96 protein-coding genes, 1 tRNA gene and 2 pseudogenes (2 of these 99 cut by a window edge) are annotated in these 115,343 nt (G+C 72.1%); 37 read left to right on the forward strand and 62 right to left on the reverse strand.

Annotated features, from left to right (window positions below; all coding sequences use genetic code 11):
* Both ACWCPN_RS18325 and rpsA read right to left on the reverse strand, forming a co-directional pair.
* Positions 1-519, reverse strand: partial view of a PAC2 family protein gene (locus ACWCPN_RS18325; RefSeq protein WP_365126493.1) — the 5' portion only. The gene continues 420 nt to the left of window position 1, outside the view; 519 of the gene's 939 nt are visible here — the first part of the coding sequence; it begins with the start codon at positions 517-519; the stop codon falls past the left edge of the window.
* A 234-nt stretch (positions 520-753) separates the two neighbouring features.
* Positions 754-2,247 (reverse strand): 30S ribosomal protein S1, encoded by a 1,494-nt coding sequence (gene rpsA / locus ACWCPN_RS18330; RefSeq protein WP_009322963.1) that lies wholly within the window; start codon positions 2,245-2,247, stop codon positions 754-756.
* A gap of 360 nt (positions 2,248-2,607) precedes the next feature.
* On the opposite strand from rpsA, the gene ACWCPN_RS18335 reads away from it, so the two are divergent.
* Both ACWCPN_RS18335 and hrpB read left to right on the forward strand, forming a co-directional pair.
* Positions 2,608-3,435, forward strand: a complete 828-nt coding sequence (locus ACWCPN_RS18335) for a class I SAM-dependent methyltransferase (protein WP_451207417.1) — start codon at positions 2,608-2,610, stop codon at positions 3,433-3,435.
* Positions 3,436-3,586: 151 nt separating this feature from the next.
* The gene (gene hrpB / locus ACWCPN_RS18340; protein ID WP_451207139.1) at positions 3,587-6,115 is read left to right on the forward strand and encodes an ATP-dependent helicase HrpB; all 2,529 of its coding nucleotides are present in this window, start codon (positions 3,587-3,589) and stop codon (positions 6,113-6,115) included.
* Positions 6,116-6,209: 94 nt separating this feature from the next.
* Here hrpB and ACWCPN_RS18345 read toward each other — a convergent pair whose 3' ends face one another.
* Positions 6,210-7,952: a lytic murein transglycosylase gene (locus ACWCPN_RS18345; RefSeq protein ID WP_451207142.1), complete on the reverse strand. Its 1,743-nt coding sequence runs from the start codon at positions 7,950-7,952 to the stop codon at positions 6,210-6,212.
* A gap of 322 nt (positions 7,953-8,274) precedes the next feature.
* Between ACWCPN_RS18345 and ACWCPN_RS18350 the strand changes: the two genes are divergently transcribed.
* A complete protein-coding gene (locus tag ACWCPN_RS18350; protein ID WP_451207145.1) occupies positions 8,275-9,132 on the forward strand; it encodes a DUF4184 family protein in 858 nt (285 codons plus the stop codon).
* Here ACWCPN_RS18350 and ACWCPN_RS18355 read toward each other — a convergent pair.
* Together ACWCPN_RS18355 and polA are read right to left on the reverse strand one after the other, a co-directional pair.
* Entirely contained in the window at positions 9,050-9,457 is a 408-nt protein-coding gene (locus ACWCPN_RS18355) for a hypothetical protein (RefSeq protein ID WP_451207148.1), read from the reverse strand. The genes ACWCPN_RS18350 and ACWCPN_RS18355 overlap by 83 nt on opposite strands.
* Positions 9,458-9,666: 209 nt before the next feature.
* Positions 9,667-12,390, reverse strand: a complete 2,724-nt coding sequence (gene polA, locus ACWCPN_RS18360; RefSeq protein WP_451207151.1) for a DNA polymerase I — start codon at positions 12,388-12,390, stop codon at positions 9,667-9,669.
* Positions 12,391-12,641: 251 nt separating this feature from the next.
* Here polA and ACWCPN_RS18365 point away from each other — a divergent pair, with 251 nt between their 5' ends.
* The 7 genes from ACWCPN_RS18365 (at position 12,642) to ACWCPN_RS18395 (ending at position 22,000) form a co-directional block, all read left to right on the forward strand.
* Entirely contained in the window at positions 12,642-14,996 is a 2,355-nt protein-coding gene (locus ACWCPN_RS18365) for an FdhF/YdeP family oxidoreductase (protein ID WP_451207154.1), read from the forward strand.
* A 47-nt stretch (positions 14,997-15,043) separates the two neighbouring features.
* The gene (locus tag ACWCPN_RS18370) at positions 15,044-15,535 is read left to right on the forward strand and encodes a hotdog fold thioesterase (RefSeq protein WP_365126510.1); all 492 of its coding nucleotides are present in this window, start codon (positions 15,044-15,046) and stop codon (positions 15,533-15,535) included.
* Between the two features lie 715 nt (positions 15,536-16,250).
* Complete coding sequence (locus ACWCPN_RS18375) at positions 16,251-17,459, forward strand: branched-chain amino acid ABC transporter substrate-binding protein (protein WP_365126722.1); 1,209 nt, start codon at positions 16,251-16,253, stop codon at positions 17,457-17,459.
* Positions 17,460-17,568: 109 nt separating this feature from the next.
* Complete coding sequence (locus tag ACWCPN_RS18380) at positions 17,569-18,498, forward strand: branched-chain amino acid ABC transporter permease (protein WP_199210157.1); 930 nt, start codon at positions 17,569-17,571, stop codon at positions 18,496-18,498.
* Positions 18,499-18,503: 5 nt separating this feature from the next.
* Entirely contained in the window at positions 18,504-20,285 is a 1,782-nt protein-coding gene (locus ACWCPN_RS18385) for a branched-chain amino acid ABC transporter permease (RefSeq protein WP_451207419.1), read from the forward strand.
* 6 nt (positions 20,286-20,291) lie between these two features.
* A complete protein-coding gene (locus tag ACWCPN_RS18390; protein ID WP_451207158.1) occupies positions 20,292-21,287 on the forward strand; it encodes an ABC transporter ATP-binding protein in 996 nt (331 codons plus the stop codon).
* Positions 21,284-22,000 (forward strand): ABC transporter ATP-binding protein, encoded by a 717-nt coding sequence (locus tag ACWCPN_RS18395; RefSeq protein ID WP_365126513.1) that lies wholly within the window; start codon positions 21,284-21,286, stop codon positions 21,998-22,000. Before ACWCPN_RS18390 ends, ACWCPN_RS18395 begins: the two co-directional genes overlap by 4 nt.
* Positions 22,001-22,078: 78 nt before the next feature.
* On the opposite strand, the gene ACWCPN_RS18400 is transcribed toward ACWCPN_RS18395, so the two are convergent.
* Positions 22,079-22,738: an ANTAR domain-containing response regulator gene (locus tag ACWCPN_RS18400; protein ID WP_451207161.1), complete on the reverse strand. Its 660-nt coding sequence runs from the start codon at positions 22,736-22,738 to the stop codon at positions 22,079-22,081.
* Between the two features lie 103 nt (positions 22,739-22,841).
* Here ACWCPN_RS18400 and ACWCPN_RS18405 point away from each other — a divergent pair.
* Both ACWCPN_RS18405 and ACWCPN_RS18410 read left to right on the forward strand, forming a co-directional pair.
* Positions 22,842-22,916: transfer RNA gene (locus ACWCPN_RS18405), tRNA-Leu, on the forward strand.
* A 106-nt stretch (positions 22,917-23,022) separates the two neighbouring features.
* Complete coding sequence (locus tag ACWCPN_RS18410; RefSeq protein WP_451207164.1) at positions 23,023-23,763, forward strand: helix-turn-helix domain-containing protein; 741 nt, start codon at positions 23,023-23,025, stop codon at positions 23,761-23,763.
* A gap of 7 nt (positions 23,764-23,770) precedes the next feature.
* Here the strand turns inward: ACWCPN_RS18410 and pyk are convergent, their stop codons facing one another.
* Positions 23,771-25,207: a pyruvate kinase gene (gene pyk / locus ACWCPN_RS18415; protein ID WP_451207167.1), complete on the reverse strand. Its 1,437-nt coding sequence runs from the start codon at positions 25,205-25,207 to the stop codon at positions 23,771-23,773.
* Positions 25,208-25,354: 147 nt separating this feature from the next.
* Positions 25,355-26,050, reverse strand: a complete 696-nt coding sequence (locus tag ACWCPN_RS18420) for an SIMPL domain-containing protein (RefSeq protein WP_451207170.1) — start codon at positions 26,048-26,050, stop codon at positions 25,355-25,357.
* Between the two features lie 150 nt (positions 26,051-26,200).
* On the opposite strand from ACWCPN_RS18420, the gene ACWCPN_RS18425 reads away from it, so the two are divergent.
* Positions 26,201-28,006 carry a bifunctional metallophosphatase/5'-nucleotidase gene (locus tag ACWCPN_RS18425; RefSeq protein WP_451207173.1) on the forward strand — a complete coding sequence of 602 codons (1,806 nt, stop codon included), beginning with the start codon at positions 26,201-26,203 and terminating at the stop codon, positions 28,004-28,006.
* A 72-nt stretch (positions 28,007-28,078) separates the two neighbouring features.
* Here the strand turns inward: ACWCPN_RS18425 and ACWCPN_RS18430 are convergent, their stop codons facing one another.
* Positions 28,079-29,485 carry a lysine N(6)-hydroxylase/L-ornithine N(5)-oxygenase family protein gene (locus tag ACWCPN_RS18430; RefSeq protein WP_451207176.1) on the reverse strand — a complete coding sequence of 469 codons (1,407 nt, stop codon included), beginning with the start codon at positions 29,483-29,485 and terminating at the stop codon, positions 28,079-28,081.
* On the reverse strand, positions 29,482-30,843 hold the full coding sequence (locus tag ACWCPN_RS18435; RefSeq protein ID WP_451207179.1) for a pyridoxal phosphate-dependent decarboxylase family protein: 1,362 nt from the start codon (positions 30,841-30,843) through the stop codon (positions 29,482-29,484). Before ACWCPN_RS18435 ends, ACWCPN_RS18430 begins: the two co-directional genes overlap by 4 nt.
* Before the next feature lie 157 nt (positions 30,844-31,000).
* On the opposite strand from ACWCPN_RS18435, the gene ACWCPN_RS18440 reads away from it, so the two are divergent.
* A complete protein-coding gene (locus ACWCPN_RS18440) occupies positions 31,001-31,549 on the forward strand; it encodes a GNAT family N-acetyltransferase (RefSeq protein WP_365126530.1) in 549 nt (182 codons plus the stop codon).
* A gap of 78 nt (positions 31,550-31,627) precedes the next feature.
* Here the strand turns inward: ACWCPN_RS18440 and pepN are convergent, their stop codons facing one another.
* Complete coding sequence (gene pepN, locus ACWCPN_RS18445; RefSeq protein WP_451207182.1) at positions 31,628-34,108, reverse strand: aminopeptidase N; 2,481 nt, start codon at positions 34,106-34,108, stop codon at positions 31,628-31,630.
* A gap of 123 nt (positions 34,109-34,231) precedes the next feature.
* Positions 34,232-34,582 carry a chorismate mutase gene (locus tag ACWCPN_RS18450; RefSeq protein ID WP_451207185.1) on the reverse strand — a complete coding sequence of 117 codons (351 nt, stop codon included), beginning with the start codon at positions 34,580-34,582 and terminating at the stop codon, positions 34,232-34,234.
* Between the two features lie 152 nt (positions 34,583-34,734).
* Between ACWCPN_RS18450 and ACWCPN_RS18455 the strand changes: the two genes are divergently transcribed.
* The gene (locus tag ACWCPN_RS18455) at positions 34,735-35,622 is read left to right on the forward strand and encodes a hypothetical protein (RefSeq protein ID WP_451207188.1); all 888 of its coding nucleotides are present in this window, start codon (positions 34,735-34,737) and stop codon (positions 35,620-35,622) included.
* 31 nt (positions 35,623-35,653) lie between these two features.
* Here the strand turns inward: ACWCPN_RS18455 and ACWCPN_RS18460 are convergent, their stop codons facing one another.
* Positions 35,654-36,376 (reverse strand): vWA domain-containing protein, encoded by a 723-nt coding sequence (locus ACWCPN_RS18460; protein ID WP_451207190.1) that lies wholly within the window; start codon positions 36,374-36,376, stop codon positions 35,654-35,656.
* Between the two features lie 148 nt (positions 36,377-36,524).
* On the opposite strand from ACWCPN_RS18460, the gene ACWCPN_RS18465 reads away from it, so the two are divergent.
* Together ACWCPN_RS18465 and ACWCPN_RS18470 are read left to right on the forward strand one after the other, a co-directional pair.
* Positions 36,525-37,388 carry a rhomboid family intramembrane serine protease gene (locus ACWCPN_RS18465; RefSeq protein ID WP_451207193.1) on the forward strand — a complete coding sequence of 288 codons (864 nt, stop codon included), beginning with the start codon at positions 36,525-36,527 and terminating at the stop codon, positions 37,386-37,388.
* A gap of 263 nt (positions 37,389-37,651) precedes the next feature.
* Positions 37,652-37,762, forward strand: a pseudogene (locus tag ACWCPN_RS18470) (chitosanase); the annotation flags it as partial.
* Positions 37,763-37,874: 112 nt separating this feature from the next.
* Here the strand turns inward: ACWCPN_RS18470 and ACWCPN_RS18475 are convergent.
* From ACWCPN_RS18475 to ACWCPN_RS18485, 3 genes are all read right to left on the reverse strand, one after another.
* A complete protein-coding gene (locus ACWCPN_RS18475; protein ID WP_365126542.1) occupies positions 37,875-39,338 on the reverse strand; it encodes a glutamate synthase subunit beta in 1,464 nt (487 codons plus the stop codon).
* Complete coding sequence (gene gltB / locus ACWCPN_RS18480) at positions 39,331-43,845, reverse strand: glutamate synthase large subunit (protein ID WP_451207196.1); 4,515 nt, start codon at positions 43,843-43,845, stop codon at positions 39,331-39,333. The genes ACWCPN_RS18475 and gltB overlap by 8 nt, the downstream gene beginning before the upstream one ends.
* Positions 43,846-44,328: 483 nt before the next feature.
* Entirely contained in the window at positions 44,329-45,060 is a 732-nt protein-coding gene (locus ACWCPN_RS18485) for a VIT1/CCC1 transporter family protein (RefSeq protein ID WP_365126545.1), read from the reverse strand.
* A 295-nt stretch (positions 45,061-45,355) separates the two neighbouring features.
* Between ACWCPN_RS18485 and ACWCPN_RS18490 the strand changes: the two are divergent.
* From ACWCPN_RS18490 to ACWCPN_RS18520, 7 genes and pseudogenes are all read left to right on the forward strand, one after another.
* Positions 45,356-46,351, forward strand: a pseudogene (locus tag ACWCPN_RS18490) (ADP-ribosylglycohydrolase family protein); the annotation flags it as partial.
* Positions 46,352-46,998: 647 nt separating this feature from the next.
* On the forward strand, positions 46,999-48,117 hold the full coding sequence (locus ACWCPN_RS18495) for an ADP-ribosylglycohydrolase family protein (protein WP_451207199.1): 1,119 nt from the start codon (positions 46,999-47,001) through the stop codon (positions 48,115-48,117).
* A gap of 7 nt (positions 48,118-48,124) precedes the next feature.
* Positions 48,125-49,318 carry an ADP-ribosylglycohydrolase family protein gene (locus tag ACWCPN_RS18500; protein ID WP_451207202.1) on the forward strand — a complete coding sequence of 398 codons (1,194 nt, stop codon included), beginning with the start codon at positions 48,125-48,127 and terminating at the stop codon, positions 49,316-49,318.
* Complete coding sequence (locus ACWCPN_RS18505; RefSeq protein ID WP_451207204.1) at positions 49,306-50,667, forward strand: ADP-ribosylglycohydrolase family protein; 1,362 nt, start codon at positions 49,306-49,308, stop codon at positions 50,665-50,667. Before ACWCPN_RS18500 ends, ACWCPN_RS18505 begins: the two co-directional genes overlap by 13 nt.
* A complete protein-coding gene (gene rbsK, locus ACWCPN_RS18510) occupies positions 50,664-51,557 on the forward strand; it encodes a ribokinase (protein ID WP_451207207.1) in 894 nt (297 codons plus the stop codon). The genes ACWCPN_RS18505 and rbsK overlap by 4 nt, the downstream gene beginning before the upstream one ends.
* Complete coding sequence (locus ACWCPN_RS18515; protein ID WP_451207209.1) at positions 51,554-52,774, forward strand: CaiB/BaiF CoA transferase family protein; 1,221 nt, start codon at positions 51,554-51,556, stop codon at positions 52,772-52,774. The genes rbsK and ACWCPN_RS18515 overlap by 4 nt, the downstream gene beginning before the upstream one ends.
* Positions 52,771-53,583 (forward strand): HpcH/HpaI aldolase/citrate lyase family protein, encoded by an 813-nt coding sequence (locus ACWCPN_RS18520; RefSeq protein WP_451207212.1) that lies wholly within the window; start codon positions 52,771-52,773, stop codon positions 53,581-53,583. The genes ACWCPN_RS18515 and ACWCPN_RS18520 overlap by 4 nt, the downstream gene beginning before the upstream one ends.
* 87 nt (positions 53,584-53,670) lie before the next feature.
* On the opposite strand, the gene lgt is transcribed toward ACWCPN_RS18520, so the two are convergent.
* From lgt to hisI, 11 genes are all read right to left on the reverse strand, one after another.
* A complete protein-coding gene (gene lgt / locus ACWCPN_RS18525; protein ID WP_451207215.1) occupies positions 53,671-54,684 on the reverse strand; it encodes a prolipoprotein diacylglyceryl transferase in 1,014 nt (337 codons plus the stop codon).
* A gap of 82 nt (positions 54,685-54,766) precedes the next feature.
* A complete protein-coding gene (locus ACWCPN_RS18530) occupies positions 54,767-55,546 on the reverse strand; it encodes a DsbA family protein (RefSeq protein WP_451207218.1) in 780 nt (259 codons plus the stop codon).
* Positions 55,547-55,653: 107 nt separating this feature from the next.
* Complete coding sequence (gene trpA, locus ACWCPN_RS18535) at positions 55,654-56,472, reverse strand: tryptophan synthase subunit alpha (RefSeq protein WP_451207221.1); 819 nt, start codon at positions 56,470-56,472, stop codon at positions 55,654-55,656.
* Positions 56,469-57,752 carry a tryptophan synthase subunit beta gene (gene trpB / locus ACWCPN_RS18540; RefSeq protein ID WP_199210175.1) on the reverse strand — a complete coding sequence of 428 codons (1,284 nt, stop codon included), beginning with the start codon at positions 57,750-57,752 and terminating at the stop codon, positions 56,469-56,471. Before trpB ends, trpA begins: the two co-directional genes overlap by 4 nt.
* Positions 57,753-57,946: 194 nt before the next feature.
* Positions 57,947-58,141, reverse strand: coding sequence for a tryptophan biosynthesis modulator TrpM (gene trpM, locus ACWCPN_RS18545; protein WP_365126562.1), 195 nt, complete (start codon positions 58,139-58,141; stop codon positions 57,947-57,949).
* A gap of 21 nt (positions 58,142-58,162) precedes the next feature.
* A complete protein-coding gene (gene trpC / locus ACWCPN_RS18550; RefSeq protein WP_392294999.1) occupies positions 58,163-58,972 on the reverse strand; it encodes an indole-3-glycerol phosphate synthase TrpC in 810 nt (269 codons plus the stop codon).
* A gap of 133 nt (positions 58,973-59,105) precedes the next feature.
* Positions 59,106-59,543, reverse strand: coding sequence for a DUF2752 domain-containing protein (locus ACWCPN_RS18555; protein ID WP_451207224.1), 438 nt, complete (start codon positions 59,541-59,543; stop codon positions 59,106-59,108).
* Between the two features lie 95 nt (positions 59,544-59,638).
* Positions 59,639-59,896 carry an HGxxPAAW family protein gene (locus ACWCPN_RS18560; protein WP_451207227.1) on the reverse strand — a complete coding sequence of 86 codons (258 nt, stop codon included), beginning with the start codon at positions 59,894-59,896 and terminating at the stop codon, positions 59,639-59,641.
* A gap of 165 nt (positions 59,897-60,061) precedes the next feature.
* Positions 60,062-60,703 carry a TIGR02234 family membrane protein gene (locus ACWCPN_RS18565; RefSeq protein ID WP_365126568.1) on the reverse strand — a complete coding sequence of 214 codons (642 nt, stop codon included), beginning with the start codon at positions 60,701-60,703 and terminating at the stop codon, positions 60,062-60,064.
* A gap of 50 nt (positions 60,704-60,753) precedes the next feature.
* Positions 60,754-62,232: an anthranilate synthase component I gene (locus ACWCPN_RS18570; RefSeq protein ID WP_451207229.1), complete on the reverse strand. Its 1,479-nt coding sequence runs from the start codon at positions 62,230-62,232 to the stop codon at positions 60,754-60,756.
* 11 nt (positions 62,233-62,243) lie between these two features.
* The gene (gene hisI / locus ACWCPN_RS18575) at positions 62,244-62,648 is read right to left on the reverse strand and encodes a phosphoribosyl-AMP cyclohydrolase (RefSeq protein ID WP_451207232.1); all 405 of its coding nucleotides are present in this window, start codon (positions 62,646-62,648) and stop codon (positions 62,244-62,246) included.
* 130 nt (positions 62,649-62,778) lie between these two features.
* Here hisI and ACWCPN_RS18580 point away from each other — a divergent pair, with 130 nt between their 5' ends.
* Positions 62,779-63,414, forward strand: coding sequence for a TIGR03085 family metal-binding protein (locus tag ACWCPN_RS18580; RefSeq protein ID WP_451207235.1), 636 nt, complete (start codon positions 62,779-62,781; stop codon positions 63,412-63,414).
* 54 nt (positions 63,415-63,468) lie between these two features.
* Complete coding sequence (locus ACWCPN_RS18585) at positions 63,469-63,867, forward strand: VOC family protein (protein WP_199210182.1); 399 nt, start codon at positions 63,469-63,471, stop codon at positions 63,865-63,867.
* Positions 63,868-63,870: 3 nt separating this feature from the next.
* On the opposite strand, the gene ACWCPN_RS18590 is transcribed toward ACWCPN_RS18585, so the two are convergent.
* The 10 genes from ACWCPN_RS18590 to hisD form a co-directional block, all read right to left on the reverse strand.
* Positions 63,871-65,124, reverse strand: coding sequence for an MFS transporter (locus ACWCPN_RS18590; RefSeq protein WP_451207238.1), 1,254 nt, complete (start codon positions 65,122-65,124; stop codon positions 63,871-63,873).
* 13 nt (positions 65,125-65,137) lie between these two features.
* Positions 65,138-65,725 carry an ArsR/SmtB family transcription factor gene (locus ACWCPN_RS18595; RefSeq protein WP_199210184.1) on the reverse strand — a complete coding sequence of 196 codons (588 nt, stop codon included), beginning with the start codon at positions 65,723-65,725 and terminating at the stop codon, positions 65,138-65,140.
* A gap of 145 nt (positions 65,726-65,870) precedes the next feature.
* Positions 65,871-66,626, reverse strand: a complete 756-nt coding sequence (gene hisF, locus ACWCPN_RS18600; protein ID WP_199210185.1) for an imidazole glycerol phosphate synthase subunit HisF — start codon at positions 66,624-66,626, stop codon at positions 65,871-65,873.
* Positions 66,623-67,027 (reverse strand): RidA family protein, encoded by a 405-nt coding sequence (locus ACWCPN_RS18605; protein WP_451207242.1) that lies wholly within the window; start codon positions 67,025-67,027, stop codon positions 66,623-66,625. The genes hisF and ACWCPN_RS18605 overlap by 4 nt, the downstream gene beginning before the upstream one ends.
* Positions 67,024-67,749 carry a bifunctional 1-(5-phosphoribosyl)-5-((5-phosphoribosylamino)methylideneamino)imidazole-4-carboxamide isomerase/phosphoribosylanthranilate isomerase PriA gene (gene priA / locus ACWCPN_RS18610; protein ID WP_365126580.1) on the reverse strand — a complete coding sequence of 242 codons (726 nt, stop codon included), beginning with the start codon at positions 67,747-67,749 and terminating at the stop codon, positions 67,024-67,026. Before priA ends, ACWCPN_RS18605 begins: the two co-directional genes overlap by 4 nt.
* Positions 67,750-67,752: 3 nt before the next feature.
* Positions 67,753-68,397: an imidazole glycerol phosphate synthase subunit HisH gene (hisH, locus tag ACWCPN_RS18615; protein WP_365126582.1), complete on the reverse strand. Its 645-nt coding sequence runs from the start codon at positions 68,395-68,397 to the stop codon at positions 67,753-67,755.
* Positions 68,388-68,552 (reverse strand): hypothetical protein, encoded by a 165-nt coding sequence (locus ACWCPN_RS18620; RefSeq protein ID WP_199210187.1) that lies wholly within the window; start codon positions 68,550-68,552, stop codon positions 68,388-68,390. The genes hisH and ACWCPN_RS18620 overlap by 10 nt, the downstream gene beginning before the upstream one ends.
* Before the next feature lie 4 nt (positions 68,553-68,556).
* Positions 68,557-69,150 carry an imidazoleglycerol-phosphate dehydratase HisB gene (gene hisB / locus ACWCPN_RS18625; protein ID WP_030783530.1) on the reverse strand — a complete coding sequence of 198 codons (594 nt, stop codon included), beginning with the start codon at positions 69,148-69,150 and terminating at the stop codon, positions 68,557-68,559.
* Positions 69,147-70,253, reverse strand: coding sequence for a histidinol-phosphate transaminase (locus ACWCPN_RS18630; protein ID WP_451207246.1), 1,107 nt, complete (start codon positions 70,251-70,253; stop codon positions 69,147-69,149). The genes hisB and ACWCPN_RS18630 overlap by 4 nt, the downstream gene beginning before the upstream one ends.
* Entirely contained in the window at positions 70,250-71,575 is a 1,326-nt protein-coding gene (gene hisD / locus ACWCPN_RS18635; RefSeq protein ID WP_451207249.1) for a histidinol dehydrogenase, read from the reverse strand. Before hisD ends, ACWCPN_RS18630 begins: the two co-directional genes overlap by 4 nt.
* Positions 71,576-71,754: 179 nt before the next feature.
* Between hisD and ACWCPN_RS18640 the strand changes: the two genes are divergently transcribed.
* From ACWCPN_RS18640 to ybaK, 4 genes are all read left to right on the forward strand, one after another.
* A complete protein-coding gene (locus ACWCPN_RS18640; protein WP_451207252.1) occupies positions 71,755-73,332 on the forward strand; it encodes an oxidoreductase in 1,578 nt (525 codons plus the stop codon).
* A gap of 182 nt (positions 73,333-73,514) precedes the next feature.
* Positions 73,515-74,567: a hypothetical protein gene (locus tag ACWCPN_RS18645; protein ID WP_451207255.1), complete on the forward strand. Its 1,053-nt coding sequence runs from the start codon at positions 73,515-73,517 to the stop codon at positions 74,565-74,567.
* A gap of 11 nt (positions 74,568-74,578) precedes the next feature.
* A complete protein-coding gene (locus tag ACWCPN_RS18650) occupies positions 74,579-75,316 on the forward strand; it encodes an LON peptidase substrate-binding domain-containing protein (RefSeq protein ID WP_199210191.1) in 738 nt (245 codons plus the stop codon).
* Between the two features lie 29 nt (positions 75,317-75,345).
* Positions 75,346-75,846: a Cys-tRNA(Pro) deacylase gene (gene ybaK / locus ACWCPN_RS18655; RefSeq protein WP_451207258.1), complete on the forward strand. Its 501-nt coding sequence runs from the start codon at positions 75,346-75,348 to the stop codon at positions 75,844-75,846.
* 105 nt (positions 75,847-75,951) lie between these two features.
* Here ybaK and ACWCPN_RS18660 read toward each other — a convergent pair whose 3' ends face one another.
* The 4 genes from ACWCPN_RS18660 to ACWCPN_RS18675 form a co-directional block, all read right to left on the reverse strand.
* Complete coding sequence (locus tag ACWCPN_RS18660; protein WP_392295013.1) at positions 75,952-76,584, reverse strand: AAA family ATPase; 633 nt, start codon at positions 76,582-76,584, stop codon at positions 75,952-75,954.
* Positions 76,585-76,618: 34 nt separating this feature from the next.
* Positions 76,619-77,440 carry an ABC transporter permease gene (locus ACWCPN_RS18665; RefSeq protein ID WP_451207261.1) on the reverse strand — a complete coding sequence of 274 codons (822 nt, stop codon included), beginning with the start codon at positions 77,438-77,440 and terminating at the stop codon, positions 76,619-76,621.
* Positions 77,441-77,504: 64 nt separating this feature from the next.
* The gene (locus tag ACWCPN_RS18670; RefSeq protein ID WP_365126604.1) at positions 77,505-78,518 is read right to left on the reverse strand and encodes an ABC transporter ATP-binding protein; all 1,014 of its coding nucleotides are present in this window, start codon (positions 78,516-78,518) and stop codon (positions 77,505-77,507) included.
* 60 nt (positions 78,519-78,578) lie between these two features.
* Positions 78,579-79,796 (reverse strand): NYN domain-containing protein, encoded by a 1,218-nt coding sequence (locus ACWCPN_RS18675; RefSeq protein WP_392402583.1) that lies wholly within the window; start codon positions 79,794-79,796, stop codon positions 78,579-78,581.
* 225 nt (positions 79,797-80,021) lie between these two features.
* On the opposite strand from ACWCPN_RS18675, the gene ACWCPN_RS18680 reads away from it, so the two are divergent.
* Complete coding sequence (locus tag ACWCPN_RS18680) at positions 80,022-80,201, forward strand: hypothetical protein (protein WP_199210193.1); 180 nt, start codon at positions 80,022-80,024, stop codon at positions 80,199-80,201.
* Between the two features lie 100 nt (positions 80,202-80,301).
* Here the strand turns inward: ACWCPN_RS18680 and dnaE are convergent, their stop codons facing one another.
* Positions 80,302-83,841 (reverse strand): DNA polymerase III subunit alpha, encoded by a 3,540-nt coding sequence (gene dnaE, locus ACWCPN_RS18685; RefSeq protein ID WP_451207265.1) that lies wholly within the window; start codon positions 83,839-83,841, stop codon positions 80,302-80,304.
* A 225-nt stretch (positions 83,842-84,066) separates the two neighbouring features.
* Here dnaE and ACWCPN_RS18690 point away from each other — a divergent pair, with 225 nt between their 5' ends.
* From ACWCPN_RS18690 to ACWCPN_RS18705, 4 genes are all read left to right on the forward strand, one after another.
* Positions 84,067-85,392 carry a DUF2252 domain-containing protein gene (locus ACWCPN_RS18690; RefSeq protein WP_199210195.1) on the forward strand — a complete coding sequence of 442 codons (1,326 nt, stop codon included), beginning with the start codon at positions 84,067-84,069 and terminating at the stop codon, positions 85,390-85,392.
* Between the two features lie 67 nt (positions 85,393-85,459).
* A complete protein-coding gene (locus tag ACWCPN_RS18695) occupies positions 85,460-86,152 on the forward strand; it encodes a hypothetical protein (protein ID WP_451207268.1) in 693 nt (230 codons plus the stop codon).
* 80 nt (positions 86,153-86,232) lie between these two features.
* Entirely contained in the window at positions 86,233-87,054 is an 822-nt protein-coding gene (locus tag ACWCPN_RS18700) for a thioredoxin domain-containing protein (protein ID WP_451207271.1), read from the forward strand.
* Positions 87,055-87,156: 102 nt separating this feature from the next.
* Complete coding sequence (locus ACWCPN_RS18705) at positions 87,157-88,827, forward strand: alkaline phosphatase D family protein (protein WP_199210197.1); 1,671 nt, start codon at positions 87,157-87,159, stop codon at positions 88,825-88,827.
* Positions 88,828-88,842: 15 nt separating this feature from the next.
* Here ACWCPN_RS18705 and ACWCPN_RS18710 read toward each other — a convergent pair whose 3' ends face one another.
* Entirely contained in the window at positions 88,843-89,412 is a 570-nt protein-coding gene (locus ACWCPN_RS18710) for a dienelactone hydrolase family protein (RefSeq protein ID WP_365126620.1), read from the reverse strand.
* A gap of 104 nt (positions 89,413-89,516) precedes the next feature.
* Here ACWCPN_RS18710 and ACWCPN_RS18715 point away from each other — a divergent pair, with 104 nt between their 5' ends.
* Positions 89,517-90,623, forward strand: a complete 1,107-nt coding sequence (locus ACWCPN_RS18715; protein WP_451207273.1) for a mechanosensitive ion channel family protein — start codon at positions 89,517-89,519, stop codon at positions 90,621-90,623.
* 69 nt (positions 90,624-90,692) lie between these two features.
* Here the strand turns inward: ACWCPN_RS18715 and ACWCPN_RS18720 are convergent, their stop codons facing one another.
* The 5 genes from ACWCPN_RS18720 to ACWCPN_RS18740 form a co-directional block, all read right to left on the reverse strand.
* A complete protein-coding gene (locus ACWCPN_RS18720) occupies positions 90,693-92,279 on the reverse strand; it encodes a Na+/H+ antiporter (RefSeq protein ID WP_451207276.1) in 1,587 nt (528 codons plus the stop codon).
* An 82-nt stretch (positions 92,280-92,361) separates the two neighbouring features.
* The gene (locus ACWCPN_RS18725) at positions 92,362-92,829 is read right to left on the reverse strand and encodes a GNAT family N-acetyltransferase (RefSeq protein ID WP_451207279.1); all 468 of its coding nucleotides are present in this window, start codon (positions 92,827-92,829) and stop codon (positions 92,362-92,364) included.
* Entirely contained in the window at positions 92,826-93,770 is a 945-nt protein-coding gene (locus ACWCPN_RS18730) for an RluA family pseudouridine synthase (protein ID WP_199210201.1), read from the reverse strand. Before ACWCPN_RS18730 ends, ACWCPN_RS18725 begins: the two co-directional genes overlap by 4 nt.
* Before the next feature lie 73 nt (positions 93,771-93,843).
* The gene (lspA, locus tag ACWCPN_RS18735) at positions 93,844-94,479 is read right to left on the reverse strand and encodes a signal peptidase II (RefSeq protein ID WP_451207282.1); all 636 of its coding nucleotides are present in this window, start codon (positions 94,477-94,479) and stop codon (positions 93,844-93,846) included.
* 67 nt (positions 94,480-94,546) lie between these two features.
* Positions 94,547-95,809 carry a TraR/DksA family transcriptional regulator gene (locus ACWCPN_RS18740; RefSeq protein WP_451207285.1) on the reverse strand — a complete coding sequence of 421 codons (1,263 nt, stop codon included), beginning with the start codon at positions 95,807-95,809 and terminating at the stop codon, positions 94,547-94,549.
* Between the two features lie 1,113 nt (positions 95,810-96,922).
* Here ACWCPN_RS18740 and ileS point away from each other — a divergent pair.
* Entirely contained in the window at positions 96,923-100,066 is a 3,144-nt protein-coding gene (ileS, locus tag ACWCPN_RS18745; protein WP_451207288.1) for an isoleucine--tRNA ligase, read from the forward strand.
* A 238-nt stretch (positions 100,067-100,304) separates the two neighbouring features.
* Here the strand turns inward: ileS and ACWCPN_RS18750 are convergent, their stop codons facing one another.
* The 14 genes from ACWCPN_RS18750 to ACWCPN_RS18815 form a co-directional block, all read right to left on the reverse strand.
* A complete protein-coding gene (locus ACWCPN_RS18750; RefSeq protein WP_365126632.1) occupies positions 100,305-101,498 on the reverse strand; it encodes a DivIVA domain-containing protein in 1,194 nt (397 codons plus the stop codon).
* A gap of 55 nt (positions 101,499-101,553) precedes the next feature.
* Positions 101,554-101,841: a YggT family protein gene (locus ACWCPN_RS18755; protein ID WP_143636437.1), complete on the reverse strand. Its 288-nt coding sequence runs from the start codon at positions 101,839-101,841 to the stop codon at positions 101,554-101,556.
* 49 nt (positions 101,842-101,890) lie between these two features.
* Complete coding sequence (locus ACWCPN_RS18760; RefSeq protein ID WP_199210204.1) at positions 101,891-102,532, reverse strand: cell division protein SepF; 642 nt, start codon at positions 102,530-102,532, stop codon at positions 101,891-101,893.
* Between the two features lie 127 nt (positions 102,533-102,659).
* Positions 102,660-103,379: a YggS family pyridoxal phosphate-dependent enzyme gene (locus ACWCPN_RS18765; protein WP_451207293.1), complete on the reverse strand. Its 720-nt coding sequence runs from the start codon at positions 103,377-103,379 to the stop codon at positions 102,660-102,662.
* Positions 103,380-103,385: 6 nt separating this feature from the next.
* Positions 103,386-104,114 (reverse strand): peptidoglycan editing factor PgeF, encoded by a 729-nt coding sequence (gene pgeF, locus ACWCPN_RS18770; protein WP_451207296.1) that lies wholly within the window; start codon positions 104,112-104,114, stop codon positions 103,386-103,388.
* The gene (gene ftsZ / locus ACWCPN_RS18775; protein WP_451207299.1) at positions 104,111-105,322 is read right to left on the reverse strand and encodes a cell division protein FtsZ; all 1,212 of its coding nucleotides are present in this window, start codon (positions 105,320-105,322) and stop codon (positions 104,111-104,113) included. The genes pgeF and ftsZ overlap by 4 nt, the downstream gene beginning before the upstream one ends.
* A gap of 279 nt (positions 105,323-105,601) precedes the next feature.
* The gene (locus tag ACWCPN_RS18780; protein ID WP_199210208.1) at positions 105,602-106,396 is read right to left on the reverse strand and encodes an FtsQ-type POTRA domain-containing protein; all 795 of its coding nucleotides are present in this window, start codon (positions 106,394-106,396) and stop codon (positions 105,602-105,604) included.
* A gap of 26 nt (positions 106,397-106,422) precedes the next feature.
* Positions 106,423-107,511 carry an undecaprenyldiphospho-muramoylpentapeptide beta-N-acetylglucosaminyltransferase gene (gene murG, locus ACWCPN_RS18785; RefSeq protein WP_199210209.1) on the reverse strand — a complete coding sequence of 363 codons (1,089 nt, stop codon included), beginning with the start codon at positions 107,509-107,511 and terminating at the stop codon, positions 106,423-106,425.
* A 6-nt stretch (positions 107,512-107,517) separates the two neighbouring features.
* A complete protein-coding gene (gene ftsW, locus ACWCPN_RS18790; RefSeq protein ID WP_365126638.1) occupies positions 107,518-108,879 on the reverse strand; it encodes a putative lipid II flippase FtsW in 1,362 nt (453 codons plus the stop codon).
* A gap of 67 nt (positions 108,880-108,946) precedes the next feature.
* Positions 108,947-110,380, reverse strand: a complete 1,434-nt coding sequence (gene murD, locus ACWCPN_RS18795) for a UDP-N-acetylmuramoyl-L-alanine--D-glutamate ligase (RefSeq protein ID WP_451207304.1) — start codon at positions 110,378-110,380, stop codon at positions 108,947-108,949.
* Positions 110,362-111,432, reverse strand: a complete 1,071-nt coding sequence (gene mraY, locus ACWCPN_RS18800; RefSeq protein ID WP_250404933.1) for a phospho-N-acetylmuramoyl-pentapeptide-transferase — start codon at positions 111,430-111,432, stop codon at positions 110,362-110,364. The genes murD and mraY overlap by 19 nt, the downstream gene beginning before the upstream one ends.
* Entirely contained in the window at positions 111,432-112,838 is a 1,407-nt protein-coding gene (locus tag ACWCPN_RS18805; RefSeq protein ID WP_451207307.1) for a UDP-N-acetylmuramoyl-tripeptide--D-alanyl-D-alanine ligase, read from the reverse strand. The genes mraY and ACWCPN_RS18805 overlap by 1 nt, the downstream gene beginning before the upstream one ends.
* A 4-nt stretch (positions 112,839-112,842) precedes the next feature.
* Positions 112,843-114,495 (reverse strand): UDP-N-acetylmuramoyl-L-alanyl-D-glutamate--2,6-diaminopimelate ligase, encoded by a 1,653-nt coding sequence (locus ACWCPN_RS18810; RefSeq protein WP_451207310.1) that lies wholly within the window; start codon positions 114,493-114,495, stop codon positions 112,843-112,845.
* Positions 114,496-114,524: 29 nt separating this feature from the next.
* Positions 114,525-115,343: the final stretch of a peptidoglycan D,D-transpeptidase FtsI family protein gene (locus ACWCPN_RS18815; protein ID WP_451207313.1), read on the reverse strand. The gene runs 1,161 nt beyond the window's last position; 819 of the gene's 1,980 nt are visible here — the last part of the coding sequence; the start codon falls outside the window, past its right edge; it ends in the stop codon at positions 114,525-114,527.

Consider the following 115,343-nt stretch of genomic DNA (forward strand, 5'->3'; position numbering starts at 1 on the left):
GAAGGGGCTGCGGTGTCCCGGGACCAGGTCGCTGCGGTTGCCGTGGGGGGTGAGGCCCACGGGGCGGGTGTGGGGGACGCCCATGGGGATGCCGTGGAAGTTCACGGACAGCCGGACGCCGAGCCGTTCCACGATCTGCCGGACGGCCGCCGCGAACCGTTCCCATTCGATGTCGGGTTCGGGGCCGGACAGCAGCAGGAAGGGGGCGCCGGTGGCGTCCTGGACGAGGTGGACCTCGATGGCGGGTACCTCGTAGTCGGACCAGCGGTCCCGGGTGAAGGTCAGCAGTGGCCGACGGGCCCGGTAGTCCACGAGCCGGTCGTGGTCGAAGCGTGCCACGAGCTGGTGGGGCAGCGAGTCGAGGAGCCGGTCGACGATCTGGTCGCCGGTCTCACCCGCGTCGATGTATCCGTCGAAGTGGTAGAGCATGACAAGTCCGGCCGACTCCTGGGCGAGTGCCATGTCGACCACGGCGAGGCCCTTCGGCTCCCATGCGTACAAACCCTGCGGATCAAGCACTGTGACCGCTCCTCCTCGTGTTCCCCATGGACAACGCGCCCTGGAGCGCGGGCATTCCCGGGTCACGGCGCTGATCAGGCATCTCCGGCCGGTGGCCTTTGACTCCCTGTCAGCCGCGCCTCTCACAGGGGCGCGGGGGGGGGGCGGCCGGCGGGCTCCGGAAAACCCTGAGGGGCCGCACCTCGAAAGGTACGGCCCCTCAGTCGCTATCGGCTGAGCCCTAGCGGCTGGTGATCAGCTCTGGCCTCCGGCCAGCTTCTCGCGCAGCGCGGCCAGCGCCTCGTCCGAGGCGAGGGCACCGGAGGTGTCCGCACCCTCGGAGGAGTACGAACCGCCACCCGAGGCGGCCGGAGCGGCGGCCTCGCCACCCTCGGCGGCAGCGGCAGCGTCGGCCTCGCGGGACTTGATGACCTGCTGCTGGTGCTGCTCGAAGCGGGACTGCGCCTCGGCGTACTGGCGCTCCCACTCCTCGCGCTGCTTCTCGTAGCCCTCGAGCCAGTCGTTGGTCTCGGGGTCGAAGCCCTCGGGGTAGATGTAGTTGCCCTGGTCGTCGTAGGACGCGGCCATGCCGTACAGGGTCGGGTCGAACTCGACCGAGGCCGGGTCGGCACCGAAGGACTCGTTGGCCTGCTTCAGCGAGAGGCTGATGCGACGACGCTCGAGGTCGATGTCGATGACCTTGACGAAGATCTCGTCGTTGACCTGGACGACCTGCTCCGGGATCTCCACGTGGCGCTCGGCCAGCTCGGAGATGTGGACCAGACCCTCGATGCCCTCGTCCACGCGGACGAACGCACCGAACGGAACCAGCTTCGTGACCTTGCCGGGCACGACCTGGCCGATCTGGTGGGTGCGGGCGAACTGCTGCCACGGGTCTTCCTGGGTCGCCTTCAGCGACAGGGAGACGCGCTCGCGGTCCATGTCGACGTCGAGGACCTCGACGGTGACCTCCTGGCCGACCTCGACGACCTCGGACGGGTGGTCGATGTGCTTCCAGGACAGCTCGGAAACGTGGACCAGACCGTCGACGCCACCCAGGTCCACGAAGGCACCGAAGTTGACGATCGAGGAGACGACGCCGGAGCGGACCTGACCCTTCTGGAGGGTCGTGAGGAACGTCTGGCGGACCTCGGACTGGGTCTGCTCGAGCCAGGCACGGCGGGACAGGACCACGTTGTTGCGGTTCTTGTCCAGCTCGATGATCTTCGCCTCGAGCTCCTTGCCGACGTACGGCTGGAGGTCGCGGACGCGGCGCATCTCGACCAGGGAGGCCGGGAGGAAGCCGCGGAGGCCGATGTCGAGGATGAGACCACCCTTGACGACCTCGATGACGGTACCGGTGACGATGCCGTCCTCTTCCTTGATCTTCTCGATGGTGCCCCAGGCACGCTCGTACTGGGCGCGCTTCTTCGAGAGGATCAGGCGGCCTTCCTTGTCCTCCTTCTGGAGGACGAGGGCCTCGATCTCGTCACCGACGGCGACGACCTCGTTGGGGTCGACGTCGTGCTTGATCGAGAGCTCGCGGCTCGGGATGACACCTTCGGTCTTGTAACCGATGTCGAGCAGGACCTCGTCCCGGTCGACCTTCACGATGACGCCGTCGACGATGTCGCCGTCGTTGAAGTACTTGATCGTCTCGTCGATCGCGGCGAGGAAGGCTTCCTCGTTACCGATGTCGTTGACCGCAACCTGCGGGGTGGTGGCGGTGGTCTCGGTGCTGCTCGTCATGTGGGAAAGGGCTCCGGTACGGACATTGAAGTCGTAGGTACTGCTACGCCGGGAGCCCGTATCGCTCTGCAGAAGCCGGACAGCCAAGGAAGCGCCCCACCAGGAAACTGGTGATGGCGCCTCGACAACCGAGGGGACATACAACAGATGCGAGCGCAGCCTGCTACGTCTGAGGTGCGCAGGCCCGCAGCGCAACTTGTAGCATACGGGGGCAGCCGGGCATGGTCAATGCGCGAAGGCGCACACCCGGGGCGGATCGCCGCATAACCGGCGCAGGAAACGTCCCGCGAGGCCGCACGGGCCCTCGTCCCCCCGTGTCGCGCCCGGCGGGTTGGACGGAAGAGTACGACGAGGGAGCCGATCATCCAAGAGCCGGAACAGCTCGATCCCGACGGGTTCGAGGCGGAAGCCACCCGACGTGACGCCGGGGTAGCGGAGAGCAGCCGGGCGAACCGGGGCTGGTGGGACCGCAACGCGGACGAGTACCAGACCGAACACGGGACGTTCCTCGGTGACGACCGTTTCGTGTGGGGCCCGGAGGGCCTGGACGAGGTGGAGGCGGAGCTGCTGGGCCCGCCGGAGGAGCTGAAGGGCAAGGAGGTCCTGGAGATCGGGGCGGGCGCCGCCCAGTGCTCGCGCTGGCTGGCCGCCCAGGGCGCCCGGCCGGTGGCGCTGGACCTCTCGCACCGCCAGCTGCAGCATTCGCTGCGGATCGGCGGATCGATTCCGCTCGTCTGCGCCGACGCCGGCGCGCTGCCGTTCGCGGACGGCTCCTTCGACCTGGCCTGCTCCGCGTACGGGGCGCTGCCGTTCGTCGCCGATCCGCGGCTGGTGCTGCGCGAGGTGCGCCGGGTGCTGCGGCCGGGCGGCCGGTTCGTCTTCTCGGTGACGCACCCGATCCGCTGGGCGTTCCCGGACGAGCCCGGCCCCGAGGGGCTGTCGGTGTCCGCCTCCTACTTCGACCGCACGCCCTACGTGGAGCAGGACGCGGAGGGCCGGGCGGTGTACGTCGAGCACCACAGGACGCTCGGGGACCGGGTGCGGGACGTCGTGGCCTCGGGGCTGCGCCTGGTGGACCTGGTGGAGCCGGAGTGGCCGGCGTGGAACACCTCGGACTGGGGCGGCTGGTCCCCGTTGCGCGGGAACCTGATCCCGGGTACGGCGATCTTCGTGTGCGAGCGGGACTGAGCACGGCGTCCGTCCCGTCGTCCTGATGCGCGCGCGCAGGTACGCACGCGCGCGGGACGGCTGCGCGTGCGTACCTGCGCGCGCGAGGGGCGGCTGCGCGTGCGCGGCACGCGTGTGGAGGGCGTCCCGGCCGCCGTACGACACTGGGGGCGTGATCCGTGACGACGCCCTGGACGTGCTGCCCGTGCGGGCCGCCCTGCCCGCTCTGACCGACGCCCTGGACGCGGACGGCACGGCGGTCCTGGTGGCGCCGCCCGGCACCGGCAAGACGACGCTGGTGCCGCTCGTGCTGGCGGGGCTGGTCGGCGGCGGGCCCGCGCGGCGTGTCGTGGTGGCCGAGCCGCGGCGGATCGCGGCACGGGCGGCGGCCCGGCGGATGGCGTGGCTGCTCGGGGAGCGGACCGGCGGCAGCGTCGGCTACACGGTGCGCGGCGAGCGGGCCGTGGGACGGCACACGCGCGTGGAGGTGGTGACCACGGGTGTGCTGCTGCAGCGGCTGCAGCGGGACCAGGAGCTGGCGGGTGTGGACGTCGTGGTGCTCGACGAGTGCCATGAGCGGCATCTGGACGCCGACACGGTGGCCGCGTTCCTGTGGGACGTGCGGCAGGCGCTGCGCCCGGAGCTGCGTCTGGTGGCCGCCTCGGCGACCACGGACGCCCAGGGGTGGGCGCGGCTGCTGGGCGGGGCGCCGGTGGTGGAGGCGGCGGGCGTCGCGCATCCGGTGGAGGTCGTGTGGGCACCTCCGGCGCGGCCCGTACGGCCGCCGCACGGGATGCGGGTGGATCCGGTGCTGCTCGCCCATGTGGCCTCAGTGGTGCGGCGGGCGCTGGCCGAGCGGGACGGGGACGTGCTGTGCTTCCTGCCCGGCGTGGGCGAGATCGCGCGCGTGGCCGGGCAGCTCGGGGATCTGGGCGCGGTGGACGTGCTCCCGGTGCACGGCCGGGCGCCGGCCGCCGTGCAGGACGCGGTGCTGGCGCCCGGGCAGCGGCGCCGGGTGGTGCTGGCGACGTCGGTGGCGGAGTCGTCGCTGACGGTGCCCGGGGTGCGGGTGGTGGTGGACTCGGGGCTGGCTCGGGAGCCGCGTGTGGATCACGCGCGCGGGCTGAGCGGTCTGGTGACGGTGCGGGCGTCGCGGGCGGCCGGGCGGCAACGGGCGGGGCGGGCCGGCCGTGAGGCGCCGGGGATGGTGTACCGGTGCTGGACGGAGGCGGAGGACGGCCGGCTGACGGCTTTTCCGGCGCCGGAGATCAAGGTGGCCGACCTGACGGCGTTCGCCCTCCAGGCGGCCTGCTGGGGTGATCCCGACGCCTCGGGGCTGGCGTTGCTGGACCCGCCGCCGGGGGGCGCGATGGCGGCGGCGCGGGAGGTGCTGACGGCCGTGGGCGCGGTGGATGCCGCGGGGCGGGCCACCGGGCTCGGGGTGCGGCTGGCCCGGCTGGGGGTGCATCCGCGGCTGGGGCGGGCGCTGCTGGACACCGCGGGCCGGGGCGCGGAGGCCGTTGCCCTGCTCTCCGAGGAGGTGCCGAGGGAGTACGGGGACGATCTCGCCGGGGCGCTGCGGCGTGCCCGGCGCGGCGGTGACGCGTACGCGGGGCGGTGGGCGGCGGAGGTGCGGCGGCTGCGTGCCGTCTCGGCCCATTCCTCGCCGGCCGCCGGTGATCACGGGGCGCGGGCGGGTGCCGGGGCCGCTTCGGGCTCGGGGTCCGGGGCGGACGGGCTGGTCGGGCCGACCGTGGCTCTGGCGTTTCCGGAGCGGGTCGCGAGGCTGGACGGCGGTTCGTATCTCATGGTGTCCGGGACCCGGGCCGAGCTGGGCGAGGGGTCGGAGCTGACCGGTGCGCCGTGGATCGTCGTCGCCGTCGCCGACCGGGCGGCCGGGAAGGGCCACGCGCGTGTGCGGCTCGGGGCGGCGGTCTCCGAGGAGGTGGCCCGGGCCGCGGCGGGCGCGCTGTTCGAGGAGCGGGACGAGGTGCGCTGGTCCGGCGGGGATGTCGTGGCCCGGCATGTCGAATGTCTGGGGGCCGTGGAGCTGGCCGTCAGGCCGCTGAAGGATCCCGCTGCGGCGCTCGTGCGTGCGGCCCTGCTCGACGGTCTGCGGGAGGAGGGGCCGGGTCTGCTGCGCTGGTCGGCCGAGGCGGCGGCGCTGCGGCAGCGGCTGGCGTTCCTGCGGTCGCATGCCGGGGAGCCGTGGCCGGAGGTGTCGGACGAGGCGCTGCACGCGCGCGTGGACGAGTGGCTGGAGCCGGAGCTGAGCCGGGCCCGGCGTCGGGCGGACCTCGGGCGGATCGACGCCGGGCAGGCGCTGGCGCGGCTGCTGCCGTGGGCGAGCGGGGACGCGGCGCGGCTGGACGAGCTGGCGCCGGAGCGGATCACCGTGCCGAGCGGGTCCAGGATCCGGATCGACTACCGGGATCCGGAGCGGCCGGTCCTCGCCGTGAAGCTGCAGGAGATGTTCGGGCTGCGCGAGACGCCGGCCGTGGCAGGAGTGCCGCTGCTGGTGCATCTGCTGTCGCCGGCCGGGCGGCCCGCCGCCGTCACGGCGGACCTCGCCTCGTTCTGGCGGGACGGCTACCGGGGCGTGCGCGCCGAGCTGCGCGGGCGGTATCCGAAGCATCCGTGGCCCGAGGACCCGGCGGCCGCGGAACCCACGCGGCACACCAACGCGCGGCTCAGGCGCTGACCGCCGGTGCGGCGCGTGGTGCGCCGAGGGCGCCCGTCCGCCGGAGCGGAGGGGCGCCCTCGCCGTTACTGTGCCTGCCGTGCGGTGCGTGCCGTCAGGAGGTCGCCGACGGGCTCGGTGAGGGGCTCGCCGAGGCGTCGGCGGCGGCGACCTTCAGCTCGACGGTGACGGTGCCCCCGCCGGGGGTGGTGACCCGGAGCAGGTAGGTGCCGGTGGTGGCGTCGGCGTACAGCGCGGGCAGCGTGAGCCGGCCCTCGGCGTCGGTCCTGAGGCCGGTGAGGGTGCGGACGGTCTTGCCGTCGGCGTCCTTGAAGTAGGGGCCCTTGTCGTTCTCGGTGGCGTCGTCGTCGGCCTTGATCAGGGTGGCGGTGGCCGCGACCCGGTCGGCGGCGGCGCCCTTGTACGTCGCCTTCAGCTGGATCCGCTCGGCGAACTCGCCGCCGGGGGTGCAGGTCATGGCGGTGTCGCCGGTGCGGGTGAGGGTGTCGGCGGCGCGGGCGGTGACGGTGGCGGTGTAGGCGACGCTCTTGACCTGGTGGCCGACGACCGCGGTGGTGATCTTGAAGTCGCCGGTCTTCTCACCCGCCTGGAGGGCTGGTGCGAGCGCCACGCCCTTGGCGTCGGTGGCGACGGTGGCGACCTTCTCGCCGCCGGCGAAGGTGGCGTCGGTGTCGCCGGTGAGGGTGAACCGGACCCTGACCCTGGCGACGGCCGTGCCGGCCTTGGTCTCGGCGCGGGTGCCGATGCGCTGTGCGAACGCGTCGCCGGCCATCGCGGTGAGCTGCGCGGTGCCCGCGTCCTCGAGGTGGTCCACGGTGTCGGACGGGGTGGGCTGCGTCGGCGGGACGGGCGGCTTGGGCGGCTGGGGGTCGGGGCTCTCGCTGCCGCCGCCCGGCTGGTGCGGCTTCGGGTGGGGCTTGGGGTCCGGCTCGTGGCCGGGCTTCGTGCCCGGCGGGTCGGACGGTGCCGGGGTGTGGGTGCGCGGGGTGCCGTCGTCGCTGCGGTGGCTGGGCACGCCGCCGGAGCCGTCGGGCACGGAGTGGGTGCCCTTGCGGTAGTACTGCAGCCAGTTCAGGACCAGGTTCAGGTAGTCCTGCGAGTTGTTGTAGCTGAGGATCGCGCTGTGCAGGCCGGGCTCGGTGGACATGTCCCAGTCGTTGCGGCACAGGTAGTGGCCCGCGGCGAGCGCGGCGTCGTAGACGTTGTTCGGGTCCGCCGCGCCGTCGGCGTTGCCGTCGCGGCCGGCCCACGCCCAGGTGGACGGGATGAACTGCATCGGGCCGATGGCCTGGTCGTAGTGGCTGTTGCCGTCGTACCGGCCGTGGTCGGTGTCCTTGATGAGCGCGAAGCCGTTGCCGTCGAGCTGCGGGCCGAGGATCCGGCCGATCGTGGTGCCGTCCGCGTCGACGCGGCCGCCGCGGGCCTGACCGGACTCCACCTTGCCGATGGCGGCCAGGAGTTGCCAGGGCAGGTTGCAGCCCGGCTTGGACGAGCGCAGCTCGGCCTCGGCCTTCTTGTAGGCGTCGAGGACGGTCGCGGGGATGCCCGCCTCCGCCTCGCCGCGGGCGACGGGGTCACCGTCACCGGCCGTCGACGAGGGGCTGGGGTTGGGGCTCTTCAGCGGCGGGAGGTCCGTGTAGTACGGCGAGTTGCCGGTGGCGTTGCCGTCGATGGCGGCGTCGGGTGCGGGACTGCTGGAGCCGGCCGCGGCCGGTCTTCCCTGGTCGTCGCCGGCCGCTCCCGGAGCCTGGGACGCGGACAGTGCGGCGACCGCCGCCGCCGCCACGGCCGTGGTCGCCGCTCCCTTGCGCAGCCGCCTGCCGAAATGCGCCGCCATAGAGTGAACCCCTCCCGTGGACGCGTGCCGCGTCCGTCTCCGTCTGTCTGCCTCGCTCTGGTGTGACGGTTGACCCGGTGCTCTGGTTGCCCCCGCTTCCGCCTTTCCGTCCGTGCGACGGGTGTGCGACCGTGCCGCCCGGCACGGCAACCCAGGTGACCCTACGACAATTTGCTTGCCGGGGGCACCCGTTCGCGTCCGCTTTTCACCGGTTGGCCGCCGATGCCGGGCCGCGGGGAGCACGGACGGCGCCGACGCATACTGGACCGGATGGGATCACGGGCCGCGACGCCGTGGCCGACGACCGCCCGAGGGGGCCCAGTTGCCGTTCACACTCAGCCACGCGGCGGCCGTTCTGCCCGCCGTCCGCCGGGACGGCGGCGGCCGGGGCCGGCTGGTGCCCGCGGTGCTCGTGGCGGGGTCCTTCGCCCCCGACGTCACCTACTACGCGGCGAGTGTCCGGCGGGACGCGATGGAGTTCGGGACGGTCACGCACTCCCTGCCGGGGGTGGCCGGCGTGGACGTCCTGATCGCCTGGTCGCTGGTGGGACTGTGGCTGTTCGTGCGGGAGCCGCTGGTGGCGCTGCTCCCCCGGGCCCGCCAGGGTCGGGCGGCCGCTCTGCTGCGCTGCGGTGCGCCACGCGCGCGCGTGCGGGCCGGGCGGGTGCTGTGGTGGTACGTGTCGGCGGCGCTCGGGGCGCTGACGCACGTCGTGTGGGACGCGTTCACGCACCACGACCGGTGGGGGTCGCGGCTGCTGCCGGGGCTCGGCGGGGTGGTGGCGGGCCTGCCGCGCTACACGTGGCTGCAGTACGGCTCGTCCGCGGTGGCGGCCGTGGTGATCGCCGTGTTCCTGGTGGGGGCGGTGCGGCGGGCGCCGGCCGGGGAGCCGGCGGGGGTGCCCGCGCTGTCGGTCCGGGACCGGTGGTGGGCGGCGGCCGTGATCGGGGGCTGTGCCCTGGCGGGGGCGGTGCAGCGGGCGGTGCGCTGGCGGGCGTACCGGGGTGCGTCCGTGCGGCCGCTGGATCTGGTGCCGACGCTGTGCTTCGGGGTGGGTGCCGGGCTGCTGCTGGGAGTGCTGCTGTACGCGGCCGGGGTCAGGGTGTGGCGTCCGGTCGGGGTTCCGGGCGGTCCTGGCGGGGTGGTCGGTGCGGGCCGGGACCGGTCGGCGGTTCGGTGAGGGCGGCCACGAAGACGGTGAGGGTGCGTCTGGGGCGGGTCCGGGGGATCGCGGTGAGCAGCAGCGCCAGGTAGGCGCGGGTGAGGTCCGCCCAGGCGCGCCGGTCGGCGGCGCGGCGGAGGCGGGCGCGGGGCCGGCGCAGCAGGCCGGCCGCGGCCGCTCGGGCGGCCGCGGCACGGTCGACGGGGATGCGGGCGGTGCTTGCGCCGGCCGCGAGGGCCGGGACCGGCGAGGCGGCCGTGGCCGGGCCCGAGGCGCTGCCGGCCTCGGCCCTGGTGCCGTCGCGTACCTCGGGCGTCCGGCGGTGGAGCATGCGTATACCCATGTCCGCAGTGTTGCGGCTGCGGGCGGTGGGGTGCGTTCTGGCGGGGTCCACGTGAGTGACGGACCCCGCCGGGGTTCCGCCGGTCAGGGGCGCCGGTGCCGGTGCGCCGCCCGGGGAGGGACGCGGTGCGTGTGTCACCGCGTCCCCGTGCGGGCACCGGGCTGCCGGGGCCGGGGTGCCGTCCGCTCGCGGCGGACGCCGGCCGGGGGTCAGTGCGCCGCCGACTCCCAGTCGCGGCCCACGCCCACCGAGACGTCGAGCGGGGCCCGCAGCCGGACGGCGCCGGCCATCTCGCGGCGGACGAGTTCCTCCGTGGCCGCGCGCTCGCCGGGGGCGATCTCCAGCACGATTTCGTCGTGCACCTGCAGGAGCAGGCGGGACTTCAGGTCCGCCTCGCGCAGGGCCCGGTCGACGTTGAGCATGGCGATCTTGACGATGTCGGCGGCGGTGCCCTGGATGGGGGCGTTGAGGGCCATGCGTTCGGCGGCCTCGCGGCGCTGGCGGTTGTCGCTGTTGAGGTCGGGGAGGTAGCGGCGGCGCCCGAAGAGCGTCGCGGTGTAGCCCGTGGCCCGTGCCTCGTCGACGACCCGGCGCAGGTAGTCGCGTACGCCGCCGAAACGCTCGAAGTAGGTGTCCATCAGGCCGCGGGCCTCGGCCGCCTCGATGTTCAGCTGCTGGGAGAGGCCGAAGGCGGACAGACCGTAGGCCAGGCCGTACGACATGGCCTTGATCTTGCGGCGCATCTCGGCGTCGACCGCGTCCCGGCCGACGGAGAAGACCTGGGAGGCGACGGTGGTGTGCAGGTCCTCGCCCGTGGTGAACGCCTCGATCAGGCCCTCGTCCTCGGAGAGGTGGGCCATGACGCGCAGCTCGATCTGGCTGTAGTCGGCGGTCATCAGGGACTCGAAGCCCTCGCCGACCACGAAGCCGCGGCGGATCGCCCGGCCCTCGTCGGTGCGGACCGGGATGTTCTGCAGGTTCGGGTCCGTGGACGACAGCCGGCCGGTCGCGGCCACCGTCTGGTTGAACGTGGTGTGGATGCGGCCGTCCGCGGCGATGGTCTTGATCAGGCCCTCGACGGTGACCCGCAGCTTCGCCTGCTCGCGGTGCCGGAGCATGATCACCGGCAGTTCGTTGTCGGTCTGGGTGGCGAGCCAGGCCAGGGCGTCGGCGTCGGTGGTGTAGCCGGTCTTGGTCTTCTTCGTCCTGGGCAGGGCCAGCTCGCCGAAGAGGACTTCCTGGAGCTGCTTGGGCGAGCCGAGGTTGAACTCGCGGCCGGCGGCGGCGTGGGCCTCCTTCACGGCCTGCTGCACGGCGCCCGCGAACGTCTGCTCCATCGCCTCGAGGTGGGCGCGGTCGGCGGCGATGCCGTCGCGCTCCATGCGGGCGAGCAGGGCGGAGGTGGGCAGCTCCATGTCCCGCAGCAGGTCGGCGGCGCCGACCTCGTCGAGGCGGCCCTCGAAGGCCTCGCCCAGGTCGAGGACGGCGCGGGCCTGGATCATCAGGGCCTCCGCCTCGGCGCCCTCGTCCGCGCCGAAGGCGAGCTGGCCGTCGGCCGCCGCGGCGGGGGCCAGTTCCCGGTGCAGGTACTCCAGCGACAGCGCGTCCAGGTCGAAGGAGCGGCGGCCCGGCTTGACCAGGTAGGCGGCGAGCGCGGTGTCCATGGCGACGCCCTCGACACGCCAGCCGTGCTCGGCGAGGACCCGCATGGCGCCCTTGGCGTTGTGCAGGACCTTCGGGCGGCCGGCGTCGGCGAGCCAGCCGGCGAAGGCGCGCTCGTCGGCCTCGTCCAGCTCGGCCGGGTCGAACCAGGCGGCCGCCCCGCCGGCCGCGGCGAGGGCGACCTCGGCGACCGAGCCGGTGCCCAGCGCCCAGGTGCCGACCGTGGCGACGCCCAGGGACGCGGTGCCGTGTTCGGCGAGCCAGCCGGCCAGCTCGCCGGTGCGCAGGATCGTGCCGTCGAGCTCCACGCCCTCCGCCACGACCGGGGTGGCCTCGGCCTCCTCGGAGCCCGGGTCGACGGCGAAGAGCCGCTCACGCAGCGACGGGTTGCGGATCTCCAGGGTGTCCAGGACCATCGCGACGGTCTTGCGGTCGTACGGCGCCCGCTCCAGGTCGGTGACCGTCTTCGGCAGCTCGACCCGGCGCTCCAGCTCGGTGAGGAGCCGGTTCAGCTTCACCGACTCCAGGTGGTCGCGCAGGTTCTGGCCCGCCTTGCCCTTGACCTCCTCGACGCGCTCGACCAGCTCCGCGAACGAGCCGAACTGGTTGATCCACTTCGCGGCGGTCTTCTCGCCGACGCCGGGGATGCCGGGGAGGTTGTCGGACGGGTCGCCGCGCAGGGCGGCGAAGTCCGGGTACTGGGCGGGCGTGAGCCCGTACTTCTCGAAAACCTTCTCCGGGGTGAACCGGGTCAGCTCCGAGACGCCCTTCGTCGGGTAGAGCACGGTCGTGTGCTCGCTGACGAGCTGGAAGGAGTCGCGGTCACCGGTGACGATCAGCACCTCGAAGCCCTCGGCCTCGGCCTGGGTGGCGAGGGTGGCGATGACGTCGTCCGCCTCGAAACCGTCGACGGCGAAGCGCTGCGCGTGCATGGCGTCGAGCAGCTCGCCGATCAGCTCGACCTGCCCCTTGAACTCGTCGGGGGTCTTGGAGCGGTTCGCCTTGTACTCGGTGAACCGCTCCGAGCGCCAGGTCTTGCGGGAGACGTCGAAGGCCACCGCGAAGTGCGTGGGCGCCTCGTCACGCAGGGTGTTGGCCAGCATCGACGCGAAACCGTAGATCGCGTTCGTCGGCTGGCCCGTCGCGGTGGTGAAGTTCTCCGCGGGCAGCGCGAAGAACGCGCGGTAGGCCAGCGAGTGCCCGTCCATGAGCATCAGCCGGGGACGGCCGCCGGGGGTGCTGTCGGTCTTCTTCGATGCTGTCTCTGCCACGTCCCCGATCCTGCCACGCCCCACCGACAGCCGGGACCGGCCCGCTCCGCGGCGGACGCCCGAGGAGGCCGGGCCCGCCGCCCGAGGAGGCCGCGCGGACGGCCGAGGAGGCCGCGCCGACGGCCGAGGAGGCCGCGCCGACGGCCGAGGAGGCCGCGCGGACGGCCGGTACGCCCGCCCCGGCCCGCTGTCGGTGCCCCGTGGGAGGATCGGCGGCGTACGTCACACACGCAGTCGAAGGGGAGCGGGCGATGGCGACGAAGCCGCCCAAGGGTGATCCGGTCCAGGACGCGCCGCAGGTCGCGGAGCCCAAACACGCGGCGGCGGGCCTGCCGGCCGTCGGCCACACCCTGCGCGTCGCCCAGCAGCAGATGGGCGTGCGGCGCACCGCGCTGACCCTGCTGCGCGTCAACCAGAAGGACGGCTTCGACTGCCCGGGCTGCGCCTGGCCGGAGCCGGACCACCGGCACAAGGCGGAGTTCTGCGAGAACGGCGCCAAGGCGGTGGCCGAGGAGGCCACCCTGCGCCGGGTCACCCCGGAGTTCTTCGCCGAGCACCCGGTCGCCCGTCTCGCCGGGCGCAGCGGGTACTGGCTGGGCCAGCAGGGCCGGCTCACCCACCCCATGTACCTCGCCGAGGACGGCACGCACTACGAGCCGGTCACCTGGGAACGCGCCTTCGGCATCATCGCCGAGGAGATCGCCGCTCTCACCTCCCCCGACGAGGCCGTCTTCTACACCTCCGGGCGCACCAGCAACGAGGCCGCGTTCCTCTACCAGCTCTTCGCGCGCGAGCTGGGCACCAACAACCTGCCGGACTGCTCCAACATGTGCCACGAGTCGTCCGGCTCGGCCCTGTCGGAGACCATCGGCATCGGCAAGGGCAGCGTCCTGCTGGAGGACCTCCACCGGGCCGACCTGATCATCGTGGCCGGGCAGAACCCCGGGACGAACCACCCGCGCATGCTCTCCGCGCTGGAGAAGGCCAAGGCGAACGGCGCGCGGATCATCAGCGTCAACCCGCTGCCCGAGGCCGGCCTGGAGCGGTTCAAGAACCCGCAGACCCCGCAGGGCATGCTGAAGGGCGCCGCGCTCACCGATCTGTTCCTGCAGATCCGCATCGGCGGCGACCAGGCCCTGTTCCGCCTCCTCAACAAGCTGATCCTCGACACCGAGGGCGCGGTGGACGAGGAGTTCGTGCGGGAGCACACGCACGGCTACGAGGAGTTCGCCGCGGCCGCCCGCGCCGCCGACTGGGACGAGACCCTCGCGGCCACCGGTCTCACGCGCGCGGAGATCGAGCGGGCCCTCGGCATGGTCCTCACCTCCCGGCGGACCATCGTCTGCTGGGCCATGGGCCTCACCCAGCACAAGCACTCCGTGCCGACCATCCGCGAGGTCGTCAACTTCCTTCTGCTGCGCGGCGACATCGGCCGTCCCGGCGCGGGCGTGTGCCCGGTGCGCGGCCACTCCAACGTGCAGGGCGACCGCACGATGGGCATCTTCGAACGGCCCGCCCCAGCGTTCCTGGACGCGCTGGAGAAGGAGTTCGGGTTCGCGCCGCCGCGCGAGCACGGCTTCGACGTCGTGCGGGCCATCCGCGCGCTGCGCGACGGCGAGGCGAAGGTGTTCTTCGCCATGGGCGGCAACTTCGTCTCCGCCTCCCCCGACACCGAGGTCACCGAGGCGGCCATGCGGCGCGCGCGGCTGACCGTGCACGTGTCGACCAAGCTGAACCGCTCGCACGTGGTCACGGGCGCGCGCGCCCTGATCCTGCCGACGCTGGGCCGCACCGAGCGCGATCTGCGGGACGGCGGTGAGCAGTTCGTGACCGTGGAGGACTCCATGGGCATGGTGCACGCCTCGCGCGGCCGCCTGGAGCCGGCGAGCCGGCACCTGCTGTCGGAACCGGCGATCGTGTGCCGGCTGGCGCGCCGGGTGCTCGGCGCGGACAGCAAGGTGCCCTGGGAGGAGTTCGAGAAGGACTACGCGACGATCCGCGACCGCATCGCGCGCGTGATCCCCGGCTTCGCGGACTTCAACGCGCGGGTGGCCCGCCCCGGCGGCTTCGCCCTGCCGCACGCGCCGCGCGACGAGCGCCGTTTCCCGACCGCGACCGGGAAGGCGAACTTCACCGCGGCCCCCGTGGAGTATCCGGAACTCCCCGCCGGACGGCTGCTGTTGCAGACGCTGCGCTCGCACGACCAGTACAACACCACCATCTACGGCCTGGACGACCGTTACCGGGGCATCACGGGCGGCCGCCGCGTGGTGCTGGTGAACCCCGAGGACGCGCGCGCCCTCGGGGTCGCCGACGGCTCCTACGTCGACCTGGTGAGCGAGTGGCGGGACGGTGTGGAGCGGCGGGCGCCCGGGTTCCGCGTCGTGCACTACCCGACGGCCCGGGGCTGCGCGGCGGCGTACTACCCGGAGACCAACGTGCTGGTACCGCTGGACGCCACCGCCGACACGAGCAACACCCCGGCCAGCAAGTCCGTCGTGGTCCGGCTGGAGCACGCCCCGGGGGACGCGGCGGAGGGCGGCCCGGGCGACCGCCGCCCGCAGGCCCGCCCGGAAGGCCGTCTGGAACAATCGGCGACCGACTGAGCGTTTGCTCAGCCACGTGACAGCTGTACGAGAACGGAGCCGCGCCCATGGGTGAGCAGCAGCAGGTGAGATTCCCGCAGGAGGTCGTCGACGAGTACGCCGCGCTCGGCGTCGACCTGCCCGCACTGTTCTCCGCGGGCCACCTCGGGACCCGCATGGGCGTGCAGATCCTGGAGGCCTCCGCGGAGCGGGTCGTCGGCACCATGCCCGTCGAGGGCAACACCCAGCCGTACGGGCTGCTGCACGGCGGCGCGTCCGCGGTGCTCGCGGAGACCCTGGGCTCGGTCGGCTCCATGCTGCACGGCGGCAGCACGAAGATCGCGGTCGGCGTCGACCTCAACTGCACCCATCACCGCGGCGCCCGCTCGGGCCTGGTGACCGGTGTGGCCACGCCGGTGCACCGGGGGCGCTCCACGGCGACGTACGAGATCGTCATCAGCGACGAGGAGGGGCGCCGGGTCTGCACCGCCCGGCTGACGTGCCTGCTGCGCGACGTCCGCAAGGGCGACGAGGCGCACGTGCCGAACACCGGCGCCTGACCGCTGCCCGGCGGGGCCGCCCAGGCCCCGCCGGCTCCCCGCCGCACCCGGTGACCGCGATACGAGACCGCGTCACCACCCCGCCGCCGCACCCGAGTTGACGGTCCGGCAGGCCCGAGGGCCCCTCGTCCCGCCCCGGACGGATCCGCGCCCTCGCCGCCGCACGCGTCCGGATACCGCCGCCCCGCGCCCGCGCTCCCCCTTCCGGACAAAGGGACGCTCTCCCCGCAAGATCAGCACAACCCTCCCCATGGGCGGAATGCGGATAAGCGCCGAAGCCGTCGGGCTCCTTTCCCGTGCGGTAACTCTACGTAATACGCGCGCAATCCGGATTCACGGTTTCGGCCATCGCGTCCCCCCGCCCCAGGACCGCGCGGCAGCCCCGAAAGTCGCCTGCAGCAACAGAGTTACGTAATTACCAAAACCGGCGAGACGCCTGAACGCGCCGACGCGGTCCTGCGGGTTCTCAGAATGTGGACAGGGCGAATCGACCTGAATTCATGCGTTCCCCCCACGCCGTACCGCTCTGCATTACCCCGTGTCATAACAAGAGCGTCACAGCCTTGGACAAGCACTCCTCCACGTTGTCCACACACGCCTAGAGTCACGGCCAGTCACCGCTCCATCGGGAGTTCGGTACCGGCGCGGCACCCAACACCCCACCACACAGGGGCGAACGTGCCTGCGGAAAGGATCGATTGTGCGACAGCGTTCTCTGGTGATTCTTACCTCCGTTCTGACCACCGGAGCTCTGACCCTCACCGCCTGCGGCTCCCGCAATGACGACAGCAAGGGCGGCGACAGCGGCAACGTGACGGTCACGATCGGCGTCGACGCCCCGCTGACCGGCCAGAACTCCGCGACGGGTCTCGGCATCCAGTACGGCGCCCAGATCGCCGTCGACGACGCCAACAAGAACAAGACCGTCCCCGGCGTCACCTTCAAGATCAAGGCACTGGACGACAAGGCGATCCCCGCCACCGGCCAGCAGAACGCCTCCCAGCTCGTCGCCGAGAAGGACGTCCTCGGCGTCGTCGGCCCGCTCAACTCCGGCGTGGCCACCCAGATGCAGCAGACCCTCGCCTCGGCCAACCTGGTGGAGATCTCCCCCTCCAACACCGCGCCCGAGCTGACCCAGGGCAAGAACTGGCAGACCAGCAAGTCCCGCCCGTTCAAGTCCTACTTCCGCACGGCCACCACCGACGCCCTCCAGGGCGCCTTCGCCGCCGACTACGCGTACAACGGCCTCAAGAAGAAGAAGGCCTTCGTCGTCGACGACAAGCAGACCTACGGCGCCGGCCTCTCCAAGATCTTCAAGGCCCAGTTCGCCAAGCAGGGCGGCAAGATCGCCGGCACCGACCACGTCAACACCGGTGACCGCGACTTCTCCACCCTCGCCACCAAGATCAAGAACTCGGGCGCCGACATCCTCTACTACGGCGGCCAGTACGACGAGTCCCAGGTGCTGACCAAGCAGCTCAAGGACGCCGGCGCCAAGATCCCGCTGTTCGGCGGCGACGGCATGTTCACCCCGACCTACATCAAGACCGCCGGCAAGGCCGCCGAGGGCGACCTCGTCACCTCCATCGGCGTCCCCGTCGACACCCTGCCCGCCGCCAAGGACTTCGTGGCCGCCTACAAGGCCAAGAAGTACCCCGGCGACTACGGCACCTACGGCTCCTACGCCTACGACGCCACCACCGCCATCATCAAGGCCGTCGGTGAGGTCGTGAAGGACGGCAAGGTGCCCTCCGACGCCCGCCAGCAGGTCGTCGACGCCGTCCAGAAGACCTCCTTCGACGGCATCTCCGGCAAGATCTCGTTCGACGAGTACGGCGACACCACCAACAAGCAGCTGACCGTCTACCAGGTCACCAAGGGCGAGTGGAAGTCCGTCAAGAGCGGCGTCGCCAACCCGAAGTAACCCAGCCTGACACTCCGCACCACCAGGGCCGCGCGGCGCAGACCACCGTCACCGCGCGGCCCGCCTTCTACGCCCCCCTCGACTCTCCCCACCACATGGAGGCCATGCGGTGAACACCCTGCCGCAGCAGCTGGCCAACGGGCTGTTCCTCGGCTCGATGTACGGGCTGATCGCCATCGGATACACGATGGTGTACGGCATCGTCCAGCTCATCAACTTCGCCCACGGCGAGATCTTCATGACCGGAGGCTTCGGCGCACTCACGGTCTACCTCGCCCTGCCGGACGGCATATCCATGTGGATAGCCCTGCCGGCGATGCTCATCGGCGGCGCGCTGGTCGCCGTGCTCATCGCCGTCGGCGCCGAGCGCTTCGCCTACCGCCCCCTGCGCGGCGCACCACGCCTCGCACCCCTCATCACCGCCATCGGCCTGTCACTCGCCCTGCAGCAGGCGGTCTTCAACTGGTACCCCGACGCCAAGTCGGCCCGCGTCTTCCCGCAGCTGCCCTTCGGCCCGCTGCACCTCGGCTCGGTGACCGTGCAGAGCGGCGACGTCTTCCTCATCATCGCCGCCCCGCTGTGCATGGCCGTCCTCGCCTTCTTCGTCCGGCTCTCCCGCACCGGCCGCGCCATGCAGGCCACCGCCCAGGACCCGGACACCGCACAGCTCATGGGCATCGACACCAACCGCATCATCGTCATCGCCTTCGCCATCGGCGGCTTCTTCGCCGCCGTCGCCGGCCTCTCCTACGGCCTCAAGTACGGCTCCGTCTCCTACGACATGGGCTTCATCGCCGGCCTCAAGGCCTTCACCGCGGCCGTCCTCGGCGGCATCGGCAACATCTACGGCGCCATGCTCGGCGGCCTCGTCCTCGGCCTCGCCGAAGCCATGGCCACCGCCTACATCGCCGACATCCCCGGCATGCAGCAGCTCGGCGGAGGCGGCTGGGCCGCCGTCTGGGCCTTCGTACTCCTCATCCTCGTACTGCTCTTCAGACCACAAGGCCTGCTCGGCGAACGCGTCGCGGACAGGGCGTGAGCACCATGACCGACACCACCACCACAGCACCGGCCACGGCCCCGCGCGGACCCGTCCCGCTGCCGCCCGCCGCCGCCCGCCTGCTCATCGCCACCGGCGCCGTGGGCACCATCGCCAGCACCTTCCTGAGCTGGACCTGGACCCCCGCGTTCCCCGGCGACCTCACCGTCTACGGCTACCCCGCGGGCCTCCAGATCCTCGCCCTCGTCGCCGGCGCCCTCACCCTGCTGTTCGCCCTCACCCTCTGGAACACCAAGGGCCTGCGCTGGCTCAACCCCGCCGGCGCCACCTCCCCCGTGTTCCTCACGGCCCTGTCGGCGTTCACCGTCTGCTGGTTCACCGGCATCGCCATCGCCGTCGACCTCAACGGCCTGGTCAACCTCGACCCCGGCGCCTACGTCGCCATGGCCGCCTCCGCGCTGCCCGTCATCGGCGCCCTCGCCCTGCCCCACCCCGCCCCCGGCACCGGACTGCGCGGCTACCTCACCAAGCCCCAGCAGCCCCGCCCAGGCACCCTGTCCCCGCTCCTCGAGCGCGGCATCATCACCGCCGGCACCGCCGTCGCCCTCATCGCCTTCACCTACGGCATCGGCATCGACAACGACGCGAGCGAAACCTTCATCGGCTTCCTCCTCCTCGTCATCTTCGCCGCCTGGGGCCTGATGCACACCGGCCTCGTCGACCGCTACGCGACCATGGCCGCCCAGCACAAGGGCTTCGCCTCGACGCTCGCCTTCCTCGCCGCCGTCATCTTCCCCTTCACCCAGAGCGACGACCACAACGCCAACGTCGGCGTCAACATCCTCATCTTCGCCACCGTCGCCCTCGGCCTGAACATCGTCGTCGGCCTCACCGGCCTCCTCGACCTCGGCTACGTCGCCTTCCTCGGCGTCGGCGCCTACGCCGCGGCCCTCGTCTCCGGCTCCGAGTACTCCCGGTTCTCCGGAGTCCACTTCCCCTTCTGGGCCGCCGCCCTCACCGGCATGGCCGCCTCGCTCGTCTTCGGCGTCCTCATCGGCGCCCCCACCCTGCGACTGCGCGGCGACTACCTGGCCATCGTCACCCTCGGCTTCGGAGAGATCTTCCGCATCACCGTCAACAACCTCGACGGCGACTCCGGACCCGACATCACCCGCGGCCCCAACGGCATCACCCAGATCCCCGACCTGGACATCCTCGGGTTCAAGTTCGGCGAAGCACACCAGATCGCCGGGTTCACACTCGGCCGCTTCGCCAACTACCTCTTCCTGATGCTCATCGTCACGGCCATCGTCGTCCTCGTCTTCACCCGCGCCGCCGACTCCCGCATCGGCCGCTCCTGGATCGCCATCCGCGAGGACGAGACCGCCGCCACCGCCATGGGCATCAACGGCTTCCGCGTCAAGCTGATCGCCTTCGCCCTCGGCGCCTCCCTCGCCGGCCTCGCCGGCACCGTGATGGCCCACGTCAACTACAGCGTCAACCCCCAGCCCTACCAGTTCGCCGGCGCCGCCCCGCCCAACTCGGCCTTCCTCCTCGCCGCCGTCGTCCTCGGCGGCATGGGCACCGTCAGCGGCCCGCTCCTCGGCGCCAGCGTCCTCTACCTGGTCCCCGAGAAGCTCCAGTTCCTGCAGAACTACGAACTGCTCGCCTTCGGCATCGCGCTGGTCCTGCTCATGCGCTTCCGGCCGGAAGGCATCATCGCCAACCGCCGCCGCCAGCTCGAATTCCACGAAATCGGCCAACTCGACGTCCCCGAACAGAGAACGCTCACCGACGAACCGGCCGTCACCAAGGCAGGGGCGTAAAGAACCATGACGACACCCGTACTCGAAGCCCGTGACGTCACCATGCGCTTCGGCGGTCTCACCGCCGTCCGATCCGTCGACTTCACCGTCAACAGCGGCGAGATCGTCGGCCTGATCGGCCCCAACGGCGCCGGCAAGACCACGTTCTTCAACTGCCTCACCGGCCTGTACGTCCCCACCGAGGGCACCGTCGCCTTCAAGGGCAAGGTCCTCCCGCCCAAACCCCACCTGGTCACCCAGGCGGGCATCGCCCGGACCTTCCAGAACATCCGGCTCTTCGCCAACATGACCGTCCTGGAGAACGTCCTCGTCGGCCGCCACACCCGCACCAAGGAAGGCCTCTGGTCCGCCCTCCTGCGCGGCCCCGGCTTCCGCAAGGCCGAGAAGGAGTCCGAGGCCAAGGCCATGGAACTCCTCGAGTTCGTCGGCCTCGCCGCCAAGCGCGACCACCTCGCCCGCAACCTGCCCTACGGCGAACAGCGCAAGCTGGAGATCGCCCGGGCACTCGCCAGCGAACCCGGCCTGCTGCTCCTCGACGAGCCGACGGCCGGCATGAACCCCCAGGAGACCCGGACCACCGAGGAACTGGTCTTCGCCATCCGGGACAAGGGCATCGCCGTCCTCGTCATCGAGCACGACATGCGCTTCATCTTCAACCTCTGCGACCGCGTCGCCGTCCTCGTCCAGGGCGAGAAGCTCGTCGAGGGCACCTCCGACGTCGTCCAGGCCGACGACCGGGTCGTCGCCGCCTACCTCGGCGAACCCTTCGAGGGCGACCCCGGCCAGGCCGAGGCCGCCGAGGTCGAGGCAGCGGAGGCAGCCGCCGACACCCCGGCCCCGAAGACCGCCGCCGCGCCCACGCCCGAACCCGAGCGGGCCGACGCCACCGGCACCGACGACGCCGCACCCGCCGACGCCGGCACCACCGGCGGCACGGCGAGCGACGACGCCGACAGCGACGGCGCGGAGAGCACCAGCACCACCAAGGGAGAGGCCCAGTGACCGCACTGCTGGAGGTCGAGGACCTCAGGGTCGCCTACGGCAAGATCGAAGCCGTCAAGGGCATCTCGTTCAGCGTCGAGGCCGGCCAGGTCGTCACCCTCATCGGCACCAACGGCGCCGGCAAGACGACCACCCTGCGCACCCTCTCCGGACTGCTCAAGCCCAGCTCCGGAAAGATCCTCTTCGACGGCAAACCACTCACCGGCGTCCCGGCGCACAAGATCGTCTCCCTCGGACTCGCCCACTCCCCCGAGGGCCGGCACATCTTCCCGCGCCTCACCATCGCCGAGAACCTCCAGCTCGGCGCCTTCCTCCGCAAGGACAAGGAAGGCATCGAGAGGGACATCCAGCGCGCCTACGACCTCTTCCCCATCCTCGGGGAACGCAGGAAGCAGGCCGCCGGCACCCTCTCCGGCGGTGAGCAGCAGATGCTCGCCATGGGCCGGGCGCTGATGTCCCAGCCCAAGCTGCTGATGCTCGACGAACCCTCCATGGGTCTGTCGCCGATCATGATGCAGAAGATCATGGCGACGATCGTCGAACTGAAGGCCTCGGGCACCACGATCCTGCTGGTCGAGCAGAACGCCCAGGCGGCGCTCTCGCTCGCCGACCAGGGCCACGTCATGGAGGTCGGCAGCATCGTCCTCTCCGGCACCGGACAGGACCTGCTGCACGACGAGTCCGTGCGCAAGGCGTACCTCGGCGAGGACTGACCCCGCCGCGGACCGCACGTACGACGAGGCCCGCGCCCCCTTCTCCGGGGCGCGGGCCTCGTCCTGTGCGCGGAGGGCTCAGCCCTTCTTCGCGGACTTCTTCTCGTCGTTGTCCGCGATGACCGCCTCGGCGACCTGCTGCATCGACAGACGCCGGTCCATCGAGGTCTTCTGGATCCAGCGGAACGCGGCCGGCTCGGTCAGCCCGTACTCCGTCTGCAGGATGGACTTCGCCCGGTCCACCAGCTTGCGCGTCTCCAGCCGCTGGCTGAGGTCCGCGACCTCCTTCTCCAGCTCCCGCAGCTCGGTGAACCGGGAGACCGCCATCTCGATCGCCGGGACGACGTCGCTCTTGCTGAACGGCTTCACCAGGTAGGCCATCGCACCGGCGTCCCGGGCCCGCTCCACCAGGTCGCGCTGCGAGAACGCGGTGAGCATGAGGACCGGGGCGATGGACTCCTCGGCGATCTTCTCGGCCGCGGAGATGCCGTCGAGCTTGGGCATCTTCACGTCGAGGATCACCAGGTCCGGGCGGTGCTCGCGGGCGAGTTCGACGGCCTGCTCGCCGTCCCCGGCCTCGCCGACGACGGTGTAGCCCTCCTCCTCCAGCATCTCCTTCAGGTCGAGCCGGATCAGGGCCTCGTCCTCGGCGATGACGACACGGGTCGTCAGCGGAGGCACGTGCGACTTGTCGTCGTCGGGCACGTCTACGGGCTGGGGCGACTCGGGGGCGGTCACTCGGGCTCCTTGGTACGAGGCAGGTCGGTACTGCTGACAAGAGCCTACCTAGCTGCGGTAAGGTGGTCTGGCAGCGGGTCGAGGTAAACCTTCGATTCACCGGGCCCCGGTAGCCCAATTGGCAGCAGGCAATGGATTCAAAACCCATACAGTGTCGGTTCGAGTCCGACCCGGGGCACTTTTCCTTCGATCCGAAGGTCACCATTCAGAAGCGGATTTCCGCATTCTCGTGAACCTTGGCTCTTCACTGCGTGTCGCCACGGCTTCCTTCACACAGTGGCCGCATGTACGACATCAGCACCCGCAAGCGAGTCCTCGCCCTGGTCGCCCAGGGACGCAGCCTGAACGCGGTGAGCCGTCAGACCGGTGTCTCGCGTGCCGCGATCCGCTCATGGCAGGGCCGCCTCGAACCACTGGCCCGCACGTCCCCTCCGCCCGGGCCGCCTTCCGACGCCCGTGCGTACGCGTATTTGCTGGGCCTCTATCTCGGCGACGGGTGCATCAGCCGACACCCTGGCGGTGGCCACTACCTCCGGATCGCGTGTGCCGACGCATGGCCAGGGCTCCTGCGGATGTGCCGCGAAGCCATCACGGACGTACGCCCCGGAGTGCGCGTCCACACGCTTCACAAGCAGGGCTGCTCGATGGTGACCAGCTATCACCCGCACTGGCCGGACCTGTTCCCCCAGCACGGGCCCGGCAAGAAGCACGAGCGGCCCATTCTCCTGGCGCCCTGGCAACAGGAGATCGTCGACGCTCACCCCTGGGAGTTCATCCGGGGCCTGATCCACTCCGACGGCTGCCGTATCACCAACCGGACGACCAGATTCGTCGACGGTGAGCGCAAACACTACGAATACCCGCGCTACTTCTTCACCAATCTGTCCGAGGACATCATGCGGCTCTTCACCGATGCCCTGGAACGCGTCCATGTGGAATGGAGACGGGCGAACAACCGGAACATCTCCGTGGCCCGCAAAGCCTCCGTAGCCCTCATGGACGCCCACGTGGGCCCCAAGCACTGACCGCCGGCTACTTGGGGCTGTCGTCCTCGCCGATGTGGTGGACGCGGACCATGTTGGTGGTGCCGGGGATGCCGGGGGGCGAGCCGGCGGTGATGACGACGACGTCGCCCTTCTGGCAGCGGCCGTGGCGCAGGAGCAGTTCGTCCACCTGGTCGACCATGGCGTCCGTGGAGCCGGCCTCCGGGCCGAGGAAGGTCTCCACGCCCCAGGTGAGGCTGAGCTGGGAGCGGGTGGCCGGCTCGGGGGTGAAGGCCATCAGGGGGATCGGCGAGCGGTAGCGGGAGAGCCTGCGGGCGGTGTCCCCGGACTGGGTGAACGCCACGAGGAACTTCGCGCCGAGGAAGTCGCCCATCTCGGCGGCGGCGCGGGCGACGGCTCCGCCCTGGGTGCGGGGTTTGTTGCGTTCGGTGAGCGGCGGCAGGCCCTTGGCGAGCAGGTCCTCCTCGGCCGCTTCGACGATTTTGGCCATGGTGCGCACGGTCTCGACGGGGTATTTGCCGACGCTGGTCTCGCCGGAGAGCATCACGGCGTCGGTTCCGTCGATGACGGCGTTGGCGACGTCGGAGGCCTCGGCGCGGGTGGGGCGGGAGTTGTCGATCATCGAGTCCAGCATCTGGGTGGCGACGATGACGGGTTTGGCGTTGCGCCGGGCGAGTTTGACAGCGCGCTTCTGGACGATGGGGACTTGTTCGAGGGGCATTTCGACGCCGAGGTCGCCGCGGGCGACCATGATGCCGTCGAAGGAGGCGACGATGTCGTCGATGTTGTCGACGGCCTGGGGTTTCTCGACCTTGGCGATGACGGGGAGGCGGCGGCCTTCCTCGTCCATGATGCGGTGGACGTCGTGGGCGTCCTTGCCGCTGCGGACGAAGGAGAGGGCGATGGCGTCGAAGCCGGTGCGCAGGGCCCAGCGCAGGTCGTCCTCGTCCTTCTTGGAGAGGGCGGGTACGGAGACGGCGACGCCGGGGAGGTTGAGGCCCTTGTGGTCGGAGATGATGCCGCCCTCGGCGACGCGGGTGCGGACCTCGGGGCCGTCGACGGCGGTGACTTCGAGGCAGACCTTGCCGTCGTCGACGAGGATGCGTTCGCCGGGGGTGACGTCGGTGGCGAGGCCGGCGTAGGTGGTGCCGCAGGTGTGGCGGTCGCCTTCGACGCCTTCTTCGACGGTGATGGTGAAGGTGTCGCCGCGTTCAAGGAGTACGGGGCCTTCGCTGAATCGGCCGAGGCGGATCTTCGGGCCTTGAAGGTCGGCGAGGATTCCGACGCTGCGGCCGGTTTCGTCGGCGGCTTTTCGTACGTGCTGGTATCGCACCTCGTGCTCGGCGTGGGTGCCGTGGCTGAGGTTGAATCGGGCGACGTCCATTCCGGCTTCGACGAGTGCCTTGATCTGGTCGTACGAGTCGGTGGCGGGGCCCAGAGTACAGACGATCTTTGCTCGGCGCATACTTCGAGCCTAGGCCTTACCCACGGGTAGTAAATCCGGGGTTCATGACCACTCAACAACCGTTGGGCAATGGGATATTGACAACTGTTGAATTGTGCGACGGCCCGCTCCTTTGAGCGAAATCTTCACGTCGTGCGTTTTCGGTCTTCATACCTGTGGGGGCCGCATCGTGAATTGGGCGCTGACCTGGGCGCCGATGCGCAGTCGTGGGGGTTCGAGGTCGAGGGGCGGCGCGGGTTCGTCCGGATGGGCGAGCGCGGCCCTGTGTCCGCCGCGTTCGAAGGGGGTGCGTCCGGGACGGGTGTGGTCGGCGCCGGTGTCGGCGAGTTCGACGAGTGCGGCGAGGGTGGTGCCGAGGGCGTCGGCGTACTCGCGGGCTCGCCGGAGGGCTTCGTGGACGGCCTGCCGGCGGGCCCGGGCGGGCACGGGTGAGTCGGGGCGCAGGGACCACCAGGGGCCGTCGATCCGGGTGAGTTCCAAGTCGGCCAGTCGGGTGGTGAGTTCGGCCAGGGCGGTGAAGTCGGTGAGTTCCGCGGTGAGGTGGACGCGGCCGTGGTGACTGCGTACGCGTTCGCCGCGGCCGTGGGGGGTGAGTTCGGGGGCGAGGGAGATGGCGCCGGTGGTGAGGTGTTCGACGGCGTCGCCGTAGGACTTGATGAGGTCGAGGGCGGCGGTGTTGCGGCGGGTGAGGTCGTCGAGGGTGGTGCGGCGGTCGCGGCCGCGGGCGGTGAGGGTGACCCCGATGCGGGCGATCTCGGGTTCGGTGTCGATCTCGGCTTCGCCGCGGACGGTGAGGAGGGGGGCGTCGGGGGTGCCGTGGGGTGAGGCCGGCGGTGGGGTCATACGTCCCACTGTGTCATGCGGTTTCCGCTTCGGTGGCCGGAGTTGGGGCTTGAGGTCACCAGATCGAAACCGAATGGACCTGTTGTTTCCGGTCATGCTCGGGTCAGAATCTACGCGCGTTGTTGACTGTTTCCCCGAGGAGACCGAGAGATGCCGTTGAACCGCCGGAAGTTCCTGAAGAAGTCCGCCGTGACCGGGGCGGGGGTGGCGATCGCCGGTGCGGGGGCGGCTCCGGCGGCCCAGGCCGCGGAGGCGAAGGCGCCGGGGAAGCACGCGAAGCGGTACTCCCTGACCGTCATGGGCACCACGGACCTGCACGGCCATGTCTTCAACTGGGACTACTTCAAGGACGCGGAGTACTCCGACAAGGCGGGCAACGCGCAGGGCCTGGCGCGAATCTCGACGCTGGTCGAGGGGATCCGCGAGGAGAAGGGCCGCTGCAACACGCTGCTGCTGGACGCCGGTGACACGATCCAGGGCACTCCGCTGACGTACTACTACGCGAAGGTCGACCCGATCACCGCCAAGGGTGGTCCGGTGCACCCGATGGCGCAGGCGATGAACGCGATCGGGTACGACGCGGCGGCGCTCGGCAACCACGAGTTCAACTACGGCATCGAGACGCTGCGGAAGTTCGAGGACCAGCTCGACTTTCCGCTGCTGGGTGCCAACGCGGTCGACGCGAAGACGCTGAAGCCGGCCTTCCCGCCCTACTTCATGAAGAAGTTCCACGTGCCGGGCGCTCCGCCGGTGAAGGTGGCCGTGCTGGGTCTGACGAACCCGGGTATCGCGATCTGGGACAAGGCGTACGTGCAGGGCAAGCTGGCGTTCCCGGGTCTGGAGGAGCAGGCCGCGAAGTGGGTGCCGAAGCTGAGGGCGATGGGCGCGGACGTGGTCGTGGTGTCGGCGCACTCGGGTACGTCGGGCAATTCGTCGTACGGTGACCAGTTGCCGTACGTGGAGGACGCGGCGGCGAACGTGGCGCGGCAGGTGCCGGGGATCGACGCGATCCTGGTGGGTCACGCGCATCTGGAGATTCCGGAGCTGAAGGTCGTCAACGAGCAGAGCGGCCGGACGGTGGTGCTGTCGGAGCCGCTGTGTTACGCGGAGCGGCTGAGCGTCTTCGACATCGAGCTGGTGTTCGGCAGGGGCAGGTGGGAGGTCGAGTCGGTCTCCGCTTCGCTGCGTGACTCGAAGACGGTGGCGGACGACCCGCGGATCACCAAGCTGCTGACGGACGAGCACGAGAAGGTCGTGGCGTACGTCAACCAGGTGGTGGGCCGGGCGACGGAGACGCTGACGACGGTCGAGGCCCGTTACAAGGACGCCCCGATCATCGACCTGATCACCAAGGTCCAGGAGGACGTGGTGAAGGGGGCGCTGGCGGGCACCGAGTACGCCTCGCTGCCGGTGATCGCGCAGGCGTCGCCGTTCTCGCGGACGTCCCAGATTCCGGCCGGCGACGTGACGATCCGGGACCTGTCGGGTCTGTACGTGTACGACAACACGCTGGTCGCGAAGCTGATGACGGGTGCGCAGGTGCGGGCGTACCTGGAGTACTCGGCGGGGTACTTCGTGCAGACGGCGGCGGGCACCGTGGTCGACGTGGAGAAGCTGACGAACGCGGGTGGCCGTCCGGACTACAACTACGACTACGTGTCGGGGCTGTCGTACGACATCGACGTCGCGCAGCCGGCGGGGTCGCGGATCAGGAACCTGACGTTCGGTGGTGCGGCGCTGGACGACGCGCAGCAGTTCGTGCTGGCGGTGAACAACTACCGTGCCAATGGCGGTGGTGCGTTCCCGCACGTGGCCTCGGCGAAGGAGCTGTGGTCGGAGTCGACGGAGATCCGGACCCGGATCGCGGAGTGGGTGACCGCGAAGGGTGTGCTGGACCCGAAGGACTTCGCGTCCGTGGACTGGAGGCTGACGCGGGACGGCACTCCGGTGTTCTGATCCGCGGGTGGGGCATGCCGGCGGCGCCGGTGCGGGTTTCCGCACCGGCGCCGCCGTCGTGTGTGCCGGGCTTCAGTCGAGGAGCGGGACGAGTTGTCCGGCCTGTCTGGCGTGGGGCATGCGGGGGGTGGGTTCCTGGAGCCCGAAGGTGGTGAAGGCGGTGCGGGTGGGCAGGGGGTACTGCTCCTTGCCGGTGAGCGAGTTGAGGATGGTGGCGCTGCGCCAGGCGGTGAGGCCGAGGTCGGGGGCGCCGACGCCGTGGGTGTGCAGTTCGGCGTTCTGGACGTAGACGGAGCCGGTGACGGCGGGGTCGAGGAGGAGGCGGTAGTCCTCGCCGATGCGCGGGCGTTCGCTGCTGTCGCGGCGCATGTAGGGGTCGAGTCCGGCGAGGACGTGGTCGAGGGGGCGTTCGCGGTAGCCGGTGGCGAGGACGACGGCGTCGGTGGTGAGGCGGGAGCGGGCGCCCTGCTGGAGGTGTTCGAGGTGGAGTTCGACCTGTCCGGTGGCGATGCGGCCGGCGGTGCGGACGCGGACGCCGGGGGTGAGGACGGTGTCGGGCCAGCCGCCGTGCAGGGTGCGCCGGTACAGCTCGTCGTGGATGGCGGCGAGGGTGTCCGCGTCGATGCCTTTGTGCAGTTGCCACTGGGCGGTGGTGAGCCGGTCGCGGACGGGTTCGGCGAGGGCGTGGAAGTAGCGGGTGTAGTCGGGGGTGAAGTGTTCGAGGCCGAGTTTGGAGTACTCCATCGGTGCGAACGCTTCGGTGCGGCCGATCCAGTGCAGTTTCTCGTGGCCGGTGGGGCGGTGGCGCAGCAGGTCGAGGAAGACCTCGGCGCCGGACTGTCCGGAGCCGACGACGGTGATGTGGCCCTTGGTGAGGAGGGTGGCGCGGTGGTCGAGGTAGTCGGCGGCGTGGACGACGGGGACGCCGGGTGCTTCGACGAGTGGCCGCAGGGTGTCGGGGACGTGGGGGGTGGTGCCGATGCCGAGGACGATGTTGCGGGTGTGGGTGCGGCCGGGGGTGGGGTGGCCGCCGTGGGGGTCGAGGCGGGTGTGGTCGACTTCGAAGACGTCGTGTTCGGGGTTCCAGCGGACGGCGTCGACCTGGTGGTGGAAGCGGAGTCCGGGCAGGTGCTGGGAGACCCATCGGCAGTAGGCGTCGTATTCGGCGCGCTGGATGTGGAAGCGTTCGGCGAAGTAGAAGGGGAAGAGCCGTTCGTGGGTCCTGAGGTAGTTGGGGAAGCTCCAGGGGCTGGTGGGGTCGGCGAGGGTGACCAGGTCGGCGAGGAAGGGGACCTGGATGGTGGCGCCTTCGATGAGGAGGCCGGGGTGCCAGTCGAAGCGGGGGCGTCGTTCGTAGAAGACGGCGTCGAGTTCGGCGAGGGGGTGGGCGAGGGCGGCGAGGGAGAGGTTGCAGGGGCCGATGCCGATCCCGACGAGGTCGCGGGGGGCGCCGGGCTCCTGGTGTGGGGGGTGTGTCATGCGGGGCTGGTTCCTTCGGCGAGTTCGAGGAGTGCGGCCAGTTCGTGGGGCCGGGTGTGGGGGTTGAGGAAGGTGGCCTTGAGCCAGAGCCGTCCGTCGGGGCGGGCCCGGCCGAGGACGGCCCGGCCCTCGTGCAGCAGGCGGCGGCGTACGGCGGCGACGGTGGTGTCGGGGGCGCCGGCGGGCCGGAACAGGACGGTGCTGATGACGGGCCGGTCGTAGAGGTCGTGGCCGGGGTGCCGGTGGACCAGGTCGGCGAACTCGTGGGCGTGGGCGCAGACCTGGTCGACCAGGGTGCCGAGTCCGGTGCGGCCGAGGGTCCTCAGGGTGACGGCGATCTTGAGGATGTCGGGGCGGCGGGTGGTGCGCAGGGAGCGGCCGAGGAGGTCGGGGAGGCCTGCTTCGGTGTCGTCGTCGGCGTTGAGGTAGTCGGCGTGGTGGTGGAGTGCGGTGAGTTCGTGGGGTGCGGCCACGGCGAGGAGTCCGGCGGCGGCCGGTTGCCACCCGAGTTTGTGCAGGTCGAGGGTGACGGTGTGGGCGGCGTCGAGTCCGGCGAGTTTGTGGCGGTGCAGGTCGCTGAAGGCGAGGCCGGCGCCGTAGGCGGCGTCGATGTGCAGGCGGGCGCCGTGGGTGGCGCACAGGCGGGCGATCTCGGGCAGGGGGTCGATGAGTCCGGCGTCGGTGGTGCCGGCGGTGGCGGCGACGAGCAGGGGGCCGGGCTCGGTGGTGAGGGTGTGGTGCAGGGCGGCGGGGTCGAGGGTGCCGTGCGGGGTGGGGAGGACGACCGGGTCGGGCAGGCCGAGCAGCCAGGCGGCGCGGGGCAGGGAGTGGTGGGCGTTGGCGCCGCGGACCAGCCGGACGTCGCGGCCGTGGGTTTCGCGGGCGAGGAGGAGGGCGAGTTGGTTGGATTCGGTGCCGCCGGTGGTGACGAGGGCGTCGCGGAGGCCGATGAGCCGGGCGAGGGCGTGGGTGACCTCGGTTTCCAGGGCGGAGGCGGCGGGGGCCTGGTCCCAGGAGTCCAGTGAGGGGTTGAGGGCGCTGGCGGCGAGGTCGGCGGCGGTGGCGACGGCGAGCGGCGGGCAGTGCAGGTGGGCGGCGCAGAGCGGGTCGGCGGGGTCGGCGGCGCCTTCGGCGAGGGCGTGTACGAGGGTGCGCAGGGCGTCGGGGTCGGGGACGTCGGGGAGGACGCCGCCCTGGAGGGCTCGGGTGATGCGTGCGGTGACGGTCTCGGGGCCGCCGGCCGGGAGTGGTCCGCCGCGGGCCCGGCGGCCGGTGGCGAGGGCGTCGAGGACGGTGTCGAGGAGGGGGCGCAGGGCTGTGGGTCCGTGGGGTCCTGAGGCGAGGGGCGGGATGCTCATGGGCTGTCCTCCGGTGCACGGGACGGGCGGGCGGCCGTGGCGGGGGTCCACCCGTCCGGATGGCTCAACGATCGGGACCGGGATGTGGGTACTGCCGTACGGGGAAAACACGTTGGAGCGGTGGAGCGGTGCCCGCGCCGCGGCTACCGTCGTTCGGATGGTTGACGCGTGGATGATCGAGGTGCCCGGTGAGCGGGTGGTGGTGCGTGAGCCCGGTCCGCGGGACGAGGCGCCGCTGCTGACGCTGTTCGAGGAGTGCGAGGACTGGTTCGTGGCGGCGACGGGGCTGCCGTCGGGGCCGGGTGATGTGCAGAGCCTGTTCTACGCGCTGCCGGAGGGCGCGAGTCCGGAGGACAAGGTGCTGCTGGTGCTGGAGCGGGACGGGGTGGTCGCGGGTCTGGTGGACGCGGTGCGGGACCATCCGGAGCCGGGGGCGGTGGCGGTGGGGCTGTTCCTGCTGGCGCCCTGGGCGCGGGGCCGGGGGCTGGGCCGCGCGCTGGCGGAGTCGCTGCTGGCCCGGGCGGGTGGGGTGTCCCTGGTGACGGCGTCGGTGCCGGCCGGCTGGCGCTCGGGGGAGGGTTTCCTGAAGCGGCTCGGTTTCTCCCTGGGCGGGGAGGTTCCGGCGTGCGGCTCGGTGGGCAACCGGCGGGCGGGTCCGCGTGAAGGGGGCGTGCGGCGGGCGGAGTTGCGGGTGGGCAGCGGTTAGGTGCTCCCTCGTCCCGGGCGGCGCGGGGCCCCGCTCGCTCGGTGAGCGGGGGCCCGGCGCCGCCCGGGGTGCCGGGTGCTACTCGCCCCGGGCGCGCAGGGCGCGGGCCAGGTCGTCGAGTTCGTCGACGAGTTTGCGGCGCAGGGCGGCGACGGGTTCCGCCTCGCGCAGGCAGGCTTCGCCGAGGGCGAGGTGGTCGGCGTCGACCGCGTGGTACGGGAAGGCCCAGCGTCCGGCGGCGGCGGCGATGGCGGGGCCGCGGCGGGCGGCGAGGGCGACGGCGTCCTGGTAGAAGCGCGGTACGTAGGCGCGGACGAGGTCGGCCTGTTCGGGCTGCCAGAAGCCGCGCGCGGTGGCGGTGAAGAGGTAGTTGGAGAGGTCGTCGGTGGCGAACATCGCGTCCCAGGCGGCGCGTTTGGCCTCGGGGTCGGGGAGTGCGGCGCGGCAGGTCGCGGCGCCCTCCTGGCCGCTGGCGGACGGGTCGCGTGCCAGTTCGGCGGCGACGGCGGCCTCGTCGGTGGCGCCGAGGACGGCGAGCCGGCCGAGGATGCGCCAGCGCAGTTCGGGGTCGAGTTCGGGTCCGCCGGGGACGGTGCCGTCGGCGAGCCAGGCGGCGATGGTGTCGGGGTGGGCGGCGACGTCGATGAAGTGGCGTACGGCGATCAGGCGCAGGCCGGGGTTGTCGCCGTCCTCGGTGCGTCGCAGCAGGTCGCGGCAGAGGGAGCTGAGGGTGGCGAGGGCGGCGGGGCGCTGCTCGGGGCGCAGGTAGCGGTCGGTGATCTGCTGGGCGGCGAAGGCGAGGACGCCCTGGGCGAGGGCGAGGTCGGTTTCGAGCGGCAGGTGGGTGCGGGCCGTCTCGAGGTAGGCGGTGGGCGGGAGTTCTCCGTCGCGGACGGCGTCCCGCAGGGCGTTCCACACCACGGCGCGGGTGAGGGGGTCGGGCAGTCCGGACAGGCCGGTGCGGGCCGCTTCGAAGGACTCGGTGTCGAAGCGGATCTTGGCGTAGGTCAGGTCGCCGTCGTTGACGAGGATCAGCGCGGGGCGTTTGCCGATGGGCTGCGGTGCGGTCTGCGGGACGTCGAGGCCGAGGTGTTCGCGCGGGGTGAGGCGTCCCTCGTCGGTGAGGTCGTGGTCGTAGAGGCCGACGGTGATGCGGTGCGGGCGGCTGCCGGCGCGGTCGACGGTGAGGGCGCAGGTGCCGTCGGCGGCGGCGACGCGCGGGCTGAGGGTGTCGACTCCGGTGGTGCGCAGCCAGGCGTCGGCCCAGGCGTGCACGTCGCGGTCGGTGGCCGCGGCGAGGGAGTCGATGAAGTCGGCGAGGGTGGCGTTGGCGAACCGGTGCCGTTCGAAGTGGATGTTGATCCCGGCGAGGAAGTTCTTCTCGCCGAGCCAGGCGACGAGCTGGCGCAGTGCGGAGGCGCCCTTGGCATAGGAGATGCCGTCGAAGTTGAGCAGGGCGGCGGCGGTGTCGTCGACGGCTTCGGGGGCGACCGGGTGGGTGGAGGGGCGCTGGTCGGCGTCGTAGCCCCAGGCCTTGCGGGTGACGCCGAACTCGACCCACGGCTGGGTGAAGCGGGTGGCTTCGAGGGTGGTCTGGTAGCCCATGTACTCGGCGAAGGACTCGTTGAGCCAGATGTCGTCCCACCACTTGAGGGTGACGAGGTCGCCGAACCACATGTGGGCCATCTCGTGGGCGATGACCATCGCGCGGGTCTGCCGTTCGGTGTCGGTGACGGCGGAGCGGAAGACGTACTCGTCGCGGAAGGTGACGAGGCCGGGGTTCTCCATGGCGGCGGCGTTGAACTCGGGGACGAACGCCTGGTCGTAGGAGTCGAAGGGGTAGGGCTCCTCGAACTTCTCGTGGTAGCGGTCGAAGCAGGCGCGGGTGACGTCGAAGATCTCCTCGGCCTCCGCCTCGAGGTGGGGGGCGAGGGAGCGGCGGCAGTGGATGCCGAAGGGCAGTCCGCGGTGTTCGGTGCGCAGCGAGTGCCAGGGGCCGGCGGCGACGGCGACGAGGTAGGTGGAGATCGGCGGGGTGGGGGCGGCGTGCCAGCGGCCCTGGCCGAGGTGTTCGGTGACGCCGTTGGCGAGGACGCTCCAGCCGTCGGGGACGGTGACGGTGAGTTCGAAGACGGACTTGAGGTCGGGCTGGTCGAAGGCGGCGAAGACGCGCTGGACGTCGTCGAGGAACATCTGGGTGTAGACGTACGTCTCGCCGTCGGTGGGGTCGGTGAAGCGGTGCATGCCCTCGCCGGTGCGGGAGTAGCGCATGTCGGCGTCGACGCGCAGTTCGTGCTCGCCGGCGGTGAGGCCGCGCAGCGGCAGCCGGTTGCCGTCGAGGGTCGCCGGGTCGAGGGGCTGTCCGTCGAGGGTGACGGTGCGCAGGCGGGCGGGCTTCAGCTCGACGAACGTGTCCCCGGCGGACCGCGCGGTGAACGTGATCACGGTGCGGGAGTCGAAGGTCTCGTCCCCGTCGGTGAGATCGAGTTCGACCGTGTAGCGGTGGACGTCGAGGAGCTGTGCTCGGAGCTGCGCTTCGTCGCGCGTGATGACGGACATGGACGCCATGCTGCCTGATGGCCTGCACAGCGGACAGGGGCGGATCGGTACACGGCATATGTCCGGTGTCGCGCCCCGTGCCGCCGTGTCCGCGCTCCCTGCGCCGGCGGGCCGGTGCCGGTGTCAGCCGGTCGTGGCGGCGGGTCCGCCGACGGTGTCCTCGGCGATGGACTCGTGGTGCCGGATCACCTCGGCGATGATGAAGTTGAGGAATTTCTCGGCGAAGGCCGGGTCGAGCTTGGCGTTCTCGGCGAGACGGCGCAGCCGTTCGATCTGCCGGGCCTCGCGGGCCGGGTCGGCGGGCGGAAGCTGGTGCCGTGCCTTGAGCCGGCCGACCTGCTGGGTGCACTTGAAGCGCTCGGCGAGCATGTGGACGACGGCCGCGTCGATGTTGTCGATGCTGTCGCGCAGCCGCTCCAGCTCCTGGCGGACCGCGGGGTCGACGTCACCGGTACCGGTGTTGCTGATGGTCATGGCGGTCAACCCTAAGGGGGGCGGGGCCCCGCGATCACGAGGTGACCAGCATGCGATCAGTCCCCCGTGTGCCGGGCGGGTCGCGGGCGGGGCGGCGGGGCGGGTGCCCGCATACAGTGGAGGTGGGTTCCGGGCGTCTTTGGGGGTCGCACGTGGCGAACGGCGGACCGGTGGAGCACGGTCACCCGCATCTGGAGACGGTGCGGGCCGCCGTCACCGCGCTGTACAGGCGGCTGTCGTACGACACCGTGCGGACGTTCTCGGCCAGTGTGCCGCCGGCCGACGTGGCGTTCTGCGACACGGACGATCTGCATCTGGGCGCGCAGCGGGTGGCCCGTGAGATCGTGCGGCACTTCCGGCTGCCGGACGCGCGGCTGGTGGTGGGCTTCCGGGAGATGACGCACGCCGCCCATGTCGAACTGGCGGCGGGCCCGGAGTACTTCGTGGAGCTGAACGACCGGTTCCGTACCCATCGCCGGGACATCGGCGCGGCGCTCGCCCACGAGGTGACCCACGTCTATCTGCACCGCCTGGACCTGGCGTTCCCGACCACGGCGGAGAACGAGATCCTGACGGACACGGTGGCGGCGTATCTGGGCGCGGGCTGGCTGCTGCTGGACGCGTACCGGGAGGACGGGGTGTCCTCGCAGAAGCTGGGTTATCTCACCCCGGAGGAGTTCGGGTACGTCCTCGCCAAGCGGGCGCTGCTGTTCGGTGAGGATCCCGCGGTGTGGTTCACCAGTCCGCAGGCGTACGCGGCGTACGTCAAGGGCCGGGAGATGGCGTTGCGGGACGGGCGGCAGCCGCCGCTGACCGGGGCGGGCTGGGCGGGCCGGCGCCGCTACGCGCACGACCGCCGGCATCCGTCCGGGAGCCGGCCGGCCGCGGGGTACGCGTTCAGCGCCGGTCCCGGTCCGGACGGTGACCTGCGGGTGTCCTTCCCCTGTCCGACGTGTCTGCAGCGGATCCGGCTGCCGGTCAAGGGGCGGGTGCGGGCCCGGTGCGGGCTGTGCCGGACGGTGCTGGAGTGCGACACGTAGGGTGCCGCACCGGCCGGAGCCGGCCCTGGGGTCAGCCGGTGACGATGCCCTCGGCGCGTGCGGCGGCCAGCCACCGCGGGAACTCGCCGACGAGCCGGTCGTACAGTTCGGCGTCGGGGACCCGGCGCGGGTCCCGGCCGGCGTGGAAGAAGCCGGCGTTGTCCACGACGCGTCGGGCGGGCACGGCCAGGTCGTCGAGTCTGCGCAGGAAGTCGAACTGCCGGCTGTCCGGGTCGCCGAAGCCGACGAACTGCCAGAACAGCGGGAGTCTGGCGGCCTTGCAGAGGTAGCGTTCGGCGGCGGGCCTGCTGACGGGGCCGCCGTCGGTCTGGAAGACGACCAGGGCGGGGGCGGTGGCGCCGCTGTCGAGGTAGTGGTCGATGACGGCGTCCATGGCCAGGTGGTAGCTGGTCCTGCCCATGTGCCCGAGTCCGGCCGCGATCTGCTCGACCCGGCCCTCGTGGGCGTCGAGGGCGATGTCGGTGACGGCGTCGATGTCGGTGGAGAAGAAGACCACCGGCACCCGGCCGTCGTCGTCCAGGTGTGCGGACAGGCCCAGCACCCGTTCGGCGAGCGCCTGCACGCTGCCGTCCTGGAAGTACGGCCGCATCGAGCCCGAGTGGTCCACCACCAGGTAGACGGCGGCCCGGAGGTCGTCCAGGCCGTGTTTGCGCAGCGAGATCCCGGCCGCCCGGTACGGCTCGACCAGCGCGGGCGCGGTCTCCGCCATCTTGCGCAGGCTGATCGCGGCCATGATGTCCCCCCCCCCTCGGCTCCGGCAGGCGGCCGAGCCTACGCGATCACCGGCCCCTGCTGTCGCCCGTGTCACAGCCGTTCGCTATTTTGTTCGCCGCCGTCCCCACCGGCTCACCCTGTCCCCGTGAACCTCCGAGGAGCCGGCCGTGACCGCCGAGTCCGCCGTGACCACGTGCTTCCGCCATCCCAAGGTGGAGTCGCACGTCCGCTGCACCCGCTGCGACCGCTTCATCTGCCCGTCCTGCATGCGGGAGGCCGCCGTCGGCCACCAGTGCGTGGAGTGCGTGAAGGAGGGGGTGCGCTCGGTCCGGCAGGCGCGGACGGCGTTCGGCGGCCGGATCAGCGCGGTGCCGGTGGTGACGTACGTCCTGATCGGGCTCAACGTGCTCGCCTATCTCGCCGAGCTGGCCCGGCCCTCGGTGGAGAGCCGGTTCGACATGCTGGGCACGGCGCCTGCGGGCTACCTTCCCGAGGGTGTCGCGCACGGCGAGTGGTACCGGCTGCTGACCGGCGCGTTCCTGCATCTGACGCCCGCCGAGGGCGCGTTCGGCATCACGCACATCCTGTTCAACATGCTGGCGCTGTGGAACGTGGGCCGGGTGGTCGAGGCGCAGCTCGGCCGGGTCCGCTATCTCGCCCTGTACCTGCTGTCCGCGCTGGGCGGCTCGGTGCTGGTGCTGCTGCTGGCCCCGGAGACCCCCACGGTCGGCGCGTCCGGTGCCGTCTTCGGTCTGGGCGCCGCTTACTACGTCATGGGCCGCCGCCTCGGCTACGACCGGCGGGCGGTCAACCAGTACATGGCGGGGCTGCTGGTGTGGCTGGTGATCTCCGCCTGGATGACCTCCTGGCAGGGGCACCTCGGCGGCCTGCTGGCCGGCGGGGCGGTGACGCTGGCGTACGCCTACGCGCCCCGCGACGGGCGGCGCACCCTGGTGCAGGCGGGTGTGTGCGTGGCGCTGCTCGTACTGCTGGTCGTGCTGGCCGCGGTCAAGGCGTCGTCCCTGTCTTGAGACGCACCGGGATCCTGTTGCTCGCGGCCGTTCCGCTCGCCGTCACGGCCGTGGTCCACGTCCTCGGCCCCGGCCCGTCGGGTTCCGGGGACGCGGAGGGCACGCGGGCCTCGGCCCCGCAGCGGGCACGGCAGGACGCGGAGGCCCGGGCCGAGCCGGAGCGGGCCGGGGACGCCGAGGTCGTCGCCGACGCCCCGCCGGGCCTGGCGGCGCCCGCGAAGAAGGAGCCGGCGCAGCGGATCGTGGCGAGCGCGGAGAATGTCGACACCACCCGCGTCGACACGGCCCAGCGACGGTTCCTCCACGCGGGGAACCTGGAGCTGCGCACCCCGCTGACCTGGCAGGTGTACGGGGAGACGTACGAGGTGCCGTGACCGGCACGGCGTCCGGACGTGCGACGGCGCCCGCCCAGCGTCCGGTCGGGGACAGGTGGGCGGGCGCCGTCCGGTGTTCCGTACGCCTTTGTACGGGACGTTCGGTGACCCGTCAGACCGCCAGCGCGCGGTCCGTCGGGCGGATCGGGGCCGGCAGCTCGCTGGCGCCGGTCAGGAAGCGGTCCACGCCGCGGGCGGCCGAGCGGCCCTCCGCGATCGCCCAGACGATGAGGGACTGGCCGCGGCCGGCGTCACCGGCGACGAACACGCCCGGCACGTTGGTCTGGAAGGCGGCGTCGCGGGCGATGTTGCCCCGCTCGTCCAGCTCCAGGCCGAACTGCTCGACCAGGCCGTTCTCCCGGTCCGTGCCGGTGAAGCCCATCGCGAGGGTCACGAGCTGGGCCGGGATCTTGCGCTCGGTGCCCGGCTTGCTGGTCAGCTTGCCGTCGACGAACTCGACCTCGGCCAGGTGCAGCCACTGGACGTTGCCGTCCTCGTCGCCCTCGAAGTGGGTGGTGGAGGCGGAGTAGATCCGCTCGCCGCCCTCCTCGTGCGCCGAGGTGACCTTGTACAGGATCGGGAAGGTCGGCCAGGGCTGGCTGGTGGCGTGCCGCTCGTCGTTCGGGCGGGGCATGATCTCGAGCTGGGTGACGGAGGCCGCGCCCTGGCGGTGGGCGGTGCCCACGCAGTCGGCGCCGGTGTCGCCGCCGCCGATGACGACGACGTGCTTGCCCTCGGCCGAGATCGGCGTGGTGACGTAGTCGCCCTCCTGGACCTTGTTGGCCAGGGGCAGGTACTCCATCGCCTGGTGGACGCCCTTGAGCTCGCGGCCGGGGACCGGCAGGTCGCGGGAGGTGGTGGCGCCGGCGGCGATGACGACCGCGTCGTACCGCTTCTTCAGGTCGCGGGCGCTCAGGTCGCGGCCGATCTCCACGCCGGTGCGGAAGCGGGTGCCCTCCGCGCGCATCTGCTCGATGCGGCGGTTGATGTGCCGCTTCTCCATCTTGAACTCGGGGATGCCGTACCGCAGGAGGCCGCCGACGCGGTCCGCGCGCTCGTAGACGGCGACCGTGTGGCCGGCCCGGGTGAGCTGCTGGGCTGCGGCGAGGCCCGCCGGGCCCGAGCCGATGACCGCGACGGTCTTGCCGGACAGGCGCTCGGGCGCCTGCGGGGCGACGTCCCCGGTCTCCCACGCCTTGTCGATGATGGAGACCTCGACGTTCTTGATGGTGACCGGCGGCTGGTTGATCCCGAGCACGCACGCCGACTCGCAGGGGGCCGGGCAGAGGCGACCGGTGAACTCGGGGAAGTTGTTGGTCGCGTGCAGCCGGTCGGAGGCGGCCGCCCAGTCCTCGCGGTAGGCGAAGTCGTTCCACTCGGGGATCAGGTTCCCCAGCGGGCAGCCGTTGTGGCAGAACGGGATGCCGCAGTCCATGCACCGGCTGGCCTGCTTGCTGATGATCGGCAGCAGGGAGCCGGGGACGTAGACCTCGTTCCAGTCCTTGACGCGCTCACCGACAGGACGGGTCTTGGCGACCTCGCGGCCGTGGTTCAGGAAGCCCTTCGGGTCAGCCATTGGTCGCCGCCTCCATCATCTTCTCGGTGATCTCGGTCTCGGAGAGACCGGCTCGCTCGGCGGCGTCCTTGGCGGCGAGCACTGCCTTGTACGTACTGGGGATGATCTTGCTGAACCGCTGCACGGCCGCGTCCCAGTCGGCGAGCAGCTTCCCGGCGACCGTCGAGCCGGTCTCCTCGGCGTGGCGGCGCACCACGTCGTGCAGCCACTGCTTGTCCGTGTCGTCCAGCGCCTCGACCGCTCCGGCGTTGCCGGCGTTGACGTTGTCGTCGTCGAGGTCGATGACGTAGGCGATGCCGCCGGACATGCCCGCCGCGAAGTTGCGGCCGGTCGGGCCGAGGACGACCGCGTGTCCGCCGGTCATGTACTCGCAGCCGTGGTCGCCCACGCCCTCGGAGACGACCAGCGCGCCGGAGTTGCGGACGCAGAACCGCTCACCGGTGCGGCCGCGCAGGAACAGCTCGCCGCCGGTGGCGCCGTAGGCGATGGTGTTGCCCGCGATGGTCGAGTACTCGGCGAGGTGGTCGGCCGCGCGGTCCGGGCGGACGACGATCCGGCCGCCGGAGAGGCCCTTGCCGACGTAGTCGTTGGCGTCGCCCTCCAGGCGGAGCGTGACACCGCGCGGCAGGAACGCGCCGAAGGACTGGCCGGCGGAGCCGGTGAAGGTGATGTCGACGGTGTCCTCGGGCAGGCCAGCGCCGCCGAACTTCTTCGTCACCTCGTGGCCGAGCATGGTGCCGACCGTGCGGTTGATGTTGCGGATGGCGACCTGGGCGCGCACCGGCTGTGCCTCGGTGGCGTCCGAGGCGGCGAGCGCGTCGGCGGCGAGCTTGATCAGCTCGTTGTCCAGGGCCTTCTCCAGGCCGTGGTCCTGGTCGACGATCTGGTGGCGGACGGCGCCCTCGGGCAGTTCCGGCACGTGGAACAGCGGCTCCAGGTCCAGGCCCTGCGCCTTCCAGTGGTCGACGGCGCGGGTGACGTCGAGCGCCTCGGCGTGGCCGACGGCCTCCTCGATGGAGCGGAAGCCCAGCTCGGCGAGGATCTCGCGGACCTCCTCGGCGATGAACCGGAAGAAGTTCACCACGTACTCGGCCTTGCCGGCGAAGCGGTCGCGCAGCACCGGGTTCTGGGTGGCGATGCCGACCGGGCAGGTGTCCAGGTGGCAGACGCGCATCATGACGCAGCCGGAGACGACGAGCGGCGCGGTCGCGAAACCGAACTCCTCGGCGCCGAGCAGCGCGGCGATGACCACGTCGCGGCCGGTCTTGAGCTGGCCGTCGGTCTGCACGACGATGCGGTCGCGCAGGCCGTTGAGCAGCAGGGTCTGCTGGGTCTCGGCGAGGCCGAGTTCCCAGGGGCCGCCCGCGTGCTTCAGCGAGGTCAGCGGGGAGGCGCCGGTGCCGCCGTCGTGGCCGGAGATCAGCACCACGTCCGCGTGCGCCTTGGAGACACCCGCGGCGACCGTGCCGACGCCGACCTCGGAGACCAGCTTCACGTGGATCCGCGCCTGCGGATTCGCGTTCTTCAGGTCGTGGATCAGCTGGGCCAGGTCCTCGATGGAGTAGATGTCGTGGTGCGGCGGCGGGGAGATGAGGCCCACGCCCGGCGTCGAGTGACGCGTCTTGGCGACCCACGGGTAGACCTTGTGGCCGGGCAGCTGGCCGCCCTCGCCGGGCTTGGCGCCCTGCGCCATCTTGATCTGGATGTCGTCGGCATTGACCAGGTACTCGGAGGTCACGCCGAAGCGGCCGGAGGCGACCTGCTTGATCGCCGAGCGGCGCGCCGGGTCGTACAGGCGGTCCGGGTCCTCGCCGCCCTCACCCGTGTTGGACTTGCCGCCCAGCTGGTTCATGGCGATGGCGAGGGTCTCGTGCGCCTCCTTGGAGATGGAGCCGTACGACATGGCGCCGGTGGAGAAGCGCTTGACGATCTCGCTCACGGGCTCGACCTCGTCGACCGGGATCGGGGCCCGGCCGGAGTCGAAGCCGAACAGGCCACGCAGCGTCATCAGGCGCTCGGACTGCTCGTTCACACGGTCGGTGTACTTCTTGAAGATGTCGTAGCGGCCGCTGCGGGTGGAGTGCTGCAGCCGGAAGACCGTCTCCGGGTCGAACAGGTGCGGCTCGCCCTCGCGGCGCCACTGGTACTCGCCGCCGATCTCCAGCGCGCGGTGCGCGGGAGCGATGCCGGAGGCCGGGTAGGCCTTGGCGTGGCGGGCGGCGACCTCCTTGGCGATGACGTCGATGCCGACGCCGCCGATCTTGGTGGCGGTGCCGTTGAAGTACTTCTCGACGAAGGCGTCGTCGAGGCCGACGGCCTCGAAGACCTGGGCGCCGCGGTAGGAGGCGACGGTGGAGATGCCCATCTTGGACATGACCTTCAGGACGCCCTTGCCGAGGGCGTAGATCAGGTTGCGGATGGCCTGCTCGGCCTCGATGTCCGACAGGAAGGTGCCGGCGCGGACCAGGTCCTCGACGGACTCCATCGCCAGGTACGGGTTGACGGCGGCGGCGCCGTAGCCGATGAGCAGGGCGACGTGGTGGACCTCGCGGACGTCACCGGCCTCGACCAGCAGGCCCACGTGGGTGCGCTGCTTGGTGCGGATGAGGTGGTGGTGGACGGCCGCGGTGAGCAGCAGCGACGGGATCGGCGCGTGCTCGGCGTCGGAGTGGCGGTCCGACAGGACGATCAGCCGGGCGCCGTTCTCGATGGCGGCGTCGGCCTCGGCGCAGATCTCCTCGATGCGCGCGGCGAGGGAGTCGCCGCCGCCGGAGACCCGGTACAGGCCGGAGAGGGTCGCGGCCTTGAAGCCGGGCATGTCGCCGTCGGCGTTGATGTGGATGAGCTTGGCGAGCTCGTCGTTGTCGATGACCGGGAAGGGCAGCAGGACGGACCGGCAGGAGGCCGCGGTCGGGTCGAGCAGGTTGCCCTGCGGGCCCAGCGAGCTGCGCAGGGAGGTGACCAGCTCTTCGCGGATCGCGTCCAGCGGCGGGTTGGTGACCTGCGCGAACAGCTGGGTGAAGTAGTCGAAGAGCAGCCGTGGGCGCTCGGACAGGGCCGCGATGGGGCTGTCGGTGCCCATGGAGCCGATCGGCTCGGCGGCGCTGCGGGCCATCGGGGCGAGGATGACGCGCAGTTCCTCCTCGGTGTAGCCGAAGGTCTGCTGGCGGCGGGTGACCGAGGCGTGGGTGTGCACGATGTGCTCGCGCTCGGGCAGGTCGCTCAGCTCGATCTCGCCGGCCTCCAGCCAGTCGGCGTAGGGCTGCGCGGCGGCGAGGGACGCCTTGATCTCGTCGTCCTCGATGATGCGGTGCTCGGCGGTGTCCACGAGGAACATGCGGCCGGGCTGCAGGCGGCCCTTGCGGACGACCTTGGCCGGGTCGATGTCGAGGACGCCGACCTCGGAGCCGAGGACGACGAGGCCGTCGTCGGTGACCCAGTAGCGGCCGGGGCGCAGGCCGTTGCGGTCGAGCACGGCGCCGACCTGGGTGCCGTCGGTGAAGGTGACGCAGGCGGGGCCGTCCCAGGGCTCCATCATCGTGGAGTGGAACTGGTAGAAGGCGCGCCGGGCCGGGTCCATGGAGTCGTGGTTCTCCCACGCCTCCGGGATCATCATCAGCACGGAGTGCGGCAGCGAGCGGCCGCCGAGGTGCAGCAGCTCCAGCACCTCGTCGAAGGAGGCCGAGTCGGAGGCGTCGGGGGTGCACACCGGGAAGATGCGCTCGATGGCCTTGTCGTCGCCGCCGAACAGGTCGGAGAAGAGCTGGGACTCGCGGGCGCGCATCCAGTTGCGGTTGCCCTTGACGGTGTTGATCTCACCGTTGTGCGCGACGAAGCGGTAGGGGTGCGCGAGCGGCCACGACGGGAAGGTGTTGGTGGAGAACCGGGAGTGCACGAGCGCGATCGCGGAGGCGAAGCGGCGGTCGGACAGGTCCGGGAAGAAGGGCTCGAGCTGGCCGGTGGTCAGCATGCCCTTGTAGACGATGGTGCGGGCGGAGAGGGACGGGAAGTAGACACCGGCCTCCCGCTCGGCGCGCTTGCGCAGCACGAAGGCCGTGCGGTCGAGCGCGATGCCCTCGGCGGTGCCGGCGGCGACGAAGAGCTGGCGGAAGACCGGCATGGTGGACCGGGCGGTGGCGCCGAGCAGTTCGGGGGCGACGGGGACCTCGCGCCAGCCGAGGACGGTCAGGCCCTCGTCGGCCGCGATCGTCTCGATGCGTGAGACGACTTCCTCGGTGCCGTCCTCGGGCAGGAAGGCGATGCCGACCGCGTAGGAGCCGGCCGCGGGGAGGTCGAAACCGGCCACCTCACGGAAGAAGGCGTCGGGGACCTGGGAGAGGATGCCCGCGCCGTCGCCGGAGTCGGGCTCGGAGCCGGTGGCGCCGCGGTGCTCGAGGTTGCGCAGAACAGTCAGCGCCTGCTCGACCAGCGCATGGCTCGCCTCGCCGGTGAGAGTGGCCACGAAGCCGACGCCGCAGGCGTCGCGCTCGTTGCGGGGGTCGTACATACCCTGCGCAGCAGGGCGAGCATCCATGAAGGACCAGTTCTGGCCATTCGCGGAATGCTGGGACGGCTGGCGCGGCGTACGCATCGGCTCTCCCGTCGTCGTCATGTGGCATGTGCTGGTGCCGAGGGACGACGTTGGCCCTCTGCGGAGTGCGAAATTTCGTGCAGGTTACATGATGGGACGGTTCCCGGGAACCGGATACTCCGTTCCAACATGCGGACGTCGCAGGTTGCGACGAGGGTGCCGCGGGTTGCGGCGGGGTACCGCTCACGGGCGGCGGAAGTATGGGGGACCGGACGGGACGAGATCGGTCAGATCGGTGTCCATCGGCCCTGGGGGACGGAGCGAGTGTCTTCACTCGTCCCGCGAGTGCGCCGCAGGCGTCATTGCCCCCAGCGCTTACGGCTCATGCCCGGTGGTTAAGCGTTCGAAACCAGCGAGTAACGGCTACTTATACGTCCCATCGCATAAGTTCCAGTCGCGTCATCCTACGGCCGTTCCGAACAGGCTGCCCAGGGCGTACGTCACACCGGCGGCGGCGCCGCCCAGCGCGAGCTGCCGCAGGCCGCTGTACCACCAGCTGCGCGCGGTCACCCGGGCCACGACCGCGCCACAGGCGAACAGCCCGGCGAGCGCGAGGAGCACGGCGGGCCAGAGCGCGGTCGCGCCGAGCAGGTAGGGCAGGACCGGGAGCAGGGCGCCGAGCGCGAACGAGCCGAACGAGGAGACGGCGGCGACCAGCGGCGACGGCAGGTCGCCGGGGTCGATGCCCAGCTCCTCGCGGGCATGGATCTCCAGGGCCTGCTCGGGGTCCTTCGAGAGCTGCCGGGCGACCTCCCGGGCCAGTTCGGGCTCGACCCCGCGGGCGACGTAGAGCGCCGCCAGCTCGTCCTCCTCGTCCTGCGGGTGCTTGCGCAGCTCGCGCCGCTCGACGTCGAGCTCGGCCTCGACCAGCTCACGCTGGGAGGCGACGGAGGTGTACTCGCCGGCCGCCATGGAGAAGGCACCGGCGGCGAGGCCCGCGAGGCCGGTGATCACGATCGTCTGGTGGCCGACGGAGCCGCCCGCGACGCCGGTCAGCAGGGCCAGGTTGGAGACGAGGCCGTCCATCGCGCCGAAGACGGCGGGGCGCAGCCAGCCGCCGTTGACGTCGCGGTGCGTGTGGTTGTCACGGTGCGCCTCGTGCAGCGCCGCCTCGGTCTCGATGATGGCCATCGCGGGGTCCCCCAGGAAGCTTAGCCAAAGCTAACTTTGGATGAGTTCTACTTTTCGACAGCACCGAACGTACGCCGGTAATTTCCCGGGCGCCAGCAAGGAAAGGCTGTGCTTACCTGCGCTTTCTCCGGAAAACGCTCATCGGTGATCAAGAGCGCTCAGATGCCGAGCGGGTGACAGGGGGGCGTCCCAGGCTCGTGCGCGGCGTCACCGTGGGAGACATCCGCAAAGGGCGTCCGCGAAGGGGCCGTGTCCCCGCGGACGGCCCGTGGCCCTGCGGAAGGAGAGGCCGCCCATGGCGCCGATCGCCTGCACACCCCCGTCCCCGGCGCCCGGGGACGCCCCGGGACCGCTCGAACGGGCCCGCGGCGCGCTGCTCGGCCTGGCCGTCGGCGACGCGCTCGGGGCGCCGGCGGAGAACATGAAGCCCTCCGAGATCCGCGCCCGCTGGGGCCGGATCACCGGATACGTGAGCGAGCGGCCGTGCGGCACGGACGACACGGAGTACGCCATCTTTTCGGGCCTGCTGCTGGCCCGGCACGGCTCGGCGCTCACCCCCGCCCACGTGGAGAGCGCCTGGCACCAGTGGATCGCCGACCGGGCCGAGGGCCCGTTCCGGGGCGCGGGCTTCAGTGAGCGCGGCACGCTGGAGAACCTCCGCCGCGGCCTGGCCGCACCCATCTCCGCCCAGCACCGGCACGCCTGGAGCGACGGCCTCGCGATGCGCGCGGCGCCCTTCGGCGTCTTCGCCGCCGGGCGTCCCGGCGAGGCGGCCCGGCTGACCGCGATCGACGGCTCCGTCAGCCATGACGGCGAGGGCATCTACGGCGGCCAGGCGGTCGCCGCGGGCGTGGCGGCCGCGATGGCGGGGGCCACGCCCGCGGTGGTGATCGCCTCGGCTCTGGCCGTCGTCCCCGAGGACTCCTGGACCGCGCGCTCCCTGCGCCGCGCGGTGACCGTGGCCCACCGCGGCGAACGGGCGGTGCGCTCGGCGGTGGTCATCGGCGGCTACCCCTGGACCGACCTGGCACCCGAGGCCGTCGCCCTCGCCTTCGGCGCGTACGCGGCGGCCGACGGCGACTTCCGCGCCGCGGTCCTCACGGCCGTCAACATGGGCCGCGACGCGGACACGACGGCGGCGGTGGCGGGCGCCCTGGCGGGCGCCACCCAGGGCATCTCCGCGATCCCGGCCGACTGGGCCGCCGCCATCGGCCCGGCCCGCGGCCGCTGCCTGCCCTCCATGGCGGGCCACCACGTCCTGGACGTGGCCGAACTGCTGGTCCCGGAGGAGGGCGGGAAGTGGGGAGCCGGACTGGTCCTGCCGGGCTCCCTGCCGATGGGGGTGCGGGAGCTGTTGCGGGTGCCCGCGGCGCAGGGCGCCGGGGAGACCACGGCGGCCCTCCCGGCGGGCGCGACGCGGCCGGCGGGGACGGGCGCGCCGGCCGCGCGAGTGGCCGCGCCGCGCGAGACCGCCGGCCCCGCCGCGACGGTCCTCCGGGAGGGCGCGGGCACGGGGCCGGCTGCGCCGGAAGAAGCCCCGGCACAGGCCGCCGAGAGCGGCGCGGCGGTCGTGCCGGCCACCGCGTCACAGGGGGCGGCGGCCGGCGACACCGCACCGGCGGCCGCACCGGCGGCCTCGGCGGAGGCCTCGGCGGAGGCCGCGGGCAGCGACGCGACAGCCGCCGGAACCACCGCTGCGCGGAAGGCGGCGACCGGGGACACCACGACGGCGGCCGAACACGCGGTCGCGGCTCGGGGCGCTCGGGAGGTGGTCGTGGCCGCGGCGGCGGGAGCCCCTTCCGCCGGGTCGGCCCCCGCCCGCCGGGCCGGCGAGTCGCCCCCGGCGCTCCCTGCCGGAGCGGGGGACCGGAGGGACCGGGAGCGAAGTCCGCTGGTGGGGGCCGGGAACTCCGGGCAGCAGGACGGCGAGGGACGGGCATGACCGGGCGCCGGATCGAGGGGCTCCTGCTGGGGCTCGCCGCCGGGGACGCCGCCGGCTGGCCGGCCGCGCGGCACCGGGCGGCCCGTATGCCCGAGTGGACCCGCCGCCTCACCCGCGAGCTGGACACCTTCGCCGAGCAGAACGCCACCACCACCCTGCCCGTGCCGATCGCCCTCAACCAGCCCCCGGAGCCCCTGTGCCTCGGCCCCTCCGACGACGCCGAGTGGGCGGCGTTCGCCGCCGAGGCGGTGCTGCGGGCCGGTGACGACGACGTGCTCGGCGATCTCAGCCGGGAGCGCCGGATGCGCGCCGCGATCGACCTCACCTGGACCGCCGTCGCCGCAGAGGTCGCCGCGGCGGCGGAACGCGCCCCCGAGATTGAGTCCGCCGTGCTCCCGCTGCGCGCCCGCATCTCCGTCCGCGCCGGCCTCGGCAACCTCGCCGCCGGGCTGCGTCCGCCCGCCACCGGCCACGACAACCCGCACTACTTCGACGACGCGGCCTGCGTGCGCGCCTGCGTGCTCGCCGTGGCCCACCCCGGCGACCCCGAACGCGCGGCCGGCCTGGCGGAGTTCGACGCCCGCTACACCCAGGACGGCGACGGCGTGCACGGGGCCCGCGCGATGGCGGCGGCCCTGGCGCTCGCCCTCGCCGGAGCGGACACGGACGCCTGTGTCGCGGCCGCGCTCGCCGAACTCCCCGAGGCAACGGAGATCGGCCGCAACGCCCGGCACGCCCTCGCGCTGGCCCGGGACGGCGACGGCGCCTTCGCCCTGGTCCCGCTCCTGGAGCACCAGATCGTCGACCACGTCTACAGCTACGGCATCGCCGCTGCCGAGACCGTCCCCGTCGCGCTCGCCCTCGCCACCGCCGCCCGCGGCCGGGTCGCCGAGGCCGTCCCCGCCGCCGCCTGCCTGTCCCGGGTCGCCGACTCCGCCCCCGCCCTCGCGGGTGCGCTGACCGGGGCCCTGGAGGGCGGCGCCGCCGTCCCGGCCGCCTGGCGGGAGGCCTGCCGCACCCTGTCCGGCTGCGCCCTGCCCCGCCTCACCGGCACCGACCTGGTGGAACTCGCCGGGCTTCTGGAAGCCGCGCACCGAGCCCAACCGGGGGGATGATTCGGGCATGACGCCCAAAGGAGAAGAAAGCAGCGGGCCGGGTCCGGCCCGGCTGAGCGGTCTCGACGAACGGATCACCGGGGCCCTGGTCGGGGCGGCCGTCGGCGACGCGCTCGGCGGCCCCGTCGAGGGCTACTCCCCCGACCAGATCACCGACCGCCACGGCGGCCGCGTCCACGGCGTCGTCGGCCCCTGGCACGGCGAGGACTGGCGCACCGCCCGCCCCATCGCCCCGTACCACAAGGGCGACGGCCACGTCACCGACGACACCCTGATGACCCACGCGCTGGTCCGGGTCTACGCCCGGGTCCGCGACCACCTGGACGCCTACGCGGTCGCCGACCACCTGGTCCCGGACCTGATGACGAACCCGCGCTGGATCCCGGAGCTGGAGACCGAGACGCTGCCGCTGCACCGCCTCTTCCTCGCGGAGAAGTGGCTGGTGGCCCGGCTGGCCTACGGCCACGTGGACCCGCGCGAGGCGGGCGTCGGGAACATCGTCAACTGCGGCGCGGCGATGTACATGGCCCCCGTCGGCCTGGTCAACGCGGCCGACCCGGCCGCCGCCTACGCCGAGGCGCTGGACGTGGCGGGCGCGCACCAGTCGTCGTACGGCCGCGAGGCCGCCGGGGTCTTCGCCGCCGCGGTCGCCGCCGCCACCGCGCCGGGCGCCACCCCGGACTCCGTGGTCACCGCCTGCCTGGACCTGGCGAAGGACGGCACGCGCGCGGCGATCGAGAAGGTCTGCGAAGTGGCGCGAGGGCACCGGGACTTCGAGTCGGCGCTGGCCCCGCTGCGGGCGGCGGTCGCCCCGTACGACACGGTCGGCCCCGACTACCGCGCCCCCTCCCTCGGTGCCCGGCGCCCCTCCCGGCTGCACTCGATCGAGGAGCTCCCGGTGGCCCTGGGCATGCTGCTGGTCGCCGGCGGGGACTACCGCCACGCGGTGCTGGGCTCGGTCAACTACGGGCGCGACTGCGACTCGATCGCCACGATGGCCGGCGCGCTCGCCGGCGCCCTGGGCTCGCCGGTCCCAAGGGACTGGGCGAAGACGGTGGCGGAGGCGAGCCGGCTGGACCTGTGGGAGCCGGCCCGCACGCTCACCGGGGTCACCCGCGAGATCTTCCGGCGGGACGTGGACCGCAGACGGGCGCACGAGCGGGCGTTCGCGGCGCTGGGAGGCACCTCGTGCTCCGACTGACCTGGGTGCAGCCCGAGGACCTGCTGGGCCACGAACTCGTCCAGGCCCGCCTGGACGGACGGGAGCCGGCCCGGATCGAGGCGCGGTGGCGGGCGGCCGGGGGCCCGGCGGCCCCGGAGCGGGCGGGGGCCTCACCGCAGCGGGCCTCGCGCTATCTGCGTCTCCTCGCGGAGGACCTGCTGGACGAGCTGGCCGACCTGCCGAGCAGACTGGCCGAGGACGAGCCGACGGACCTGGCCGGGATCAGGGCCGCCTGCCCCGACTGGCCCGCCGCGCGCCCCCGCGGGGAGACCACCCCCCTCGCGCTGGAAGCGGCCTGGCTGGGCAGGGCGGCCGGCTGCCTGCTCGGCAAGCCCGTCGAGAAACTCCCCCTCGACGGCATCCGGGCCCTCGCGAGGGCCACCGGCAACTGGCCCCTGACCACCTGGTTCACGGCCCGTGGCGTCCCCGGGGACCTCCTCGCCCAGTACCCCTGGAACCGCCGCTCGGCCCCGACGTCCCTCGCCGAGAACATCGACGGCATGCCCGAGGACGACGACCTCAACTACCCGCTGCTGGGCCTGCTGCTGCTGCGCCGCCACGGCCGGGGCTTCAGCACCGCGGACGTCGCGGCGCTCTGGCTGGACGAGCTCCCGCCCGGCCGCGCCTTCACCGCCGAGCGCGTCGCCTTCCGCAACCTGCTCTGCGGTATCGAACCCCCGCACACCGCCCGCCACCGCAATCCCTTCCGCGAGTGGATCGGCGCCCTGATCCGCGCCGACGTCCATGGCTGGACCAACCCCGGCGACCCCGCGGCCGCCGCCGAACAGGCCCACCGCGACGCGCTTCTCACCCACACCGCCAACGGCGTGTACGCGGCGATGTTCATGGCCGCCACGCTCGCCGCGGCGGCCGGCGGCGACACGGACGTGCACGCCTGCCTGCGCGCAGGCCGCACGGTGGTCCCGGACCGCTCACGGCTGGCCGCGGCCGTCGACCACGCGCTCCGGCTGGCCGCGCGGCACGAGGACTTCGACGACGTCGTGGACGAACTGCACGCCGCCTACGCGGCCACCCACCACTGGGTCCACGCCATCCCGAACACCGCCCTGACCGTCGCCGCCCTCAGCCACGCGGACGGCGACTTCGGCGGCTCCGTCTGCCGTGCGGTGTCCGGCGGCTGGGACACGGACTCCAACGGGGCGGCCGCCGGCAGCGTCGCCGGCCTCCTGGCCGGCAGCCCGGAGGCGCTCCCCGACCGCTGGCGGGCCCCGCTGAAGAACCGGCTCGCCACCACCGTCGCCGACTTCGACGGCAGCGGCTTCGACACCCTCGCCCGACTCACGCACCTGGAGACGACCCGCCCATGACCCACATCGCCGTCCTCGGCAGCACGAACATGGACCTCGTCACCTATGTCGCCAGGGCCCCGCAGCGCGGCGAGACCGTGACCGGCCGGGACTTCCGCACCGTCCCCGGCGGCAAGGGCGCCAACCAGGCCATCGCGGCGGCCCGGGCCGGAGCCACGGTCTCGATGATCGGCGCGGTCGGCAACGACGCCTTCGGCGTCCGCCTGCGCGACACCCTCGAACACTCGGGCGCGGACACCGACTTCCTGCGCACGGTGGAGGGCCCCTCCGGCACCGCGCACATCGTGGTGGACGACGAGGGCGGCAACTCCATCGTCGTCATCCCCGGCGCGAACGGCACCGTCGACCACCTCGTCGCCGGCGACGAGGGCGTCATCGCCTCCGCCGACGCCCTGCTGCTGCAACTGGAGATCCCGCTGGCCGCGGTGGTCGCGGGGGCGGAGGCGGCACGACGGCACGGGGTCCGCACGGTCCTCACCCCCTCCCCCGCCCAGCCGCTGCCCCCCGATCTCCTGGAGGCCACCGACCTGCTGGTCGCCAACGAGTACGAGGCCGTCACCCTCACCGGCCGCACCGACCCCCACGCGGCCGCCGCCGCCCTGATGGAGCTGATCCCCGAGGTCGTCGTCACGCTGGGCGCGACCGGCTGCCTGTACCTGGCCCGGGGCGCCGAACCGCTGGTGGTACCGGCGCCGCAGGTCAAGGCGGTGGACTCCACCGGGGCGGGCGACACCTTCGTCGGAACGCTCGCGGTGGCCCTGGCCGAGGAGAAGCCGGTGCGCGAGGCGCTGTCCTGGGCGGCGGCGGCCGCGGCCCTGTCCGTGCAGCGGGAAGGCGCTTCGGCGTCGATGCCGTACCGCCCGGAGATCGAGGCGCAGTACAACGCATGAGCACACAACCCGAGAACAGGCGCCCCGGGCAGCCCCGCTCCCTCGACGGCCTGCGCGTCCTGGACCTGGCCACCCTCTTCGCCGGCCCCATGGCCGCCACCCTGCTCGGCGACTACGGCGCCGACGTGATCAAGGTGGAACATCCGGGGCGGCCCGACCCGTCCCGGGGCCACGGCCCGGCGAAGCACGGTGTCGGCCTGTGGTGGAAGGTGCTCGGGCGCAACAAACGCACGATCACCCTCGATCTGTCCCGGCCCGGCGGCCGCGCGACGCTGCTACGGCTGGCGGCCACCGCCGACGTGGTGATCGAGAACTTCCGCCCCGGCACCCTGGAGAAGTGGGACCTGGGCTGGCCCGAGCTGTCCGCGGCCAATCCGCGGCTGGTCCTGGCCCGGGTCACGGCATTCGGCCAGTTCGGCCCGTACGCGCACCGCCCCGGCTTCGGGACGCTCGCCGAGGCGATGAGCGGGTTCGCCGCGCTCACCGGCGAACCGGACGCGCCGCCGACCCTGCCGCCCTTCGGTCTCGCCGACTCGGTCGCGGCGCTGGCCACGGCCTACGCGGTGCTGACGGCGCTGGCGGGACGGGACCGCACCGGCGAGGGCCAGGTCGTGGACATGGCGATCATCGAGCCGATCCTCGCGGTCCTCGGCCCCCAGCCCACCTGGTACGACCAGCTCGGCTACGTCCAGGAGCGCACCGGCAACCGGTCCGCGAACAACGCCCCGCGCAACACCTACCGCACCGCCGACGGCGCCTGGGTCGCCGTCTCCACCTCAGCCCAGTCGGTGGCGGAGCGGGTGATGCGGCTGGTGGGGCGCCCGGAGCTGATCGAGGAGCCGTGGTTCGCCACCGGCGCGCAGCGGGCCGCGCACGCCGACGTGCTGGACGCGGCGGTCGGGAGCTGGATCGCGGCCCGCGACCGCGCCGAGGTGCTCGCGGCCTTCGAGAAGGCGGAGGCGGCGGTGGCCCCGGTCCAGGACGTCCGGGACGTCCTGGCCGATCCCCAGTACCAGGCCCTGGACACCGTCACCACCGTCGACGACCCGGAACTGGGCCCGCTGCGCATGCAGAACGTCCTCTTCCGGCTGTCCGGCACGCCCGGGGCGATCCGCTGGGCCGGCCGCCCGCACGGCGCCGACACCGACGCGGTCCTCACCGAGCTGGGCCTCGGCCCGCAGGAGCTGCGCGCCCTGCGTGAGGAGGGCGCCCTGTGACGCCGTACCCGCTGACCTGGCTGTACGCCCCCGGCGACCGGCCGCACGTCGTGACCAAGGCGCTGGCCTGGGGCGCCGACGTGGTGGTGATCGACCTGGAGGACGCGGTCGCCCCCGACCGCAAGGAGTACGCCCGGGCGGCCACGGCCGAACGGCTGGCCGAGCCGCAGCGGGTCCCGGTGCACGTCCGGGTCAACGCGCTGGACGGCCCCTGGGCGGCCGCGGACCTCACGGCCCTGGCCACGCTGCCGGGCGTGACCGGGCTGCGGCTGCCGAAGGTGGACTCCGCCGGGCAGGTCAGACAGGTCGCCGTGGCCACCGCCCGCCCCCTGTACGCCCTCCTGGAGTCGGCCCTCGCCATCGAGCACGCCTACGCCATCGCCGCCGCCCACCCGTCCCTGCGGGGCATCTCCCTGGGCGAGTCCGATCTGCGGGCCGACCTCGGTGTACGGGCCGACGCGGGTCTCGACTGGCCGCGCTCCCGGGTGGTGGTGGCCGCCCGGGCCGCCGGGCTTCCCCCGCCCCCGCAGTCCGTCCATCCCGACATCCGCGATCTGGACGGCCTCGCCGCGTCCTGCGCCCGGGGCCGGGCCCTTGGCTTCCTGGGCCGCGCGGCGATCCACCCGCGGCAGCTCCCGGTGATCGAGCGGGCCTACCTGCCGACCCCGGCGGAGCTGGAGCACGCGGAGACGATCATCAAGGCGGCGGCGTCGGACCAGGGCGCCCAGGCCCTGCCCGACGGCCGCTTCGTCGACGCGGCGGTGGTGGCCGCCGCGCGGCGGACGCTGTCGCTGGCGCGCCGGGAGTGACGGAGCGGCGGTCCGGCGGCACGCGGCCGGTCACGCCGAAGGGCGCTCCGGAGATCCGGAGCGCCCTTGGGTGCGTGTCCTCGGCCGTCAGCTCTTCTTCGCCGACTCCGCCTCGTCCCTGGCCTCCACCGCATCCGGCTCGGCGGGCTTCCGGGGCTCGTCCCCGGCCCGGTCCCCGGTCTTCTTCCCGGGGTCGTCGCCCGTCTCGTCCGCGGCCTTGGCCGGGGCGCTCTCCCCGGCCCCGTCCTCGGTCCCGGTCTCGGGGCCGGTGGTCCCGGCGTCGGTGACGCCCGGCTCGACCACCGCTTCCCGGCCGGGCCGCTTCCTGGCCGACCACGCGATGTACGCGACCGCGAGCAGGAACACGATCAGCGCGGTCCAGTCGTTGAGGCGCAGGCCCAGGATGTGATGGGCGTCGTCGACGCGCATGTACTCGATCCAGGCGCGGCCCACGCAGTACGCGGCGACGTAGAGGGCGAAGGCCCGGCCGTGGCCCAGGGTGAAGCGGCGGTCGGCCCAGATGACCAGGAGGGCGACGCCGATGCACCACAGGGACTCGTAGAGGAAGGTCGGGTGGTAGTAGCCCGGCACCCGGCCGCCCTCGGAGGAGGTGATGTGCAGCGCCCAGGGCACGTGCGTCTCACGTCCGTACAGCTCCTGGTTGAACCAGTTGCCCCAGCGGCCCATGGCCTGCGCGAGGGCGATGCCGGGTGCGACGGCGTCGGCGTAGGCGGGCAGCGGGATGCCCCGTCGCCGCGCGCCGATCCAGGCGCCGACCGCGCCCAGTGCGATCGCGCCCCAGATGCCGAGGCCGCCCTCCCACACCTTGAAGGCGTCCACCCAGTCACGGCCCTCGCTGAAGTACAGCTCGTAGTCCGTGATCACGTGGTAGAGGCGGCCGCCGACCAGGCCGAAGGGCACGGCCCAGACGGCGATGTCGGCGACCGTGCCGGACCGTCCGCCCCGGGCGACCCAGCGCTTGTTGCCGAGCCAGACGGCGATGAAGACGCCGATGATGATGCAGAAGGCGTAGCCGCGCAGCGGGATGGGGCCGATATAGCGCACCCCGTGCGACGGGCTGGGGATGTAGGCAAGTTCCATGGCAGGGTCGACGCTACCGTGCCGGGCCGGGAGGACGGCAAGCGGACGGGCTACGGGTCCATAACGGGGAGGTGGGAAACACCTACCCCTGGTTCTTCTGCTCCACCATCTGCTTCAGCTTCTCCGGGGTCATCGTCTGGTCCTGGTAGATGTTCTTGCCGTCCAGCAGGACGGTGGGCGTGCTTCCGTAGCCGCCGGCCTCGAACGCCTTGTGGGCCTTGTTCACCCAGCCGTCATGGGTGCCGTTGTTGACGCACTTGCGGAACGCCGGGGTGTCGAGCCCCTTCACCTTTCCGGCGAGCTGGATCAGCTTGGCGTTGTTCCCGAAGGCGTCGTCGGTCTCCTGGGGCTGGTTCGCGTACAGCACGTCGTGGTAGTCGCGGAACTTGCCGGCGTCCTGGGCGCACGCCGCGGCGTTCGCCGCGCGCAGCGAGCCCGTGCCGCGGAGGTTGCCGTCGATCAGCCGGACCAGGTGGTACTCGACTCTGAGCTTGCCCGCGTCGGTCAGCTCGTGCAGCGTCCGGCGGTACCGCGTCTCGAAGGACATGCAGGCCGGGCAGCGGAAGTCCTCCCAGACCGTGAGCGTCGACCTGGCGCCGTCCTTGCCGACCGGGATCGCCAGGCTGTCCTGGCCCTTCGCGCCCGAGGGGACCACGACCGGGCCCGAAGCGGTGCTGCTCTTCCCGCCCTTGCCCGACTTGGCGGCGACCACGCCGATCACCGCCGCGAGTCCCAGGACGCAGACGACGCTCGCGCCCACGATCAGCGTGCGGCGCCGCCGGTCCGCGGTCCGCTGCTTCTCACGCTCGGTCGCAATCCGCTCGCGGGCGGTGCGCTTTCCGTCACGGTTCTTCTCGCTCACACCCCCAGAACGAACCGGGGAGGCGCAGCGCGCCTCCCCGGCCCGAGGTCCACTCGTTCGAGTGACCGAATCTTCCGTTGTGAACGGATGACGCCGCCTATGGGTGCCTACGCCTGTCGGCGCACACCCTTGGCCAGGTCACCGGCGAGCTCGCGCACCGCCGCGAGACCGGCGGCGTGGTCGGGGGCGTCCAGCATCCGCTTGACGAACGCCGAGCCCACGATGACGCCGTCGGCGAACCCGGCGACCTCGGCGGCCTGGGCCGCGTTGGAGACGCCGAGCCCCACGCACACGGGCAGTCCGGTGCCGGTGGCCCGGGTGCGTTCCACCAGGTCGTGCGCCTGCGCGCCGACGGACTCGCGGGTGCCGGTGACGCCCATCAGCGAGGCCGCGTAGACGAAGCCGCTGCCCGCCTCGGTGATCCGCGCCAGCCGCTCGTCCTTGCTGCTGGGGGCGACGACGAAGACGGTGGCGAGGCCGTGCTTCTCGGCGTGCTCCCGCCACAGGGCGGACTCCTGCACCGGCAGGTCGGGCAGGATGCAGCCCGCACCGCCCGCCTCGGCCAGCTCGGCGGTGAAGCGCTCGACGCCGTAGCGGTCGATGGGGTTCCAGTACGTCATCACGAGCACGGGCTTGCCGGTGGCCTCGTGGGCCTCCCTGACCGTGCGCATGACGTCGGCGATCCTGACCCCGCCGCGCAGCGCGATGTCGTCGGCGGTCTGGATGACCGGTCCGTCGAGGACGGGGTCGCTGTGCGGCAGACCCACCTCCACGACGTCCGCGCCGCCGTCGAACGCGGCCCTGATCGCCTCGATGCCGCCGTCCACGGTCGGGAACCCGGCCGGGAGGTAGGCGATGAGCGCGGACCGGCCCTCGGCCTTCGCGGCGGCGAGGGTGTCCGTCAACAGCCGGATGTTGCCGCTCACTTGGCGTCCCCCTCGATCTCGGCGGTGTCGGCTTCGTTGGCGGCCACCTCGGCGTCGGTGTCGTAGAGGCCGAAGTAGCGCGCCGCGGTGTCCATGTCCTTGTCGCCGCGGCCGGACAGGTTGACGACGATCAGGCCGTCCGGGCCCAGCTCCCGGCCGACCTCCAGGGCGCCGGCGAGGGCGTGGGCGCTCTCGATGGCCGGGATGATGCCCTCGGTGCGCGACAGCAGGCGCAGGGCCTGCATGGCCGCGTCGTCGGTGACCGCGCGGTACTCGCCGCGGCCCGAGTCCTTGAGGTAGGAGTGCTCGGGGCCGATGCCCGGGTAGTCCAGGCCGGCCGAGATGGAGTACGGCTCGGTGATCTGGCCCTCGTCGTCCTGCAGGACGTAGGACCGGGAGCCGTGCAGGATGCCCGGCTCGCCGGCGGTGAGGGTGGCCGCGTGCTCGCCGGTCTCGATGCCGTGCCCGGCGGGCTCGCAGCCGATGAGCCGGACCCCCTCGTCGGGGATGAAGGCGTGGAAGAGGCCGATGGCGTTGGAACCGCCGCCGACACAGGCGATCGCGGCGTCGGGCAGCCGCCCGGCGCGCTCCAGGAGCTGCCGCCGGGCCTCGACGCCGATGACCCGGTGGAAGTCGCGGACCATGGCCGGGAAGGGGTGCGGGCCGGCCACGGTGCCGAACAGGTAGTGGGTGCGGTCGACGTTGGCCACCCAGTCCCGGAACGCCTCGTTGATGGCGTCCTTCAGGGTGCGGCTGCCGGACTTCACGGCCACGACCTCGGCGCCGAGCATGCGCATGCGGGCGACGTTGAGGGCCTGCCGCCGGGTGTCGACCTCGCCCATGTAGATGGTGCAGTCGAGGCCGAACAGCGCGCAGGCGGTGGCGGTGGCGACACCGTGCTGACCGGCTCCGGTCTCGGCGATGACGCGGGTCTTGCCCATGCGCTTGGTGAGCAGGGCCTGCCCGAGCACGTTGTTGATCTTGTGGGAGCCGGTGTGGTTCAGGTCCTCCCGCTTGAGGAAGACGCGGGCGCCACCGGCGTGTTCGGCGAACCTCGGCACCTCGGTCAGTGCGCTGGGCCGGCCGGTGTAGTTCACCAGCAGGTCGTCGAGCTCACGGGCGAACTCGGGGTCGGCCTTGGCCTTGTCGTACTCGACGGCGACCTCGTCCACGGCGGCGACGAGCGCCTCCGGGATGAACTTGCCGCCGAACGCGCCGAAGTAGCCTTCGGCGCTGGGCACCTGGCCGGTGGGATCGGGAATGAAGAACTCGCTGGGCATACGGATACCTCGCAGGGGCTGGGCCCCGGGTTGCCGGACTTGGGGTACGAGTACGCGCGCGCTGCCCTCAGCGGTGTCTCCCACAGCACCCGAGTCGGTGGGTGGGTGTGCGGAGGCGGGGGTCCGGGGACGGAAGCCCCCGGGCGGCCGGGAGGGACCGGGCCGGTGAACCGGCGTTCACAAGGAGACGCGGCTCAGCTCACCGCGGGTGAAGCGCACGCGGAGCGACGCCATCGCATGCCGTTCACCTGTCCGGGCTCGTCCCCGATCACGTAGCGGACCCGCCGCCCGTGCACCCGCCGCGCGGGGGCACGGCAGCCGCGGGGCCGGCAGCCGCGGGCGAGGCGGGCGTAGGCGTCCCGCGTCGCCGGGGTGATCGGAGGAGTCATCGGGGCCAGCCTATCCGGAGGTCAGCCCCGCCCGTGCCGGAGCGCGGGGTGCTCGCCGGCGGCGACCAGGTCGGACACGGCGGCCTTGGGGTCGCGGCCGGTGACCAGGGACTCGCCGACCAGCACCGCGTCGGCGCCGGCGTTGGCGTAGGCGATCAGGTCGTGCGGCCCGCGCACTCCGGACTCGGCGACCTTGACGAGGTGGTCGGGGATCTCCGGGGCGACCCGCTCGAACGTCCCGCGGTCGACCCGCAGGGTCTTCAGGTTGCGCGCGTTGACGCCGATGACCCGGGCGCCCGCGTCCACCGCCCGCTCGACCTCGTCCTCGTCGTGCACCTCGACCAGCGGGGTGAGGCCGATGGAGACGGCGCGCTCGATCAGCGACTCCAGGGCCGGCTGGTCCAGGGCGGCGACGATCAGCAGCGCGAGGTCGGCGCCGTAGGCGCGAGCCTCCCAGAGCTGGTACGACGTGACGATGAAGTCCTTGCGCAGGACCGGGATGTCCACGCGCGCGCGGACCGCCTCCAGGTCGGCCAGCGAGCCGCCGAAACGGCGCTCCTCGGTGAGGACCGAGATGACGGCGGCGCCGCCCGCCTCGTAGTCCGCCGCGAGCCCGGCCGGGTCGGCGATCGCGGCCAGCGCGCCCTTGGAGGGGCTGGAGCGCTTGACCTCACAGATGACCTTGACGCCGTCGCCCTTGAGCGCGGCCACCCCGTCCTTGGCGGGGCGGGCCTTCGCCGCGCGCTCCTTGAGCTCGTCGAGGCTGACGCGCGCCTGCCGCTCCGCGAGGTCGGCACGGACTCCGTCGATGATCTCGTCGAGCACACTCACGCGAGCGGCCCCCTTTCAGACGGTCGTTCCTTCAGGTTCCGAAACCTGTGGTCACTGCGATGGTATCCGGAGGACGGCCGAGGCCTCGCATCCGGTGGACGGCGGTCCCACGACCTGGACGTCCGCCGCGGGGTCAGGGATGCAGCCAGCCGCCGAACGGCAGGTTCCGGACAATGGTGAACACCAGCAGCAGCGCGCCGGCGGTCCACATCGGGACCCGGCCCGGTTCGAACCGCGCCGCCCGGCCGCGCGCCGCGCGCACCACCCAGACGGTCCACAGCACCGCGAAGCCGAGGTAGGCGGCCACCCCCGCCGCGTTGTCGTGCAGGGCCGTGAGGAGGTCGCCGTGGACGAAGGCGTGGGCGCTGCGCAGTCCGCCGCAGCCGGGGCAGTACAGGCCGGTCAGGCCGTAGAGCGGGCACACCGGGTAGTGGCCGGGCTCGTTGGGGTCGACGCTGCCCACGTACGCGAAGGCCCCGGCGACGGCCGCGAGGACACCGACCGGGACGACGAGCCGGTTCCAGCGGGTGGCGGGGGTGGTGCGCGGGGCGATGCCGCTGTCGGGGTTCACGTCGGCATTCTGCCCCGCACGCGCGCCGCACGCGCGCGAGGGGCGGCCCCACCGGATGTGGTGGGGCCGCCCCTCGCGGGTGCGCTGCGGCGGGCTCAGCCCTCGGCGCCGGCCGGCTCGCGGCTCGTGACGTGGCCGCCGTGCGGGGCGGTCCGGGTGCGCTTGTGCTGGCCGAGGCCCATGGCGCGCATGGCGGCGCCGACGACGCCGCCGAGGAGCACGATCACCATGCCGGCCCAGAAGCCGACCGGCTGGGCCATCACCATGAAGGCACCCGCGACGCAGAAACCGATGAAGGCGATGATGACGCCGGTCCAGGCGGCCGGGGTGTGACCGTGGCTGCTGCCCGCCATGACTTGCTCCTCGTTGTTTGTACGTGTCGAAGTACGTGTCCGTACGGTTGCGAGCGCGTCACCGTCCGAGCCGGGCGCTCTTCGTCCATTGTCCCGTACGCACGCGCGTGCCGGACGCGGGGGTGGCGTCTGGTTCGCCACATCCGGCCGGGTGCGGGCGCGAGCTCAGGCGCCGGTGGGGTCCTCGCCGCGGTCCAGGGCCTTCCAGATCTCCTCGGGGCGCTCCGGGTCGGCCGGCGGCCCGGCCTTGCGGCGCGGACGGTCCGAGCCGCGCTCGTAGCGGCCGGACATCGCGGGCCAGCGGGCTCCGTAGCGCAGCGCCAGCACGCCGGCGAGCAGGATCAGCAGGCCGCCGGCGGCGGCGACGTAGGGCCAGCCGGTGTGCGACAGGGCGGTGACCGCGGCCGAGGTGTCGCCGGTGGTCCGGGCGGCCTCCTCGTCCAGCGCGGAACTGTCGGAGGCCCCGGCGAACGCGGCGGCGACGATGCCGGCGCCGCTGAGCGCGAGCAGCGCGGCGACGGCGAGGCGGCCGGCCCGGCGGACGGCGAAGACGGCGACGAGCGCGGCCAGCCCCACTATGGCCAGGGCCGCGGGGACGCCGGTGACGTCGCTGCCCTTGGCGGTCAGCGGGAACGCGCCGCCGGCCACCGTGGCGGTGCCCTCCGACCAGCGCTGCCGGCTCGCGAGCAGGGTCACGGCCGCGCCGAGCGCGCCGGACAGCAGGGCCACGGCGAGGCTCCGCCGGCCGGACCGGCTGGGTGCGGCGGCTTCGGAACGGGGGTGAGGTACGGCAGTCACGTACTCCACTATCGCCTGAACCCCGGGTGAGGCGTCACCCGGGGTTCGGCACGGGCGCTCTAACCGCCCAGTCGGTTGGCCGTGTGCACCGCCCGCAGCACCGCGGCGGCCTTGTTCCGGCACTCCTGGTCCTCGGCGGCCGGGTCGGAGTCGGCGACGATGCCCGCCCCGGCCTGGACGTGGGCGGTCCCGTCGCGGAGCAGGGCCGTGCGGATGGCGATCGCGGTGTCGGAGTCGCCCGCGAAGTCGAGGTAGCCGACGCAGCCGCCGTACAGGCCGCGCCGGGACGGTTCGAGCTCGTCGATGATCTGCATGGCGCGGGGCTTGGGTGCGCCGGAGAGGGTGCCCGCCGGGAAGCAGGCGGTCAGCACGTCGAAGGCGGTCCGGCCCTCGGCGACCCGGCCGGTCACCGTGGAGACGATGTGCATGACGTGCGAGTAGCGCTCGATGGACATGAAGTCGACGACCTCCACCGAGCCGGGCTCGCAGACCCGGCCGAGGTCGTTGCGGCCGAGGTCGACCAGCATCAGGTGCTCGGCGCGTTCCTTGGGGTCGGCGAGCAGTTCGTCGGCGAGGGCCTGGTCCTCCTGCGGGGTGGCGCCGCGGTGCCGGGTGCCGGCGATGGGGTGGACCATCGCGCGCCCGTCCTCGACCTTCACCAGCGCCTCGGGGGACGAGCCGACGACGTCGAACCCGTCGAAGCGGAACAGGTACATGTACGGCGAGGGGTTGGTGGCCCTGAGGACCCGGTAGACGTCGAGCGCGCTCGCCGTGCACGGGGTCTCGAAGCGCTGCGAGGGCACGACCTGGAAGGCCTCGCCCGCGCGGATGCGCTCCTTGACGTCCTCGACGGCCGCCCGGAAGTCGGGGCCGCCCCAGCGGGCGGTGTACTCGGGCAGCTCCGAGGGCGGCAGCACCGCCGGGGGCTGGGCGACCGCGCGGCCGAGGTCGGCCTCCATGGCGTCGAGGCGGGCCACCGCGTCGGCGTGGGCCTCGTCGACGCCGGTCTCGAGGTCGTTGTGGTTGATCGCGTTGGCGATCAGCAGGACCGACCCCTCCCAGTGGTCCATGACGGCGAGGTCGCTGGTGAGGAGCATGGTCAGCTCGGGCAGCCCGAGGTCGTCGCGCTCGCCGGGGCCGATCTTCTCCAGGCGGCGGACGATGTCGTAGCCGAGGTAGCCGACCATGCCGCCGGTGAAGGGCGGCATGCCCTCCTGGTGCGGGGTGTGCAGGGTCTGGACGGTGGCGCGCAGGGCGGCGAGCGGGTCGCCGTCGACGGGGACGCCGACGGGCGGGGTGCCGAGCCAGTGCGCCTGGCCGTCGACGGTGGTGAGGGTGGCCGCGGAGCGCACGCCGACGAAGGAGTAGCGGGACCAGGAGCGCCCGTTCTCCGCGGACTCCAGCAGGAAGGTGCCGGGGCGTTCGGCGGCGAGCTTGCGGTAGAGCGCGACCGGGGTGTCGCCGTCGGCGAGGAGCTTGCGGGTGACCGGGATGACACGCCGGTCGGTGGCGAGCTTGCGGAAGGTCTCGAGGTCCATGGCGGCAGACCCTACTGACCAGCGGTCGCCGGGCGGCCCTGCGGGGCGCTCGCGCCGGAGTCGTCCCGGAACAGGACGTCCTCGTCGAAGCAGGTCCGGGCGCCGGTGTGGCAGGCGGCGCCGACCTGGTCGACCTTGACCAGCACGGTGTCGGCGTCGCAGTCCAGGGCGACCGACCTCACCCACTGGACGTGGCCGGAGGTGTCTCCCTTGACCCAGTACTCCTGGCGGCTGCGCGACCAGTAGGTGCAGCGGCCGGTGGTCAGCGTGCGGTGCAGCGCCTCGTCGTCCATCCAGCCGAGCATGAGCACCTCGCCGGTGTCGTACTGCTGGGCGATGGCCGGGAGGAGTCCGTCGGCGCTGCGCTTCAGGCGCGCGGCGATCTCGGGGGCGAGAGAGCTGGTCATGGGTGCCATTGTGCCGCGTGGGCCGGACGGTTTTGGGTTCCTGTCCAGGGGATGGGCGGTCGGTGGACGGCATCCGGGACGGGCCCGGGTGGCGGGGTGACGGGTGGGCGGACCGGTTACGGAGTCGTAGGCTGACTCCATGTCGACCTTCGCCAAGCGTGAACGGCTCCTGCTCGCCGACCTCTTGGAAACCGTCGGGCCGGACGCCCCCACCCTCTGCGAGGGCTGGCGGACCCGGGACCTGGCCGCGCACGTGGTGGTGCGCGAGCGCCGCCCGGACGCGGCGGGTGGCGCGCTGATCAAGCCGCTGGCCTCCCGCCTGGAGAAGGTGCTGGCCGAGTACGCCGCGAAGCCCTTCGAGGAGCTGATCCAGCTCATCCGGACCGGTCCGCCGCGCTTCTCGCCGTTCCAGCTCAAGCAGGTCGACGAGGCCGCCAACACGGTCGAGTTCTACGTGCACACCGAGGACGTGCGCCGGGCCCAGCCGGAGTGGAGCCCGCGCGAGCTGGACACGGTGTTCCAGGACGCCCTGTGGTCGCGTCTGGAGCGCACCGCCCGGCTGCTGGGCCGGGGCGTGCCGACCGGTCTGGTGCTGCGCCGCCCGGACGGCCAGACGGCGGTGGCGCACCGGGGTGTGCCGGTGGTGACGGTGACCGGTGAGCCCTCGGAGCTGCTGATGTTCGCCTTCGGCCGGCAGAGCGAGGCGAAGGTGGAGCTGGACGGCGACGAGAACGCGATCGCCACCCTGCACGAGTCGAAGCAGCTCGGCTTCTGAAGCCGGGCCTTTCGGGACCGTGGGATCCGGGACCGGGCATCCGGGAGGCGCCGCATGATCAAGGTCGCGATGACCAGTGTGTTCGTGGACGACGTGGCGAAGGCGCACGCCTTCTACACGGAGGTCCTGGGGTTCGAGACCCGGCTGCACATGGATCCGGGAGGCGGTACGCCCTTCGTCACGGTGGGGGCGCGCGAGGGGGCCCAGCCGGACCTCCAGTTGCTGCTGGAGCCCGGGCAGGGCCCGATCGCGGAGCCGTACCGCACGGCGCTCTACGAGGCGGGGATCCCGTGCATCGTCTTCTCCGTGGACGACCTGCCGGCGGAGTACGAGCGGCTGCGCGGGCTCGGTGTGCGGTTCCCGCATCCCCCGCGGGAACAGGGCCCGGTGCTCGCGGCGGTGTTCGACGACTCGGTCGGCAACCTGGTGCAGCTCACTCAGCCGAGGGTGTGAGCGTCAGCGGGGCAGTTCGGCTCGGCGCAGCCCGGAGACGGCCAGGGCGACCACCCCGCCGAGTCCGCAGACCGCGGCGCTGGTCACGAACACCGGGCCGAGACCGAAGGCCCCGATGGCGGCGGCGGCGAAGGGCATGCTCAGCGGGGCCAGGCCGAGGCTGACCACACTGGCGACGGCGGTGACCCGGCCCAGGTAGGCGGGGTCGGTCAGCGTCTGCAGCAGGGCTCCGCACAGCACCCCGCTGAGCCCGGCCAGCAGCCCGATGAGCAGGGCGATGCCGACCGCCCCGACGAGCTGGGGCACGTACGCGAGGGCGCCGATGGCGACCGAGCCGGCGAGGATCGCCCAGCCGGCGACCAGTCCCGCGCGCGGCACCCGGCCCCGCACGGCGAGCAGCAGCGAGGCGGCGCCCGCTCCGGCGCCGAATCCGGCGAGCACCCAGCCCATGCCGGCGGCGCCCCAGCCGCGCCGGTCGGCGAGCAGGGTCAGGCCGACGTTGAGCGGGCCGACGAAGCCGAAGTCGCCGAGGGCGATGGCGAGCATGAGCGGGGCGAGGACGCGGTGGCCGCGGATGTAGCGCAGGCCGCCGGCCAGATCGGCCCAGGCGGTGGTGCGCGGGGCGCCGGCCTTGTCGTCGCCGGGCAGGGGGCGCAGGCGCACGGAGATCAGAAGCGGTACGGAGACGGCGATCAGCAGTCCGGCGAGGGCGAAGGCGGCCGGCGCGCCGCCCAGGGCCACGCCGAGTCCGCCGAGCGGGGCGCCGGCGACGCCCGCGCAGCGGATGGCGAGGCCGCGCATGCCCTGCACGCGGGCGAGCTGTCCCTTGCCGGTGATCCTGGCCGGGAGGGCGCCCACGGCGGGCATGAACACGGCGTCGACGGTGCCGAAGAGCAGGGCCAGCAGCGCGAGCGGCCACAGGCCGGGGCCGGTGAGGAACAGCAGGGCGGCCACCGCGAGGACGGCCGCGCAGCGCACGGCGTCGCTGCCGATGACGACGCGGCGCGGGCCGAGCCGGTCGGCGAGCACTCCCCCGCCGAGCATCAGCACGGCCCTGGGCAGCGCGCTGACGGACATCACGACACCGGCCTGCGCGGGGGTGCCGGCCTGGACGGCGGCCCAGGACAGGGCGATGTAGTAGACGCTGTCGCCGAGCATGGAGGCGGTGTAGGCGCCGAGCCAGCGCAGCACGTTGGAGTCGCGGTGGGCGGGGCGGTCCTCGGTGGCGGAGGCCGGGGGTATGAGCGTTTCGGTCACGGCGGGGCCCTTCTCAGACGCGGAACGGGAATCCGTACACGTGCAGCGCGACGTGCTCGCGCCCTTCGGTCTCGCCGTCGGCTTCGGCGGACCGGCCCGACTCGTCGTACCGGCGGATCAGTGCGAGCAGTTCGTCCTGCAGTTCGCGCAGTTCGGGCGCGGTGAGGCGGAGCAGGGACTCGCTGTCGGCCGCGGCCGCGTTCCACTCGGCGCTCCACGTGGGCCGTTCGTCGAGGTAGCGGCGGTAGAGGTCGGTGCGCTGGTCGTGGAAGAGCCGGGTCGCCGCCAGGTGCGCTGCCGCCGTCTCGGGTGCGTCCCGGAAGTCCTTGTCACGGATGCTCACGCCCTCGGAGGAGGGCTGCCACCAGCGTTCCCGGCCGTCCGCGCTCTGCGGCCGGGCCTCCTCGATGAGGCCGTGCTCGGCGAGCTTGCGCAGGTGGTAGCTGACCAGCGAGACGGCCTCGTCGACCTGGTCGGCGAGGTGCGACGCGGTCGCCTTGTCGGCCACGCACAGGGCTCGGTACAGCTTCATCCGCAGCGGGTGGGCCAGTGCCTTCAGCGTGCCCACGTCCGTGATGGGACGGCTCCCCTTGGCTGTCATGTCTCCGACTCTAGATGTGAAAGAAAAATTGCACAATGAATGTTGCGCAACTTCTCTTTCGCATCTGCGGGGAAAGCGGGGTCCCGGCCATGAGAAAGCCCCGGCTGCCTCGTCGGGCGGCCGGGGCCGGGTGTTCGGGAAGGCGTCACCGCACGGGGTGGCCCGCCTCCCGCAGGGTCTGCTTGACCTCACCGATGCGCAGGTCGCCGAAGTGGAAGACGGAGGCCGCCAGGACCGCGTCCGCACCCGCGTCGACGGCCGGCGGGAAGTCCGCCAGCCGGCCGGCGCCGCCGGAGGCGATCACCGGGACGGTGACGTGCTTGCGGACCGCGGCGATCATCTCCAGGTCGTAGCCGTCCTTGGTGCCGTCGGCGTCCATGGAGTTGAGCAGGATCTCCCCGGCGCCCAGCTCGGCCGCGCGGTGGGCCCACTCGACGGCGTCGATGCCGGTGCCCCTGCGGCCGCCGTGGGTGGTCACCTCGAAGGCGCCGCCCTCGGTGCGGCGCGCGTCCACCGACAGCACCAGGACCTGCCGGCCGAACCGCTCCGCGATCTCCCGGATCAGTTCGGGGCGGGCGATGGCCGCGGTGTTCACGCCCACCTTGTCCGCGCCGGCCCGCAGCAGCCTGTCCACGTCCTCCGCGGTGCGGACGCCGCCGCCGACCGTCAGCGGGATGAAGACCTGCTCGGCGGTGCGGCGCACCACGTCGTAGGTGGTCTCCCGGTCGCCGGAGGACGCGGTGATGTCCAGGAACGTCAGCTCGTCGGCGCCCTCGGCGTCGTACACCTTGGCCATCTCGACGGGGTCGCCCGCGTCGCGCAGGTTCTGGAAGTTGACGCCCTTGACGACCCGGCCGTTGTCCACGTCCAGGCAGGGGATGACTCGGACCGCCAGGGTCATGAGGTCACGGCTCCTCTGAATGCCTCTAGTTCCACTTCGACCAGGATGCGCGGGTCGACGAAGCCCTCCACGACCAGCAGGGTCGAGGCCGGGCGGACGGAGTCGAAGAGCTCCTTGTGGGCGCGGCCCGCCGCGTCCACGTCCCGCACATGGGTCAGGTACATCCGGGTCCGCAGCACGGACGCGATACCGAGGCCGAACTCACCGATCGCCTCGAGGGCGCTGGTGAAGGCCACCTTGGCCTGTTCGTAGGGGTCGCCCTCCCCGTACAGCACGGTGCCCTTGAAGGACGTCGTGCCGGCCACCAGCACCCGGTCACCCGCCGCGACGGCGCGCGCGAATCCGAAGCTCTCTTCCCAGGGACTTCCGCTCTGCACGCGCCGCACGGTCTCGGATGTCATGACGCCACTGCCTCCAGTGCCTCTTCCAGGGTGAACGCCTTCGCGTACAGGGCCTTCCCGACGATGGAGCCCTCGACACCGAGAGGTACCAGCTCGGCGATGGCGCGGAGGTCGTCCAGGGACGACACGCCGCCGGAGGCCACGACCGGGCGGTCGGTGGCGGCACAGACGTTCCTCAGCAGCTCCAGGTTCGGGCCCTGCAGGGTGCCGTCCTTGGCGATGTCGGTGACGACGTAGCGGGCGCAGCCCTCCTTGTCGAGGCGCGCCAGCGTCTCGTAGAGGTCGCCGCCGTCCCGGGTCCAGCCGCGGCCGCGCAGGGTCGTGCCGCGCACGTCCAGGCCGACCGCGATCCGGTCGCCGTGCTCGGCGATGACCTTGGCGACCCACTCCGGGGTCTCCAGCGCGGCCGTGCCGAGGTTGACGCGGGTGCAGCCGGTGGCCAGGGCCGCGGCGAGGGTGTCGTCGTCGCGGATGCCGCCGGACAGCTCCACCTTGATGTCCATCGCCCTGGCGACCTCGCCGATCAGCTCCCGGTTGTCGCCGGTGCCGAAGGCGGCGTCGAGGTCGACCAGGTGCAGCCACTCGGCGCCGGAGCGCTGCCAGGCGAGGGCGGCCTCCAGCGGGGAGCCGTAGGAGGTCTCGGTCCCGGACTCGCCGTGCACGAGGCGCACGGCCTGGCCGTCGCGGACGTCGACGGCGGGGAGGAGTTCGAGCTTGGCCATGGTCTACAGGGTTCCGATCCAGTTGGTGAGGAGCTGGGCGCCGGCGTCGCCGGACTTCTCGGGGTGGAACTGGGTGGCCCACAGGGCCCCGTTCTCCACCGCCGCCACGAAGGGCCTGCCGTGCGTGGACCAGGTGACCCTGGGGGCCGCGATCAGCGGGTTGTTCGTCTCCAGGGCCCAGTCGTGGACGGCGTAGGAGTGCACGAAGTAGTAGCGGGCTTCCTCGTCGAGGCCGGCGAACAGCTCGGAGTCCTCCGGGGCGTCGACGGTGTTCCAGCCCATGTGGGGCACGACGTCGGCCTCCAGCGGCGCGACCGTGCCGGGCCACTCGTCGAGGCCCTCGGCCTCCACGCCGTGCTCGATGCCGCGCGCGAAGAGGATCTGCATGCCGACGCAGATGCCCATGACCGGACGGCCGCCGGACAGCCGGCGGTCGACGACCCAGTCACCGCGGGCCGCGCGCAGGCCCTGCATGCACGCGGCGAACGCGCCGACGCCCGGCACCAGCAGGCCGTCGGCGTTCATCGCCTTGTCGAAGTCGCGGGTGATCTCGACGTCGGCCCCCACGCGCGCGAGCGCCCGCTCTGCGGAGCGGACGTTGCCGAAGCCGTAGTCGAAGACGACGACCCTCTTGCCGCTCAATTCCACACCTCCAGCCGCATGACGCCCGCGACCAGGCACATCGCGGCACCGATCGAGAGCAGCACGATGAGGCTGGTGGGCATCTTCTGCTTGGCGAAGGAGATGATGCCGCCGACCAGGAAGAGGCCGACGACGATCAGGACGGTGGACAGACCGGTCATGGGGTTACAGCGCGCCCTTCGTCGACGGGAGGATGCCGGCCGCGCGCGGGTCGCGCTCGGAGGCGTAGCGGAGCGCCCGGGCGAGCGCCTTGAACTGGCACTCCACGATGTGGTGCGCGTTGCGGCCGTAGGGCACGTGCACGTGCAGGGCGATCTGCGCCTGGGCGACGAAGGACTCCAGGATGTGCCGCGTCATCGTGGTGTCGTACTCGCCGATCATCGGCGCCATGTTCTCGGGCTCGGTGTGCACGAGGTAGGGGCGGCCGGAGAGGTCGACGGTGACCTGGGCGAGGGACTCGTCCAGCGGGACCGTGCAGTTGCCGAAGCGGTAGATGCCCACCTTGTCGCCGAGGGCCTGCTTGAAGGCGGCGCCCAGCGCGAGGGCGGTGTCCTCGATGGTGTGGTGGGAGTCGATGTGCAGGTCGCCGTCGGTCTTCACGGTCAGGTCGAACAGACCGTGCCGGCCGAGCTGGTCGAGCATGTGGTCGTAGAAGCCGACGCCGGTGGCGATGTCGGTCCTGCCGGTGCCGTCGAGGTCGATCTCGACCAGTACCGAGGTCTCCTTGGTGGTGCGCTCCACGCGTCCGACGCGGCTCATGACTGGGTCTCCTTCTGCAACTCACGGACCGCGTCGAGAAACGCGTCGTTCTCCTCCGGGGTGCCGGCGGACACCCGCAGCCATCCCGGTACGCCGTTGTCCCGGACCAGCACGCCCCGGTCGAGGATCTTCCGCCAGGCCTCGTGGGCGCTGTCGAAGCGGCCGAACTGCACGAAGTTCGCGTCGGACTCGATCACCTCGAAGCCGATCGCGCGCAGCTCGGCGACCAGCCGGTCCCGCTCGGACTTCAGCTGCTCGACGTAGCCCAGCAGGGTGCCGGTGTGCTCCAGGGCGGCCAGGGCGGTCGCCTGGGTGATCGCCGACAGGTGGTACGGCAGCCGGACGAGCTGCACGGCGTCCACGACCGCCGGGTCGGCGGCGAGGTAGCCGAGGCGCAGTCCGGCGGCGCCGAACGCCTTCGACATGGTGCGCGAGACGACCAGGTGGGGCCGGCCCGCCAGCAGCGGCAGCAGCGACGCGCCGTGGCTGAACTCGATGTAGGCCTCGTCCACGATCACCATGGACGGCTTGGCCTCCTGGGCCGCCTCGTACAGCCCGAGGACCGTCTCGGGCGGAACGGCGTTGCCGGTGGGGTTGTTGGGGGTGGTGACGAAGACGACGTCGGGGCGGTGCTCGGCGATGGTGCGCCGGGCGGCGGCGAGGTCGATCCCGAAGTCCTCGCCGCGGGGCCCGGAGATCCAGCCGGTGCCGGTGCCGCGCGCGATGAGCGCGTGCATCGAGTACGACGGCTCGAAGCCCATGGCGGTGCGGCCCGGTCCGCCGAAGGTCTGCAGCAGTTGCTGGATGACCTCGTTGGAGCCGTTGGCCGCCCAGACGTTCTCGATGCCGAGCGGGTACTTGCCGGTGTCCGTCAGGTACTTGGCCAGCTCGGTGCGGAGCTGGACCGCGTCCCGGTCGGGGTAGCGGTTCAGGTCGCGGGCGGCCTCCCGGACCCGCTCCACGATCCGCTCGACCAGCGGTTCGGGCAGCGGGTAGGGGTTCTCGTTGGTGTTCAGCCGTACCGGGACGTCCAACTGGGGCGCTCCGTAGGGGGACTTGCCGCGCAGCTCGTCCCGTACGGGCAGATCGTCGATGCCGGTCACTTGCTCTCGGGTACCTTCCAGCCGAACCTCGCCTTGACCGCCGCGCCGTGCGCGGGCAGGTCCTCCGCCTCCGCCAGCGTGACCACGTGATGCGCGACCTCGGCCAGCGCGTCCTTCGTGTAGTCGACGATGTGGATGCCGCGCAGGAAGGACTGCACGGACAGGCCGGAGGAGTGGCAGGCGCAGCCGCCGGTGGGCAGGACGTGGTTGGAGCCGGCCGCGTAGTCGCCCAGCGAGACGGGCGCCCAGGGGCCGATGAAGACGGCGCCGGCGTTCTTCACCCGGTCGGCGATCGCGGCGGCGTCGGCGGTCTGGATCTCCAGGTGCTCGGCGCCGTACGCGTCGACCACCCGCAGGCCCTCCTCGACGCCGTCCACGAGGACGATCGCGGACTGCTTGCCGGCCAGGGCCGGGCGGATGCGGTCCTCGATGTGCTTGGTGGCCGCCACCTGCGGCTCCAGTTCCTTCTCGACCGCGTCGGCCAGCTCGGTCGAGTCGGTGACCAGCACGGCCGCCGCGAGCGGGTCGTGCTCGGCCTGGCTGATCAGGTCCGAGGCGACGTGGGCCGGGTCGGCGGTGTCGTCCGCGAGGATCGCGATCTCGGTCGGGCCGGCCTCGGCGTCGATGCCGATCTTGCCGGTGAAGTAGCGCTTGGCGGCGGCGACCCAGATGTTGCCGGGGCCGGTGACCATGTCGGCGGGCGGGCAGGACTCGGTGCCGTGCGCGAACATCGCGACGGCGGTGGCGCCGCCGGCCGCGTAGACCTCGTCCACGCCGAGCAGCGCGCACGCGGCGAGGATCGTCGGGTGCGGGAGACCGCCGAACTCGGCCTGCGCCGGGGAGGCGAGCGCGATCGACCCGACTCCGGCCTCCTGCGCCGGGACCACGTTCATGATCACGGACGAGGGGTAGACGGAGCGGCCGCCGGGCGCGTACAGCCCGACGCGCTCGACCGGCACCCACTTCTCGGTCACGGAGCCGCCGGGCACGACCTGGGTCGTGTGCGTCGTACGGCGCTGCGCGCGGTGGACCAGCCGGGTCCGGCGGATCGACTCCTCCAGGGCGGCGCGCACGGCCGGGTCGAGGGTCTCGAGGGCCTCGGTCAGCGCCCGGGCCGGGACACGGACGGATTCCAGTCGCACTCCGTCGAACTTCTCGGCGAAGTCGATCAGCGCCGCGTCGCCCCGATGATGCACGGCCTCGCAGATCGGACGCACCTTCTCCAGGGCGGCCGAGACGTCGAAGTCGGCTCGGGGCAGCAGGTCGCGCAGGGCGGGGCCCTCGGGGAGGGCGTCGCCGCGCAGATCGATTCGGGAGATCACGTACTCAATTCTCTCAGACCCGCGTCCGTAGCCGTCCGCGCGTATCAATGGCTGATACAGAACGTGGCCGGAACGTGGAAGATCACCTTCACGTCTAGTGTGCCGGGCGTCACCCAGCGGGCATGAACGGGTGTACGGGGCAGACGAATTGTCAGCGTTCGGGGAAGAAGGAAAGAGCGGTGACCGAGGGGTCCGGCAGCAACGCCGGGGATCTGCCGGAGGGCCTGAGCGCGGCCGAGGCCGGCATGTGGCAGGCCTTCCGCAACGGCAGTGTGTACGACCTGAGCAGCGGGGACGCGGTGGTGGACGATCCGCACGGCGGCCATCCCTGGGGTCCGGAGCGCAGTGTCAGGGCGCGCTTCGTCTGCTGGCTGCTGCTGGACGGGCCGCCCGCGCTCGCGGGGCGGGTGTCCGCGCTGAAGCTGGCCGGTGTGCGGATCACCGGCACCCTGGAGCTGGCGGGCGGCACGGTCATGCCGTACGTGGAGATGCGCGGCTGCCGCTTCGACGACCAGGTGCTGCTCCCGGAGGCCCGCTTCACGACCGTGCGCCTGGTGAACTGCGCGCTGCCCCGGCTGGAGGCGGCCCGGGTCACCACGGAGGGTGACCTGCACCTGCCGCGCTGCCGCTTCCAGAACGGGGTGCGGCTGACCGACGCGCACATCGGGACGGACCTGCTGCTGAACCAGGCCGTCGTCCACCGGGACCGCAGCGGCCGCTCCATCGCGGCGGACGGCATGAACGTCGGCCAGGACCTGCAGGCGGAGCTGCTGGAGTCGCACGGCGAGCTGAGCCTGCGCGGCGCCCAGGTCGGGGGCTCGCTGAGCCTGCGGGGGGCGAAACTGGCCAATCCGTACGCGCGTCTGGCCCTGAACGCCCCCCAGCTGACGGTGGGGCGCACCCTGTACCTGACCCCGGCGGGGGTGGGCAATCCGCTGCTCAGCGGGACGACCCCGGCGCGCGGGACGCGGATCCAGCGCTTCGAGTGCCAGGGCGGGGTGCGGCTGGACGACGGCCGGTTCGGGGACGCCGTGGACCTGGAGCGGGCCCGGTTCCTGCTCACCGACGACCAGGACCTGTCGCTGCGCCGGGTGCAGACGCCGGAGCTGCGGTTCCTGGGCGACCGGCCGCAGCGCGGGCAGGTGAAGCTGTCCGGCGCGCGGATCGCCATCCTGGTGGACCGCGCGGGGAGCTGGCCGGGCCCGGGCAGCCTGCATATGGGCGGCTTCACCTACGAGAGCCTGGTCCCGCGCGGCCCGTTCCCGCTGACCCGGCGGCTCGACTGGGTGGCGGCGGCGACCGCCGAGTACAACCCGGAGCCGTACGAGCGGCTGGCGTCGGTGCTGCGCGCGGCCGGGGAGGACGAGGACGCGCGCGAGGTGCTGCTCGCCAAGCAGCGCCGGCGCCGCGAGACGCTGCCGCCGGCGGGCAAGGTCTGGGGCTACATGCAGGACTGGGCCGTGGCCTACGGCTACCGGCCGGGCCGGGCGGCGGTGTGGATGGCGGTGCTGTGGGCGGCGGGCACGCTCGCCTTCGCGCACGCCGAGCACCCGCCGGTGGACCCGGGCGAGCATCCGTCCTGGAGCCCCGCCCTGTTCGCGCTGGACCTGCTGCTGCCGGTGATCGACCTGGGCCAGGTCGGCCAGTGGCAGCTCCGCGGCGGCTGGCAGTGGCTGTCCGCGGTGATGATCATCATGGGCTGGATACTCGCGACCACCGTGGCGGCGGGGGCGACCCGGCTGCTGCGGCGGAGCTGACGGCCGGGCGGCCCGGGGCTCGCGAGCGACGGCTCACGGCACACGGTTCACACCCCGCAGCTCACCGGCAGGTACATCCCCATGGTTGAACCGTCACCCTTTGCCCGTCCTTGACCTTATGTCGTACAACCTTTCCTGACTTGGCCGGACCCTCTGGCGCTCTCCCGACCTGCGGTCTTTCAATGGTCGACACCATGGCTCTGCTGCCGGCGTTCCTCCGCCCCACCCGGACGACACGACGTGCCTCGACCCCCTCCGCCCCGCCCCAGGGCGCATTCGAGGCCGTCCTCGACGCGCCCGACGACCACCTCTCGCCCGCGCTGGTCGCGGCCGCCCGGGGCGAGTACGGCGCGGCCTCCGCACTGCTCGCCGCCACGCGCGCGGCCGGCCAGTGGGAGGACCGGGACCGCCACACCAGGGGGCTCGCGGCCTTCGCCCGCTCCCGCCCCGAGTGGTTCGAGGCCTGGCGGACGGCGGCCCCCGGCGACCCCGACGCCGCTGTGGTCGCGGCCCAGCTCGCGGTGGACCGCGCCTGGCCCTCACCGGCACGCGCCGAGCTGCTGCGCGAGGTGAGCCCGCTGATCACGGCCGCCGCGCGCGCCGACGACCGCGACCCGGTGCCCTGGCGGATCGCCCTCGACCACGCGCGTGGTTCCCGGGCCGGCCACCGCTACTTCGAGGAGCTGTGGGAGGCGGCGATCCGGCGTGCCCCGCACCACTACGGCTGCCACGTGGCCGCCCTGCGGTATCTGGGGACCTTCTGGCACGGCTCGCACCGCGAGTGCTTCGACTTCGCCGACCTCGCCGCGCAGGACGCCCCGGCCGGCTCGCTGGTCCAGGCGCTGCCGGCCCGGGCGGCCTTCGGCTATCTGAACGACGACTGCGGGCCGGAGGTGCCGCGCGAGCGGCTGGACGCGGCGGCCGACCGGGCGGTGTCGCTGTCCGCCCGCTTCCCGGCCGCCCTCCCGGGGCCCGCCCCGATCCGCAACAAACTGCTGTACCTGCTCGTCCGGCTGGGCCGGTGGGAGGACGCGCGCACCCAGCTCGGCCTGATCGGCCCGTACGCCACCTCGTTCCCCTGGGAACGGTTCTCCGACGACCCGCTCGGCCAGTTCCTGCGGCTGCGCGAGGGACTCCTCGGGGCCACTGCGCCGGCCCTCCTCACCGGGCTGGTGAGGACGCCGCCGCGGCCGCCGGGCGGGCACCGCGGCCGAGCGCCCGCCGCCGACCATTAGGCTGGGTCGCCGTGACCACCGTCCGTCTGCCCCTGTTCCCGCTGAACTCGGTGTTGTTCCCGGGGCTCGTGCTGCCCCTGAACATCTTCGAGGAGCGGTATCGCGCCATGATGCGCGAGTTGTTGAAGACCCCCGAGGACGAGCCGCGCCGGTTCGCCGCGGTGGCGATCCGTGACGGCCACGAGGTGGCACCGAGCGCTCCGGGCATGCCGGATCCGACGGCGCAGCCCGAACGGGGCCCGGCCGCCGGCTTCGGCCCCGACCCCCTCAAGTCGTTCCACGGCGTGGGCTGTGTGGCGGACGCGGCGACCATCCGGGAGCGCGACAACGGCACGTTCGAGGTGCTGGCGACGGGGACGACCCGGGTACGGCTGCTGTCCGTGGAGGCGTCGGGCCCGTTCCTGACGGCTGAGCTGGAGGAGCTCCCCGAGGACCCCGGCGACGAGGCGGGCGCGCTGGCCGAGGGTGTCCTGCGCTCGTTCCGCCAGTACCAGAAGCGCCTGGCGGGCGCCCGTGAGCGCTCGCTGGCGGGCACGGAGCTCCCCGACGACCCCTCGGTGGTCTCCTACCTGGTGGCCGCCGCCATGGTGCTGGACACGCCGTCGAAGCAGCGGCTGCTCCAGGCCCCGGACACCGCCTCGCGCCTCAGGGACGAGCTGAAACTCCTTCGCTCGGAGGCGGCGATCATCCGTAGTCTGCCGTCCCTGCCCGCGTTCGAGCTGACGCGGACGCCGACCAGCATGAACTGAGCGAACCGAACCCGAGGCCCGGCACCCCGATGGCGAAGAAGTCCAAGAAGCAGCAGTCCGGCGGCACGCCCGCGACCGTGGCGCTGACCGCCGCGGGCGTGGCGCACACCGTCCACGCCTACGACCACGACCCCGCCCACCCGTCCTACGGCGAGGAGGCGGCGGAGGCGATGGGCGTCTCCCCCGACCGGGTCTTCAAGACCCTGGTGGCCGACGTCGACGGCGCGCTCACGGTGGCGGTGGTCCCGGTCTCCGGCACGCTGAACCTGAAGGCGCTGGCGGCGGCGGTGGGCGGCAAGCGGGCGGCCATGGCGGACCCGGTCCTCGCCCAGCGCACCACCGGCTATGTCCGGGGCGGCATCTCCCCGCTGGGCCAGCGCAAGAGGCTCCGCACGGTCCTGGACGACTCGGCAGGGGCCCACGCCACCATCTGCGTCTCCGCGGGCCGCCGGGGCCTCGAGGTCGAACTCGCGCCGACGGACCTGGCCGCGCTCACGGAAGCGGTGCTGGCACCGATCGGCCGCGACTGACCGGACCGGCCGGACCCGGCTTCCGCGGCGCCTCGGGCCGGTTCCAGGGGTCCCCCGGCCGTCAGGCCGGCCGATCCTCCGCGCCGGGATCCGGGACCAGGCGCGTCACGCCGGGTAGGGCTCCTCCGGGTCACGGGGGCCGAAGAGCGCCGTGAGGCCCAGGTGGACCAGCAGCGCGGCCAGGGGCCAGGCCAGCAGCGCGCCCTTCGCTCCCAGCTTCAGCGGGGCCGAGAAGGTCACGCCCTTCCCCACAGCCTTGGCGTGGGCTATGACGTCGGTCTCGGGGCCCAGCCAGACACCGAGCCGCCACGCCAGCAGCGACCCCAGCAGTCCGCCGAGGCCCAGCGCCACCACCAGCGGCACGCCGCCACGCCGTCGCCACAGGAACACCACGACCGCGCTGACCAGCCCGAGGGCCAGTCCCAGCAGCGTGAACGTCCCGTCCACGCCGACCGCCTGCTCGCCCTCGGTGTCCTTGATGTAGACGACCCAGCTCTTGTCGACGTGGTCGGCGATCAGCGGCACGTGCGGGGCCAGCCACCACCACAGCAGCCCGAGCAGCACCCCGCCCAGGGTCACCGCCACGGTGACCACCGCGGCCTCCCGCACTTCGGTCTTCATCCCAGGGCCGTCCTGTTCGTACATGCCCGCGAAGGGAGCCCCGGCGGGCGGAGCCTGCCGGACCTGGTGCGCGGAGTCGTCGTGCGGCGGCGGAGGCGGAGTCAGCGGTGCGGTCACCCTGCCATCGTGCCAGGTCGTTCCGTGAGCCGCGTCACCGGACGGCCGCCCTGCGGTACGCCCAGGTCGCCGCGGCCAGCGAGACCACTCCGACACCCGCGCACACCCCCAGGTCAGCCAGGACGACGGCCCAGTCGGGGTGCGCCCCGAAGGTCCGCGCGTACGCCTCCACGCCGTAGGTCGAGGGCAGCAGGTCCCGGGCGAGACGGATGATCTCCGGCATCCGGTCGGCGGGCAGCACGCCCAGCAGCAGGGCCGCCGACATGCCGAGCTGGCCGAGCAGCGTGGCCAGCTCGGGCCGCGGCGCGAGCAGACCGCAGGCGGCGCCGAGCCCGGCGAGCGCGGCCCCGGCGAGCGGGATCACGGCCACCAGGATCCACAGGTTGGACAGGGGCAGCCCGAACAGCACGCAGCCGAAGACGGCGGTCACCAGCGTCCCCGGCACGGTGAAGGAGGCGTACGCGCCCGCCGCGCCCAGCACCACCGCCGCCGGCGGCACCGGCAGCGTGGCGTAGTGGTCGAGTCCGCCGCTGGCCCGGAGCTGCCCGAAGTACTGCGACAGCAGGTTCAGCGCCACGTACGCGACGACCAGCACGGAGGAGCCGGCGACCACGGACTGGGCCTCGCCGCCGCTGTCCACGACGCCGCGCATCATCACGGTGATGCCGACGGACTGGAAGGTCGCCACGAACAGCAGCGGGATACGGGCCACCCGGGCCCGGGAGAGCTGCGCCCGGTAGACGGCCACCAGCGACGGCCACAGCCGCGCGGGCGGACCGAGCCCGGCCGCGCCCCGGGCCGCCTCCGCGACGCCCCGGGCGTCGCCGGGCAGAACCTCGGCGGGTACGACACTCACGACGCGCTGCTCCTCTTCCCTACGGCTCCGGCGCACACCCGTACGCATTCCGCGGCCCGCGCGCTCACGCCTTCACCAGACCCTGCCGGGCCGCCCCGCCCAGCGACAGGTACACGTCCTCCAGGCTGGGCGTGGCGAGCGTGAAGTCGTCGAGGGCGGCGAAGGCGGCGCCGCCGGTCACCGTGGCGACCGCGGCCCGGGCCTCCTCGGGAGCGAGGCGGAGCGTCCAGCGCCGGCCGGACTCCGTCGCCCGCTCGCGCAGTACGGCCACCTCGGGCACCTCCAGCGGCGCCCGGTCCCGCCACACCAGCTCCACCCGCACCTCGCCGGACACCTGTTCCTTCAGCCCCGCGGGGGTGTCGCAGGCGATGACCCGGCCCTGGTCCAGGACGGCGACCCGGTCGAGCACGGTCTCCGCCTCGATGACGTTGTGGGTGACGAGCAGCACGGTCGTGCCGCGCTCGGCCCGCCGCCGGTCCACGGCCGCCCACACCGCGCGCCGGGCCACCGGGTCCATGCCGGTGGTCGGCTCGTCGAGGACGAGCAGCGGCCGCTCCCCGACGAGGGCGGCGGCGAAGCAGGCGAGCCGCCGCTGGCCGCCGGACAGCTTCTTCAGCGCGCGGCCGGCCAGGGGCGTGAGACCGAGTTCGTCGAGCACGGCGTCCCGCTCGGCCCGGGCCCGCCGGACGTCCAGGCCGCGCAGGCGTCCGGTGGTCTCGGCGGCGAGCGCCACGGTCAGCTCGTCCAGGGCGGAGGACTCCTGCCCCAGGTAGGCGAGGATCCGGGCGGCCAGCCGGGGATGCCTGACGATGTCGTGCCCGAGGATCTCGACGCTGCCCGCGTCCGGCCGGAGGAGCCCGGTGAGCTGTCGCACCAGGGTGGACTTGCCGGCGCCGTTCGGCCCGAGCAGCCCGAAGATCTCGCCGCGCCGCACCTCGAGGGCCACCTCGTCGGTGGCCCGCACCTCGGGTGTGCCCGGTGTCCCGCGCCGCCCCTTCACGGGCGGATAGGTCTTGGTGAGCCCACGCACGCGTACGACGTCGTCGTACCGAAGTGCCTGTGCCGCGCGCGTACTCACAAAGGACGAGACTACGGGGTCGGGGGCCCTTACCCGTCCTCGGGGGCGGCCACGGGGGTTTCAGTCGGCGGCGGGCGCGTGCTGTTCGGTGGCCGCCGGGACGTCGACCTCGCGCCAGAAGCCCGCCCGGATGGCGTAACGGTCGTGCTCGTCGATCTGGTCGTCCTTGTGGGCGAGCAGGCCGAAGCGGGCGGCGTAGCGCAGCAGCTCGCCGTCGATGCGGTGCGGGATGCGCGGATACATCGTGGACAGCCGCTGCACGTGGTGCTGGTCGCCGAGCCGGGAGATCCAGCGGCGGGCGAAGACCTGCCCCACCTCGTACGGGTCGCCGCCGACGGTGGTGATGTCCTCCTCCCGGTCGGCCCAGCGCTGCTCGGCGGTGGTGAGCTGGGCGAGGGTCGGCATGGAGGCGACCTCGGGCGGCTCGGCGACCGCTCCCGGCCGGTCCACCCAGCCCTTGTCGGAGGACCACCTGAGGGTCGCGGTCGTCGGATGCTGCACGGCCTGCGCGCCGGGTGCGCGCAGCGCGGCGAGGTCCTTGGGGGTGGGCACGCCCTTGGGAGCGGGCGCCCGGCCCTGGGTGCTGTGCTCGGCGGCGGCCGGCGGGTGGGCGCCCTCGTCGGCGGGGCGTTCGGCGGCCGCGGTGAGCGCGGAGTCCGGCAGCGGCGCGGAGAGGATCGCGGCGATCTCGGGGCGGGTCGCGGGCGGCGGGGCGCAGACCCCGGTCAGCTCCTTGGCGCGGACGGCCTGGGTGATCCAGGCGCGGTCCAGCACCCGCCGCTCGTCGGCCTCCGCGACGAGGTCCTCGGACTGGTTGTAGTCGCCGTCGGCGGCCTGCACGGCCCAGAGGTGGACGGCGACGCCGTGCTCCTTGGCGGCCATCATCCCGGGCAGCAGGTCGCCGTCGCCGGTGACCAGGACGATGTCGGAACAGGCGCGGTTGCGTGCCAGCTCGGTCAGCTCGGCGTGCATGGCGGCGTCCACGCCCTTCTGCGCCCAGCGTCCGTCGCTGCGGGTGAGCGCGCCCAGCCGGACGGTGACCCGGGGCATCACGCGCAGCCGACGGTGCTCCGGCTGGGGGACCCGGTCGGGCGCGCCGTCGAACCAGTAGATGCGCAGCAGCGGGCGTTCGGTCTCCGACTCGGCGCGTTCGCGCAGGGCCTGGATCAACGCCGCGTGGTCGACGGTGATCCGGGACCGCGAGGGCTCACCGGCGAGGAGGCTGGCGGCGGCACCCAGCAGATACCCGGCGTCCACCAGGACGATGCAACGGTCCACGCGACTCACCCTCTTCCCGGGAGGCTTTGCTTCGGACTTCCTTCGAGTCTGCCCGAACGGACGGGCGTTAACGGCCGGAACTCGATCTTCGGCGTGGCGTTCCGAGGGCCCTTTCGCCCACCACCCCTGTCACACACGGTAATTATCCGACATGCGGTTGATGTCAGCGTATGTGAATCTGATCCCGGCCCTGGCCCCTAGATCCCCCTCAGGAGGCAGATCACCATGGCCAAGAACAAGAACCGCAAGCAGGGTGGCCCGCAGAACCGCGCTCCGCAGGCCGAGCACACGGCGGAACGCGCTCAGCGTCCGGCGGCGGAGGAACCCGAGTCCTCCATGGCGGGCGTCGCGGGCAGCCCTTCTGATGTCTCCCGTAAGAAGCAGAAGAGCTTCGGCCACAACTAAAGGGCATTTGAAGCCCAGGCACACAGGAGGGGCGCACCCGGTGAGGGTGTGCCCCTTCGTCATCGGCGCGGTGTCCCCGCGCGGTTGCCCGCCCTGCGGCTCAGCCGGCCAGGCAGGACGGGCCGAGCAGCACCTTCAGGTCGCCGAACAACGCCGGGTCGGGCTTGACCCGGTGCCGGTCCAGGCGCAGCACGGTGGTCTTGCGCGGGCCCTGGAGCTTGATCCGGACCTCGCTGTCGCCCTTGTGGTGGCTGAGGATCTCGCCGAGCCGGCTGACCATGGGCGGGGTGACCCTGGTGGCCGGGATGGTGAGGATCACCGGCGCGTTGGTGCCCGCGTTGGACAGGTCCGGGACCATCAGCTCCATGGCGACGAGCCGGGGCACGTCCTCGCGCTTGTCGAGGCGGCCCTTGACGAACACCACCGCGTCCTCGACCAGTTGGGTCGACACGAGCTGGTAGGTGGCCGGGAAGAACATGCACTCGATGGAGCCCGCGAGGTCCTCCACCGTGGCGATCGCCCAGGCGTTGCCCTGCTTGGTCATCTTGCGCTGCAGGCCCGAGATGATGCCGCCGATGGTGACGACCGCGCCGTCGGCGTGCTCACCGCCGGTGAGCTGGGAGATGCCCGCGTCGGCCTTGTCGGACAGCACGTGCTCCAGTCCGAAGAGCGGGTGGTCGGAGACGTACAGACCGAGCATCTCCCGTTCCTGGGCGAGCAGATAGGTCTTGTCCCACTCGTCCTCGGCGAACTGCACGTCGAGTCCGAAGCCGGGCTCGCTGCTGGTCTCCTCCCCCATTCCGCCGAAGAGGTCGAACTGGCCCTCGGCCTCCTTGCGCTTGACCGCGACCACGTTGTCGATCATCGGCTCGAAGTGCGCGGTGAGGCCCTTGCGGGTGTGCCCCAGGGTGTCGAACGCGCCCGCCTTGATCAGCGACTCGGTGGTGCGCTTGTTGCAGGCGACCGCCTCGACCTTGTCGAGGTAGTCGGGGAACGAGGCGTACTTGCCCTTGGCCTTGCGGCTCTTGATGATCGATTCCACCACGTTGGTGCCGACGTTGCGCACGGCTTCGAGGCCGAAGAGGATCACGTCGTCGCCCTGGGCGGCGAAGTTGTGCACCGACTCGTTGACGTTCGGCGGGAGCACCTTGATGCCCATGCGGCGGCACTCGTTGAGGTAGACGGCCGACTTGTCCTTGTCGTCCTTGACCGAGGTGAGCAGTCCGGCCATGTACTCGGCGGGGTGGTTCGCCTTCAGGTAGGCGGTCCAGTACGAGACCAGTCCGTACGCGGCGGAGTGCGCCTTGTTGAAGGCGTAGCCGGCGAACGGGACCAGCACGTCCCACAGCGCCTGGATCGCCTCGTCGCTGTAGCCGTTCTTCTTGGCGCCGGCCTGGAAGATGGTGAAGTTCTTCGCCAGCTCGTCGGGCTTCTTCTTGCCCATCACGCGGCGGAGGATGTCGGCCTCGCCGAGCGAGTACCCGGCGATGATCTGGGCGGCCTTCTGCACCTGCTCCTGGTAGACGATCAGGCCGTAGGTGACGGCCAGGACCTCTTCCAGCGGCTCCTCCAGCTCCTTGTGGATCGGGGTGATCTCCTGGAGCCCGTTCTTGCGGAGCGCGTAGTTGGTGTGCGAGTCCATGCCCATCGGACCGGGCCGGTAGAGCGCGGAGACGGCGGAGATGTCCTCGAAGTTGTCGGGCTTCATCAGGCGCAGCAGGGAGCGCATGGGGCCGCCGTCGAACTGGAAGACGCCGAGGGTCTCGCCGCGCTGGAGGAGTTCGAAGGTCTTCGGGTCGTCGAGCGGCAGGGCCAGCAGGTCGAGGTCGATCCCCTTGTTGGACTTCACCATCTTGACGGCGTCGTCCATGATCGTCAGGTTGCGCAGGCCGAGGAAGTCCATCTTCAGCAGGCCGAGCGACTCGCACTGCGGGTAGTCCCACTGCGTGATGGTCACGCCGTCCGTGTGCCGCACCCAGATGGGGGCGTGGTCGACGATGGGCTCGCTGGACATGATCACGCCGGCCGCGTGCACACCCATCTGCCGGACCAGGCCCTCGACGCCCTTGGCGGTGTCGATGACCTTCTTGACGTCCGGCTCGTTCTCGTACATCGAGCGGATCTCGCCCGCCTCGTTGTAGCGCGGGTGCGAGGGGTCGGTGATGCCGTTCAGGTCGATGCCCTTGCCGAGGACGTCGGCGGGCATGGCCTTGGTGAGCCGGTCGCCCATGGCGTACGGGTAGCCCAGCACGCGCGCGGAGTCCTTGATGGCGTTCTTCGCCTTGATCTTGCCGTAGGTGCCGATCATGGCGACCTTGTCGGCGCCGTACTTCTCGGTCACGTACCGGATCACCTCGACGCGCCTGCGCTCGTCGAAGTCGATGTCGACGTCGGGCATGGAGACGCGCTCGGGGTTGAGGAACCGCTCGAAGATCAGGCCGTGCGGGATCGGGTCGAGGTCGGTGATGCCCATGGCGTAGGCGACGATCGAGCCGGCCGCGGAGCCACGCCCGGGACCGACCGCGATGCCGTTCTTCTTCGCCCACATGATGAAGTCGGCGACGACGAGGAAGTAGCCCGGGAACCCCATCTGGATGATGACGTCCATCTCGTACTCGACCTGCTTCTGGCGGTCCTCCGGGATGCCGCCGGGGAAGCGCCGCTCCATGCCGCGGCGGACCTCCTCCTTGAACCAGGTGACCTCCGTGTAGCCGTCCGGGATGTCGAACTTCGGCATGAGGTTCTTCGCCTCGAACATGCCGGTGGTGTCGATCTGCTCGGCCACCAGCAGGGTGTTGCGGCAGCCCTCCTGCCAGGCGTCCGAGGAGTCGATGGCGTACATCTCGTCCGTGGACTTCAGGTAGTAGCCGGTGCCGTCGAACTTGAAGCGGTCGGGGTCGGAGAGGTTCTTGCCGGTCTGGATGCACAGCAGCGCGTCGTGGGCGGTCGCCTCGTGCGCGTACGTGTAGTGCGAGTCGTTGGTGACCAGCGGGGGGATGCCGAGCTTCTTGCCGATCTCCAGGAGGCCGTCACGGACCCGGTGCTCGATCTCGATGCCGTGGTCCATCAGCTCCAGGAAGTAGCGGTCCTTGCCGAAGATGTCCTGGTAGTCGGCGGCCGCCTTCAGGGCCTCGTCGAACTGGCCGAGGCGCAGACGGGTCTGCAGCTCGCCCGAGGGGCAGCCGGTGGAGGCGATCAGGCCCTCGGACCACTGGGAGATCGTCTCCTTGTCCATCCGGGGCCACTTCTGGAGCCAGCCCTCGGCGTAGGCGTCCGAGGAGAGCCGGAAGAGGTTGTGCAGGCCCGTCGCGTTGGCCGCCCAGATCGTCTTGTGGGTGTAGCCACCGGAACCGGAGACGTCGTCCCGCTTCTGGTGCGGCTGGCCCCACTGGATCTTGCGCTTGTTGCGCCGGGACTCGGGCGCGACATACGCCTCGATGCCGATGATCGGGGTGATTCCGGCCTTCTTCGCGGAATGGAAGAAGTCGTACGCCCCGTGCAGGTTGCCGTGGTCGGACATGGCAATGTGCGTCATGCCCATCTCGTTGCAGGCGTTGAACATGTCCTTGAGCCGCGCGGCACCGTCCAGCAGCGAGTACTGGGTGTGGACGTGCAGGTGCGTGAAGGGCGGCTTCGACACGGTGTGGCCTCCAACGGAAACACTTGGCGACGGGCTGGCGGACGGTCCGGGGGTCAGCGTCGAAGTCTATGCCCGTGCACTGACACACGCGGGGCATCCCCACGTACCTTCGTCCGGGAACCGGGCACTCCCGCGTGGCGTCGCCCGTTGAAGACGGCGGAGACGCTGTCGTTCCCCGCACGCCCATCCACAGCACCACCGTCCCGCACCAGGAGGCACTCCGCGATGCCGGTCCCCGAGCTCAACGACGAGCAGCGTGGCGAGGAGATCCTCGCCGTCTTCGACACCGCCTTCGGCCGGCTCCTCGCCGCCGACCCGGCCGCGTTCCGGGTGAAGTTCCGGAAGATGGCGGCCTCGGCCTTCGCGTTCTACCGGGGCACGGCAGGCCTCTTCTACCACGACCTCGACGCGGAGAAGCGCGGCGGCCCGTACCTGGACGACCGCACCTCGCGCGTGTGGATCCACGGCGATCTGCACGCGGAGAACTTCGGCACCTACATGGACTCCAACGGGCGCCTGGTCTTCAACGTCAACGACTTCGACGAGGCCTACGTCGGCCCGTTCACCTGGGACCTGAAGCGCTTCTCCGCGTCCATCGCGCTGATCGGCTACGCGAAGGCGCTCAGCGACGAGCAGATCACCGAGCTGGTGACGATCTACGCCGAGGCCTACCGGGAGCGCATCCACGCCCTGGCCACGGGCGCCAAGAGCGACGAGGTGCCGCCGTTCACCCTGGACACCGCGCAGGGTCCGCTGCTGGACGCGCTGCGTGACGCCCGCTCGCTCACCCGTTTCGGCCTGCTGGAGTCGATGACGGAGATCCGCGACTTCGAGCGCCGGTTCGCGCCGGGCGGCGGCTCCATCGAGCTGGACGCCGCGACCCGCTACAAGGTGCTGGCCGCCTTCGACGGCTACCTGGAGACGCTGCCGGAGACCTCGCTGGCCCGCCCGGACTCCTACCGGGTCAAGGACGTCGTGGGCCGCCGGGGCATCGGCATCGGCTCGGCGGGCCTGCCCTCGTACAACATCCTCCTGGAGGGGCACAGCGACGCCCTCGAGAACGATGTCGTGATCTACATCAAGCAGGCCCAGACCCCGGCGGTCTCCCGGCACATCACGGACCCGGCGATCGCGGAGTACTTCCTGCACGAGGGCCACCGCACGGTGATCTCCCAGCGCGCCCTGCAGGCGCACGCCGACCCGTGGCTGGGCTGGACCGAGCTGGACGGCGCCGGGCAGCTGGTGGCCGAGGTCTCGCCGTACGCCGTCGACCTGGACTGGGGCGACATCGACGACCCGGAGGAGATCGCGGCCGTCGTCGCCGACCTGGGCCGGGCCACGGCGACGATGCACGCGGCGGCGGACGACACCTCCGGCGAGTCCCTGGTGCCGTTCTCCACCGAGCGGGCCATCGACGCGGCCCTCGCGGCCGACGAGGAGGGTTTCGCGCCGCTCCTGGTGGACTTCGCGCACGGCTACGGCGCACGCGCGCGTGCCGACCACCAGATCTTCCTCGACCTGTTCCGCAACGGCCGGATCCCGGGGCTGTGACCTCCGGGACTCACAGCCATCCTTTAGGAGTCCCTTACCGGCGTCCGTGACACACTCTGTAGTCACCATGGACATCTCCGGGACCCAGCTCAGAGCCGTGCGCGCGGCGCTGTTCACGGCAGTGGTCGTGACGCTCAGCACCGCGTCGCACGTTCTGCTGTCCAGGGCCCCGCTGCCGGGGGCGACCGTGACCGCGGTCGCCACCGCGGTGTTCGTCACCGCGTACGCGCTGGCGGGCCGCGAGCGCGGCTTCGGCCGGATCGCGGCCCTGCTGGTCCCGCTGGAGCTGGCCGCCGACACCGTGTTCACCACCGGCCAGCAGTCCTGCTACGGCAGGGCGGGCGGCCCGGTCGCGGGTCCCCTGCACGCGTTCGGCTTCGACGTGCTGTGCCGGGGCGGCAGCGTCGGCACGCCGCTGGCCCAGGTGACCGGCGCGCCCGGCCGCGGTGCCGTGGTCCCGTTCGCGGACGCCGGCCCGGCCGCCGCCTGGCTGCTGCTCGCCGCGCACCTCGGCGTGGGGCTGCTGGCCGCCGCCTGGCTGCGCCGGGGCGAGCGGGCCCTGGCCCAGCTGCTGGGCGCGGTCGGCGCCACCACCTTCCGGCCGCTGCTGCTGGCGGCGGCAGCGGGCACCGTGCGGCCGCTGCCGGTCCGCGGGCTGCCGCGCCCGGCCCCCTGGCCGGCCGTCGCCCCGGACCGGCTCCTCGTGCACTCCCTGGGACGGCGTGGACCGCCGAGCTCCCGCGCTCTCGCCCTCCTCTGAGCGGCGACCGCTGAGCACGACCAGTCCCCCACACGTATCCCGCGTACGACGTGTGCGCGTCCCACATGGAGATCAACACTATGAGCAAGCGGAACAGCCAGTCGGCGAAGACGGCGGCCCGGGAGCGGCTGCGCCAGGAGCGCGAGCGGCAGGCCAAGCGCGACAAGGCCAGGCGGCAGATCATCGTGGCCGGCTCGGTCGTGGCCGTGCTGGCCGCGGCGGGCGGCATCGGCTACGCCGTCGTCCAGGCCAGCAAGCCCGGCTACTGGGAAGGGCTGAAGGACGCCTCCAGCGTCGTCACCCCGGCCAACGTCACCGGCACCAAGGGCACCACGGTCGTCATCGGCAAGGACACCGCCAAGAAGACCCTGAAGGTCTACGAGGACCCGCGCTGCCCGGTGTGCGCCCAGTTCGAGCAGACGGTCGGCTCGACGGTGAAGAAGGACATCGACGGCGGCAAGTACAAGATCCAGTTCGTGGGCGCCACGTTCATCGACGCCCACGACAACGGCGTGGGCTCCAAGAACGCGTTGAGCGCGCTCGGCGCCGCGCTCAACGTCGGCCCGGAGGCGTTCCTCGAGTACAAGGGCGCGCTCTACTCGGCGAAGTTCCACCCGGACGAGCAGACGGACAAGTTCAAGAGCGACGACTACCTCATCAAGATCGCCGACACCGTCCCCGCGCTCAAGAACAACGCCAAGTTCCAGAACGCGGTCAAGAAGGGCACGTACGACGCCTGGGCGATGGCGATGTCCAAGTCCTTCGACGCCAACAAGGACGGCGTGTCCGGCACGCCGAGCTTCGTCATGGACGGCAAGAAGCTCACCGCCGACAGCCAGGGCAACCCGCCCATGACCGTGGCCGACTACAACCGGGTGCTGGACGCGGCCCTCAAGGGCTGACCCTCACCGACCCTCCGTCAGGAACGGAGCACCGCGTGAAGAGCGGGCGAACTTTTCGAGTTCGCCCGCTCTCGCGCATACCGATCAGTAACCTGATCGGTCGTGACCAGTCGATACAGATCATCCGAGGCACACCAAGGCCTCAACTCCCTCTCGCCCCGCCGCCGTACGGTCGTCAAGGCCGCGGCGGCGACGGCTGTGCTGGCCGGCCCGCTCGCCGCCACCCTTCCGGCTCGCGCGGCCGACCAGGCCCCCGCCTTCCTGCACGGCGTCGCCTCCGGTGACCCGCTGCCCGACGGCATCCTGCTGTGGACCCGGGTGACACCGGTGCCCGAGGCGATACCCGGTTCCGGGATCGGCCCGGACACCGAGGTCGGCTGGGTCGTCGCCCGGGACAGGGCGCTCACCGACGTCGTCGCCAAGGGCTCGACCACCGCCAGGGCCGCGAGCGACCACACCGTCAAGGCCGACATCCGCGGCCTCGCCCCGGCCACCGACTACTGGTTCCGCTTCTCCTCCGGAGGCACCGACTCCCCGGTGGCGCGCACCCGCACCGCGCCGGCGGCGGACGCCGCCGTGCCGTCCCTGCGCTTCGGCGTGGTCTCCTGCGCCAACTGGGAGGCCGGTTACTTCGCCGCCTACCGCCACCTCGCGGCCCGCGGTGACCTGGATGCCTGGCTGCACCTCGGCGACTACATCTACGAGTACAAGTCCGGCGAGTACGCGGCCCGGGGCAAGGTCGTACGGCCGCACGCGCCGGCGAACGAGATCCTCACCCTCGCCGACTACCGGATCCGGCACGCCAGGTACAAGACCGACCCCGACCTGCAGGCGCTGCACGTGAAGGCGCCGGTCATCGCGATCTGGGACGACCACGAGTTCGCCGACAACGCCTGGTCCGGCGGCGCCGTCAACCACACCGAGGGCGCCGAGGGCGCCTGGTCGGACCGTCAGGCCGCCGCCAAGCAGGCCTACTTCGAGTGGATGCCGGTCCGCCCCGCGATCGCGGGCACCACCTACCGGCGGCTGCGCTTCGGCAAGCTCGCCGACCTCTCCCTGCTGGACCTGCGTTCCTTCCGCTCCCAGCAGGCCGCCACGGCCAGCGGTTCGGTGGACGACCCGGACCGCACGCTCACCGGCCGCGCGCAGCTCGACTGGCTCAAGGCGGGCCTGAAGGCCTCCGACACCAGGTGGCGGCTGGTCGGCAACTCCGTGATGATCTCGCCGTTCGCCGTCGGCTCCCTCTCCGCGGACCTGCTCAAGCCGCTCGCCAAGCTGCTGGGCCTGCCGCAGGAGGGCATCGCCGTCAACACCGACCAGTGGGACGGCTACACCGACGACCGGCGCGAACTCCTCGCCCACCTGCGGTCGAACGCCATCGGCAACACCGTCTTCCTGACCGGTGACATCCACATGGCGTGGGCCAACGACGTGCCGGTGGACGCGGGCACCTACCCGCTGTCGGCGTCGGCGGCCACCGAGTTCGTGGTCACGTCGGTCACCTCCGACAACCTCGACGACATCGTGAAGGTCCCCGAGGGCACCGTCTCGGCCGTCGCCTCGCCCGTCATCCGGGCCGCCAACCGGCACGTCCACTGGGTGGACACCGACCGGCACGGCTACGGCGTGCTGGACATCACCACCGACCGCGCGCAGATGGACTACTACGTGCTGTCCGACCGCACCGACGCGAACGCGACCTCCGCCTGGGTGCGTTCGTACCGCACCCGCAGCGGCACGCAGAAGGTCGAGCGCACGTACGACCCGGTGTAGCCGTCCGCTCCGCGGCTACAGACTGTCGAGGAAGCCGAGCGCCACCCGCCAGGTGGCCTCGGCGGCCTCCTCGTCGTAGTCCGGCAGACCGGGGTCGGTGTAGACGTGACCGGCCCCGGCGTACCGGTAGACCTCCACGTCCGCGCCCGCCCGGCCCATCTGCAGGTACCAGGCGCTCAGCCAGTCGTCCGTCTCGAACGGGTCCGGCTCGGCCACGTGCAGCTGCACCGGCAGCTCGTCCACCCGCGCGTTCGGCGCGATGTCCGACGTGCCGTGCAGGAGCAGCAGGCCGCGGGCCCGCTCGTCGCCGAGGGCCAGCGTCTGGGCGACGGACGCGCCGAGCGAGAACCCGGCGTACACGAGACCGCGCTCGGAGTACGGCGCCGCGGCCAGCACGGCCCGCTTCAGCAGCTCCTCCTTGCCGATCCGCTCCTTGAACTCCATGCCCTCCTCGACCGTCTCGAACGTGCGCCCCTCGAAGAGGTCCGGCGTCCACACCTCGTGGCCCGCCGCGCGCAGCCGGTCCGCGGCGTCGCGCACCGCCGGCCTGAGCCCGTAGGTCGAGTGAAAGAGCATGATGTTCATGGGGCCATGGTGCCAGCCGGGCGGGGCGGGGCCCGAACCGCCGTACCCGGATACGCGCCGAACTCACATGTTCATCCCCGGCGGCCAACGGTTAGGAGCGGAGGATGGAGAACGTACTCCGCCCTCTGATCGTCATCGGCAGCTCCGTCGTGCTCACCCTGGCCATCGGCTGGGCCACCGACCGGCTGCTGCGCAAGGCCGACGCCCGCAATTCCGAGACCCCGCTGTGGGAGCTGCTGCGGCGCGGCCGCATTCCCTACCAGCTAGTCCTCTGCGCCGCCATGCTCAGAGGCTCCTACGACCAGGCCGAACTGCTGGAGCAGCATCAGGCGGGCCTCGGCCGCGCGCTGACGCTGGTCCTCATCGGGTCCGCCGCCTGGCTGGTGATCCGGATCGCCGCGGCGATCGTGGAGACCTCGTACAGCCGCTACGCACGCGCCCACCGGGACGCGGCCCGGGTGCGCCGGGTGCGCACCCAGGTGGAACTGATCATGCGGGTGGTCTCGGCGATCGTCATCGTCGTGGCCGCCGCCTCGATGCTGCTGACCTTCCCGGCGATGCGCGCGGCCGGTGCCTCGCTGCTGGCCTCCGCCGGCATCCTCGGCATCGTCGCCGGTGTCGCCGCCCAGTCGACCCTGTCCAACATGTTCGCGGGGCTGCAGATCGCCTTCGGCGACATGGTGCGCATCGGCGACACGGTCGTCGTGGACGAGGAGTGGGGCACGGTCGAGGAGATCACCCTCACCTTCCTGACGGTGCGGACCTGGGACGAGCGCCGGATCACCATGCCCGTGTCGTACTTCACCTCCAAGCCGTTCGAGAACTGGTCGCGGGGCACCCCGCAGATGACGGGCATCGTCTACTGGCACCTGGACCACAGCGCGCCCATAGAGGCGATGCGCGAAAAGCTCCGCGACATCCTGCGCCAGTGCCCGGCCTGGGACGGCCGTGCCTACAACCTCGTGGTGACGGACACCACGGCGAACACCATCCAGGTGCGCGCCCTGGTGACCGCCAAGGACGCGGACGACATCTGGACGGTACGGGTCGCCGTGCGCGAGGAGATGATCACCTGGCTGTCCGCCGAGCACCCGTACGCGCTTCCCCGGGTCAACACCTCGGACGCGGTCCTCGCCCCGAACCGCATTCCGTCGCCCGACCGCGCGACGCTCCGCAAGGCGTACGAGTTCCCGCGCACCGGCCGCGGCTGACCCAGCGCCCGGGGACGCGGTCGCCGAGGGCCGGCGCACGCGTCCCCGGGTGCGCCGGCCCGACCGGGTTCAGCGCAGGCTGCGCACGTCGAGATGGCGCAGCACCCGGTCGACGATCTCCGGATCGGAGCCGGGCTCGCTGCGGGCCGCCAGCACCTCGTGCCGCGCGGCGCTCAGCATCTCGCCCTGGATCCGCCTGACCCGCTTCAGCCGCCGCGCCCGCTGGTGCTGCGCCTCCCGGCGCTCCTCCTCGCCCATGTCCGGACTGATCCGGATCCCGATGTCGAAGGCCCGCCGCAGCATCTGCTCCGACAGCTCCTCGGGCAGCTCCTCGACCTGCTCGATCTCCCGCAGCCTGCGCTTGGCGGCCTTGGCGGCCCGCACCGCCAGCTCCTTCTCGAAGTCCTTCTCCCGCTCCGCGTCCGCCTGCACCCGCAGCCGCCGCACCAGCCACGGCAGCGTCAGGCCCTGCAGTACCAGCGTGACGATGATCACTCCGAAGGCGATGAACACGAGCTCGTCCCGGTCGGGGAACGGCGCACCGGCGTCCGTCTCGAGCGGGATGGCCAGCACCAGCGCCACCGAGGCCACCCCGCGCATCCCGGACCACCACATCACGACGGTCTCCCGCCAGCTCACGGGGATCTCCTCCTCGATGTCCCGCCGGGCGTGCAGCCGCTTGGTCAGCCAGGTGGCGGGCAGCAGCCACAGCAGCCGTACGACCACCACCACGGCCGTGATCGCCGCCGCCCAGCCGAGCAGTTCGCCCCACCGCCCGGACGCCGTCCGGATGGCGTTGTGCAGTTCCAGCCCGATCAGCCCGAAGGCGACACCGGTGACCAGCGTGTCGATGATGTCCCAGAAGGTGTGCCCGGCGAGCCGGGTCATCACGTCGTCGGCGTCGGTGGCGTACTCGGAGAGGAAGAGCGCGGTGGTGAGCACGGCGAGCACCCCGGAACCGTGCAGTTCCTCGGCGAGCACGTAGGAGGCGAAGGGCACCAGCAGGGTCAGCCCGATCTGCAGCGTGGGATCGCCGAGCAGGTTCATCAGCCTGTTCGCGGCCCAGCCCAGCGCCAGCCCGACGGCGACCGCGACGACGGCGGACAGGATCAGGTCGAGCCCCGCGTCCCAGGGGGAGAACTCCCCGCTCACGGCGGCCGCGACGGCCACGTGGTACAGCACGATGGCCGTCACGTCGTTGAAGAGCCCCTCGCCCTCCAGGATCGACACCAGCCGGCGCGGCAGCCCGAGCTGTCCGGCGACGGCGGTGGCGGCGACCGGGTCGGGCGGGGCGATCAGCGCGCCCAGCACCACGGCCGCGGCGACGGGCAGCCCGGGCACGATGGTGTGGGCGACGGCGGCCACGCAGAACGTCGTCACGAAGACCAGGGCGACGGCCAGCAGGAAGATCGGCCGCTTGTTCGCCGCGAACTGCCGCCAGGAGGTCCGGCGTACGGCGGCGTAGAGCAGCGGCGGCAGCAGGGCGGGCAGGATCAGCTCGGGCGGGAACTCCACGTTGGGCACGAAGTCCGCCACCGCCAGGACCCCGCCGAGCAGGGTCATCAGCACCGGCGCCGGCACCCCGAACCGGTTCCCGACGGGAACGCTCAGCAGGGCCCCGAGCAGCACCACGAACAACAGGGCCAACTGATCCACGGCCAGCGCTCCGGGAGTCGACGATCACACGGGCAGGCCTCCAGCCTGCCACGGCGCCCGCGCGGCGGCCGTCCCGGCGGGTCTACAGGACGCGCCGCATGGCCCGGTGCGGGATCCCCGCGTCCGGGAACTCCGGGCCGTACGCCTCGTACCCGAGACGTTCGTAGAAACCGAGGGCGTGGGTCTGGGCGTGCAGGTCCACCGCGGCCAGGCCGCGCGCGCGTGCCGCCTCCTCGACGGCCCGCACCAGGGCGGCGCCGACGCCGAGACCGCGTGCCGAGCGGGCGACGGCGAGCCGGCCGAGGGAACCCACCGAGGCGTCCCCGCCGGTCTTCGCGGCGGCGGCCTCGCCGTGCAGCAGTCGTCCGGTGCCGAGCGGCACGCCGTCCTCGCGGACCGCGAGGACGTGGACGGCTACGGCGTCGTAGGCGTCGTACTCGATGTCCTGGGCGACGCCCTGCTCGACGACGAACACCTCCTTGCGCACCGCGAAGCAGGCCTCCCGGTCGGCGGGGTCCTCGGCGACGCGGACGGTGTACGGCGTGCTCACGCGTAGGTCTCCTCGCGGACCTGGTCGAGGGCCTGCCGCAGATCCTCGGGGTACTCGCAGCCGAACTCCACCCACTGCCCGTCACCGGGGTGCTCGAAGCCGAGCCGCACGGCGTGCAGCCACTGGCGGGTCAGACCCAGCCGCTTGGCGAGGGTCGGGTCGGCGCCGTAGGTCAGGTCACCGACGCAGGGGTGGCGGTGGGCGGACATGTGGACGCGGATCTGGTGGGTGCGGCCGGTCTCCAGCTTCACGTCGAGCAGGGAGGCGGCGCGGAAGGCCTCGATGAGGTCGTAGTGGGTCACGGAGGGCTTGCCCTCGGCCGTCACCGCCCACTTGTAGTCGTGGTGGGGGTGGCGGCCGATCGGGGCGTCGATCGTGCCGCTGGTCGGGTCCGGGTGGCCCTGCACGAGGGTGTGGTAGCGCTTGTCGACCGTGCGCTCCTTGAACTGGCGCTTGAGCGACGTGTACGCGTACTCGGACTTCGCGACCACCATCAGGCCGGACGTGCCCACGTCCAGGCGGTGCACGATGCCCTGGCGCTCGGCGGCGCCGGAGGTGGAGATCCGGTAGCCGGCGGCGGCGAGGCCGCCGATGACGGTCGGGCCGCTCCAGCCCGGCGAGGGGTGCGCGGCCACACCGACCGGCTTGACGATCACGACCACGTCGTCGTCGTCGTGCACGATCTCCATGCCCTCGACCGGCTCGGCGACGACCTGCACGGGGGCGGGCGCCTGCGGCATCTCGACCTCGAGCCAGGCGCCGCCGCGCACCCGCTCGGACTTGCCGACCACCGTGCCGTCGACCTGCACCTTGCCTGCCGCGGCGAGTTCCGCCGCCTTCGTACGGGAGAAGCCGAACATGCGGGAGATGGCGGCGTCGACGCGCTCGCCCTCCAGGCCGTCGGGCACGGGCAGGGTACGGATCTCGGGAATCGTGCTCACCCGTCGAGTATGCCGGACGGCTCGGGCCGCCCCGAACGAGCCTGTGGACAACGGGCCCGCACGGGGGCCTGGCTCAGTCCTTGTGGACGGTGCCGTCCGGGTCGAGGCCGCGGAAGGACAGCAGCACGATCAGGATGCCGCCGCACACGATCGCCGAGTCGGCCAGGTTGAACACCGCGAAGCCCTTGGGCGCGATGAAGTCGACCACCTCGCCCTGGAAGACGCCGGGGGCCCGGAAGACGCGGTCGGTGAGGTTGCCGAGCGCGCCGCCGAGCAGCAGGCCGAGCGCGATCGCCCAGGGCAGGCTGTAGAGCTTGCGGGCGAGACGGACGATCACCACGATCACCGCGGCCGCGATCAGCGTGAAGATGATCGTGAAGGCGGCTCCGAAGCCGAAGGCGGCGCCCGGGTTGCGGATGGCGTGCAGCTCCAGCCAGTCCCCGACCACCTGGATCGGCGCGTGGTGCTCCAGCTTCGCCACCACCAGCATCTTGCTGATCAGGTCGAGGGCGTACGCGAACACGGCCACCGCGAACAGCACGGCGATCCGGCGCCCGCGTCCGCCGCGCTCCCGCGCCGGCGCCGTCTGCCCGCCGGTCCCGGGCGCACCGGACGGACCGGACCCGGCGGGTGCTTCGGCCGCCGCCGTCTGCTCGTCGCTGTCGTCCGGGGTGTCCGGCGTACCGATGATGCGCTCCGCCTCTGCCACGTGAGTCCCTCAACCTAGGTGCCTGACTGAGGACGAGAGTACGGCACGCCCCGCCCGGCCCCGGCGCTCAGGAGCGGCGTTCCTGTTTCTGCTTGCACTCGACGCAGAGGGTGGCCCTCGGGAACGCCTGCATGCGCGCCTTGCCGATGGGATTGCCGCAGTTCTCGCACAGTCCGTAGGTGCCCGCGTCCAGCCGTTCCAGGGCGTGCTCGTTCTGGGTCAGCATCTCGCGCGCGTTGGCGGCCAGCGCCATCTCGTGCTCGCGCGTGATGTTCTTGGTGCCGGTGTCGGCCTGGTCGTCGCCGGCGCCGTCGCCGGAGTCGCGCATCAGGCCGACGAGGGCGCTCTCGGACGTGCTGATCTCGGTACGCAGCCGGTCCACCTCGGACGACAGCTCGGTGCGGGCGTCGGCGACCTCCTCGGGGGTCCAGGGGTCCTCGCCGGGGCGTACCGCGAGATCGCCGGGTTCCGCCGCGGCGAGCCGCGCCTTGGGAACGGCGCTCTGCTTCGCCGCGGCCGTGCCAGGAGTCTTCTTCGCAACCACTGTCGTGGCTCCCGTCTGCTTCGCGGCCCGCGCCGCGCCCGCCTTCTTGGCCGTGCTCTTGCCGGCCGCCTCCGAGGAGGGGCCCTCGGTGGCCGTCCGCTCGGTGACGGCCTCTTCACCGCCCGTCCTTCGGGCGGCCACCGGGTGCGCGGCCGCTCTCCCGGCACCCGTCCTCCCTGCCGTGCCCTCGACGGCAGATCCCTTCCCTCCCGGGCCCTTTCCGACCACTCGCCCGGCGGCCGTCTTCTTCGCGGCCGCCTCCTTCGAAGCCTTGCCCTTGCTTCCGGCGTGCTTCCGGTCCGCCTCCCCACCGGCCGCGGCCGTCGCGGCGGCCTCCTCACCGGCCACGGCCGTGTCCCTGGAGGCCGTCGCCTCGACCGCCGCGTGCTTCCGGGCAGGCCTCCCACCGGCCGTGCGCTCCCGGACGGCCTCCTCACCGGCCACTTCCGCGCCGTGAGCAGTGCCCTGCGAGGCCGTCCCCCCGACCACCGCGCGCTTCCGGGCGGGCTTCCCGCCGGCCGCTTGCCTCCGGACGGCCTCCTCACCAGCCGCGTCCGCCGCAGCCGTCGCCGTCCCCTCGGCCGTCGCGTGCTTCCGGGCCGGCTTCTTGCCGTCCGTTTCCGCGGCCGGGGCCGCCGATCGGGACGGCCGCTCCGCGCGCGTGCCCTCGGAACCGGTCTCCTTCGCGGTCGCCGTCATGGCGTCCGTCTCGTCCACGGCCGCCTTCTTCGCAGCCCCGGCCGGCCTCCTGACCGCAGCCTTCTTCGGGGCGGCTGCCTCCTTCACGGCCCTCTCCGGGGAGGCATGTTCCTCGACAGCCCCCGGCGTCTTCGCGGCGCCGTCCTCGCCGGTGGTGCCCTTGGCCGCCGCCGGCCTCGCGGTCGCCTTCCCGGCCGGCGCCTTCCCCGACGTCCTCCCGGCCGGTGCCACCCCGGCCGCAGCCCTCGCCGCCGACGTCTCCCGGGCCGTTGCCCTCCGAGCCGACGTGCTCCCTGCCGCGGCCTTCCCGGCCGGCGCCCGCTTCCCGCCGGACGCGCCGTGGGCCGCCCCGCCGCCGGCAGGAGCGGGTCCACCGCCCTGCTCCGTGGACGCGGGCTTCCCCGCGGTCGTCGCGTGGTGGGGCCTCTTCGCGCCGGCCGCCGGGGCCCGGGCCGTTTTCACCGGCCCCGCCCGCCCGGCCTGGACGGCATCCGCCCGCGAGGTCTTCCTGCCGCCGGCTCCCTCGGCTCCGCCGCCGGAAGCGGCCGCACCACTGGAGCGGCCGGACGCCGGCTGCTGTACGGCGGTCTTCTTCGCCACCATGGCCGCGGCCCCTTCACATATTGTGATCTTGCTCGCGAATCGTGCTGGGACGATAAATCGACTTGAGTCCCGCGGCAACGGGGCACACCGCCCGATTCGCCCGCCCGCATCCCCCGAGCAGCGGACCTGCAACCGTTGTGCCCAGCTCTCCGCCGGGTAATCCGCGAGGTGGAGCGCGCCACGGCGCGAGCGCCGCCCCCCTCGCCATTCGGGTCATCCCGCCCGCTCCCCCGCTCGCCCCGCACGCGCACGGGAAAAGCGGTCGGCCGCTGTCCGCGCGGCGCCGTACACTGGGCGGAGCGAGAAGCATGGATGGGGACGAGTAGCGGCGTACGCAGCGCAGAGCGACCCGGGGACGGTGTGAGCCCGGGGGCGAGCGCGACGCGAAGATCACCCCGGAGCCGCCGGAAGAAAGCCGTGGCAGCCGCCACGGCGAGTAGAACCGGCTTCGCGACCCCAATGAGGGGGCTCACGGCGCGGACGGCGCGGCGGAGGGCCAAGGAGGGTGGTACCGCGGGAGCGCGCCGCACACGGCGTGGACAAGGAGCTCTCGTCCCTCCGACGGAAGGCAGCAAGTCCGTTGGAGGATGCTCGCAGATGACAGCGCCGACGTACCGCCAGGTGCCCGCCCAGGTCGACCTGCCCGCGCTTGAGCACGCCGTGCTCGACTTCTGGCGCGAGCAGAAGATCTTCGCCAAGAGCCTGGAGCAGTCCGAGGGACGCCCGGAATGGGTGTTCTACGAGGGCCCGCCCACCGCGAACGGCATGCCCGGCGCCCACCACATCGAGGCCCGCGTCTTCAAGGACGTCTTCCCGCGCTTCCGCACCATGCGCGGCTACCACGTGGCCCGCAAGGCCGGCTGGGACTGCCACGGACTCCCGGTGGAGCTCGCCGTCGAGAAGGAGCTCGGCTTCTCCGGCAAGCAGGACATCGAGGCGTACGGCATCGCCGAGTTCAACGCCAAGTGCCGCGAGTCGGTGACCCGGCACACGGACGCCTTCGAGGAGCTCACGACCCGCATGGGTTACTGGGCCGACCTCCAGGACCCGTACCGCACCATGGACCCCGAGTACATCGAGTCCGTGTGGTGGTCGCTGAAGGAGATCTTCGACAAGGGCCTGCTGGTGCAGGACCACCGGGTCGCCCCCTGGTGCCCGCGCTGCGGCACCGGCCTGTCCGACCACGAGCTGGCCCAGGGCTACGAGACGGTCGTGGACCCGTCCGTGTACGTCCGCTTCCCGCTCACCTCCGGTCCGCTGGCCGGCGAGGCCGCGCTCCTGGTGTGGACGACGACCCCCTGGACCCTGGTGTCCAACACCGCGGTCGCGGCACACCCCGAGGTCACCTACGTCGTCGCCACCGACGGCCAGGAGAAGATCGTCGTCGCCGAGCCGCTCGTCGCGAAGGCGCTCGGCGAGGGCTGGGAGACCACCGGGCAGTCCTTCACGGGCGCCGAGATGGAGCGCTGGACGTACCGGCGCCCCTTCGAGCTGGTCGAGTTCCCGGAGCCCGCGCACTACGTGGTGAACGCCGAGTACGTCACCACGGAGGACGGTACGGGTCTGGTCCACCAGTCCCCCGCGTTCGGTGAGGACGACCTCAAGGTCTGCCGCTCCTACGGCCTGCCCGTGGTCAACCCGGTCCGCCCCGACGGCACCTTCGAGGAGGACGTGCCGCTCGTCGGCGGCGTCTTCTTCAAGAAGGCCGACGAGAAGCTCACCGAGGACCTGAAGGAGCGCGGCCTGCTCTTCCGGCACCTGCCGTACGAGCACAGCTACCCGCACTGCTGGCGCTGCCACACCGCGCTGCTGTACTACGCGCAGCCGTCCTGGTACATCCGCACCACCGCGATCAAGGACCGGCTGCTCCAGGAGAACGAGAAGACGAACTGGTTCCCGGACACGGTCAAGCACGGCCGGTACGGCGACTGGCTGAACAACAACATCGACTGGGCGCTGTCCCGCAACCGCTACTGGGGCACCCCGCTGCCCATCTGGCGCTGCGAGGAGGGCCACCTCACATGCGTCGGCTCGCGCACCGAGCTGACCGAGCTGACCGGCACCGACCAGTCGAACCTCGACCCGCACCGGCCCTACATCGACGACGTCACCTTCGTCTGCCGCCACGACGACTGCGGCCGGACGGCCACGCGCGTGCCGGAGGTCATCGACGCCTGGTACGACTCGGGCTCGATGCCGTTCGCGCAGTGGGGCTACCCGTACAAGAACAAGGAACTGTTCGAGGCCCGCTACCCGGCGCAGTTCATCTGCGAGGCCATCGACCAGACCCGCGGCTGGTTCTACACGCTGATGGCCGTCGGCACGCTGGTGTTCGACCAGTCGTCGTACGAGAACGTCGTCTGCCTGGGCCACATCCTCGCCGAGGACGGCCGCAAGATGTCCAAGCACCTGGGCAACATCCTGCAGCCGATCCCGCTCATGGACCAGCACGGCGCCGACGCGGTGCGCTGGTTCATGGCGGCCGGCGGCTCCCCGTGGGCGGCCCGCCGCGTCGGCCACGGCACCATCCAGGAGGTCGTCCGCAAGACACTGCTGACGTACTGGAACACGGTCGCCTTCCAGGCCCTGTACGCCCGCACGTCCGACTGGGCGCCGTCCGCCGCCGACCCGGCCCCGGCCGAGCGCCCGCTGCTGGACCGCTGGCTGCTGTCCGAACTGCACGCGCTCACCGACCAGGTGACGCAGTCCCTGGAGGCGTACGACACCCAGCGCGCCGGCAAGCTGCTGTCCGCGTTCGTGGACGACCTGTCGAACTGGTACGTCCGCCGCTCGCGCCGCCGTTTCTGGCAGGGCGACAAGGCGGCGCTGCGCACGCTGCACGAGGTGCTGGAGACGGTCACCAAGCTGATGGCGCCGATCACGCCGTTCATCACCGAGCGGGTGTGGCAGGACCTGGTGGTGCCGGTGAGCCCGGGCGCCCCCGAGTCGGTCCACCTGGCGACCTGGCCCGAGGCCGACCTGTCGGCGATCGACCCGGAGTTGTCGAAGCAGATGGTCCTGGTCCGCCGCCTGGTGGAGCTGGGCCGCGCCACGCGCGCGGAGTCCGGCGTCAAGACCCGCCAGCCGCTGTCCCGCGCGCTGATCGCCGCCACCGGCTTCGAGGCCCTGGACCGCGAACTGCACGCGCAGATCACGGAGGAGCTGAACGTCTCCTCGCTGGCGTCCCTCTCCGACGTCGGCGGATCGCTGGTCGACACGACGGCCAAGGCCAACTTCCGCGCCCTGGGCAAGCGGTTCGGCAAGCGGGTGCAGGACGTGGCCAAGGCGATCGCGAACGCGGACGCGGCCGCGTTGTCCCTCGCCCTGCGCGCGGGCACGGCGTCGGTGGACGTCGACGGGGAGACGGTCACCCTGGCCCCCGACGAGGTGATCATCACGGAGACCCCGCGCGAGGGCTGGTCGGTGGCCTCCGACTCCGGTGCCACGGTGGCGCTCGACCTGGAGATCACCGAGGATTTGCGGCAGGCGGGCCTGGCCCGTGACGCGATCCGGCTGATCCAGGAGGCCCGCAAGAACAGCGGCCTGGACGTCGCCGACCGCATCGCGCTGCGCTGGACCTCCACGGATCCGGCGGTCGTCGCGGCCCTCTCGGAGCACGCCGGCCTGATCGCCGAGGAGGTCCTGGCGACCGACTTCGCCCAGGGCGAGGCCGACGCCGGGTACGGCGAGCCGTTCACGGACGAGGGGCTGTCCCTCACCTTCCGGCTCCGCAAGGCGTAGTCGCCGCCAGAGCACGAAGGCCCGGTCCCCGCTGCGGGGGCCGGGCCTTCGGCGTTCCGAAGCGGCGCGGGGGCGGGGGCGGGACAGGAGGACGGACAGCGGGGCGGAGCGGAGGGTGCGCTCGCGATACCGGCCGAGGTTCGTCAACACGCGTAAAAAGGGCGGGCCCCCGGACCGAAGTCCGAGGGCCCGCCCTGAACGCTGCCGACGCCGTTGTCGTACTAGTGTCCGCGGCCCGTCAGTTGTCGTCCTCGTCGATCAGGAACCCGCGCATCGGCGAGGGCGCCTGCCCCATCGGGGACGGACCCTGCGGACGGACCGGAGCCATGGGCTGAGTCATCGCCGGGGTCATCTGCTGCTGACCGCCGTAGGACGGGGCGGACGGAGCCGGCCCGCCGCCCATGCCCTGGTTGCCTCCGTAGGACGGAGCGCTCGCGCCGGCCGGGGCCATCGAGGGCGCCGGGGACGGCGGAAGCGAGGCGGTGGCCGGAGTGCGCGGCGGCGCCAGGGAGTCGTCGGCCTGGGTCTCCAACTGACGCAGCTGGGACTCGAGGTACGACTTCAGACGCGTGCGGTACTCGCGCTCGAAGCCGCGCAGGTCCTCGACCTTGCGCTCCAGCGTGGCGCGGGCGGACTCCAGGGAGCCCATCGCGACGCGGTGCTTCTCCTGCGCGTCCCGCTCCAGCGCGTCGGCCTTGGCACGGGCGTCACGCTCCAGACCCTCGGCGCGGCTGCGGGCCTCGCCGACGATCTTGTTGGCCTCGGAACGGGCCTCGGCGATCGCCTGGTCGGCGGTCTGCTGGGCCAGCGAGAGGACTCGGGCGGCGCTGTCGCCACCGGGGCCCTGACCGGGGCCGCCCATCGGACCGCCCATGGGGCCGCCCATCGGGCCACCCATCTGCTGCTGCATGGGCGGCTGACCACCCATGGGGCCCTGACCCATCGGACCCTGGCCCATCGGGCCGGGACCCTGCGGGCCGCCCTGACCGCCGGGACCGGCGGGCAGCTGCGGGGCGCCGCTCGGCAGCTGAGGCGGACCACCCATGGGGCCACCCATCTGCTGCGGCGGGCCCGATATGCCGGCGGGCACCGGAGCGCCGGGACCTCGCATCCCCTGCTGAGGCATACCGCCCTGCTGGGGCATACCACCCTGCTGGGGCATACCGCCCTGCTGGGGCATTCCGCCCTGCTGGGGCATTCCGCCCTGCTGCTGGTCCTGCTCCGGGGGCTTGCGCATGTTCTGCTGGTTCTGGGCAGCAGCGCGCGTGGCCGCGGCCAGTTTGGCGCGCAGGTCCTCGTTCTCGCGGAGCAGGCGCGTCAGTTCGGCTTCGACCTCGTCGAGGAAGGCATCGACCTCGTCCTCGTCATAGCCTTCTCGGAGGCGGACGGTCGTGAACTGCTTGTTCCGCACGTCCTCGGGGGTCAACGGCATCTCTTCACCTCAACGTAGTCATCGGCAGTCGGCAAGACCGTATCGTCCATCCTCATCACACAAATCTTTGTGCGACGGAGATGAGGATCCAGACGATGATCATCAGTACGAAGAAGGACAGGTCGAGCGCCACGCCCCCGAGACGCAGCGGCGGAATGAACCGCCGCAGAAGCTTCAGCGGTGGATCGGTGACAGTGTAGGTGGCCTCCAGGACGACCACCATCGCCTTGCCGGGTTGCCACGAGCGGGCGAACTGGAAGACATAGTCCATGACCAGCCGGAAGATCAGCACGACGAGGAACACCATCAGCGCGATGTAGATCACCTGCGCGAACACGCTCATGGCCTGGCTTTCCCTCTCCCCTGTTCCCTGCTTTTCCCGGTGGTACGTCTCAGCTCTGGTTGAAGAACCCGCCCTCTGCGATGCGGGCCTTGTCCTCCGCCGTGACATCGACGTTAGCAGGAGACAACAGGAACACCTTCTGCGTCACCCGCTCGATGCTGCCGTGAAGACCAAACACCAAACCGGCCGCAAAGTCGACAAGTCGCTTCGCGTCTGTGTCATCCATCTCAGTCAGATTCATGATCACCGGGGTGCCCTCACGGAAGTGTTCCCCGATGGTACGGGCTTCGTTGTAGGTCCGCGGGTGCAGCGTGGTGATCCGGTAAGGCTCCCGCTCGGACACGACCTTGGGCATGATCACCGGTGCGTTCTTCTCCAGGGACTGGCGTTCTTGTGTGATGGATGCCACGGGCGCGATACGCGCCGGGCGCCCGGATTCCGCGGCGAGCGAAGTCGCACGGGCCACCGGCTCGCGTGGCGCGGGCTGTTGCACGATTCGCGCCTCTTCGTCCCTTTGGGACTGATGCGCACCGTGTGACTGGTGTGACACCTCGTGCCGTCGGTGGTCCCGGTCGAGTTCCGGGTCCAGCTCGGGCTCGAAGTCGTCGTCGGGATCGAATCCGCGGCCGTCGTACCCATCGTCCTCCACGAGGCCGAGGTAGACCGCCATCTTGCGCATCGCGCCGGCCATTCTCTGAGTCCTCCGCTCTGTGGTGGATCGACTGCGACTGCCAAGTGCCCGCGATCCACGTGGCCCTTGTGCCCGCTTTCGCGAACATTGACCATATTTTCTGCTGTGGTCCGACTTCCTGGCGACGTTACCCGAGCCTGGGGCGGACTCCGAGTACCGCAGTGCCGACGCGCACATGTGTCGCTCCGGCCGCCACGGCCTGCTCGAGGTCCGCACTCATCCCTGCGGACACCATGGTTGCAGCCGGATGGGCCCGGCGCAGGTCAGTCGACAAATCCATGAGCCGTTCGAACGCCGCCTGTTCGCGTCCCGCGTACTCCCCGGTGAGCGGCGCGACGGTCATCAGACCGTCGAGCCGCAGTCCCGGCGATCCGGCCACGAGGCCGGCCAACTCCTCGATCCCGCCCGGCGCGACACCGCCGCGCTCGCCCCGGGCGCTCTCCCCCGCGTCCAGCGCGACCTGGATGAGGCATCCGACCTCGCGCCCGGCACGCCCCGCCTCCTTGGACAGTGCGGTGACGAGCCGGCCCCGGTCGACGGACTGCACGAAATCGGCATAACCGACCACGGAACGGACCTTATTGGTCTGCAACTGACCGACGAAATGCCATTTCAGCGGCAGATCCGCGCATGCGGCCGCCTTCGGCGCGGCGTCCTGGTCGCGGTTCTCGGCGACGTGCCGCACGCCGAGCTCCGACAGGATGCGCACATCGCTCGCCGGGTAGGTCTTGGTGACCACGATCAGGGTCACCTCTTCCCGCTCGCGCCCGGCCGCCGCGCACGCGGCGGTGATGCGCTGTTCCACGTTCGCCAGGTTCGCGGCGAGTTCGGTCTTACGGTCCGTCATGCCCCATCAGTCCAGCCAGACATATCCGGCGAGCCGCCCGGTGGTGCGGTCGCGGCGGTACGAGTAATGGTCGCCCGACTCCAGGGTGCACACCGGGGACTGCGCGCGGTCGCGCACCCCGAGCCGCTCGAGCTGGGCGTGCACTCCGGCGCTCACGTCCACCGCCGGAGTGCCCCAGCTGGTTTCGGCGTGCGCCGCCGGCTCGACCGCGGCCACTTCCGCGCGCATCTCCTCCGGCACCTCGTAGCACCGGCCGCAGACGGCCGGCCCGGTGCGGGCGGTGATCCGCTCGGCCTCGGCGCCCAGTTCGACCATGGCCCGTACGGCGGCGGGGACGACCCCCTTGATCATTCCCGGCCGGCCCGCGTGGGCGGCGGCCACGACCCCGGCGACCGGGTCGGCCAGCAGCACCGGCACGCAGTCGGCGGTGAGGACCGCGAGCGCGAGCCCCCGGCGCGCGGTGACGACCGCGTCGACCTCCGGCACCGGCTTCCCGCCCCAGGGCGCGTCCACGACGGCGACGTCGGCCTTGTGCACCTGGTTCATCCAGACGACGGCGTCGGCGCCGAGGCCGAGCGACTCCGCCGCCAGCTCCCGGTTCGCCCGGACCGATCCGGGGTCGTCGCCGACCGCGCCGCCGAGGTTGAGCTCCTCATACGGAGCGGCGCTCACCCCGCCCCACCGGTCGGTGAAGGCGAAGTGCGCGCCGCTCACGCTCTCGCGCTGTCCTATCACTTCAGGAAGTCCGGTACGTCCAGTTCCTCCGCCGCGCTGTCCGCGTAGGTGCGCGGCGCGGGCGGGACCGACGGGCTGACCGGGATCTCGGCGACCGGCTCGGGCGCGGGCTCCGGCTCCTCCTTCGGCGTCACGCTGCCGAGCGAGCCGAACGACGGGCGGCTCTCCGGCTGCCGCGCCGGAGCGGGCTCCTCGCGGCGGGGCGCGGACGAGCCGGAGGCGGAGGCGGAACCGAGGACGTTGTCCCGGCGGGCCGGCGGCTGACCGCCGTCGAAGCCGGCCGCGATCACGGTGACGCGCACCTCGTCGCCGAGGGCGTCGTCGATGACCGCGCCGAAGATGATGTTCGCCTCGGGGTGGGCGGCCTCGCTGACCAGCTGGGCGGCCTCGTTGATCTCGAACAGACCGAGGTCGGAACCGCCGGAGATGGAGAGCAGCACGCCGCGGGCGCCGTCGATGGATGCCTCCAGCAGCGGCGAGGAGATCGCCATCTCGGCCGCGGCCACCGCGCGGTCGTCGCCGCGGGCCGAGCCGATGCCCATCAGGGCCGAACCGGCCTCGGACATGACCGACTTGACGTCGGCGAAGTCCAGGTTGATCAGGCCGGGCGTGGTGATGAGGTCGGTGATGCCCTGCACACCGGAGAGCAGGACCTGGTCGGCCGACTTGAAGGCGTCCAGGACCGAGACCTGCCGGTCCGAGATGGACAGCAGCCGGTCGTTGGGGATGACGATGAGGGTGTCGACCTCTTCGCGCAGTTCGGCGATGCCGTCCTCGGCCTGGTTCGCGCGGCGCCGTCCCTCGAAGGTGAACGGGCGCGTGACCACGCCGATGGTGAGCGCGCCCAGCGAGCGCGCGATGTTGGCCACGACGGGCGCGCCGCCGGTACCGGTGCCGCCGCCCTCACCGGCCGTCACGAAGACCATGTCGGCCCCCTTGAGGACCTCCTCGATCTCCTCGCGGTGGTCCTCGGCGGCCTTGCGGCCGACGGCCGGGTTGGCTCCGGCGCCGAGTCCGCGGGTGAGTTCGCGGCCGACGTCGAGCTTCACGTCGGCGTCGCTCATCAACAGCGCCTGTGCGTCGGTGTTGATGGCGATGAACTCGACGCCCTTGAGACCGACCTCGATCATCCGGTTGATGGCATTGACACCACCGCCGCCGACACCGATGACCTTGATGACTGCGAGGTAGTTCTGCGGTGCTGCCACGTCGAAGGCCTCTCGCCTCGAATTACGTTGTCGCCGCCGGGCGGTTCCCCGCACCGGGACGACGGATGCCGAATGGGACGGTCCGTAACGCCGACCCGAACCCTAACCCTGAAGTTTAGGGTTACCAGTGTGTCTGTTCCTTGAAGTCTTCTGAACAGGACACTAAGTCGACAAGCGGCGCCCGTTCAACGAACACGCCGAACCTCCCGTTTTTCTTTTCACCCTATGTGATCAGCCGTAGCAGTGCCCAACCAGGGTGCTGGCCTGCGCTGATACCCGTCAACTCCCCGCTGACGCAGGCGCGGTGGGCACGCTCACGTCGAAGTGCCGGGCGCCTGGAGCTGCTTTCATGAGTGCCGTGAGGGCCCGTGCCTTGGCGCGGCCGTTCTCACCGCTGCCCCAGGCGACCGTCCGGCCGTCGGCCAGCTCCACCGAGATGTCGTCGTAGGACCGGACTTGGACGGTCCGGGTGTCCCGCGCGACGGCGGCCGGGAGGGCCGCGGCCACCCCCACCGCCTCGCGCACCAGACGGCCGGCGCCGAAGCGCCGGAGGCTCGCGGCGGCCGGGTCCGACCGGGAAGCGGTCAGTTCCAGCAGCGGAACGCCTTTCGGCGCCTGGGAAACGGTGGCGAAACGGACACCCTCGTGGTCGACTTCGACGAAGTTCCCGGCTTTGCGGACCAGGAGTACCGGAGTCCGCTCGGTCACCTTCAGGCCGATTCCGTGGGGCCAGGCGCGAACGACCGAAACGGTGTCAATTCGGGGCAGTTTCCGGCGGAGTCGGGCTTCGACGGCGTCCGTGTCGACGGAGACCAGCGGCGCCCCCACCGGCACGGAGGCGACCTCCCGTACGTCGGCGGGGGTCAGCATCCGCGTGCCGGAGACCGAGACGTGCCGCACGCGCAGCCACGAGGAGCCGTACAACACCCAGGTGGAGCCCGCCCCGAGGAGCACCAGGGCGACGGCAAGAATGACGATCATACGAAGGCGGGCCCGCCTCAGCCGGCGCGCGGGCGGCGGGCCGGACGACTCCTGCTGGCGTTCACCGCGCTCGGCGGTAGTCGATCCGGCCACCCTCACTGCCCCTTCGTCATATGGTCCTATCGGCGTGAGGCGATCGCCTCGTACACCATGCCGACGAGCAGCTCGTCGGCGTCCCTGCGGCCGAACTCGCCCGCCGCGCGCGACATCTCGTAGAGCCGGTGCGGGTCCGCGAGCACGGGCAGGACGTTCTGCTGCACCCACTCGGGAGTGAGTTCCGCGTCGTCGACGAGGAGTCCGCCGCCCGCCTTCACCACCGGCTGGGCGTTCAGCCGCTGTTCGCCGTTGCCGATGGGCAGCGGGACGTAGGCGGCCGGCAGTCCGACGGCGGAGAGTTCGGCGACGGTCATCGCGCCCGCGCGGCAGAGCATCAAGTCGGCCGCGGCGTACGCGAGGTCCATCCGGTCCAGGTAACTTACCGGGATGTAGGGCGGCATTCCCGGCATCTGCTGCACCTGCGGCAGTTCGTTCTTCGGGCCGACCGCGTGCAGGATCTGGATTCCGGCCTGCTGCAGCCACGGCGCGACCTGCTGGACCACCTCGTTGAGGCGCCGCGCGCCCTGGGAGCCGCCGGAGACCAGCAGGGTGGGCAGGTTCGGGTCCAGGCCGAAGCGGGCGCGCGCCTCCGGACGGGCGGCGGCCCGGTCCAGGGTGGCGATGGTGCGGCGCAGCGGGATGCCGATGTAGCGGGCGTCGCGCAGCTTGCTGTCCGGGGTGGAGACGGCGACCCGGGCGGCATACCGGGAGCCGATCTTGTTGGCCAGGCCCGGGCGGGCGTTGGCCTCGTGGATCACGATGGGCACACCGAGGCGCTTGGCGGCCAGGTAGGCGGGCAGGGCGACGTAGCCGCCGAAGCCGACCACGGCGTCCGCCTTGGTGCGCTCGAGGATCTGCTCGGCGGCCTTGATCGTGCCGCGCAGCCGGCCCGGGACGGTGATCAGCTCCGGGGTGGGCTTGCGGGGCAGCGGCACCGCGGGGATCAGCGCCAGCTCGTAGCCGCGCTCCGGGACGAGCCTGGTCTCCAGGCCGCGCTCCGTGCCCAGGGCCGTGATTCCCACGGTCGGGTCCTGCCTGCGCAGGGCGTCCGCGAGGGCGAGCGCGGGCTCGATGTGGCCCGCGGTACCTCCGCCGGCGAGTACGACATGCACCGAAATTCACCGCTCTCCGGACGGACGCGCCGCCGAGGCGCGCCGTCGCATCGTGTTCCATCTCCGAGGCCCCCGCTCGGCACCGGGGCCTCCTGCCCGCTTTCTACCAAAGCGAGGTTGCCGCATCGCAAGCGCCGCCCGCGCAGCGGGGTCGTCGCGCGCGAAGGCGATCAGCAACCCGATGGCGAACATGGTCGGCAGCAGGGCGGACCCTCCGTAGGAGAACAGCGGGAGCGGGACGCCGGCGATCGGCAGCAGACCGAGCACCGCACCGATGTTGATCACCGCCTGGGCGGTGATCCAGGTGGTCACGCCTCCCGCGGCGTACCTCACGAAGGGGTCCTCCGTGCGTCCGGCCACGCGGATACCCGCATAGCCTAGAGCCGCGAACAGGGCGAGCACCGACAGCGTCCCCGCCAGACCCAGTTCCTCACCGGTGACGGCGAAGATGAAGTCGGTGTGCGCTTCGGGCAGTTGGCCCCATTTCTCCACACTCGCGCCGAGGCCCGAGCCGAACAGTCCGCCGGAGGCGAGGGCGTAGATCCCGTGCACGGCCTGCCAGCAGTCGGCCACTCCGGACTTGGGCTCGGTGGCGCCGATGCAGGCCAGCCGGGCCATCCGGTTGGGGCTGGTCTTGATGAGCACGACACCGATCAGGCCGGCGATCGAGAGCACGCCGGCGAACAGCCGGGTCGGCGCCCCCGCCAGCCACAGCAGGCCGAAGAGGATAGCTGTGAGAATGATCGCGGTGCCCATGTCGCCGCCGAGCATGATCAGGCCCAGCAGCATGAAGGAGGCCGGTACCAGAGGCACCAGCATGTGCTTCCACTGGGTCAGCAGCTTGCGCTCCTGCTTGCGCGCGATGAGGTCCGCGCCCCACAGCACCAGGGCGAGCTTGCCGAACTCGCTGGGCTGGATCTGGAAGGAACCGCCGAGGGAGATCCAGTTCTGGTTGCCGTTGACCGCCATCCCTATCCCGGGCACCTGCACCAGCACCATGAGGAAGACGGCGCCGGCCAGGATCGGATAGGCCAGCGCGCGGTGCAGCTTCACCGGCATGCGGGAGGCGACGAACATCAGCGCGCCGCCGATCGCCGCGGCGAGGAACTGCTTGCGGAAGAAGTACGAGCCCGGGAGCGAAAGCTGCAGCGCGGTGATCTGGGAGGCCGAGTAGACCATCACCAGACCCAGCACGGTGATCAGCAGACTGCCGCCGAGGATCAGGTAGTACGCGGTCAGCGGCCGGTCCCAGGCCTTTCGCGCGCGCGTGTAGAGCCGCTGCACGGGGTTCTCGCGCGGCGGTCCGGGGAGCGCCGGGCGCCGGGCGGCCCGCTGGACGGGCGGGCGGCCGGTACGGCTACCGGGCATGGGCGCCTCCACTGAACGTCGACCGTCCCACGCGTCCCTCCCAAGATCCGCCCGGCGGGCGGCCGGGTCAGGCGCCGAGTTCGCGGACCGCGGCCGCGAACGCGTCGCCGCGCTGGTTGTAGTTGGTGAACATGTCCATGGAGGCGCAGGCCGGGGCCAGCAGCACGGTGTCGCCGGGCCGGGCCAGCCGCTTCGCCTCCGTCACCGCCTGGAGCATCGCCCCAGTGTCGGTCCGTTCGAGGTCGACGACGGGTACTTCCGGGGCGTGTCGCGCCAGGGCCTCGCGGATCAGGGCACGGTCGGCGCCGATCAGGACGGCCGCGCGCAGCCGCTTCGCCGACTTGGCGACCAGTTCGTCGAAGGTGGCGCCCTTCGCCAGACCGCCCGCAATCCATACGATCGACTCATATGACGCCAACGAGGCTTCCGTGGCGTGGGTGTTGGTGGCCTTGGAGTCGTCCACGTACGCCACCCCGTCGATGTCCGCGACGTGCGCGATGCGGTGGGCGTCCGGACGGAAGGCCCGCAGGCCGTCGCGTACGGCGGTGGCGGGCACGCCGTAGGCGCGCGCGAGGGCGGCGGCGGCAAGGGCGTTGGCGATGTTGTGCGGGGCCGGCGGGTTGACGTCGGAGACCTCGGCCAGTTCCTGCGCGCTCTTGTGCCGGTTCGCCACGAAGGCGCGGTCGACCAGGATGCCGTCCACGACGCCGAGTTGGGAGGGACCGGGCGTGCCGAGGGTGAAGCCGACGGCCCGGCAGCCCTCCTCGACGTCGGCCCCGCGCACCAGGTCCTCGGTGAGCTTGTCGGCCACGTTGTAGACGCAGGCGACCCGGTTGCCCGCGTAGATACGGCCCTTGTCGGCCGCGTAGGCCTCCATGGAGCCGTGCCAGTCGAGGTGGTCCGGTGCCAGGTTCAGGACGGCCGCGGAGTGGGCGCGCAGGGAGGGCGCCCAGTGGAGCTGGTAGCTGGACAGCTCCACGGCGAGGACGTCGTACTCCTCCTCGCCGAGTACCGCGTCCAGCAGGGAGACGCCGATGTTGCCCACGGCGGCGGTGCGCAGGCCCGCGGCCGCCAGGATGGAGGCGAGCATCTGCACGGTGGTGGTCTTGCCGTTGGTGCCCGTCACGGCCAGCCAGGGCGCCGCGTCGGGTCCCCTGAGGCGCCAGGCCAGCTCCACGTCGCCCCAGACCGGCACGTCCGCCTTCGCGGCGGCGAGGAACAGGGGCTTGTCCGGCTTCCAGCCGGGCGCGGTGACGATCAGCTCGGTGCCTTCCGGCAGGGTGGCGCCGTCGCCGAGGCGCACGGTGACGCCGAGCGCCTCCAGCTCCGCGGCCTGCTCCCGCGCGCGTGCGTCGTCGCCGTCGTTGACGACCGTGACGACCGCACCGCGCGCGTGCAGCACCTTGGCCGCCGGGACGCCGGAGACGCCGAGCCCGGCGACGGTGACGTGCTTGCCCTGGAATTCGGAAGGCACCGAGGAGGTCACTTGTCCGCTGCCCATCCCGCGTAGAAGAGGCCCAGTCCGACGATCACACAGATGCCCTGGATGATCCAGAAACGGACCACCACCAGGACCTCGGACCAGCCCTTGAGTTCGAAGTGGTGCTGGAGTGGCGCCATCCGGAAGACGCGCTTGCCGGTGAGCCGGAAGGAGCCGACCTGGATGACGACCGACATGGTGATGAGGACGAACAGGCCGCCCATGATGGCCACCAGCAGCTCGGTGCGGGAGAGGATGGCCAGGCCGGTGAGGACACCGCCGAGGGCGAGCGAACCGGTGTCGCCCATGAAGATCTTGGCCGGCGAGGTGTTCCACCACAGGAAGCCCAGGCAGGCGCCCATCAGCGCGGAGGCGACCACGGCGAGGTCCAGCGGGTCGCGTACCTCGTAGCAGGCGCCCGGGTTGGTCAGCGTCGTCGCGTTGGCGCAGGACTCCTGGAACTGCCAGACGCCGATGAACGTGTAGGCGCCGAAGACGAGCACGGAGGCGCCGGTGGCGAGGCCGTCCAGACCGTCGGTGAGGTTCACGCCGTTGGACATCGCCAGGATCATGAACAGCGCCCAGACGACGAACAGCACCGGGCCGATGCTCCAGCCGAAGTCGGTGATGAACGACAGCTTCGTGGACGCCGGGGTGTTGCCGCGCGCGTCCGCGAACATCAGCGACAGCACCGCGAAGCCGATGCCGACGATGAGCTGGCCGGCCATCTTGGCCTTGGCCCGCAGACCGAGCGAGCGCCGCTTGACGATCTTGATGTAGTCGTCCAGGAAGCCGACCAGGCCCATGCCGAACATCAGGCCGAGGACCAGCAGTCCGGAGTAGGTGGGGGGGTAGCCGGTGATGAGCTTGCTCAGGAAGTACGCGGCGATGGTCGCCAGGATGAAGGCGATGCCGCCCATGGTCGGCGTACCGCGCTTGCTGGCGTGCTCGCGCGGGCCGTCGTCACGGATGTACTGGCCGTAGCCCTTGCGGGCGAGGAGCTTGATCAGCAGCGGGGTGCCGACCAGCGTCAGGAAGAGGCCAATGACTCCTGAGAACAGGATCTGCTTCATCATCGGGCGGCAACCTCACCCTCGGCACCGGTCTCGAGCAGCGCCTGGGCGACACCCTCGAGCCCGACCGAACGGGACGCCTTCACGAGCACGACGTCCCCCGGGCGCAACTCGCTGCGCAACAGGTCGACCGCCGCCTGTGCGTCGGACACGTGCACCGACTCCTCACCCCACGAACCCTCGTTATATGCGCCCAGTTGCAGCCAGGAGGCCTCAATCCCCCCGACCGCGACGAGCTTGCTGACGTTGAGCCGGACGGCGAGCCGTCCGACGGCGTCGTGCTCGGCGAGCGCCTCGTCCCCCAGCTCGGCCATCTTGCCGAGCACCGCCCACGTACGGCGCCCCTTGCCCATGGCCGCGAGCGCCCTGAGGGCGGCCCGCACGGACTCGGGGTTGGCGTTGTAGGCGTCGTTGACGATGGTCACGCCGTCCGGGCGCTCCGTGACCTCCATGCGCCAGCGGGAGAGGGAGCCCGCCTCGGAGAGCGCGGTGGCGATCTCAGCTGCGGACATGCCCAGCTCATGGGCGACGGCGGCCGCGGCGAGCGCGTTCGACACGTGGTGCTCACCGTACAGGCGCATGGTCACATCGCTTGCACCGGAGGGTGTGTGAAGCCTGAACGCGGGCTGTCCGCTGTCCGTGAGTCGCACGTTCTCGGCGCGTACGTCCGCTTCGGCCGACTCTCCGAAAAGGACCACCTTCGCCTTGGTACGGGAGGCCATGGCCCGGACCAGCGGGTCGTCGGCGTTGAGGATCGCCGCGCCGTCCTCCGGAAGCGCCTCCACGAGTTCGCCCTTGGCCTGGGCGATCTGCTCGCGGCCGCCGAACTCGCCGATGTGGGCGGTGCCCACGTTGAGCACCAGGCCGATCCGCGGCGGGGTGAGGCCGGCGAGGTAGCGGATGTGCCCGATGCCGCGGGCGCCCATCTCCAGTACGAGGAAGCGGGTTTCGGCGGTGGCGCTGAGCGCGGTGAGGGGCAGCCCGATCTCGTTGTTGAGCGAGCCGGGCGTGTACACGGTCGGCGCCTTGCGTTGCAGCACCTGCGCGATGAGGTCCTTGGTGCTGGTCTTGCCGGCGGAGCCGGTCAGCGCCACGAGGGTCGCGCCGAGGCTGCGTACGACGTGACGGGCGAGGGCGCCGAGGGCGGCCTGGACGTCCTCGACGACGATCGCGGGCACGCCGACCGGCCGGGAGGCCAGGACGGCCGCGGCGCCGGCCCCGACGACCGCCCGCGCGTAGTCGTGCCCGTCGGCGCGCTCGCCGACGAAGGCGACGAAGAGGCTGCCCGGGACCACCTCCCGGGAGTCCCGGACCACCGGTCCGGTGACCTGGACGGACGGATCCGGTATGTCGTGCGTCTGCCCGCCGACGACTTCGGCGATCTCGGCGAGGGAGAGGGCGATCACAAGTTCATCCCTGGGTCTTCTGGATAGCTTCGCGAAGCACCTGGCGGTCGTCGAAGGGACGGACCACGCCGGCGATGTCCTGGCCCTGCTCGTGCCCCTTGCCCGCGACCAGCACGGTGTCCCCGGCGTGCGCCCGGGCGACGGTGGCGGCGATCGCGGCGGCCCGGTCCTCGAACAGGAGCACCTCGCCGCGCTCGTGGGACGGCACGGAGGCCGCGCCCTGGAGCATGGTCGCGAGGATCGCCAGCGGGTCCTCGGAGCGGGGGTTGTCGGAGGTCAGTACGGCCGTGTCGGCGAGCCGGGCCGCGGCGGCGCCCATCGGGGCGCGCTTGGTCTGGTCACGGTCGCCGCCGCAGCCGAGGACGACGTGCAGACGGCCCTTGGTGACCTTGCGCAGCGCCTTGAGGACCGACTCGACCGCGTCGGTCTTGTGGGCGTAGTCCACGACCGCGAGGTAGGGCTGTCCGGCGTCCACGCGCTCCAGGCGGCCGGGCACGCCCGGTACGGCGGCGATGCCGTCGGCGGCGGCCTGCGGGTCGAGGCCGGCGACCGCGAGGGCGACGACGGCGGCGAGGGTGTTCGCCACGTTGAACGGGCCGGGCAGCGGCGACCTGGCCTGGATCCGCTCGCCGTCGGGGCCGACGACGGTGAACGTCGAGTCCATGGGCCCGACCTGGACGTCCTCGGCACGCCAGTCGGCGTCGGGGTGGCCCTCGGCGGAGAAGGAGACGACCGGGACGGTCGCCTCCCGGGCGAGCCGGCGGCCGTACTCGTCGTCGGTGTTGACGACGCCGAGCCTGCTGCGTTCCGGCGTGAAGAGCTGTGCCTTGGCCCGGAAGTAGTCCTCCATGTCGGAGTGGAACTCCATGTGTTCCGGGCTGAGGTTGGTGAAGACGGCGATGTCGAAGACGCAGCCGTCGACCCGGCCGAGGACCAGGGCGTGGCTGGAGACCTCCATGGCGACGGCCTCGACGCCGCGCTCGCGCATGACGGCGAACAGTGCCTGCAGGTCGGTGGCTTCGGGGGTGGTGCGCTCGGACTTGATGCGCTCCTCGCCGACGCGCATCTCGACGGTGCCGATCAGGCCCGTGGTGCGGGTGGTCTTCAGACCGCCCTCGACCAGGTAGGCGGTGGTGGTCTTGCCCGAGGTGCCGGTGATGCCGATCTGGAGCAGGTCCCGGCCCGGGTCGCCGTAGATCGTGGTCGCCAGTGCGCCCATCCGCGCGCGCGGGTCGTCGACGACCAGGACCGGCAGGCCGGTCGCGGCGGCGCGTTCGGCACCCGTCGGGTCGGTCAGCACGGCGACGGCGCCGAGGCCCGCGGCCTGGGTGACGAAGTCGGCGCCGTGCAGGCGGGCGCCCGGCAGGGCGGCGTACAGGTCACCGGGGCGGACCGCGCGCGAGTCATGGGTGATGCCCGTGACCTCGGCGGCGCCCTCGACGGCGACACCCAGCTGATCGGCCAGCTCCGCGAGGGGTGTGGCGGAGACCTGAACCGGTCGCGGCGGTCCCGGATATGTCACGGAAGCGCCCTTCTGGGTGATGGGGGACTGATCAGCGTGTGGCACGGCGGTGAGCGTACCGGGCGCACTGGCTCCGGAGCGAAGCGAGGGCTCCTGGGTGCCCTGGTTCCCGGGGTCGGGGGTGATCGTTGTCACGAGTGTTCCTGGTCTTTCCGAGGTGCTGATCAGGGCTTGTAGTCGACGGGCAGGTTCGCGGCCTTCGCGCCGGTCGGCGGCACCTGCAGCGTCTTCAGGGCGAACTCCATCACCTGCTTGTAGACCGGGCCGCAGATCTGGCCGCCGAAATAGCTGCCGGACGTGGCGTTCTGGATGGCGCAGTACACCGTGATCCGCGGTCTGTCCGCGGGCGCGAAGCCGGCGAACGACGACGTGTATCCGCGGTACCTGCCGGTGGCCGGATCCACTCGGTTCGCCGTGCCGGTCTTGCCTGCCACCCGGTACCCGGGGATGCGGGCCTTGATGCCGGTGCCCTGCTCGTCGTCCACCACGGACTCCAGCATCTGGGCGACGGACTTGGCCGTCTTCGCGCTGACCACACGGGATTTCCCGGGCTGGGGAGCGGGCGTGAAGCGGCCGTCGGCGCCCCGGGTGCCGCGCACCAGGGTCGGTTCGACGCGGACGCCGCCGTTGGCGATCGTCGAGTACACGGAGGCGGCCTGCATGGCGCTCAGGGAGAAACCCTGGCCGAAAGGAATCGTGTACTGCTGCGAGGTCGACCAGTCGCCGGGCGCGGCGAGGATGCCCTTGGTCTCGCCCGGGAAGCCGAGCCCGGTGGGCCGGCCGATGCCGAACCGGCGCAGATAGGAGTAGAGGACCTTGTTGGCCTCGGACTGTGACTTGCCGAGCTGGCCGGTGGCGAGGATCGTGCCGATGTTGCTGGACTTGGCGAGCACCCCGTTGAGGGTGAGGTACCAGGTGCCGTGGTCGACGTCGTCCTGGAACAGCCGGTCGCCCCGGTGCAGCCGGTTGGGGACGACGACGTG

The organism is Streptomyces sp. NPDC002386 (assembly GCF_053593175.1).

Bases quoted from the DNA above. Each gene is read 5' to 3' on its own strand.
- ACWCPN_RS18750 (WP_365126632.1), bottom strand. From the start codon at position 101,498: ATGCCGTTGACCCCCGAGGACGTGCGGAACAAGCAGTTCACGACCGTC.
- priA (WP_365126580.1), bottom strand. From the start codon at position 67,749: ATGGCCAAGCTCGAACTCCTCCCCGCCGTCGACGTCCGCGACGGCCAG.
- ACWCPN_RS18760 (WP_199210204.1), bottom strand. From the start codon at position 102,532: ATGGCCGGCGCGATGCGCAAGATGGCGGTCTACCTCGGCCTCGTGGAG.
- hisB (WP_030783530.1), bottom strand. From the start codon at position 69,150: ATGAGCCGCGTCGGACGCGTGGAGCGCACCACCAAGGAGACCTCGGTA.
- ACWCPN_RS18765 (WP_451207293.1), bottom strand. From the start codon at position 103,379: ATGACGGACCGTAAGACCGAACTCGCCGCGAACCTGGCGAACGTGGAA.
- ACWCPN_RS18645 (WP_451207255.1), top strand. From the start codon at position 73,515: ATGGTCGACACCATGGCTCTGCTGCCGGCGTTCCTCCGCCCCACCCGG.
- ACWCPN_RS18390 (WP_451207158.1), top strand. From the start codon at position 20,292: ATGACGACACCCGTACTCGAAGCCCGTGACGTCACCATGCGCTTCGGC.
- ACWCPN_RS18440 (WP_365126530.1), top strand. From the start codon at position 31,001: ATGGTTGACGCGTGGATGATCGAGGTGCCCGGTGAGCGGGTGGTGGTG.
- ACWCPN_RS18410 (WP_451207164.1), top strand. From the start codon at position 23,023: ATGTACGACATCAGCACCCGCAAGCGAGTCCTCGCCCTGGTCGCCCAG.
- ACWCPN_RS18425 (WP_451207173.1), top strand. From the start codon at position 26,201: ATGCCGTTGAACCGCCGGAAGTTCCTGAAGAAGTCCGCCGTGACCGGG.
- ACWCPN_RS18605 (WP_451207242.1), bottom strand. From the start codon at position 67,027: ATGACATCCGAGACCGTGCGGCGCGTGCAGAGCGGAAGTCCCTGGGAA.
- ACWCPN_RS18755 (WP_143636437.1), bottom strand. From the start codon at position 101,841: ATGAGCGTGTTCGCGCAGGTGATCTACATCGCGCTGATGGTGTTCCTC.
- ACWCPN_RS18700 (WP_451207271.1), top strand. From the start codon at position 86,233: ATGAGCAAGCGGAACAGCCAGTCGGCGAAGACGGCGGCCCGGGAGCGG.
- ACWCPN_RS18365 (WP_451207154.1), top strand. From the start codon at position 12,642: ATGGCGACGAAGCCGCCCAAGGGTGATCCGGTCCAGGACGCGCCGCAG.
- ACWCPN_RS18595 (WP_199210184.1), bottom strand. From the start codon at position 65,725: ATGACAGCCAAGGGGAGCCGTCCCATCACGGACGTGGGCACGCTGAAG.
- ACWCPN_RS18435 (WP_451207179.1), bottom strand. From the start codon at position 30,843: ATGAGCATCCCGCCCCTCGCCTCAGGACCCCACGGACCCACAGCCCTG.
- ACWCPN_RS18580 (WP_451207235.1), top strand. From the start codon at position 62,779: ATGTCGACCTTCGCCAAGCGTGAACGGCTCCTGCTCGCCGACCTCTTG.
- mraY (WP_250404933.1), bottom strand. From the start codon at position 111,432: ATGAAGCAGATCCTGTTCTCAGGAGTCATTGGCCTCTTCCTGACGCTG.
- ACWCPN_RS18585 (WP_199210182.1), top strand. From the start codon at position 63,469: ATGATCAAGGTCGCGATGACCAGTGTGTTCGTGGACGACGTGGCGAAG.
- trpM (WP_365126562.1), bottom strand. From the start codon at position 58,141: ATGACTCCTCCGATCACCCCGGCGACGCGGGACGCCTACGCCCGCCTC.
- ACWCPN_RS18495 (WP_451207199.1), top strand. From the start codon at position 46,999: ATGACCGGGCGCCGGATCGAGGGGCTCCTGCTGGGGCTCGCCGCCGGG.
- ACWCPN_RS18370 (WP_365126510.1), top strand. From the start codon at position 15,044: ATGGGTGAGCAGCAGCAGGTGAGATTCCCGCAGGAGGTCGTCGACGAG.
- ACWCPN_RS18620 (WP_199210187.1), bottom strand. From the start codon at position 68,552: ATGACCGGTCTGTCCACCGTCCTGATCGTCGTCGGCCTCTTCCTGGTC.
- ACWCPN_RS18560 (WP_451207227.1), bottom strand. From the start codon at position 59,896: ATGGCGGGCAGCAGCCACGGTCACACCCCGGCCGCCTGGACCGGCGTC.
- ACWCPN_RS18450 (WP_451207185.1), bottom strand. From the start codon at position 34,582: ATGACCATCAGCAACACCGGTACCGGTGACGTCGACCCCGCGGTCCGC.
- hisI (WP_451207232.1), bottom strand. From the start codon at position 62,648: ATGGCACCCATGACCAGCTCTCTCGCCCCCGAGATCGCCGCGCGCCTG.
- ACWCPN_RS18570 (WP_451207229.1), bottom strand. From the start codon at position 62,232: ATGGACCTCGAGACCTTCCGCAAGCTCGCCACCGACCGGCGTGTCATC.
- ACWCPN_RS18515 (WP_451207209.1), top strand. From the start codon at position 51,554: ATGAGCACACAACCCGAGAACAGGCGCCCCGGGCAGCCCCGCTCCCTC.
- ACWCPN_RS18430 (WP_451207176.1), bottom strand. From the start codon at position 29,485: ATGACACACCCCCCACACCAGGAGCCCGGCGCCCCCCGCGACCTCGTC.
- gltB (WP_451207196.1), bottom strand. From the start codon at position 43,845: ATGTACGACCCCCGCAACGAGCGCGACGCCTGCGGCGTCGGCTTCGTG.
- ACWCPN_RS18385 (WP_451207419.1), top strand. From the start codon at position 18,504: ATGACCGACACCACCACCACAGCACCGGCCACGGCCCCGCGCGGACCC.
- ftsW (WP_365126638.1), bottom strand. From the start codon at position 108,879: ATGCCCGGTAGCCGTACCGGCCGCCCGCCCGTCCAGCGGGCCGCCCGG.
- ybaK (WP_451207258.1), top strand. From the start codon at position 75,346: ATGGCGAAGAAGTCCAAGAAGCAGCAGTCCGGCGGCACGCCCGCGACC.
- ACWCPN_RS18475 (WP_365126542.1), bottom strand. From the start codon at position 39,338: ATGGCTGACCCGAAGGGCTTCCTGAACCACGGCCGCGAGGTCGCCAAG.
- ACWCPN_RS18690 (WP_199210195.1), top strand. From the start codon at position 84,067: ATGCCGGTCCCCGAGCTCAACGACGAGCAGCGTGGCGAGGAGATCCTC.
- rbsK (WP_451207207.1), top strand. From the start codon at position 50,664: ATGACCCACATCGCCGTCCTCGGCAGCACGAACATGGACCTCGTCACC.
- trpB (WP_199210175.1), bottom strand. From the start codon at position 57,752: ATGCCCAGCGAGTTCTTCATTCCCGATCCCACCGGCCAGGTGCCCAGC.
- rpsA (WP_009322963.1), bottom strand. From the start codon at position 2,247: ATGACGAGCAGCACCGAGACCACCGCCACCACCCCGCAGGTTGCGGTC.
- hisF (WP_199210185.1), bottom strand. From the start codon at position 66,626: ATGACCCTGGCGGTCCGAGTCATCCCCTGCCTGGACGTGGACAACGGC.
- ACWCPN_RS18500 (WP_451207202.1), top strand. From the start codon at position 48,125: ATGACGCCCAAAGGAGAAGAAAGCAGCGGGCCGGGTCCGGCCCGGCTG.
- pyk (WP_451207167.1), bottom strand. From the start codon at position 25,207: ATGCGCCGAGCAAAGATCGTCTGTACTCTGGGCCCCGCCACCGACTCG.
- ACWCPN_RS18355 (WP_451207148.1), bottom strand. From the start codon at position 9,457: ATGGGTATACGCATGCTCCACCGCCGGACGCCCGAGGTACGCGACGGC.
- ACWCPN_RS18420 (WP_451207170.1), bottom strand. From the start codon at position 26,050: ATGACCCCACCGCCGGCCTCACCCCACGGCACCCCCGACGCCCCCCTC.
- ACWCPN_RS18710 (WP_365126620.1), bottom strand. From the start codon at position 89,412: ATGAACATCATGCTCTTTCACTCGACCTACGGGCTCAGGCCGGCGGTG.
- ACWCPN_RS18460 (WP_451207190.1), bottom strand. From the start codon at position 36,376: ATGGCCGCGATCAGCCTGCGCAAGATGGCGGAGACCGCGCCCGCGCTG.
- lgt (WP_451207215.1), bottom strand. From the start codon at position 54,684: ATGGAACTTGCCTACATCCCCAGCCCGTCGCACGGGGTGCGCTATATC.
- murD (WP_451207304.1), bottom strand. From the start codon at position 110,380: ATGGGCAGCGGACAAGTGACCTCCTCGGTGCCTTCCGAATTCCAGGGC.
- ACWCPN_RS18695 (WP_451207268.1), top strand. From the start codon at position 85,460: ATGGACATCTCCGGGACCCAGCTCAGAGCCGTGCGCGCGGCGCTGTTC.
- ACWCPN_RS18485 (WP_365126545.1), bottom strand. From the start codon at position 45,060: ATGGCCATCATCGAGACCGAGGCGGCGCTGCACGAGGCGCACCGTGAC.
- pepN (WP_451207182.1), bottom strand. From the start codon at position 34,108: ATGTCCGTCATCACGCGCGACGAAGCGCAGCTCCGAGCACAGCTCCTC.
- ACWCPN_RS18345 (WP_451207142.1), bottom strand. From the start codon at position 7,952: ATGGCGGCGCATTTCGGCAGGCGGCTGCGCAAGGGAGCGGCGACCACG.
- ACWCPN_RS18715 (WP_451207273.1), top strand. From the start codon at position 89,517: ATGGAGAACGTACTCCGCCCTCTGATCGTCATCGGCAGCTCCGTCGTG.
- ileS (WP_451207288.1), top strand. From the start codon at position 96,923: ATGACAGCGCCGACGTACCGCCAGGTGCCCGCCCAGGTCGACCTGCCC.
- ACWCPN_RS18680 (WP_199210193.1), top strand. From the start codon at position 80,022: ATGGCCAAGAACAAGAACCGCAAGCAGGGTGGCCCGCAGAACCGCGCT.